The organism is Aquabacterium sp. (assembly GCF_030652515.1).
Lineage (GTDB): Bacteria > Pseudomonadota > Gammaproteobacteria > Burkholderiales > Burkholderiaceae_C > Aquabacterium.
The window spans coordinates 1-115,343 of sequence record NZ_JAUSAR010000013.1 but is presented as its reverse complement, the minus strand read 5'-3'; the positions used below and the strand labels follow the sequence as shown (position 1 = coordinate 115,343).

At 64.9% G+C, this 115,343-nt stretch carries 92 protein-coding genes (1 of these 92 running past the window's edge); 63 read left to right on the top strand and 29 right to left on the bottom strand.

Annotated elements, in window-relative coordinates:
* The 3 genes from Q7V20_RS02975 to Q7V20_RS02965 all read right to left on the bottom strand — a co-directional run.
* Window positions 1-1,743, bottom strand: partial view of a secretion protein gene (locus Q7V20_RS02975; RefSeq protein ID WP_304787018.1) — the 5' portion only. The gene continues 105 nt to the left of window position 1, outside the view; 1,743 of the gene's 1,848 nt are visible here — the first part of the coding sequence; it begins with the start codon at window positions 1,741-1,743; its stop codon lies beyond the left edge, outside the window.
* A gap of 63 nt (window positions 1,744-1,806) precedes the next feature.
* Window positions 1,807-4,464, bottom strand: a complete 2,658-nt coding sequence (locus Q7V20_RS02970) for a lectin (protein WP_304787016.1) — start codon at window positions 4,462-4,464, stop codon at window positions 1,807-1,809.
* Between the two features lie 138 nt (window positions 4,465-4,602).
* Window positions 4,603-5,268, bottom strand: a complete 666-nt coding sequence (locus Q7V20_RS02965) for a glutathione S-transferase family protein (RefSeq protein ID WP_304787014.1) — start codon at window positions 5,266-5,268, stop codon at window positions 4,603-4,605.
* A gap of 44 nt (window positions 5,269-5,312) precedes the next feature.
* Between Q7V20_RS02965 and Q7V20_RS02960 the strand changes: the two genes are divergently transcribed.
* The gene (locus tag Q7V20_RS02960; protein ID WP_304787012.1) at window positions 5,313-5,975 is read left to right on the top strand and encodes a hypothetical protein; all 663 of its coding nucleotides are present in this window, start codon (window positions 5,313-5,315) and stop codon (window positions 5,973-5,975) included.
* On the opposite strand, the gene Q7V20_RS02955 is transcribed toward Q7V20_RS02960, so the two are convergent.
* From Q7V20_RS02955 to Q7V20_RS02945, 3 genes are read right to left on the bottom strand one after another with little or no spacing between them, the layout of a single operon-like run.
* On the bottom strand, window positions 5,966-8,266 hold the full coding sequence (locus Q7V20_RS02955; protein WP_304787010.1) for a response regulator: 2,301 nt from the start codon (window positions 8,264-8,266) through the stop codon (window positions 5,966-5,968). The two genes, Q7V20_RS02960 and Q7V20_RS02955, sit on opposite strands and share 10 nt — an antisense overlap.
* Window position 8,267: 1 nt before the next feature.
* Window positions 8,268-9,377, bottom strand: a complete 1,110-nt coding sequence (locus tag Q7V20_RS02950; RefSeq protein ID WP_304787189.1) for an ABC transporter substrate-binding protein — start codon at window positions 9,375-9,377, stop codon at window positions 8,268-8,270.
* The gene (locus Q7V20_RS02945; protein ID WP_304787008.1) at window positions 9,352-10,596 is read right to left on the bottom strand and encodes a hypothetical protein; all 1,245 of its coding nucleotides are present in this window, start codon (window positions 10,594-10,596) and stop codon (window positions 9,352-9,354) included. The genes Q7V20_RS02950 and Q7V20_RS02945 overlap by 26 nt, the downstream gene beginning before the upstream one ends.
* Window positions 10,597-10,690: 94 nt before the next feature.
* Here Q7V20_RS02945 and Q7V20_RS02940 point away from each other — a divergent pair, with 94 nt between their 5' ends.
* From Q7V20_RS02940 to Q7V20_RS02925, 4 genes are all read left to right on the top strand, one after another.
* Entirely contained in the window at window positions 10,691-11,311 is a 621-nt protein-coding gene (locus tag Q7V20_RS02940; protein ID WP_304787006.1) for a TetR/AcrR family transcriptional regulator, read from the top strand.
* 451 nt (window positions 11,312-11,762) lie between these two features.
* The gene (locus Q7V20_RS02935; protein ID WP_304787004.1) at window positions 11,763-13,100 is read left to right on the top strand and encodes a DUF3696 domain-containing protein; all 1,338 of its coding nucleotides are present in this window, start codon (window positions 11,763-11,765) and stop codon (window positions 13,098-13,100) included.
* Window positions 13,097-13,624, top strand: a complete 528-nt coding sequence (locus Q7V20_RS02930) for a hypothetical protein (RefSeq protein WP_304787002.1) — start codon at window positions 13,097-13,099, stop codon at window positions 13,622-13,624. The genes Q7V20_RS02935 and Q7V20_RS02930 overlap by 4 nt, the downstream gene beginning before the upstream one ends.
* Before the next feature lie 5 nt (window positions 13,625-13,629).
* Window positions 13,630-14,331: an RNA ligase family protein gene (locus Q7V20_RS02925; RefSeq protein ID WP_304787000.1), complete on the top strand. Its 702-nt coding sequence runs from the start codon at window positions 13,630-13,632 to the stop codon at window positions 14,329-14,331.
* Between the two features lie 298 nt (window positions 14,332-14,629).
* Here the strand turns inward: Q7V20_RS02925 and Q7V20_RS02920 are convergent, their stop codons facing one another.
* The 3 genes from Q7V20_RS02920 to Q7V20_RS02910 all read right to left on the bottom strand — a co-directional run bounded on the left by Q7V20_RS02920 (window position 14,630) and on the right by Q7V20_RS02910 (window position 19,247).
* Window positions 14,630-16,066, bottom strand: coding sequence for an RES family NAD+ phosphorylase (locus Q7V20_RS02920; protein ID WP_304786998.1), 1,437 nt, complete (start codon window positions 16,064-16,066; stop codon window positions 14,630-14,632).
* A 438-nt stretch (window positions 16,067-16,504) separates the two neighbouring features.
* Window positions 16,505-17,485 (bottom strand): hypothetical protein, encoded by a 981-nt coding sequence (locus Q7V20_RS02915; protein WP_304786996.1) that lies wholly within the window; start codon window positions 17,483-17,485, stop codon window positions 16,505-16,507.
* A 112-nt stretch (window positions 17,486-17,597) separates the two neighbouring features.
* Window positions 17,598-19,247: a restriction endonuclease gene (locus Q7V20_RS02910; protein ID WP_304786994.1), complete on the bottom strand. Its 1,650-nt coding sequence runs from the start codon at window positions 19,245-19,247 to the stop codon at window positions 17,598-17,600.
* Between the two features lie 175 nt (window positions 19,248-19,422).
* Between Q7V20_RS02910 and Q7V20_RS02905 the strand changes: the two genes are divergently transcribed.
* Window positions 19,423-20,055 (top strand): MBL fold metallo-hydrolase, encoded by a 633-nt coding sequence (locus tag Q7V20_RS02905; protein ID WP_304786992.1) that lies wholly within the window; start codon window positions 19,423-19,425, stop codon window positions 20,053-20,055.
* 29 nt (window positions 20,056-20,084) lie between these two features.
* Here Q7V20_RS02905 and Q7V20_RS02900 read toward each other — a convergent pair whose 3' ends face one another.
* From Q7V20_RS02900 to Q7V20_RS02885, 4 genes are read right to left on the bottom strand one after another with little or no spacing between them, the layout of a single operon-like run.
* Entirely contained in the window at window positions 20,085-20,687 is a 603-nt protein-coding gene (locus Q7V20_RS02900) for an urea carboxylase-associated family protein (RefSeq protein WP_304786990.1), read from the bottom strand.
* Window positions 20,677-21,453: a guanitoxin biosynthesis heme-dependent pre-guanitoxin N-hydroxylase GntA gene (gene gntA, locus Q7V20_RS02895; RefSeq protein WP_304786988.1), complete on the bottom strand. Its 777-nt coding sequence runs from the start codon at window positions 21,451-21,453 to the stop codon at window positions 20,677-20,679. The genes Q7V20_RS02900 and gntA overlap by 11 nt, the downstream gene beginning before the upstream one ends.
* 33 nt (window positions 21,454-21,486) lie before the next feature.
* Window positions 21,487-22,356, bottom strand: coding sequence for a M48 family metallopeptidase (locus Q7V20_RS02890; protein ID WP_304786985.1), 870 nt, complete (start codon window positions 22,354-22,356; stop codon window positions 21,487-21,489).
* The gene (locus Q7V20_RS02885; RefSeq protein WP_304786983.1) at window positions 22,346-23,863 is read right to left on the bottom strand and encodes an MFS transporter; all 1,518 of its coding nucleotides are present in this window, start codon (window positions 23,861-23,863) and stop codon (window positions 22,346-22,348) included. The genes Q7V20_RS02890 and Q7V20_RS02885 overlap by 11 nt, the downstream gene beginning before the upstream one ends.
* 156 nt (window positions 23,864-24,019) lie before the next feature.
* Here Q7V20_RS02885 and Q7V20_RS02880 point away from each other — a divergent pair, with 156 nt between their 5' ends.
* The 16 genes from Q7V20_RS02880 to Q7V20_RS02805 all read left to right on the top strand — a co-directional run bounded on the left by Q7V20_RS02880 (window position 24,020) and on the right by Q7V20_RS02805 (window position 41,049).
* Window positions 24,020-25,777 (top strand): methyl-accepting chemotaxis protein, encoded by a 1,758-nt coding sequence (locus Q7V20_RS02880; RefSeq protein WP_304786981.1) that lies wholly within the window; start codon window positions 24,020-24,022, stop codon window positions 25,775-25,777.
* A gap of 265 nt (window positions 25,778-26,042) precedes the next feature.
* Window positions 26,043-27,125 (top strand): type VI secretion system protein TssA, encoded by a 1,083-nt coding sequence (gene tssA / locus Q7V20_RS02875; RefSeq protein ID WP_304786979.1) that lies wholly within the window; start codon window positions 26,043-26,045, stop codon window positions 27,123-27,125.
* A gap of 56 nt (window positions 27,126-27,181) precedes the next feature.
* Complete coding sequence (tssB, locus tag Q7V20_RS02870; RefSeq protein WP_304786977.1) at window positions 27,182-27,673, top strand: type VI secretion system contractile sheath small subunit; 492 nt, start codon at window positions 27,182-27,184, stop codon at window positions 27,671-27,673.
* Between the two features lie 13 nt (window positions 27,674-27,686).
* Complete coding sequence (gene tssC / locus Q7V20_RS02865; protein WP_304786975.1) at window positions 27,687-29,177, top strand: type VI secretion system contractile sheath large subunit; 1,491 nt, start codon at window positions 27,687-27,689, stop codon at window positions 29,175-29,177.
* A 65-nt stretch (window positions 29,178-29,242) separates the two neighbouring features.
* Window positions 29,243-29,728, top strand: coding sequence for a type VI secretion system tube protein Hcp (locus Q7V20_RS02860; RefSeq protein WP_304786974.1), 486 nt, complete (start codon window positions 29,243-29,245; stop codon window positions 29,726-29,728).
* 111 nt (window positions 29,729-29,839) lie between these two features.
* Complete coding sequence (locus Q7V20_RS02855) at window positions 29,840-30,316, top strand: type VI secretion system tube protein Hcp (RefSeq protein WP_304786972.1); 477 nt, start codon at window positions 29,840-29,842, stop codon at window positions 30,314-30,316.
* Window positions 30,317-30,327: 11 nt separating this feature from the next.
* Window positions 30,328-31,185 carry a type VI secretion system accessory protein TagJ gene (locus Q7V20_RS02850; RefSeq protein ID WP_304786970.1) on the top strand — a complete coding sequence of 286 codons (858 nt, stop codon included), beginning with the start codon at window positions 30,328-30,330 and terminating at the stop codon, window positions 31,183-31,185.
* 10 nt (window positions 31,186-31,195) lie between these two features.
* On the top strand, window positions 31,196-31,702 hold the full coding sequence (gene tssE / locus Q7V20_RS02845; protein WP_304786967.1) for a type VI secretion system baseplate subunit TssE: 507 nt from the start codon (window positions 31,196-31,198) through the stop codon (window positions 31,700-31,702).
* A 10-nt stretch (window positions 31,703-31,712) separates the two neighbouring features.
* Entirely contained in the window at window positions 31,713-33,587 is a 1,875-nt protein-coding gene (tssF, locus tag Q7V20_RS02840; protein ID WP_304786965.1) for a type VI secretion system baseplate subunit TssF, read from the top strand.
* On the top strand, window positions 33,587-34,636 hold the full coding sequence (tssG, locus tag Q7V20_RS02835) for a type VI secretion system baseplate subunit TssG (protein ID WP_304786963.1): 1,050 nt from the start codon (window positions 33,587-33,589) through the stop codon (window positions 34,634-34,636). The genes tssF and tssG overlap by 1 nt, the downstream gene beginning before the upstream one ends.
* A 30-nt stretch (window positions 34,637-34,666) precedes the next feature.
* Window positions 34,667-37,402, top strand: a complete 2,736-nt coding sequence (gene tssH / locus Q7V20_RS02830) for a type VI secretion system ATPase TssH (RefSeq protein ID WP_304786961.1) — start codon at window positions 34,667-34,669, stop codon at window positions 37,400-37,402.
* 32 nt (window positions 37,403-37,434) lie between these two features.
* Complete coding sequence (locus Q7V20_RS02825) at window positions 37,435-38,400, top strand: hypothetical protein (protein WP_304786959.1); 966 nt, start codon at window positions 37,435-37,437, stop codon at window positions 38,398-38,400.
* 21 nt (window positions 38,401-38,421) lie between these two features.
* A complete protein-coding gene (locus tag Q7V20_RS02820) occupies window positions 38,422-38,883 on the top strand; it encodes a hypothetical protein (protein ID WP_304786957.1) in 462 nt (153 codons plus the stop codon).
* Window positions 38,856-39,110, top strand: coding sequence for a hypothetical protein (locus Q7V20_RS02815; protein WP_304786956.1), 255 nt, complete (start codon window positions 38,856-38,858; stop codon window positions 39,108-39,110). Before Q7V20_RS02820 ends, Q7V20_RS02815 begins: the two co-directional genes overlap by 28 nt.
* A 29-nt stretch (window positions 39,111-39,139) precedes the next feature.
* Window positions 39,140-40,147, top strand: coding sequence for a hypothetical protein (locus Q7V20_RS02810; RefSeq protein WP_304786954.1), 1,008 nt, complete (start codon window positions 39,140-39,142; stop codon window positions 40,145-40,147).
* Window positions 40,144-41,049, top strand: a complete 906-nt coding sequence (locus tag Q7V20_RS02805) for a hypothetical protein (protein WP_304786951.1) — start codon at window positions 40,144-40,146, stop codon at window positions 41,047-41,049. Before Q7V20_RS02810 ends, Q7V20_RS02805 begins: the two co-directional genes overlap by 4 nt.
* Here Q7V20_RS02805 and Q7V20_RS02800 read toward each other — a convergent pair.
* A complete protein-coding gene (locus Q7V20_RS02800) occupies window positions 41,024-42,379 on the bottom strand; it encodes a type VI secretion system contractile sheath domain-containing protein (RefSeq protein ID WP_304786949.1) in 1,356 nt (451 codons plus the stop codon). The genes Q7V20_RS02805 and Q7V20_RS02800 overlap by 26 nt on opposite strands.
* Window positions 42,380-42,505: 126 nt before the next feature.
* Here Q7V20_RS02800 and Q7V20_RS02795 point away from each other — a divergent pair, with 126 nt between their 5' ends.
* The 8 genes from Q7V20_RS02795 (at window position 42,506) to Q7V20_RS02760 (ending at window position 49,326) form a co-directional block, all read left to right on the top strand.
* Complete coding sequence (locus Q7V20_RS02795; protein ID WP_304786947.1) at window positions 42,506-43,774, top strand: tetratricopeptide repeat protein; 1,269 nt, start codon at window positions 42,506-42,508, stop codon at window positions 43,772-43,774.
* Between the two features lie 15 nt (window positions 43,775-43,789).
* Window positions 43,790-45,787 carry a type VI secretion system Vgr family protein gene (locus Q7V20_RS02790; RefSeq protein WP_304786945.1) on the top strand — a complete coding sequence of 666 codons (1,998 nt, stop codon included), beginning with the start codon at window positions 43,790-43,792 and terminating at the stop codon, window positions 45,785-45,787.
* Window positions 45,788-45,877: 90 nt separating this feature from the next.
* On the top strand, window positions 45,878-46,933 hold the full coding sequence (locus Q7V20_RS02785; protein ID WP_304786943.1) for a DUF6861 domain-containing protein: 1,056 nt from the start codon (window positions 45,878-45,880) through the stop codon (window positions 46,931-46,933).
* Window positions 46,934-46,942: 9 nt separating this feature from the next.
* Window positions 46,943-47,446, top strand: coding sequence for a pentapeptide repeat-containing protein (locus Q7V20_RS02780; protein WP_304786941.1), 504 nt, complete (start codon window positions 46,943-46,945; stop codon window positions 47,444-47,446).
* Window positions 47,447-47,458: 12 nt separating this feature from the next.
* A complete protein-coding gene (locus Q7V20_RS02775) occupies window positions 47,459-47,932 on the top strand; it encodes an SMI1/KNR4 family protein (RefSeq protein ID WP_304786939.1) in 474 nt (157 codons plus the stop codon).
* A gap of 265 nt (window positions 47,933-48,197) precedes the next feature.
* On the top strand, window positions 48,198-48,317 hold the full coding sequence (locus Q7V20_RS24300; RefSeq protein ID WP_370652395.1) for a PoNe immunity protein domain-containing protein: 120 nt from the start codon (window positions 48,198-48,200) through the stop codon (window positions 48,315-48,317).
* Between the two features lie 11 nt (window positions 48,318-48,328).
* Complete coding sequence (locus Q7V20_RS02765) at window positions 48,329-48,793, top strand: hypothetical protein (RefSeq protein WP_304786935.1); 465 nt, start codon at window positions 48,329-48,331, stop codon at window positions 48,791-48,793.
* A 116-nt stretch (window positions 48,794-48,909) separates the two neighbouring features.
* Window positions 48,910-49,326: an immunity 70 family protein gene (locus tag Q7V20_RS02760; protein ID WP_304786933.1), complete on the top strand. Its 417-nt coding sequence runs from the start codon at window positions 48,910-48,912 to the stop codon at window positions 49,324-49,326.
* Between the two features lie 333 nt (window positions 49,327-49,659).
* Here Q7V20_RS02760 and Q7V20_RS02755 read toward each other — a convergent pair whose 3' ends face one another.
* Window positions 49,660-50,262 carry a response regulator gene (locus Q7V20_RS02755; RefSeq protein WP_304786931.1) on the bottom strand — a complete coding sequence of 201 codons (603 nt, stop codon included), beginning with the start codon at window positions 50,260-50,262 and terminating at the stop codon, window positions 49,660-49,662.
* Between the two features lie 154 nt (window positions 50,263-50,416).
* Here Q7V20_RS02755 and Q7V20_RS02750 point away from each other — a divergent pair, with 154 nt between their 5' ends.
* The 9 genes from Q7V20_RS02750 to Q7V20_RS02710 all read left to right on the top strand — a co-directional run bounded on the left by Q7V20_RS02750 (window position 50,417) and on the right by Q7V20_RS02710 (window position 60,992).
* Window positions 50,417-52,252, top strand: a complete 1,836-nt coding sequence (locus Q7V20_RS02750) for a bifunctional diguanylate cyclase/phosphodiesterase (protein WP_304786929.1) — start codon at window positions 50,417-50,419, stop codon at window positions 52,250-52,252.
* Between the two features lie 152 nt (window positions 52,253-52,404).
* Window positions 52,405-52,944 (top strand): DUF4123 domain-containing protein, encoded by a 540-nt coding sequence (locus Q7V20_RS02745; protein ID WP_304786927.1) that lies wholly within the window; start codon window positions 52,405-52,407, stop codon window positions 52,942-52,944.
* A gap of 7 nt (window positions 52,945-52,951) precedes the next feature.
* Window positions 52,952-54,661: a hypothetical protein gene (locus tag Q7V20_RS02740; RefSeq protein ID WP_304786925.1), complete on the top strand. Its 1,710-nt coding sequence runs from the start codon at window positions 52,952-52,954 to the stop codon at window positions 54,659-54,661.
* On the top strand, window positions 54,661-55,485 hold the full coding sequence (locus tag Q7V20_RS02735) for a hypothetical protein (protein ID WP_304786924.1): 825 nt from the start codon (window positions 54,661-54,663) through the stop codon (window positions 55,483-55,485). Before Q7V20_RS02740 ends, Q7V20_RS02735 begins: the two co-directional genes overlap by 1 nt.
* A gap of 10 nt (window positions 55,486-55,495) precedes the next feature.
* A complete protein-coding gene (tagH, locus tag Q7V20_RS02730; protein WP_304786922.1) occupies window positions 55,496-57,265 on the top strand; it encodes a type VI secretion system-associated FHA domain protein TagH in 1,770 nt (589 codons plus the stop codon).
* A 19-nt stretch (window positions 57,266-57,284) separates the two neighbouring features.
* Window positions 57,285-58,043, top strand: a complete 759-nt coding sequence (locus tag Q7V20_RS02725; RefSeq protein WP_304786920.1) for a PP2C family serine/threonine-protein phosphatase — start codon at window positions 57,285-57,287, stop codon at window positions 58,041-58,043.
* 27 nt (window positions 58,044-58,070) lie between these two features.
* Window positions 58,071-58,457: a DUF4280 domain-containing protein gene (locus tag Q7V20_RS02720; protein WP_304786918.1), complete on the top strand. Its 387-nt coding sequence runs from the start codon at window positions 58,071-58,073 to the stop codon at window positions 58,455-58,457.
* 184 nt (window positions 58,458-58,641) lie between these two features.
* A complete protein-coding gene (locus Q7V20_RS02715; RefSeq protein ID WP_304786915.1) occupies window positions 58,642-59,424 on the top strand; it encodes a transporter in 783 nt (260 codons plus the stop codon).
* 26 nt (window positions 59,425-59,450) lie between these two features.
* Window positions 59,451-60,992: a methyl-accepting chemotaxis protein gene (locus Q7V20_RS02710; protein ID WP_304786913.1), complete on the top strand. Its 1,542-nt coding sequence runs from the start codon at window positions 59,451-59,453 to the stop codon at window positions 60,990-60,992.
* On the opposite strand, the gene Q7V20_RS02705 is transcribed toward Q7V20_RS02710, so the two are convergent.
* Window positions 60,983-61,528, bottom strand: coding sequence for an OmpA family protein (locus Q7V20_RS02705; RefSeq protein ID WP_304786911.1), 546 nt, complete (start codon window positions 61,526-61,528; stop codon window positions 60,983-60,985). The two genes, Q7V20_RS02710 and Q7V20_RS02705, sit on opposite strands and share 10 nt — an antisense overlap.
* Window positions 61,529-61,638: 110 nt before the next feature.
* Window positions 61,639-61,902, bottom strand: coding sequence for a hypothetical protein (locus Q7V20_RS02700; RefSeq protein WP_304786909.1), 264 nt, complete (start codon window positions 61,900-61,902; stop codon window positions 61,639-61,641).
* A 170-nt stretch (window positions 61,903-62,072) separates the two neighbouring features.
* Between Q7V20_RS02700 and tssK the strand changes: the two genes are divergently transcribed.
* The 9 genes from tssK (at window position 62,073) to mdoH (ending at window position 77,962) form a co-directional block, all read left to right on the top strand.
* Window positions 62,073-63,410 carry a type VI secretion system baseplate subunit TssK gene (tssK, locus tag Q7V20_RS02695; RefSeq protein WP_304786907.1) on the top strand — a complete coding sequence of 446 codons (1,338 nt, stop codon included), beginning with the start codon at window positions 62,073-62,075 and terminating at the stop codon, window positions 63,408-63,410.
* Between the two features lie 52 nt (window positions 63,411-63,462).
* Window positions 63,463-64,812, top strand: a complete 1,350-nt coding sequence (locus tag Q7V20_RS02690) for a DotU family type VI secretion system protein (RefSeq protein ID WP_304786905.1) — start codon at window positions 63,463-63,465, stop codon at window positions 64,810-64,812.
* Between the two features lie 16 nt (window positions 64,813-64,828).
* Window positions 64,829-68,368 (top strand): type VI secretion system membrane subunit TssM, encoded by a 3,540-nt coding sequence (tssM, locus tag Q7V20_RS02685; RefSeq protein WP_304786903.1) that lies wholly within the window; start codon window positions 64,829-64,831, stop codon window positions 68,366-68,368.
* 69 nt (window positions 68,369-68,437) lie between these two features.
* Window positions 68,438-70,348, top strand: coding sequence for a M48 family metallopeptidase (locus Q7V20_RS02680; protein WP_304786901.1), 1,911 nt, complete (start codon window positions 68,438-68,440; stop codon window positions 70,346-70,348).
* A 238-nt stretch (window positions 70,349-70,586) separates the two neighbouring features.
* The gene (locus Q7V20_RS02675) at window positions 70,587-72,011 is read left to right on the top strand and encodes a sensor histidine kinase KdpD (protein WP_304786899.1); all 1,425 of its coding nucleotides are present in this window, start codon (window positions 70,587-70,589) and stop codon (window positions 72,009-72,011) included.
* Window positions 71,998-72,639 carry a hypothetical protein gene (locus Q7V20_RS02670; protein WP_304786897.1) on the top strand — a complete coding sequence of 214 codons (642 nt, stop codon included), beginning with the start codon at window positions 71,998-72,000 and terminating at the stop codon, window positions 72,637-72,639. The genes Q7V20_RS02675 and Q7V20_RS02670 overlap by 14 nt, the downstream gene beginning before the upstream one ends.
* A complete protein-coding gene (locus tag Q7V20_RS02665; RefSeq protein ID WP_304786895.1) occupies window positions 72,636-74,015 on the top strand; it encodes a sigma 54-interacting transcriptional regulator in 1,380 nt (459 codons plus the stop codon). The genes Q7V20_RS02670 and Q7V20_RS02665 overlap by 4 nt, the downstream gene beginning before the upstream one ends.
* Window positions 74,016-74,234: 219 nt before the next feature.
* Window positions 74,235-75,782: a glucan biosynthesis protein G gene (locus Q7V20_RS02660; RefSeq protein ID WP_304786893.1), complete on the top strand. Its 1,548-nt coding sequence runs from the start codon at window positions 74,235-74,237 to the stop codon at window positions 75,780-75,782.
* Window positions 75,779-77,962 carry a glucans biosynthesis glucosyltransferase MdoH gene (gene mdoH, locus Q7V20_RS02655; RefSeq protein ID WP_304786891.1) on the top strand — a complete coding sequence of 728 codons (2,184 nt, stop codon included), beginning with the start codon at window positions 75,779-75,781 and terminating at the stop codon, window positions 77,960-77,962. Before Q7V20_RS02660 ends, mdoH begins: the two co-directional genes overlap by 4 nt.
* A 20-nt stretch (window positions 77,963-77,982) precedes the next feature.
* On the opposite strand, the gene Q7V20_RS02650 is transcribed toward mdoH, so the two are convergent.
* The gene (locus Q7V20_RS02650) at window positions 77,983-78,555 is read right to left on the bottom strand and encodes a GNAT family N-acetyltransferase (RefSeq protein WP_304786889.1); all 573 of its coding nucleotides are present in this window, start codon (window positions 78,553-78,555) and stop codon (window positions 77,983-77,985) included.
* 105 nt (window positions 78,556-78,660) lie between these two features.
* On the opposite strand from Q7V20_RS02650, the gene Q7V20_RS02645 reads away from it, so the two are divergent.
* The 6 genes from Q7V20_RS02645 to Q7V20_RS02620 all read left to right on the top strand — a co-directional run bounded on the left by Q7V20_RS02645 (window position 78,661) and on the right by Q7V20_RS02620 (window position 84,045).
* Window positions 78,661-79,023 (top strand): DUF1428 domain-containing protein, encoded by a 363-nt coding sequence (locus tag Q7V20_RS02645; protein ID WP_304786887.1) that lies wholly within the window; start codon window positions 78,661-78,663, stop codon window positions 79,021-79,023.
* Window positions 79,024-79,104: 81 nt separating this feature from the next.
* Complete coding sequence (locus Q7V20_RS02640) at window positions 79,105-79,275, top strand: type I restriction-modification system subunit M N-terminal domain-containing protein (RefSeq protein WP_370652394.1); 171 nt, start codon at window positions 79,105-79,107, stop codon at window positions 79,273-79,275.
* Window positions 79,272-80,945 carry a DNA glycosylase AlkZ-like family protein gene (locus tag Q7V20_RS02635; RefSeq protein ID WP_304786886.1) on the top strand — a complete coding sequence of 558 codons (1,674 nt, stop codon included), beginning with the start codon at window positions 79,272-79,274 and terminating at the stop codon, window positions 80,943-80,945. Before Q7V20_RS02640 ends, Q7V20_RS02635 begins: the two co-directional genes overlap by 4 nt.
* Window positions 80,946-81,050: 105 nt before the next feature.
* Window positions 81,051-81,422 carry a M48 family metallopeptidase gene (locus Q7V20_RS02630; protein WP_304786884.1) on the top strand — a complete coding sequence of 124 codons (372 nt, stop codon included), beginning with the start codon at window positions 81,051-81,053 and terminating at the stop codon, window positions 81,420-81,422.
* The gene (tagF, locus tag Q7V20_RS02625) at window positions 81,419-82,129 is read left to right on the top strand and encodes a type VI secretion system-associated protein TagF (RefSeq protein ID WP_304786882.1); all 711 of its coding nucleotides are present in this window, start codon (window positions 81,419-81,421) and stop codon (window positions 82,127-82,129) included. Before Q7V20_RS02630 ends, tagF begins: the two co-directional genes overlap by 4 nt.
* 41 nt (window positions 82,130-82,170) lie before the next feature.
* On the top strand, window positions 82,171-84,045 hold the full coding sequence (locus tag Q7V20_RS02620) for a serine/threonine-protein kinase (RefSeq protein ID WP_304786880.1): 1,875 nt from the start codon (window positions 82,171-82,173) through the stop codon (window positions 84,043-84,045).
* A 3-nt stretch (window positions 84,046-84,048) separates the two neighbouring features.
* On the opposite strand, the gene Q7V20_RS02615 is transcribed toward Q7V20_RS02620, so the two are convergent.
* From Q7V20_RS02615 to Q7V20_RS02600, 4 genes are all read right to left on the bottom strand, one after another.
* Window positions 84,049-85,191 carry a hypothetical protein gene (locus Q7V20_RS02615; protein WP_304786878.1) on the bottom strand — a complete coding sequence of 381 codons (1,143 nt, stop codon included), beginning with the start codon at window positions 85,189-85,191 and terminating at the stop codon, window positions 84,049-84,051.
* 68 nt (window positions 85,192-85,259) lie between these two features.
* Window positions 85,260-86,636, bottom strand: a complete 1,377-nt coding sequence (locus Q7V20_RS02610; protein ID WP_304786876.1) for a caspase family protein — start codon at window positions 86,634-86,636, stop codon at window positions 85,260-85,262.
* Window positions 86,637-86,712: 76 nt separating this feature from the next.
* Entirely contained in the window at window positions 86,713-95,703 is an 8,991-nt protein-coding gene (locus Q7V20_RS02605) for a filamentous hemagglutinin N-terminal domain-containing protein (RefSeq protein WP_304786874.1), read from the bottom strand.
* A 13-nt stretch (window positions 95,704-95,716) separates the two neighbouring features.
* The gene (locus tag Q7V20_RS02600; RefSeq protein ID WP_304786873.1) at window positions 95,717-97,450 is read right to left on the bottom strand and encodes a ShlB/FhaC/HecB family hemolysin secretion/activation protein; all 1,734 of its coding nucleotides are present in this window, start codon (window positions 97,448-97,450) and stop codon (window positions 95,717-95,719) included.
* 135 nt (window positions 97,451-97,585) lie between these two features.
* On the opposite strand from Q7V20_RS02600, the gene otnI reads away from it, so the two are divergent.
* The 4 genes from otnI (at window position 97,586) to Q7V20_RS02580 (ending at window position 102,043) form a co-directional block, all read left to right on the top strand.
* Window positions 97,586-98,416 (top strand): 2-oxo-tetronate isomerase, encoded by an 831-nt coding sequence (gene otnI / locus Q7V20_RS02595; RefSeq protein WP_304786871.1) that lies wholly within the window; start codon window positions 97,586-97,588, stop codon window positions 98,414-98,416.
* Window positions 98,413-99,288: an alpha/beta hydrolase gene (locus tag Q7V20_RS02590; protein WP_304786869.1), complete on the top strand. Its 876-nt coding sequence runs from the start codon at window positions 98,413-98,415 to the stop codon at window positions 99,286-99,288. The genes otnI and Q7V20_RS02590 overlap by 4 nt, the downstream gene beginning before the upstream one ends.
* Before the next feature lie 13 nt (window positions 99,289-99,301).
* A complete protein-coding gene (locus Q7V20_RS02585; RefSeq protein WP_304786867.1) occupies window positions 99,302-99,859 on the top strand; it encodes a YaeQ family protein in 558 nt (185 codons plus the stop codon).
* A gap of 84 nt (window positions 99,860-99,943) precedes the next feature.
* Window positions 99,944-102,043, top strand: coding sequence for an ATP-binding protein (locus Q7V20_RS02580; RefSeq protein ID WP_304786865.1), 2,100 nt, complete (start codon window positions 99,944-99,946; stop codon window positions 102,041-102,043).
* A gap of 15 nt (window positions 102,044-102,058) precedes the next feature.
* On the opposite strand, the gene Q7V20_RS02575 is transcribed toward Q7V20_RS02580, so the two are convergent.
* The 3 genes from Q7V20_RS02575 to Q7V20_RS02565 form a co-directional block, all read right to left on the bottom strand.
* Window positions 102,059-103,732 carry a long-chain-fatty-acid--CoA ligase gene (locus Q7V20_RS02575; protein ID WP_304786863.1) on the bottom strand — a complete coding sequence of 558 codons (1,674 nt, stop codon included), beginning with the start codon at window positions 103,730-103,732 and terminating at the stop codon, window positions 102,059-102,061.
* 121 nt (window positions 103,733-103,853) lie between these two features.
* Window positions 103,854-105,047 carry an amino acid aminotransferase gene (locus tag Q7V20_RS02570; RefSeq protein WP_304786861.1) on the bottom strand — a complete coding sequence of 398 codons (1,194 nt, stop codon included), beginning with the start codon at window positions 105,045-105,047 and terminating at the stop codon, window positions 103,854-103,856.
* 38 nt (window positions 105,048-105,085) lie between these two features.
* Window positions 105,086-105,571 (bottom strand): glutathione peroxidase, encoded by a 486-nt coding sequence (locus Q7V20_RS02565; RefSeq protein ID WP_304787187.1) that lies wholly within the window; start codon window positions 105,569-105,571, stop codon window positions 105,086-105,088.
* Window positions 105,572-105,703: 132 nt separating this feature from the next.
* Between Q7V20_RS02565 and Q7V20_RS02560 the strand changes: the two genes are divergently transcribed.
* Window positions 105,704-107,347, top strand: coding sequence for an ATP-binding protein (locus Q7V20_RS02560; protein ID WP_304786859.1), 1,644 nt, complete (start codon window positions 105,704-105,706; stop codon window positions 107,345-107,347).
* A gap of 570 nt (window positions 107,348-107,917) precedes the next feature.
* Here the strand turns inward: Q7V20_RS02560 and Q7V20_RS02555 are convergent.
* Genes Q7V20_RS02555 through Q7V20_RS02540 form a run of 4 tightly spaced genes read right to left on the bottom strand, consistent with a single transcriptional unit; the run spans window position 107,918 to window position 112,247 of the window.
* Window positions 107,918-108,877, bottom strand: a complete 960-nt coding sequence (locus Q7V20_RS02555) for a M14 family murein peptide amidase A (protein WP_304786857.1) — start codon at window positions 108,875-108,877, stop codon at window positions 107,918-107,920.
* Window positions 108,874-109,449: a Holliday junction branch migration protein RuvA gene (gene ruvA, locus Q7V20_RS02550; RefSeq protein WP_304786855.1), complete on the bottom strand. Its 576-nt coding sequence runs from the start codon at window positions 109,447-109,449 to the stop codon at window positions 108,874-108,876. The genes Q7V20_RS02555 and ruvA overlap by 4 nt, the downstream gene beginning before the upstream one ends.
* The gene (locus tag Q7V20_RS02545; protein ID WP_290662321.1) at window positions 109,446-110,108 is read right to left on the bottom strand and encodes a response regulator transcription factor; all 663 of its coding nucleotides are present in this window, start codon (window positions 110,106-110,108) and stop codon (window positions 109,446-109,448) included. The genes ruvA and Q7V20_RS02545 overlap by 4 nt, the downstream gene beginning before the upstream one ends.
* A gap of 15 nt (window positions 110,109-110,123) precedes the next feature.
* Entirely contained in the window at window positions 110,124-112,247 is a 2,124-nt protein-coding gene (locus Q7V20_RS02540; RefSeq protein WP_304786850.1) for a sensor histidine kinase, read from the bottom strand.
* Between the two features lie 143 nt (window positions 112,248-112,390).
* On the opposite strand from Q7V20_RS02540, the gene Q7V20_RS02535 reads away from it, so the two are divergent.
* The 4 genes from Q7V20_RS02535 (at window position 112,391) to Q7V20_RS02520 (ending at window position 115,260) form a co-directional block, all read left to right on the top strand.
* The gene (locus Q7V20_RS02535; RefSeq protein WP_304786848.1) at window positions 112,391-113,398 is read left to right on the top strand and encodes a PhoH family protein; all 1,008 of its coding nucleotides are present in this window, start codon (window positions 112,391-112,393) and stop codon (window positions 113,396-113,398) included.
* A complete protein-coding gene (gene ybeY / locus Q7V20_RS02530; protein ID WP_304786846.1) occupies window positions 113,395-113,847 on the top strand; it encodes an rRNA maturation RNase YbeY in 453 nt (150 codons plus the stop codon). Before Q7V20_RS02535 ends, ybeY begins: the two co-directional genes overlap by 4 nt.
* A 186-nt stretch (window positions 113,848-114,033) precedes the next feature.
* Entirely contained in the window at window positions 114,034-114,876 is an 843-nt protein-coding gene (locus Q7V20_RS02525) for a hypothetical protein (RefSeq protein WP_304786844.1), read from the top strand.
* Window positions 114,877-114,927: 51 nt separating this feature from the next.
* Window positions 114,928-115,260 carry a hypothetical protein gene (locus Q7V20_RS02520; protein WP_304786842.1) on the top strand — a complete coding sequence of 111 codons (333 nt, stop codon included), beginning with the start codon at window positions 114,928-114,930 and terminating at the stop codon, window positions 115,258-115,260.
* Window positions 115,261-115,343 lie beyond the last annotated feature (83 nt).

The window sequence follows — 115,343 nt, the reverse complement described above, 5'->3', positions numbered from 1 at the left end:
GTCATTCGGCTTCATCTGGTTCATGACCGCCTCGACGTTGGCGGGGATGCTGGCCGCCAGCCCGAACCGCTCTCGCAGGGCCTTCATGGCATCCAGCATGCTGCCGCCCTGTACCGGGTCCGCTTCGGCAATCTGCACCGGTGACCTCGGGGTCACCAGGATCAGCACCGAGCGCTGGATGTCGTTGGTCTTCTTGTTGGAGAACAGGTACTGCAGGCCCGGCACATCTTGCAAGCCCGGCACGCCATCGCGGGTGCTGGACGATGTCTTCTCGCTCAGGCCACTCAACACCAGGGTGTCGCCCAGCTTCATGACAACATTGGCGTTGGCCGTGGTCTCGCCGATCTCGATCTGGTAGGCCACGCGTGAGTTCTCGGCGCTGGCGTTCAGCGAGGTGCGTTGCGCCTCCACCTTGAGCTGCACCTGCCCCTGAGGCAAGAACACGGGCGTGACCGCCAGCTTGATGCCGAAGCGCTTGTCCAGCGGCACGATGGTGGTGCCACCCTGCGTGCTGGTCGAAACCACACCGGCACTCAGGTTCGTGCCCGAGAAGAACTCGGACGGCAAGCCCTCGATCGCCGCCAGCGTGGGCCGCGCCAGCACCTCGTTGACAGAGCTGTTGGCATTGGCGATGTTCAGTGAATACGACAAGGCCGGGATGGTGACCGCCCGCGTGATGGCGGTGCTCGTGGTGCTGGGCCCACCGTTGGTGCTTGACGAATTGTTCGACCACGAGTAGCCAGGCACGTTGTTGGCAGCGCCCAGCTGCAAGGTCAAAGCGCTCAGCAGATTGACGCCCTTGGAGGTCGACACCAGCTCCTGCGTGGACAGCAGCACCACGTCGATCAGGACCATGCGCGGGCCCTCACTGCCAGCGTCGGCGCGGGGCACCACGGGGGAGGCCGATGGAGCGGCCGCTGCCGATTCCACCGGTGCCGGGGTCTCGGCAGATTCGGTTGGCGGCCGGGCTGAAGGTCGGCTGCCCAGGTTCGGCAAGGTGAAGGCTTGGGCGAAGCGTTCGGGCGACAAGGCACTGGCCTTGACGAAAACCGCACCCGCTGGCGCCTGCCGCTGGTAGAAGGATTTCCATTGGGCCAGTCGCTTGTCCACGCGTTCAGTGTCCGCGCCCCCGGCGCCCAGCCCAGTCAGCATCCGATCGGCCTGCTCGAAGTTGCCACAAGAGGCATAGACCGGGATGCTGGAGCGCACAAAGCCCAGGTGCGGTTTGACAGAGACCTTCCTGAACTGGTCGGCCATGGCGCACGCCGTGCTGGCATCACCTGTGAGGTACGAGGACACCATCAAGCCCTGAAGCGAGACGGTGCTCTCGGGCGTCAACATCAGCACCCCCGCGAACTGAGCCTTGGCCCGGTCGAACTGTTTCAGGTCCATGTAGGCCAGGCCCAGGAACTCCTGCGCGATCCAGTTGCCGGGATCGATGCGCAAGGCCTGCTGGTAGCCCTCGATGGCGATCTCGGCCTTCTGCGTGTCGCCTTGCTTGGCCTGCAGGTGGTAGATGAAGCCATTCAGGAAATGCAGGTGGGCGTTGCGCGCATCCAGCTGCAAGGCCTCGTTGATGGCCTGGTGGGCCTCGGGCAGCTCCATCTTGCGGATGAACGCCACCGCCGCCGAAGCCTTGGCCAGCATCTCTGAATCCGCCGCACCAGCCGGCACCAGGGCCAAGCCCTTGACCACGTCTGCGAAGGACCTGGAAGGCTCTTCACCGGCCCAGGCCGGGGACATGAGGCAAAGCGTGAGCGCCCATGCTGCGGCCACTGGGCCAAGTCGATGGATGTGGTTCATGATTCAGCGCGGCCCTGTCGAAGAGAAGATGAGCTGATCGATGGACTTGCCAGCGCGGCCCGACATGCACCCCAGTTTCTCGCCAGACGTGACCGTGTACGTGCCAGGGCTGCCACCGCCGCCGCCATAGGGGCCATACGTCTTGCCCCGGTTGGAGACGAAAGCAACGCTGTCGAGGCGGCTGCCGCTGCGGTAGTTGACCTGCACGATGTAGTCACCGCTGGGCAAGGTGACGTCGGCGTTGAAGCCGTTGTTGCCGCCTTGGGGCGGGGCCCAGCCATTGGGATAACGAAACTGCAGGCGGTCCACCGTCTTGCCGTTGTTCACCCGAAAGCCCGTCACGTATCGCCCATCGCAGAAGTCGGCATCGCTCCAGGCGCCGCCACCGCCGCCGCCCGCACGGGTCGGCCCCGACACCGGCCCGTTGAAGGCGGAGTCCGGGTGGCCCTTGCGGCCCTCATCTTCGCCACTGTTGAACCAGTGGTCGAAGGCGTCATCGTAGTTGTACTGGCCGAAAGCCTTCCGAAGATCGGCGTAACGGTTCAGGTAGCTTGCGATGCTGAAATTGGCACTGCCCTGGCGGCCGTCGTACAAGCCGTAGTCCAGCCAATGCTGAAGGGCGCACTGCAGATCGCGGTTGGGGCACAGTTTCTGGACATCCGTGTACCGCGACCAGTAGTACTTGGCGCTGAACTCGGGGCTGCCCTGGCGGCCCTCCTTGAAACCGTAGTCCCGCCAGTGCTGGGCCAGGTCAACCTTGGCGTCCGCCAGGTCGGGGTTGTTGTCGTAGTAGTAGTCCCAATCGAACACCGAACCGGCGAACTTCGGGTCCGGCCCCTTCTTGTGCTTCTTTTTCTTGCCAATGCGCTTGAAAGCGTTGCCCGCGTCGTTGAAGGCCTGGGTGGCGCCATTGCTCGTCTTGTTGGCCACATCACGGGCCTTGTCCTTGGCCTGCTCATACGACTTGCTGCCAAAGCCGGTCATCTGCTTCAAGGCCTGGTTGGCCTGGCCGGCGGTGTAGCCGCCCAGCGACTTGTACTCGCCCGCGATCTTGTTCAACGCCGCTTCCAGTTGCTTGCCAACGCAACCACCGATCTTGGTGGGGTCGACATTGGCACCGCCCTGGCCTTCAAACACCTCAGCGATGTTGGTGCTGGCCTGGATCGACACCTTGGTCTTGATCTCGAAGGGGTTCGCGCAACTGGGCGGCACATCGATGGTCAGCGTGCTGCCGCTCATGATCACATTGACGGCCTGGCCCATGAAGTTGCCCTTCAGGCTGATGTCCTGGCTGCCCTTGTCAACGTCGGCTTTGGCCTCGAACTTGATGCGGGTCTTGCCCAGCGGCCCCAGCTTGATGGTGATGGCCTCACCCGCCACGCCATGCAGGCCAGAGCGCCCGGCGGACGCGTCCAGCCAGCCCATCTTCTGCCCCAGGATGACGGTGTCGCCCGCAAGCTTCATCATCGGGCCATCGTCGGCCAAGGGCCCCAGCACCACGATGTTGAAGTACTTGGGGTCATCCGGCCAAGGCTTTTTACTGTCGCCGAAGCGGTACTCCACCGGGTGCGGGTTCTTGAACTGGAACACCGACAAGGCCTTGGTCACGCTCAGCAGAACATCCTTGTACGACTCGATGTTGCGGATGAAACCGCCGCCGTATTTGGCCAGGCGCACATCGGGGGTGGCCATGGCCACCATCACCCTGGCGGAGTCTTCCATGGTGAAGCTGGCAGGCGTGGCCATGCGGAACTGGAAGTCCAGCAGGTCCATGGCGCCCGCCGGATCAAGCGGGGTCTGGAACTGCACAAGGATCTTCTTGTCACTCAGGCCCTTGTATGCCGCGTTGCCCTTGTAGCCAAAGGTCAGCACGTTGTTGAGGAAGAAGGTGGCGTCCGTCAGGTTCATCGCCGGCATGGTCAGCGGCAACTTGGCATTCGGGGCGAACTGAAACTCCACGAAGGCCTCGGGCATGGCCGCCTTGGCCCCGGCCTGCTTCATGGTGTCGCCATGGCTCACGGCATCGGCCAGGCCAGCACCTGTGCCGGCACCACCGGCCAGGTCGGTCGGGATGGGCATCACCACTGCTGCGCGCATGGTCAGTTGATCGGCACGCACGCCCAGGCTTTCCATGGCCAGTCTGATGGCCCCACCCAGGTTGGCCCGGGCGGCCAGTTGAACGCCGCTGGAAAACTCCAACGAGCCGACATTGAAGTAGCTGTCGCGCACCACTTTCTGCAGGGCGGGCGGCATCTTGGCAACGTCGAGCGCGTAGTCCGTCGTCGAGATCGAGATGATGGGCGAGGCCAGCGAGGTGCCCCCCATGGCCTTCTGCACGTTGTCCTTGAGCAGCGGCGGCATCGTCATCTTCTTGTCGATCACCAGCAGGAAGGTCTGTTGCGCCTGCTTGCTGGTGAAGAAGTACAGCTGAATCGGGCCCGACTGCGTGGCGTAGCAGCCTGTCAGGCCACCACCGCAACTGGTCTGCTTGAGGGCGCCCACCATGCCTTGCACATCGTCCTTGAGGCCTGCGATGGGCAGGCCACCAAGCATCTTCTTCAGGCTGGGTGTGATCTCGGGCATGCCTTGGGCATGCGCCGGAAAAGACAGCGCCTGCGCACCCAGCAGAAGAAAGACACCCTTGAGCAGGGTCTTTTGCATGGGGCTCAGATGGGGTGTTGCTGGTCTGAACATGGTGTCCCTGAAGTGTGAAAGAGCACGTCAAGGATGGCATGTCAGCTCTTCACACCCAGCCTGGATAAGCATGCGAAAAGCACCGCTTTCCAGCCCCCTCAGGCCTCAGCGGATGTCGGGCGCGGGCACCGTTGAAACGCCTTGCGCCATGGCGGCAGCATGCTGCGCCTCCAACGCGCGCAAGTACCCCGGGCGTTGCTGCAAACGCTGCCAGTAACTTTGCACGGCGGGCTTGAAGCGCTCGGCCAACCCCAGGTGGCTGGCCAGCAACAGCGCATAGCCCACCGACACATCGGCCGCCGTGAAGCGGCCCGCGCACACAAACGCCTCTTGCGCCAGCAAGGGCTCCAGCGTGCGCAGCCGGGCCAGGAACCACTTGGCGTAGTCCTCGGCCACCTGCGGCTGGCGGCGCTCGGGTGATTCAAAGTGCGCGTATCTCAGGATCAAGGTCTGCGGGAAGGTCAGCGTGGCCTCGCCAAAATGCAGGAAGTTGAGGTAGGCCGCATAAGCAGGCTCATCCACCGCCACGTCCATGCGCGCGGCTGGGTGGCGCGCCGCGAGGTACTGGCAGATGGCCGCCGATTCGGTCATGCGCACACCATCGTCGAACAAGGTTGGCACCGTGCCCAGCGGGTTGAGCTCCAGGTAGGCCACGTCATGAACGCGCGGCGGAAAGGGCAGCATCTTCAGTTCGTAGGGCACGCCCAATTCCTCCAGCATCCACAAGGGGCGGAATGAACGGGCGCTGACGCAGTGGTGGAGTGTGATCATGGTCATCCAGTATGCTTGACCGGCCTCCTATTCCCGAGCCCGCCATGAACAGACTGCAAGCCGAATTGCAACGCCTCTACCACCTGGATGGTGGCGCCCATGATCAAACGCGGTGCATGGTTCTGGCGCTGGGCCAGCCAGCCGACTGGGAGGCCATCTCAAAGGTGTGGCAAGGCGTTCAGGCCGACTTGGGTTGGCCCGCCCCCGCCATCGCGGTCTCCGGCGTGGATGGCTACCAGGTCTGGTTCTCGCTCGCCGAACCCAGGCCCACTGCCCAGGCCATGGCGTTCCTTGAAGCGCTGCGCGTGCGCTACCTGCCCGGCATCGCGGCAGACCGCATCAGCCTGACGACACAGCCCCCCATGGTGCCGGCCTTGCAGACGCCCACAGGCAACTGGTCGGCCTTCGTGGCACCGGACCTGGCCCCGGTGTTTGCCGAGACCCCGTGGCTCGACATCCCACCCAGCCCGGATGGCCAGGCCGATTTGCTGTGCCGCCTGGACAGCATCAAGCGCGCTGATTTTCAAAGGGCCCTGGAACGGCTCGGCCCTGTGTCTGCCCCTGCACCCGAGGCACGCGCCGATGCAAGCCTGATGCCCTCCACCACGCGGTCACCCAAAAGCTTTCTGCTGGAAGTCATGAACAACGACACCGTCGAGTTGAGCTTGCGCATCGAAGCGGCGAAGGCGCTGCTGCCTTACCTTTGAGGCAACCACCTCACCAACACCGCGTTCAATGCCCGCATGTCCACCGGCTTGGTGAGGAAATCGTTCATGCCCGCAGCCAGGCAGGCGGTGCGGTCCTCGCCAAACGCGTTGGCCGTCATCGCCACGATGGGGATGTTGGCCCAGCCCGGCAAGGCCCGGATGGCGCGGGTGGATTCAAGCCCGTTCATGACGGGCATCTGCATGTCCATGAAGACGAGGTCGTAGGACTGCACCTTCGCCCGGTTCAGCGCCTCCAACCCATCCACGGCGAGTTCAACGTTCATGCCGGCCGCGTGCAGCATCCCCTCCGCCACCGCGCGGTTCAGGGCGTTGTCCTCCACGACCAGGATCGTGGCGCCCGCGCACCGCAACAGCCCTTGATCCCCCTCGCTGGCCTGACTCAAGGTCTCCACCGGCGCTGCCGTCGCCCCCACCGCCTGGCCCAGCCGCAGCCGGGCCGTGAACCAGAAGGTGCTGCCCACACCCACGGTGCTGTCCACGCCAGCTTCACCCCCCATCAACTGGGCAATGCCTTGGGCCACGGCCAGGCCCAGCCCGGTGCCGCCATACTGTCGCGTCGTTGAGGCATCGGCCTGCTCGAAGGCCTTGAACAGCAGGGGCACCTTGTCGGGCGCCACGCCAATGCCCGTGTCCTGAACCTCAAAACGCACCACCAGCTCATCGCCACTGCGGTGCTGCACCCTGGCACGCAGGGCCATGCTGCCCCGCTCCGTGAACTTGACCCCGTTGCCCGCGTAGTTGAGCAAGGCCTGCCGCAAGCGGGTCGCATCCCCGCAAAGCCACGGGGGAACTCCCTCCGTGTTGACCGACAAGGTCAGGCCCTTGTCGCGGGCCGACTCGGCCACGATGGAGATCACCCCGTTGAAGAGGCTCTCCACCGAGAAGTCGAGGTGCTCCAGCTCCATCCGGCCCGCTTCGATCTTGGACAAGTCCAGGATGTCGTTGATGACCGCCAGCAGATGGTGGCTGGCCCCATGGATCGAGTCCAGGCGCTGGGCCTGCGGCTCGGTGACACCATCGCCCCGCATGAGCTGCGCCAGCCCCACGATGGCATTCAAGGGCGTGCGGATCTCGTGGCTCATGTTGGCCAGGAAAGTGCTCTTTGCTCGGCTGGCCGCCTCAGCCGCTTCCTTGGCCGTGAACAAGGCCGCCGTGCGCTCCGACACCAGGCGCTCGAGGTGAACACGCTGCTGCTCCAGCGCATGCTCGGCCTCCTTGCGATCGTGGAGGTCGGTGCTGGAGCCAAACCATTTCACGATGGTGCCCGACTCGTCCCGCTGGGGCACGGCCATCAGGGCATGCCAGCGAAACGCGCCATCGAAGCGCCGCAACCGGCAGTCGATCTGGTACGTCGCCCCGGCCTGCAGGCACGCCGCCCAATGCGCCTTGCACAGGGGCAAGTCATCCGGGTGGATCATCGCGGTCCAGGCGTTGCCCAGGAACTGATCGGCCTCGGCGCCCGAGTAATTGAGCGCGCTCTTGCTGACGTAATCCAGCGCGCCATCGGCATGCGCGGTCCACAGCTGATTGGGCGTGCCGTCTGCGATCAGCTTCAAGCGCGCCTCGCTCATTTCCAGCGTGCGTGAAATCGCATCGCGCTGCGCCAGTTGCTCATGAAGAGCGTACTGCAAACGGGTCACGCCCTCGGCGAGTTCATGCAACTCGTTGGGCACCCTGGCGCGCGGCAACGGTGCGGGCTCCTGGAGCCGATCCGGCGTCATCTGGCGCACATGCCGGGACAAGGCCAGCACCGGCAAGGTGACACTGCGCCGCATGAGCGCGAAGATGAGGATGGCAAAGAGCAGCATCTCCACGCCCACCACCACGATGGTGCGCAGCACGCCCGCCCACACCTGATCATGCAAGGCGGCGGCATCCAGGTTGAGCCGCAATCGGCCGATCTCCATGTCCCCCTCAGGCGCCATCAGCGGGTAGCTCTGTGCTTCATCAATCGGTGCGGGTGGCGTGCCCTTCTTGACATAACTGGCACGCAGATCGGGCGAGACCACCTCGACACGCTGCAACGCGGGAAACCGGTCCAGGTTCGACAAAACCTGCTGCGCCGAGGCCTGGTCGAAATCCCACACGGCTTTGGCCAACTGCAGCCCGAACAAGGACCTGACCGCCTCGACCTGCTCCTGCTGGCGGGCGGCCTCCTGGCGGTAAGTGATCCACACATTGACCACGCCCATCGGGATCGACAGCAGCAGCGTGTAGCCCATCACCAGGATGAGCAACTGCCGTGAAAGGGTGTGGGGGCCGCCGCGCATGTCAGGCTCGGGCGCAAGCGCCTGCGGCTTCTCGGAAAGCGTCGAACGAGAAATCGTAGCGGGCCAGCTTGGGGTTGTGGGCCTTGGAAAAAGCCTTGAAATCAATGCCTTGCACACACTCGCCCAAACGCTGGTGCTGCGCCGCGTTGTCCCGCGTGGCCACCAAGGCCGGGAACTCGATCTCGCGGCCCAGCTCGGCCGCAAAGTCCTGCCCGTGGAGGTAGTCGTACACCAGGATGGCCACCTGGGCATAAGACAGCAAGGGGCTGGCGGCCGTGGCCACGAACCGGCCTTGGGACACCATGTCCAGGCCCAGTTCGGACAAATCCAGGCCACCAGTGAAGGCCGTCTTGCCAGGCACTTTGCCCGCCGCGATCAGGGCCTGCGCGGCGCCGGAACCCAGTTGATCACTCGCGGCCCAGAACACACTGGCCTGCGGAAAGCGCGCGAGCAGTTTGGCCGTGAGCTGCTGGCCTTCCTTTTGCGTCCAGTGCGTGGGCACCACTTGCTTCAACACCGCCTTGGGGTGCTCTGCCACCGCGCGCCGCAAGCCCGCCTGTCGCAAGCCCGAGCCAAACCAGCTGGGGTCGCCCCCCAAGCCCACGACGTGAATGTGGCCATCGTCCGCCACGGCGTTGTGCTGCTGCGCCGCCTGCAACAGCGCCTTGCCCAGGGCATGGCCTTTTTGCTCTTCAGCCCAGTTGAACAGCGCGGGCCAGTTCTTGTACTGAACCCGGGGCGCACCACCGATGGCTGGCAGCTCCGCGGGGAAAAGCGGGCCCAGGATGAACACCGGGATGCCCATCAACTGCGCCGCCTCCAATATGCCCCGGCTTTGCCCGATGACCACCGAGGCGATCACGGCATCCGGGCGCGGCTGCATGTTCAGCGCCTGCACGGCATCACGCAAGCGGGTGAATCGATTCTGGACGCCAAAGCTGTAGGGCACGAACTCAAAGCCCAGCGATTGCGCCACGATCGCCATGATGCGAAACACCTGGGGCCAGTAAGTGTTGCCTTCGCTGTTGGGCGTGAAAAACGCAATGCGCGGGCGGGCCTTGGGCGCGGTGGCCGCCAGGGCGCTGTCAGGCAGGGCCAGCAAGCCCAACATCGTCGTCACAAAATGGCGGCGCGCCTCCTGTGGCAAGCAGGGTGCTTCGGGTGGTCGCGTCTTGCTGACGGGGTGAGGCATGAGGGGCGCGCAACTCGGAAGTCAGCGGGAAGGCCATGGTAGCCCATGCGCACCGCCCCGTGGTGGTGAGCTGGATGCCCTCCTCTTGCAAGGTCTGCCGCACCAGGGCGCCATCCGTCAAGGCTTCGGCCACTTGCAGCCCGGCCGGTGCCCGCACGTGGCCGTTCAAACCCAGCACGCGCTCCACCTGGATCATCGCCCCCACCGCCGTCAAGTGGGTTTGCCCCTGCGGGTCGGCCAGAGAAAGCACCGAATGCACCCGCCCGCCAGCGGCGTCTTGGCCGCTCACCGACACCTCGATGCGGTGAGGCCCGCCCGGCCCCGGGTTGTGAAGCAGCGCATGGCGCAAACCCGCCAGGCTGGGGCGCGAGAGCAGGCGCCACAGCCCACTGCGAACGGCCGCCCTGAGCGCCCAGGATGACAAAGGGTCGTCAAAGGCGATCCGGGTGGCCACGGTGCGCGCGCCCGTCAGCGTCGGCAGCGTGAACTGGTCGGGGGCGTCGAAGCGCGCGGTGCGGGCAGTGGGGCCATCGGCAAAAGCCACGTCCCTTAGATCGGACAAGGGGCTGGCCCAGACCTGCCGCCCCTCTTCCATGACCCGGAACGGCGTGGCCAGGCGGTCCATGTAGGCCACCGAATTGGGCCCCGACCGGTCTTTCAGGGCGTACAGGATGTCGATGTCGATGCGCTCGACCGTGGCCAACATCAAAGCCGCCTCACGCGCCAGGGTGGCGGCCAAACCGGCCATCCACGACGACGCGAACACGATCGGGGCCGACAAGGCCGACGGCTGCGGCAACGCGAGCAAGCGCGCGGCGCCCGTTTGCACGCGCTCGGTCCAGCGGGTGATGTCGATCAAGGGCAGGCCACGCGCTGCCGCGGCCAGCAGCAGGTGGTCATCATCGTCATTGACGGCCGCGACGATGACATCGATGGGCGCAGTCAGGCCGTGCAGCGGGTTGGCCGATGCGATGTCGATGCAGGCACCTTGGGCCCCGGGCAGCTCTTGGGCGGCGGCTTGCGCAGCGGGCAGCGAGCGGCCGGCCAAGGTCAGCGTGAGTTGGGGATGCCGATGGGCCAGCAGTGCGGCGATCTGCCGCCCCACCACGCCATAGCCGCCAATGATCAGAACGTTCATGGGTTTATTTATTGGTCATGTGACCAATAAATGTAGCGCACGGATCAAACATGGTCAAATGACCAAATCTTGGCAATCAACGATTGGGGTGTGCATGGGGCGACAACCGCATCCAGCCGAAGTGGGCGAGCAGACCGGCCAGCGGGGCTTGACCGGCAAGGGACACGAGCGGCGGCTTCAGATCCTGCATGCGGCCACGCAGCAGTTGATCGAGGCGGGCTACGCGGGCTTCTCGACACGGCAGGTGGCCGAACGGCTGGGGCTGCGCCTGTCCAACGTGCAGTACTACTTTCCCACCCGTGAGGCCTTGCTGGAGGCCCTGCTGGCGGGCGTGCTGGCCGATGCACTGGCCGAGTTCGGGCGGCATCCCGCCGAGCATGACCTGGCCAGCCTGGTGCGCTTCGTGCTGGCCGGCCAAACGCCCCAAGCTTGCCGCCTTTTCCTGGAACTGTGGGCGCTGGCCGCGCGGGATGCGGGTGCACGCAGCGCCATGGACGGCTTCTACCTGGCTTATCGTAAAGAGATCGAGCAGGCGGTGGCCAAGGTGGCGCCGGGCATTGGCGGTGCGGAACGGGCACGCCGCGCGGCTTTGATCATGGCTTTGCTGGAAGGGGTGTCGCTGTTCCGCCACCCCGGTGGGGCGGCATCGCCAGGCATGGACACGGCGATCATTGAGGCGGTGCGGCGCATGGCGCGCGGGGGCGAGATGGGGTGATGCGCAGGCTGGGCTGATCACCATTGGCTCATGTCGACCCAAAGCAAAAGTTCGATAACTTGATGGCAAAGACTGTTCTGCAGCGACAGCGGTCTTTGGGCCTTCAACAGATATAAATGGTGGCGCCGCGACCCAGCGAGGAATGCATCTTGGGGTCCCGCCCTATAAACTGGCGAGATGAACCGCACGCTTTAGGCCATTACTGCCGCCAACGAGAAGCCAAATTTCCCGCCGACTGGGAAGCGGAGGACATGAGTTTCTCGCCTTAAAGCGAGTGCTGATTATCTCCTAGGCCAGCGCTGGGAAGATGCGTCAGATGTTTTCAAGAACTATCCCACTCAGCACCACGGTCGTGCGCAGGGATGCAAACGAATGACGGAGATCAGTACCGATGCTCACTCACCTACGCATTAAGAACTTTAAGGCCTGGAAAGACACAGGACCGATTCGATTGGCGCCTCTCACCGTGCTCTTCGGAGCTAACAGTGCCGGCAAAAGTAGTCTTGGCCACCTCTTGCTGGCCTTGCAGCAAACAGCGCGCTCGACAGACCGAAAGCGCGCGCTGCATCTGGGCGATGCCTCATCTCTGATCGATTTGGGCACCTTCACAGATTGTCTACATGGCCACGATCTGAAACAAGCCCTTTCCTTTGAGTTAGGTTGGACCTTGCCCAAAGCTCTGGATGTGCGCGACCCATTGCAAGCCGGTTCCCGCTACCAAGGGGACCGCATGCGGTTGGATGTGACCATGATGGCCAACAAGGCGGAGCAACCGGAAGTTCAGGCGCTGCGCTACTCGCTATCGTCGGGGACCAAGGAGGTGATTGACGTTGCGCTTGAGCGCGACGAGAAACGAAAGCTCAACCTGTCATCTACGCATTACGGCTTCAAGATGGCCGACGGACGAAAATGGCCACTTGAGGAGCCCGAAAAATTCTATCGATTTTCCGACACCAGCATGGCCCGGTACAAGAACGGCGGTTTTCTGGTGGACTTCGCATTGGCCGCTGAGAGCATGCTGGAACGAATATCCTACCTGGGACCGCTACGCAGCCATCCCCAGCGCATTTACCAATGGTCAGGTGACATGCCAGCCAGCGTTGGGCAAATGGGTGAGTATGCCGTGGCGGCTATTTTGGCGGCACAGGGGGAAGGCCGCCGCCTCAATCGTAAGGCTGGACATCACACCAAAGGCTTTGCCGAATTCATAGCGGCATGGCTTAAGGACCTAGGGGTAATTGACGACTTCGCTGTGCGGCCCGTGGCGGTGGGGCGCAAAGAGTACGAGGTACTGGTGAAGTCCCATGCCAAAGCCCCGGAGGTAAAGATCACCGATGTGGGTTTTGGCATTTCTCAGGTGCTACCGGCGCTGGTGCAGGCCTTCTACTGTCCGCCTCATTCCACCGTGTGGATGGAACAACCTGAGATCCACCTGCATCCGCAAGTTCAGGCTGAGTTGGCTGACGTTTTCATTTCAGCAACCCAGGCCTGTGAGGATGGTAAGCCGCGTGACGTGCAGTTGATTGTAGAGAGTCACTCAGAGCACTTCTTAAACCGCTTGCAGCGCCGAATGGCCGAAGAAATGGTTAAGCCAGAGGACGTGGCGGTGTACTTCTGCCGTCGCGTCGGGGCAACTACAGAACTGGAACCACTAAGGCTAAACATGTTTGGCGAGATCGAGAATTGGCCCGAACATTTCTTCGGCGATGAGATGGCAGATATCGCTGGGCGCACCATTGCCGCAATGAAGCGCAAGAAACAAAGCAGCCAGCAAGGCGGTGCCCTGTGAAAGCGGTGATTGATACCAACGTGCTCTTGGTTGCCAACGGGTTGCATGAGGATATTTCACCTGACTGCGTGATTGAATGCGTGAAACGACTGCAGGACATGCAACAGCGGGGGATTACCGTTATCGACGATGGTTTCCGCATCTTAGGTGAGTATCAGAACAAGACCAGCCTCAAACCGGCCAGGGGGCCTGGGGATCTTTTCTTAAAGTGGTTGCTGCGGGAATCAGGCTCGAAAAAGGTCGAGCAGGTCACCCTGAACGAAAACACTAAGAACTGCTTTGCCGAATTCCCGGATCCAGCTTTGGAGCCATTGTTCGACGCTCCTGATCGAAAGTTCGCGGCCGTAGCCCATGCGCATCAACACAAGCCCTCGATCTGGCAGGCGGCAGACTGCAAATGGCTGGATTGGTGGCCTGCTCTTCGGGCCAAAGGCGTTGAGGTCGACTTCTTGTGTGCGGATGACGTCTGCAAGTTCTATTGCAATAAGTTCCCGGAGAAACCTATCCCCCAGCTGCCGGGCTGAATGCAATGGATAGAGACTTCTTTCGATTTCCCCACACTCCCCATTTGGCCTGGCTAGGTCATGACACGCCGCGCGATGACAAAGTGCTTTCGCCTACCGACGTGCAAGCTTTGCTGGAAAGCAATGTAGTGGTGGAAGAAAAGCTGGATGGCGCAAATCTGGGTCTTTCTCTGGCGCCGGATGGGAGCCTGCGCGCCCAAAACCGGGGCCAGTATCTGGCCGAGCCCCACGCTGGGCAGTTCGCCAAGCTCCCCGCATGGCTGGCCCAGCATGGCGAAGCGCTGCGCTGCGTTCTGACGCCCAACATCATTGTGTTTGGCGAGTGGTGTGCTGCGCGTCATACACTGGACTACGCTGCACTGCCTGATTGGTTCTTGCTGTTTGATGTGTATGACCGGTTCGCAGGTCGTTTCTGGAGCAGCGAACGCCGCAATGCGCTGGCGCATTCGGCAAGGCTGGCTACGGTGCCGCAGGTCGCATTCGGGCGGTACACCACCGCCTCACTGAAAAAACTGGTGGCCACACGCTCCAGCCAATATCGTGAGGGGCCCCTAGAAGGCGTAGTCATTCGCCGGGAATCTGCGCAGTGGTGTGACTTAAGGGCTAAGCTCGTCCGCGCAGACTTCACGCAGGCCATCGAGACCCATTGGCGCAAACGCGCAATCGAATGGAATCGGGTGTATTTCTCAAGCGAAGCTGAACGATGAACCCGACTTAGAGAGTTCGCCGCGCGAGGTCAACCGACCACCTTCAGCCTGAAGTAGTCATCAGCTGCCCGAAGTCGAATGCCTTCTCTGCAGCGAGAAGCGTCTTTCAGTTCTTCGGCCGCGAGCGGGTTGAGCTAGGACAACTTGCCGCTCGCCAACGACAGCTGGCCTGGCGCTCGTTTGTGCTCATGATGAAGCGCTCGCACATCACTATGGCCCGGCCCACTTAGCCATCGGGATGGGGACGAACCAAAGACTCAGAAGGACCGGTGCGTCTCTACTGACACGAGAATTCGCTTCAGAACTTAGGCTTGGGCTTCTCATGTCGATGCCGCGAGACCTTGTATGCGGTGCAGCGGTAACTGCCCCAGTCAACTTCATTTACCGTGACGGACGCAGGATCAACGCGGAGGGCTACATCTCGGAAGTCGTAATCACGGGAGTGGTAGCTCGGGCCCAGGAATGGCTGCCCGCCAAGCCAGTCGTCATGATCGTTCGCAGGCGAACGGTTAGACGGCGGGGGGGCATATTCGTTGACGTGGTAGAGGATGCTGTCCGCTTCGATCACGGTGCCCTCCGGGAACCAGATAACCTCGACACGCGCGGCCTTGTGGAAGAGTACGACGTTACGCCCGCCTTTGACCTGCACGGAGCGAAAGACGATGCCGTCGAGCTGCGGTTCGTTCTGCGTTGCGAGGAAATCGGCGATGGCCTGCGTTGGAAGGTAGTCGAAGGCCTCGTTGTCGGGCATAACTGGCTGCGTCATCCGGTCCCCAAGCGACTGGAGGAACTCCACGCGCTCGAGTCGGTCCTTGAGGGTCGGGTCGAATATGCTCCCATCGTCCCAGGTGTTCTCCAGAGCGGTGAGGTCAAGAAGGCGGAGCGGCCGAGTGATATCGAACTTTGCGACGGCGACCGCGCTGCCCACTGGCGGACGAACTTCTGCGATCGCCACGCGCGAAGCCGTCGCGCCGTAGAAGACCGAGATGCCGCGAGCATTCATCCTGCCGCTGCTGGCTAGCCGCGTCGGAGGAGAACCGAGATGCTGATCCGGTCGACACAACGCCTCTTGGAGCTTGTCTTTTGACTGGAAGACGCGCGCGCGGTACAGATGGCTAAGCACACGCTTCGGCCCTGCCTGCACAATGAGTGAGCGGCCCTTCCTAGTCTTCAATTTGTCGATGTTACCGAACACGGACGCCAAATGCACGGTCGCATTACGGCTGAAGAACCGTGCTTCGGTCTTGAGCGAGTGCTCGAATGCGCACCAAGTCTCCTCCCAGGCGAACATTCTTGTTCCCCTCTTCGCGTAGTAGGTCTTCGAAGAAAACTCGGTGTCCTCCCACCCAGAGGCCAAGTCGAAATCGTTGTGCCGGTCATCAAGGATCGCCTGGATGTCTTCCGCCGCACGATGCGGAACTCCGGCCGCGTTCTCTATCGCATCAACCACAGGCTCCCCGCCGCGCTCCCACTCGTAGCCCGACTCCATATCCGACATCAGTGCTTCCTCCCACGTGTCCGGCTCATCGGGAGTCAGGATGTAGTAATCCTCGAACGCGGACTCGATGCGGTCAGCCAGGGCGCCGACAGAGAATGTCTTTTCCGTCTCCTGGCAGTACGCGCACTGTGCGACCGCGCCATCGCGTTCCATCTGGTCGGAGAGGTACGCCTCACCGACGCACTGAAAGCAGATGCGCTTCGCCTTTAGCTCTTCAATGTCTTCGCTGCTCACCATCTCGGCCCTCCTTCACTGCCCACTTGCGGATTAGCTAGTCTGCCAGCCGCGAGGCCCTCTTTTCGCTGGGTGCTCGCGACGACGCTCAACTGCTACTAGCTCGTGCCGTTTGATCAGCCGCGGATGGACGGGCCATCCCTGATCCGCTAGAGCGGATTGGTGCGGTGCAGAGGAAATTACAGGACTGCTCAAGTGGCTTCAGGCGAAGCAAATGCCTGCTTTGTCGCGCCCAAGTCGCAGTCCCGGATGATCGATGTGGGCACCTGAACATTGCAAGCCAATCCGGCCGCGACCGTCAGCAACCAGCCTCAAGCGGTCCGTCATCGATGAGTGACAAATGACGGCTTCTCCCCGAGAACAGGCCCTATTTCCGACACATCCCATCCAAGGAAAGCGCGACAACATCGGGACAGCGCAAGGAAGCTGGACATCACATGCTTATGATGCTTTGGAGGTCCGTGACGGCGTCACTGTCACCTTAAAACACTCAGCTATACGCAACGGCTGAAGCAGCAAGCTTGCGTCGTTTGCCTTCAAATTGCGTAATACAACAGGCCTGAAGAGGGCAGGCCCACGCTTCACCAGCAATGCCTTTTCTTGTGATGTAGACAGATACAGCGCTTTCAGGAAAGGCTCGTCCCCAGTCGCAATTGACTTCTCTTCCTTGCTTAAATCGCAATGCATTGCGGGACCTGCGTCGAATTCGTACACCACAGCGGCAAGCAAAAGATTCCCCAATCGCGAACTTGGTAGCTGTATCGCCGCATATGCGGCGCCATAGGTTCCGACAAAGCTACCGGCAGCCAGGAGCATCAGTCCCACCTTGTAACTACCTCGTTTATCACTAACGACCAAGGAGGCCAACATGGCAAGCTCAAATACCAAGGCCGAGAGTGCAAGCAACGCAGCGGCTACCAAGCACAAGAGAAAAGCTGTAGCAGCAAAGACGGCGCTACCGCCGTTGGAGGCACTTACGCCGGTGACCTCTCCGACCCACGAAGACGCATATCCCCTTGCAATGAACCCAAAGAAGACTGGCAGTGCAACCAGGCAAAGCTTAACGATCACATCGTTCGACGCCTTCCGGAAGTAGGGAAACTGAGCCAGCAATGAAAGGGAGAGCGCCGAGACAAAGAACACATAGCCCAACAGAAGGCTAGCAAGCGCAAGCAATTGAAGAGGCTGCTGCAAAAGCAAAGCGAGAACCGCTATCGCCGCAAACTGCAAAGTAGCCGTTGTCCAGATCCGCATAGACGACAGCGACTGAAACTGAATCCGGAAGAAGCGCTTTAGAAAATGGAAAGTGGCACTTGCGATTTCTCGCCCAGTGCTCATGAGCCAACGAACAATGAGTACATTGAGGACGATGTAGAGAATTGTGCCCAGGGGCAAGCCGACAAGTACGAGGAAAGTTTTCATGGACGCAAGCCGCGAGCCAGAGCCGCCATCAATTTTTTGAATTCTGCCCGCATCGACAGCGCCGACTCGAAAGTTGACCAACCCCACCTGAAAGGTCTTTCGGGCAACTCACTCAAACCGCAATCCGTGCCGCAACACCCGCATGCTCTCGCAATAAGAACAACAACCCGCCCCCATCGATTAACTCGACAGGCTTGTCCTTCGAAAAGTTATACGCATCCGCCCCGTAGCTGCTGGTCGTGACAAGAATGCCTTTGTTGGCACCTTCATTCATCATCGTCCCATACAGGTCGCGCACGGCCTCAACACCCACGGTGTTCTTGTAGCGCTTGGCTTGGATCACCACCTTTCCTCCCAGCACGGGCCGCGTGTCGAATGCGACAGCATCCACGCCACCGTCCCTCGATGCCCGCGTGAGCTTGCTATCCAGGCCCATCTTGCCGAACAGGTTGGCCACGAGCACTTCAAATTCAGATGGTGTCATGTCCATCAAATTGGGCCGAGACTCCAGGCCGGACAGCGCTTCGCCTTGATCGATGAAGCGAGGGTCGACCATGTTGAATTCAACAAGGGGCTTGACGGCCTGCAACTCGTCGGGCCGGGCCGACACCTTGGCACCCAGGTTCTTGAGGCAAGCCGCTTTGTCCACCTTGTCCAGGCGAATGCTTGTGAAGTCGGCCTTAGGCGCACGTACCGATATCACGGGCACCCTGATGGGGCGGCCTGTGGCAGGATCGGTCGTGTCCACCACCCCGGTAAACGTCACCAACACTGCGGCGTCGGCCTGGTCGGCTTCCATCAACTCATGGATGGTGCGTAAGGCAATCGACGCCACGACATCTTGGTAAATCTGTTTGATCTCGGTCGGCTTGCGTGCCTTGGTCTCGATCTCGTCCTTGCTTTTCACATACTTGTACTCGGCCACCCTGGGCACCACAGAAGGTTCCGGCAGGTCGTACTCCACCACCAGCTCGCTAGACTGGGCGTTGTAAGCCACCTTATATTTCTGCGGAAAACCTTCGGCTGGGTACTCGGATCGCGCCAGAACCATTTCGCTGTAAGCGACCACGGCGTCCACGTCTTTGCTCATGTACGAGGCCTCGAACGCATCAACCTCCGCATTGCGCCCTTGCTGCTCTGCTTCGTATTGCTTCTTGCGCTCCTCGTAGTTCTGTTTCAACGCTGCCAGTCTTTCGCGCTTGGCGTGCTCTTGCGATTCGAACTTAACCAAAGCTGCATTGAAGTCCTGCTCAGCTTGGGCCAAGTTCTCTTGGTACTTTCGCTTGCTACCTGGAAAAAACTTCGACAGCCCAGAAGGCGCCGCAACGGTTCGCTTCGCAGGCGCCTCGCCGGGAATCGTATCGGCGAGCGGCTTGAACGCGCCAAAGGTCTCGGTGCGTCGCAAACCGTTGAAGTTGATTTTGTCGTTCACAGCCAAGGTGTGCGCAAGGATGCCGCCAAGCTCTTCTACCTGATCGCTCAGTTCACTGTTGAGGTCGGACGTTTCGGCAATCCGGTCCTCAAGGTACTCTCGCTTGGCCAATTTGTCGGCTTCCCGCATGTCGCGAATCTGCTGATTACGTGCCATGCGTGCATGGCGCTCAAGCTGGCGTGCCTGGGTCAACTGATTTCGAACGGCCCGCTGCCGCTCGCGTTCAGCCGTTGCAGAGGCGCGTGCCGCTGCCTTCAGGAATGACTCGAACCCGCTCCTACGTGCCATCGCCGCTCCCTTTGTTTTTTCGAAATCCAGGCTGCTAGCCAACGCTGTCGTTTCGTACAAATTGAAACATAGCACAATCCATTCTTGTGCCTTACGCCCACAAGCTATGACTTATGAACCGCACCGCGGTCAACGAGTGATCGCCCTTGTCGGCAAGAAGTTCGATACATTGCCATCCAGTTCGATGCATTGTTTTTCAGCTTCCTTGTCGCTCCCCATGTTCCACCGCCTCACCATCCCCGTCACCCAATTCGCCCAGAACGCCAGCCTCGTCTGGTGCGATGAAACCAACGACGCCGCCCTGATCGACCCCGGCGGCGACATCCCCTCCCTCATGGCCCCGATCAAAGCCCTGGGCCTGAACCTCAAGGCCCTGTGGCTCACCCACGCGCACATCGACCACGCAGGCGCCACCGGCACCCTGGCGCGCGAGCACGCCCTGCCCATCGAAGGCCCGCACCCGGGCGACCAGTTCTGGATCGATGCCCTGCCCCAGCAATCACAAATGTTCGGCTTTCCGCAAGCCGAGCAGTTCGCCCCCACGCGCTGGCTCACCGATGGCGACACGGTTCAGATCGGCCACTGCACCTTGCAAGTGGTGCACTGCCCCGGCCACACGCCGGGCCACGTCATCCTGTTCGAGCCCACCACCCGCCACGCCTTCGTGGGCGATGTGCTGTTCGCCGGCGGCATCGGCCGCACCGATTTCCCCCAAGGCAACCACGCCCACCTGATCCACGCCATCAAGCACAAGCTGCTGCCATTGGGTGACGACGTCACCTTCACGCCCGGCCACGGCCCCGAAAGCACCTTGGGCGAAGAGCGCCAGTACAACCCTTACCTGGTCTGAACGAACGAGCGAAAGGCGCCCAAGCCCCGTCAGAAGATCATGAAGTCAATGGGCTTGAACGTGCCATTGTTCGAGCCCTCGGCCGAGCAGGCGGTCAGCCCGCACACCATGTCCATCTCGGCCCGCAGGTCGATGAAGTCTCCGGCCTTGGAGGTTGGCGCGTCCACCGTCATGCGGCCACCTTCGTGGATGTTCACATTCATGAAGACATTGAAAGTGGTCGAGATCTGGGCCTGCTCAATGCCGAACGGTGCCAGGGCCTGGCTGAGGTTCTCAAAGCAACTGGGGTGGTGGCCCACGTGCTTGTACAGGATCTCGAACATCTCCTGGCTGCAGGGCGTCAGCAAGAAATCGTGCTTGCCCACGCGGTCGTCCAGGATGGTGAACATCACGCGGCTGTCGTTGGCGTACAGCAGATCGCCCTTGCTCAGGTAGATCTTGCCGGCATAGTCCAGGCTGCGGCCAGATGAAAGGGTGCAGCGATGATCATGCTCATTCACCGAGAACAAGTCGGCCACCTGCTCCCCCATGGGGTCGATGATCCGCAGCGTTTGCCCCTTCTTCAAATGGAAGCCGGTGCCGCTCTGTGGCGCGATGCGGGCGTGGTGGTCGCAGTGGTGTTCAGTCATCATGAGGAACCCGTTGTGAAGCCTGGCTATTCTGAAGCGCCTGGTGGAAGGGGCACTTCCATTGGCTGGGCACCAGGCGCCCCGAGTACTGCCTTGACTCCGCCTGCTGGCCAAAGTTCGTCAGCACCGGGTTGACCGAGCCCTGATAGGCCATGTCGCGCTGGCGAATGACTTGCTGTAATCGCTCATAGCCACCTTCGGCCCGCAGGGTTTCGAACTGATCATGCGGGTTGAAAACCAGGCAAGGCTGCGCCATGGTCCGCGCCAAGCGCGAGGCCCCCTGGTGCAAGCCAATGACGAAGAAAGCCCGCCCGCCCACGCTGAATGAAAACTTCGGATCATCCGGATCCGTGCTGACTGCGGCATCCCATTTGAAATGCTGCGCATCGACTTCATGGACCAGTTGGAGTTGCCGCCACAGCAGGGCTTCAAATTGCACTTCGGTCAGGTCCAGCGGCCCCTCGAACATCGCGAAGAAACTGCTGAACCGCGCCTGCCCCGGCGGCAGCTCATGCAGGAACTCGTAGAGGTCATGGCAGATGGCCACCGCCGCTTCTGAAGACCCCAAAGCGGGGTAGTGGCCAAATCGATAAGTTTTACGATTGATGACCGAACGTGCGGCAACGCAGGGGAAGCCAGGATCCAGGATCTTCTGCTTCAGGCGCTCGTGCGCGGCCAAGTCGTCGGCCGCTTTCGACCTCGTGGCCGGACGATGGGCATGCAAGGGATTCCAGGGGCGGTTGCTGGGGTGTGGGTTGGTGTAAGCCATGCCCTGCTTGAGCAGTTGGCGTACCCACCACGGTCACCGAGCCTGATCAAACCGCTGCGCGGGTTTCTCAGCCCGCTGGTACAGCGGCATCACCTTGGGCAGGCTGGCCTGGATGTCCTGAATGCGCGTGGTGCTGGCCGGGTGGGTGGACAAGAACTGCGGCGGCGCACCTTTGCTGGCCTCGCCCATCTTCTTCCACAAAGTCAAGCCCGCACGGGGGTCGTAGCCCGCGCGTGCGGCCAGCTCCATGCCCACCAGATCGCCTTCGGTTTCATCCTTGCGGCCAAAGCTCAAGGTCAGCAGACTGCGGCCTGCATTGAGCACCATGTCGCCCGTGCTGCCCAGGCCCAGCAGGCTGGACAGCAAGCTGGCGCCCAAGCCCGTGGCGGCCGATTTGCCCATCTGCTCACGCGCATGCTCGCGCAGAGCGTGGGCCATCTCGTGGCCCATGATCATGGCCACCTCGTCGTCGTTCAATTTCAATTGATCGAGGATGCCGGTGTAGAACGCGATCTTGCCGCCCGGCATGCAGAAGGCGTTGATCTCCTTGGACTGCAGCACATTGACTTCCCAGCGCCATTGCGCAGCGCGCTTGTTCCACTCCAGCGTGTAGGGGATCAAACGCCGGGCAATGGCCCGCACGCGGATCACCTGCGGGTGGTTATCAGGCAGCAGGGCGTTCTGCGCCCTGGCCTGGGAGGCCAGCTTCACGTACTGCTGGGCCGCCATCTGCTCCACCTGGTCCGCTGGCACCAGGCGCGACAAGCTGGATTGCGGGCCCACCTCCACGCCTTCGCGCGCCTGCGCACCCACACCGCACACCAACAGGGGCAGCAGCAACACCGCCGCCCGCAACTTCTGACCAGACTTCATTCGTTCATCCATGGTGATATCAACGCTCATCGGCACGATCCAGCATACGGCGCACCGCCGGTAGTATCAAATAAGCTGGGAAAGACAGCCAGAACGTCAGGAAAAAGAAGGCCGAGTAGCCCATTTGCTCCACACCCAGGCCACCCGCCCACCCCGCCACCGCGCGCGAGAACGCGAAGATGGACGACAGGATGGCGTATTCCGTGGTGGCCCGCGCCTTGTGGGTGATGCCCATCAAAAAGGCCAAAAACGCGCCCGTGCCCAAACCGCCCGTGAAGCTCTCCAGGCCGCTGGCCGCGTACACCACCAACTGGTATTGCGGATCCACCATGCCCGGCAGGGCGTGGGGCACGTACCAGGCCGCCGCCGCGTAGCCCAGGTTGGACAGGGCCTGGGCTAGCCCCAGCACCCACAGCCCTTTGAAGATGCCCGCGCGGTCCACATACCAGCCGCCCACCAGCCCCCCAGCGATCGACAGCCCCAGGCCCACGTTCACGCTGACCAAGCCGATCTGGGCGGGCGTGAAGCCCGCATCCACCCAGAAGGGCTTGACCATGAAGCCCATGGCCGCATCCCCCAGCTTGAACAGCAGGATGAACAGCAACACTGCCAGCATGCCTGGCCGCGCCAGCAGGCTGACCCAGGCGCCAAACACCGGCCCGTCGGCCAAGGCCTGGGCTTGTGGGCCCCGGGCCGCCGTCACCATCAGGCCCGCGCCCGCGAACATCAAGCCCACCGGCACGGCCCCCTTGAACCACCAGGTGCCCGACACCGCCTGCACCCAGGCCCACTCAAAGTTTTTGCCCAGCGGCGACAAGGCTGGCCACAGCAGGCCCGCCATCACCAGGGCCAGGGCCAACAGCCACAGGGGTTGCTGGCGCAGCACCAGCCACTCGCGCGCCGAGGCGCCTTCGGGGCGGGCCGCGCGGGGCGGTTGCCTGGGCGCCAGCAGCACCGCCACGCCGTTCATCAGCATCAGCACCGCGCCCAGGCCGTAGGCCGCCGCCCAGTTGGGTTGTCCGGGCGTGCCCATCCAGCCCGCGGCCACCAGAAGCCCGCCAGCCGCCAGCATGCCCACGCGGTAAAAACCAATGCGCAGGCCGTTGGCGATCCCATACTGCCCCTGCGCCAGTTGCTCGATCGTGTAGCCGTCGGTGGCGATGTCGTTGGTGGCCGACAAAAAGGTGAACACCGCCAGCAACACCCAGGGCCAGGTCTCGCCCTGTCCCAAAGCCTGCGGGTTCATGGCCAGCGCGGCCAGCACGGCCGCCATGCCCAGGTTGGCCGCCGACATCCACAGCCGGTGGTGCCGCCAGGCGTCCACCAGGGGCGCCCACAGAAACTTCACGGTCCAGGCCAGGCCCAGCAGGCTCAACAGCCCGATCTCGGCCGGGCCCACCCCCGCCTGGCGCAAATGCACCGGGAAGAGGTCGAAGAACAAGCCCAGCGGCAAACCCTCCGAGAAATACAGCAGGCCAACCCAAAACATCAGGCGGCGGGTGGTGGGGGGCTTGGCAACGGCGGCGGGAAAACTCATCCCGGGATTCTAGGGAGGCCTGAATGCACAGAATGCACGGCACCGAACCCATATTTTCGGCTTTTGCCACTTCAGCTTGCGCCCCAAGATGCCGATAGCGTCATGGATCACCCATGAATTGCGCCTGATAAAGGCGCATGCCCGGAGGCACAAGTAATGAATTTCCGCACCAAGATCTGGATGTTGCCCCTCAGCGCGGGGGCCGTGTTCGTCGTCGGCGTCGCACTGAGTTTTTTCGTGGGGGAGAGAACCTCGCGTGGCCTGCAGCATCTGGAAGCCGTTGACAGCCCGCACAGCGACTACGTGCTGGCCGTGGACCGCAGCTTCGAGCAATTGCGGCTCACCCTGCAAACGGCCGCCGCCGAAGGCGATCCTGACCGCATCAAGGACACCGACCCCATGGTGGCCAGCGCCCAGGCGGCCCTGGCCTCCATGCAAAAGCTGGACGGCAAGGATGCCGTGGCCAAAGAACTGGGCACGGCTTACAACGCCTACCAGACCGCCGCCATTGGCGCCACGCGGGCCTTGCTGACCCAGGCGCCCCCCGGTGACCTGGTGGCGCAGATGCAGGCGTCGCAAACCGTGTTGAGCAAGCTGCTGGACACGCGCAAGACGCAGGCCAAAGCGGCCATCCTTGCCGCGCAGACGGATGCCAAGCACGGGGTCAACACCAGCCTGTGGGTGTCGGTCGTCACCGGTGCCATCGTGCTGACGGTGCTGGGCGTGGCCTCGGCAGCCATCGTCAAATCGGTGTGGGGCGACCTGGGCGACGAGCCCACCATCCTGCGCGACCTGGTCGGCCGCATCGCCGAAGGCGACCTGGACCTGACCATCGCCCCCAACCCTGGTGACAGCACCTCGCTGCGCGCCTCGGTCGTGAACATGACCACCCGCCTGCGCGACACCATCACCCTGATCCGCAACGCCACCGACTCGATCGCCACGGCCTCGCAAGAGATCGCCAGCGGCAACCTGGATTTGTCCAACCGCACCGAAAACACCGCCTCGAACCTGGAGAAAACCGCCAGCTCGATGGGCGAGCTGACCGGCACCGTGCGCCAGAGCGCCGACTCGGCCCGCCAGGCCAACCAGTTGGCTTCGGGTGCGGCCACCGCCGCCGTGCGCGGCGAGCAGATCGTCTCGCAAGTGGTGTCCAACATGTCGGAGATCAACGTGGCCAGCCGCAAGATCACCGAGATCATCTCCGTGATCGATGGCATCGCTTTCCAGACCAACATCCTGGCGCTGAACGCCGCCGTGGAAGCGGCCCGTGCTGGCGAACAAGGCCGTGGCTTCGCGGTGGTGGCGGGCGAAGTGCGCTCGCTGGCCCAACGCAGCGCGCAGGCCGCCAAGGAAATCAAGACCCTGATCAACGCCTCGTCCGAGAAGGTCGATTCGGGCTCCAAGCTGGTGCAAGACGCCGGCAACTCGATGACCGAGATCATGACCAGCGTGAACCGCGTGTCGGACATCATTGGCGAGATCAGCGCGGCCTCGACCGAGCAAAGCACCGGCATCGGCCAGGTCAACCAGTCGATCACCGAGCTCGACCAGATGACGCAGCAAAATGCCGCCCTGGTGGAAGAATCCGCCGCCGCCGCCGAAAGCCTGAAAGACCAGGCCGGCCGCCTGGCGCAAGCCGTGTCGGCCTTCAAGCTGGGCAGCCACCACGCCGCCAAGCCCTCGGTGGCCGCCGCCCCGGTGAACGCCCATGTTGAAGCCAGCACGGTGATCGCCAAGGCGCAGACCACGGCCCGGCACACACCCGCCCCGGCCTCCACCGCCACGGCCAAACCGGCCCCCGTGAAGGCCGCCTTGCCCAAACCGGCCGCGCCGATGAGCGCACCGGTGGTCACCGCCAGTGCCAGCAAAACCGCCGCGCCCCCGTCGGACAACGACTGGGAAACCTTCTAAGCGCCGCCCCGCACTGCTCAACCCCTCTCACGCCCCGCCACCGCTTAGCCGGTGGCGGGGCGTTGTCATGTAGGTGTTACCTCTAGCAACACCCCCCTAGCTTGCATCTTGACGGCGCGCAAAACATCCACCCAGAATCACCGTTCAATTGCGGACAGCAACGCCAAAGCGAAAAATCTCAATAGCTTTTGCAAAGTTGTCACAGCAGGGCCTCCAATTCGTAGACACTCATGCTCCTCAGCAGTGAATTCAATAGGTTGACGAGATGAGTGAATCGGGAGACTTCCACCCATCCAGCACTGGCGAACGAACCATCGTGGACGATTGGTTTGAGCCGCTGCCAGATCCAGACGCCCCATGCGGCGCGGATCTGGAATACGACAACACCTTCCTGGAATTGGCCCAGGCCGCCACCGGCAAGCCCGAGACCCAGTTCGCCCCGGCCGAGCCGCCCGACTGGCGCCAGGTGCACGACATCAGCCAATCGCTCTTCGAGCGCACCCGCGACCTGCGCGTGGCCATGCATTGGGGCCGCGCCCACATCCAGCTCAACGGTTTCCGCGCGGTGTCCGATGCGTTGCGCCTGCAACTCGGCCTGCTCGACCGCTTCTGGGACACCCTGCACCCCCAACCCGACCCCGATGATGGCGACGCCTACGCGCGCCTGAACGTGCTGGCCCTGCTGGGCGAAGTCGAAGGCATGGTGGGCGACGTGCGCAGCGCCCTCGTCATCCAGAACCGATCCATCGGCGAGTTGCGCGTGCGCGACATCGAAGTGATGATGGGCAAGTACCCGCCACGCGACGGCGAAACGCCCATGACCCGCCACCAGGTCGAGCAGATGCTGGCCGCGGCCACCGCGCAAAACGCCGAGCTGCCCGGCCAAGTCACCGCCGCCCTGGCCAACCTCAAGGCCTTGAGCAGCCTGTTGAACGACCACGTGGGCATCGAGCGCGCCCCCGATGTGCGCCCCTTGCACAACTTGTTCAGCATGGTGAACCAGGTCATGCCCACCGCTGGTGCAGGCGATGAAGCCGGGGCCGACGCCGAAGACGGCGCCCAGGCCTCGTCCGGTGATGGCGGCTCAGCACCACGCGCCTCGGGCAAAGGCCTGAGCGGCGCCGTTGATTCACGCGCCGACGCGCTCAGGGCCATCGACATGGTCTGCGACTACCTGGAGCGCACCGAGCCCACCAACCCGGCCCAGTTGTTGCTGCGCCGTGCCCGCCGCCTGATCAACAAGAACTTCCTGCAGCTGATGCGGGAATTGGCCCCCGACGCCCTCAACGAGGTGGCCCGCATCATGGGCGTCGATCCTGAAAGCATCCAATCCGAAGACGTCGAATGATGACGCGCTTCGGACGATAACCAACCCTTCCCCACCCAGATTGACCGGAGGTGATCATGAGTAGCCAGAAATTCATTGCGCGCAACCGCGCGCCGCGCGTCCAGATCGAATACGACGTGGAGCTTTACGGCGCCCAGAAGAAGGTGCAACTGCCCTTCGTGATGGGTGTGCTGGCCGACCTGTCGGGCAAGCCCGCCGAGCCACTGGCCCCCGTGGCCGACCGCAAGTTCCTGGAAATCGACGTCGACAACTTCGACTCGCGCATGAAGTCGATGAAGCCCCGCGTGGCCTTCTCGGTGCCCAACAGCCTGACCGGCGAAGGCAACATCAGCGTCGACCTGACGTTCGACAACATGGACGAGTTCTCGCCCGCCGCCGTCGCCAAGAAGGTCGATGCGCTGAGCAAGCTGCTGGACGCCCGTCAACAGCTGGCCAACCTGGTCACCTACATGGACGGCAAGACCGGCGCCGAAGAACTGATCGCCAAGGTTTTGGCCGATCCCGCCCTGCTGGCCACTTTGGGCAGCGCTGAAAAGCCCGCCGAGTAACCTGGAGAACCTCATGGCAGAAACCCAACTGAACTCGGCCCTGGCCAGCGCCACGCTGGAAGGCAGCGACCTCGCTTCGCTGCTGCAAAAGGAATTCAAGCCCAAGACCGACGAGGCCAAGAGCGCCGTCGAGACGGCCATCCAGACCCTGGCTCAGCAAGCGCTGTCGCAGACCAAGCTGATCGGCAACGACGTCATCAAATCCATCGAGGCCATGATCGCCGCGATCGACAAGAAGCTGTCCGACCAGATCAACCTGATCATGCACCACGAAGACTTCCAGAAGCTGGAAGGCGCCTGGCGCGGTCTGCACTACATGGTGAACAACACCGAGACCGACGAGCAGCTCAAGATCCGGGTGATGAACATCTCCAAGGCCGATCTGGGCAAGACGCTCAAGCGCTACAAGGGCACCGCCTGGGACCAAAGCCCCATCTTCAAGCGCGTCTATGAAGAAGAGTACGGCCAGTTCGGTGGCGAGCCCTTCGGTGCCATGGTCGGCGATTACCACTTCGACCACAGCCCGCCTGATGTGGAGCTGCTGTCCGAGATGGCCAAGGTTTGCGCGGCTTCGCACATGCCCTTCATCTCTGGTGCTTCGCCCACCACCATGCAGATGGAATCGTGGCAAGAGCTGGCCAACCCGCGTGACCTGACCAAGATCTTCTCCACGCCCGAGTACGCCGCCTGGCGCTCGCTGCGCGAGTCGGACGATGCCAAGTACATCGGCCTGGCCATGCCCCGCTTCCTGTCGCGCCTGCCTTATGGTTCGCGCACCAACCCGGTCGAAGAGTTCGACTTCGAGGAAGACACTGGCGCGGCCGACCACAACAAGTACACCTGGGCCAATGCCGCTTACGCCATGGCGACCAACATCAACCGCTCCTTCAAGGAGTTCGGCTGGTGTTCGCGCATCCGCGGCATCGAATCGGGTGGCGCGGTGCAGAACCTGCCATCGCACACCTTCCCGACCGACGACGGCGGCGTGGACATGAAGTGCCCCACCGAAATCGCCATCGCCGACCGCCGCGAAGCAGAACTGGCCAAGGCCGGCTTCATGCCCCTGGTGCACAAGAAGAACAGCGACTTCGCCGCCTTCATCGGTGCGCAATCGCTGCAAAAGCCCGCCGAGTACGACGACCCGGACGCCTCGGCCAACGCCAACCTGGCCGCCCGCCTGCCCTACCTGTTCGCCACCTGCCGCTTCGCGCACTACCTCAAGTGCATCGTGCGCGACAAGGTCGGCTCGTTCAAGGAACGCGACGACATGCAGCGCTGGTTGCAAGACTGGATCCTGCAGTACGTGGACGGAGATCCTGCGCACTCCTCCGAGTCGACCAAGGCCAGCAAGCCTTTGGCCGCTGCGGAAGTGGTCGTCGAGGAAGTCGAGGGCAACCCTGGCTACTACTCGTCCAAGTTCTTCCTGCGTCCTCACTATCAGCTCGAAGGGCTGACGGTTTCCCTGCGCCTGGTCTCGAAGCTGCCCTCCGCCAAGGCGGGCTGATCGGGCCTGAGGCCATTTTCCAGACGTTCATCCATTCAACACCACTTTCAATTTAGGAGCACACCATGGCTGTAGACATGTTCATCAAGATCGGCGACGTCAAGGGCGAATCGCGCGACAAGACCCACGCGGGCCTCATCGACGTTCTGGCCTGGAGCTGGGGCATGAGCAACTCTGGCTCGGCTCACACCGGCGGCGGCGCTGGTTCGGGCAAGGTCAACGTGCAGGATCTGTCGTTCACCAAGTACATCGACAAGTCGTCGACCAACCTGATCCTGGCGTGCTGCAAAGGCACCCACTACCCAGAAGCGACCCTGATCGTGCGCAAGGCCGGCGACAAGCCCCTTGAGTACCTCAAGATCACCCTGACCGAAGTGCTGATCACCTCGGTGAGCACCGGCGGCAGCGGTGGTGAAGACCGCCTGACTGAAAACGTCACGCTGAATTTCGCCAAGTTCAAGGTGGCCTACCAGCCGCAAGACAAGACCGGCGCCAAGGAAGGCGGCGAAGTCCTCGCGGTCTACAACATCGCCGAAAACGTCGACGCCTGATCCTCGATCAGACCGTCGTGTTCTTGAAGGGCAAGGGGCCAGCCTCTTGCCCTTCAATGGTTTGAATCCATCGCACGCCATTGGCAGAGGTTCCTTATGTCCCTGGGTGACATGTTTTTCAAAGTCGATGGCAGCCGCTCTGGCGCGGTCAAAGGCGAAGCCAACGACACCGCCCACGCCGGCGAGATCGACATCCTGGACTGGTCATGGGGCATGCGTTCGCCCTCGGCCATGGGTGGCGGTGGCGCCGCAGGCAAGACCGCGCTCGATGCCCTGAACATCACCAAGCGCGTGGACAGCGCCTCGACGGCCCTGATGTCCGTCATGCGCAACAACGAATTGATCAAGAAAGGCGTGCTCACCGTTCGCAAGTCCGGCAGCAAGCCTGTTGAATACTTCATCGTGACGATCGAGAACGCGCGCATCACGTCGTATGACGTGGCCACCGTGGAAGGCGCCGCCCACCAGATGGTGGAGAAGCTCAGCCTCAGCTTCCAGAAGATCTCGATCGATTACTACCCACAAGACGGCACGGGTTCGCGCAAAGGCGGCTCCAACTTCTCCACCGATGTGGGCCCCAACACCTGAGCCAAGCCGACATGAACGCACCTTCCACCACCTCCCCCGAAGACAGCCTGCGCGCGGGCGATCCCCAGCAGGCGCTCAAGCAACTGCAAGACCTGATCCGCGGCAAGCCGGGCGACGCCAAGCTGCGCGTCTTTTTGTTCCAGCTGCTGTGCGTGCTGGGCCAGTGGGAGCGTGCGCTCAACCAGTTGAACGTGGCCACCGAGCTGGATGCCTCCACCCTGGCCATGGCGCAAACCTACCGCGAAGGCATCAAGTGCGAGTTGCTGCGCGCCGAGGTCTTCAAGGGCCTGAAGGTGCCCATGATCTTTGGCCAGCCCGAGCCCTGGCTGGCGCTGCTGATCGAAGCGCTGCTGCGCGAAGGCAAGGGCGAGCACGCCGATGCCAAATCGCTGCGTGACCAGGCGTTTGAGCAAGCCCCCGCCGTCAGCGGCACCGTGGGTGAGGGCGATACCGCCCAGGCCTTCGAGTGGATCGCCGACGCCGACATGCGCTTGGGCCCGGTCATCGAGGCCGTCATCAATGGCAAGTACTACTGGGTGCCTTTCGCGCGCCTGAGCGCGCTCACCATCGACCCGCCCGAAGACCTGCGCGACGCCGTGTGGATGCCTGCACACTTCGTGTTCGAGAACGGTGGCGAATCGGTGGGCCTGATCCCCACGCGCTATGCGGGCTCGGAGGCCAGCACCGACGGGCTCATTGCCCTGTCGCGCAAGACCGATTGGCTGGAGCCCCTGCCGGGCTTTTACACCGGCCTGGGCCAGCGCCTGTTCACCACCAACGAGGGCGACCTGCCCTTGATGGACTTGCGCAGCATCACCTTCAACGCGACGCCGTCCGACGCCACGGACACGGCCGCCGCGGCCGAGTAAGCACGCCGCCATGGCCGAGCAGACGCCACAAGAACGCTTGCAGCCCGCGCTGCTGGACCGCTTGATGGACGACAACCCCGACGTTCAGGTCGAGTCGCGCGAGATGCGGGTCATGTCCCGCAACCGCATGCGCGAAGCGGTGCTGCGCGACCTGGCCTGGCTGTTCAACTGCACGCAGATGTCGGGCGACTTCAACTGGCCCGCACACCCGCATGTGCAACGCTCGGTGCTCAACTTCGGGCTGCCCACCTTGTCGGGCGAGACGGCCTCCACCCTGGACGTGATCGACCTGGAAGCGCAAGTGCGCCAGGCCCTGCTGGATTTCGAGCCGCGCATCATGGCGTCCACCCTGCAGGTCAGCGCCTTGATGGACGAGATGACGATGGACCACCACAACGTCATCAGCTTCCGCATCACCTGCAACCTGTGGGCGCAGCCCGTGCCTTTCGAGCTGATGCTGCGCACCGAAGTCGACCTGGAATCGGGCCAGGTTGAAATCAAAGAACTGACGAGGTAAGAAGAGCCCCATGGACCCGCGACTGCTGCGCTACTACAACCAGGAACTGCAGCATCTGCGCGAGATGGGGGCCGAGTTCGCCCAGCAGTTTCCCAAGATCGCCGGCCGCCTGGGCATCGATGGCATCGAGGTCAACGACCCGTATGTGGAGCGCCTGCTGGAGGGCTTTGCCTTCCTGACCGCGCGCGTGCAGCTCAAGCTGGACGCCGAGTTCCCGCGCTTCACCCAGCGCCTGCTGGAGATCGTGCACCCGCACTTCCTGGCACCCACGCCGGCCATGCTGATCGCGCAATTGCAGCCCGACCTGGGCGACAGCAACCTGGCGCGCGGCGTGACCGTGCCAAGGGGCAGCCCGATGCGCGGCAGCCAGGTGGCCAAGGACGAAACGCCCTGCCAGTTCCGCACCGCACACGACGTGACCCTGTGGCCGCTGGAGATCACCGGCGTCGAGTACTTCAGCTACGCGGCCGACCTGCCCTTGTCCACCTTGCCCGTGGGCCGCAAGGTCAAGGGCGGCCTGCGCCTGAAGCTGCGCACCACGGCGGGTGTCAACTTCAGCCAGCTGGCCTTGAACGACCTGCGCCTGCACTTCAGCGGCAGCGACGACATCGCCTACAAGCTGCATGAACGCGTGCTGGGCAGCACCATCGGCGCGCTGGTCATGCCCGGCGGCAAAGGCAGCACGCAGCACACCTTCCTGCCCGCCACCACCGTGCAGCCCGTGGGCTTTGACGACGAGCACGCGCTGCTGCCTTTGAGCCTGCGCGGCTTTTCGGGCTACCGACTGCTGCAGGAATACTTCGCCTTTCCGCAGCGCTTTTTGTTCTTCGACCTGAAGGGCGTGGGCGACGCGCTGCGCGCGCAAGGCGGCACCGAGGCAGAGATCGTGCTGCTCTTCGACCGCGCCGATGCCTCGCTGGAGAGCGTGGTCGATGCCAGCAACCTGGCCTTGAACTGCACCCCGGCCATCAACCTGTTCGAGCGTCGCTGCGACCGCATCCACGTCACGCCCACGCAGAACGATTACCACGTGCTGGTGGACCGCACCCGGCCCATGGACTTCGAGATCTACGACCTGCTGGAAGTCAACGGCTATGGCGTGGGCATCGACAGCGAGCGGCGCTTCTTGCCGTTTTACGCGGCCTTCCACACCGAAGACCGCCAGCACAACGCCTACTACGCCATCCAGCGCGAACCGCGCCTGCTGTCAACCACGCAAAAGCGCAACGGCGCGCGCTCGTCCTACGTGGGCACCGAGCTGTACATCTCGCTGGTCGACCCGCGCGAGGCGCCCTACCCCGGCGACCTGCGCCAACTGGGCCTGAGCGCCCTGTGCACCAACCGCGACCTGCCCTTGCTGATGCCCGTGGGCCTGGGCCAGAGCGACCTGACGCTGGACGACTCGGCACCGGTCAAGGCCATCCGCGTCATCAAGGGGCCATCCAAACCTTTGTCGGCCTTGCGTGAAGGTGGCATCGCCTGGAAGTTCGTCAACCAGTTGTCGCTCAACTACTTGTCGCTGCTGGACACCGACGCGCACCAAGGCGCCGCCGCCCTGCGCGAGCTGCTCACCCTGTACGCCGACAACGGCGATGGCGGCATGCTCAAGCAGATCGAAGGCTTGCGCTCGGTCAGCACGCAAGCCATCGTTCGGCGCCTGCCCATGCCGGGGCCCATCACCTTCGGGCGCGGCCTGGCCATCAACCTGGAAGTGGACGAAATGGCCTTCCAGGGCCTGAGCGCCTTCCTGTTTGGCTCGGTGCTGGAGAACTTCTTCGCGCGGCACGTCTCGATCAACGCCTTCACCGAAACCACGCTGCGCTCGCAGTCGCGCGGTGACATCAAACGCTGGGTGCCACGTGTCGGCACCCGGGCGATCATCTGATGACGACCGACCTGCGCCCCAGCGATCCGTTCGCGGCCCTGGCTGCGGAGCCGTACCGCTACGACTTCTTCCACGCCTTGCGCTGGATCGAAGCGGCGCACCCCGGCAAGCCGCGCCTGGGCACGGCCCGCAAGCCGGCCGATGAACCGCTGCGCCTGGGCCAGACGGCCGACCTGGGCTTTGCGCCCAGCACCTTGTCCTCGTTCAAGTACGGCGTGAATGGCGCGATGCCTCGCCTGGAGGTGCGCTTTTTTGGTTTGTTCGGCCCCAATGGCCCGCTGCCACTGCACCTGACCGAGCACGCGCGCGAACGCATCCTGCACCGCGGGGACCACACCTTCTCGCGCTTCGCCGACCTGTTCCACCACCGGCTGTTGCTGCTGTTCTACCGTGCCTGGGCGCAGGCCCAGCCCACCGTCAGCCTGGATCGGCCCAACCAGGACCGCTTCGCCGACTACGTGGGCTCGCTGGTCGGCATTGGCGGACCCACCTGGCGCCAGCGCGATGCCGCCCCGGATCACATCAAGCTCTACTTCGCGGGCCAACTGTCGCGCCAGGTGCGCAATGCAGAAGGGCTGGAATCGCTGCTCAGCGGCTACCTGCGCCAGCGCGTGCGCATCGAGACCTTCGTCGGCCACTGGATGACGCTGCCGGTCAGCGAACGCACGCGCATGGAGCGCGGCGGCGGCATCAGCTCGCAGCTGGGATCAGGCGCCGTGCTGGGCGGCAAGGTGTGGGATCGGCAGCACAAGTTCCGCATCCACATCGGCCCGCTCAGCCTGGCCCAGTACGAAGCCTTCCTGCCCGATGGCCCGGCCATGGCGGGCGTGACCGCGCTGGTGCGCCAGTACTTCAGCATGGAGCTGGACTGGGACGTGCGCCTGCACTTGCGCAGCACCGACGTGCCCGCCACGCGCCCCGGCCTGAATGGCCGCCTGGGCTGGACCAGCTGGGTCGGCAAGCGCCGCCAGGCTGGCCACGCCGACTCGCTCACCCTGCACCCTGAATCCTGGCGACGACCTTCGCAAGGTCCCCGCGCCGCCGCTTAAACACAAACGATCAGACTGAAAGGATCCCCCATGGGAGAAATCAACCGCGTCACCCTGTTCGGCAAACTCAACAGCACCGGCTACAAGGCCGTCGAGGGCGCCACCGTGTTCTGCAAGCTGCGGGGCAATCCTTATGTGGAGCTGGAGCACTGGGTCGCGCAGATCGTTCAGAACCCCGACAGCGACTGGCACCGCATCATCAAGCACTACGGCCTGGACACCTCGGTGCTGGCCAAGGACATCACCACCGCGCTGGACCGCCTGCCGCGCGGCGCCACGTCCATCTCCGACCTGTCGGACAACATCAGCCAGACGGTGGAACGCGGCTGGGTCTATGGCTCGCTGATGTTCGGCGACAGCGCTGTGCGCACCGGCTACCTGCTGCTGGGCATGCTCAAGACCAGCTTCCTGCGCAACGCCCTGTTCGCCATCTCGCGCCAGTTCGAGAAGGTCAAGCCTGATGACCTGAGCGAGAACCTCGCCAAGATCATCGAAGGCTCGCCCGAAGACGGCCTGGGCGCCAGCGATGGCTCCGGCATTGGCGGTGCGCCTGGCGAAGCCAGCGGCGCCCTGGCCCCCGCGCAGATGGGCAAGCAAGAAGCCCTGAAGAAGTTCACGGTGGATCTGACCGAACAAGCGCGCAGCGGCAAGATGGACCCCATCGTCGGCCGCGACGACGAGATCCGCCAGGTGGTCGACATCCTGATGCGCCGTCGTCAGAACAACCCCATCTTGGTCGGTGAGGCCGGTGTGGGCAAGACCGCCGTGGTCGAAGGCTTCGCCCAGCGCATCGCGCGCGGCGACGTGCCGCCCTCCTTGAGGGACGTGGAACTGCGCTCGCTGGACGTGGGCCTGCTACAGGCCGGCGCCAGCATGAAGGGCGAGTTCGAACAACGCCTGCGCGCCGTGATCGACGAAGTGCAGGCCAGCCCCAAGCCCATCATCCTGTTCGTGGACGAGACGCACACCCTGGTCGGTGCCGGTGGCGCTGCCGGAACTGGCGATGCCGCCAACCTGCTGAAGCCCGCCCTGGCGCGTGGCACCTTGCGCACCGTGGGCGCAACCACCTTCGCCGAGTACAAGAAGTACATCGAGAAAGACCCCGCGCTGACCCGCCGCTTCCAGACCGTGACGGTCGATGAGCCCACCGAAGAACGCGCCATTTTGATGATGCGCGGCGTGGCCTCCACCATGGAAAAGCACCACAAGGTGCAGATCCTGGACGAAGCGCTGGAAGCCGCCGTCAAGCTGTCGCACCGCTACATCCCCGCGCGCCAGTTGCCCGACAAGTCCGTCAGCCTGCTGGACACCGCCTGCGCCCGCGTGGCCGTGAGCCTGCACGCCACGCCCGCTGAAGTGGACGATTGCCGCAAGCGCATCGAAGCCCTGGAAACCGAGCTGGGCATCATTGGCCGCGAGAAAGCCATCGGCATCGACATCGGTAAGCGTGAAGGCGATGCCACCGAGTATCTGGCCGCCGAACGCACGCGCCTGGCTGGCCTGGAAGAGCGCTGGAACTCCGAGCGCGCCCTGGTCGATGAACTGCTGGCCCTGCGCGCCAAGCTGCGCGCGGGCATCCGCCCCGTTGAAGGCACAGGCAGCCCCCTGGAAGCCGCTGCCGAAGCCGTGGCCGCCGTTGAAGCGCCCGTTCAGAGCGCCGAGCAAGTGGAAGCCGAGCGCGTCGCCCTGCTGGCTCAACTCAAGGAAGTGCAAGACAAGCTGACCGCGCTGCAAGGCGAGACCCCGCTGATCCTGCCCACGGTGGATTACCAGGCCGTGGCCGCCGTGGTGGGCGACTGGACCGGCATCCCCGTGGGCCGCATGGCGCGCAACGAGATCGAAACCATCCTGAAGGTGTCGTCGCTGCTGGCGCAACGCGTGATCGGCCAAGACCACGCGATGGAGATGATCGCCAAGCGCATCCAGACCTCGCGCGCGGGCCTGGACAACCCCAGCAAGCCCATCGGCGTGTTCATGCTGGCGGGCACCTCCGGCGTCGGCAAGACCGAAACCGCGCTGGCCCTGGCCGAAGCCCTGTATGGCGGTGAGCAGAACATCATCACCATCAACATGAGCGAGTACCAGGAAGCGCACACCGTGAGCACGCTGAAGGGCGCGCCTCCCGGCTACGTGGGCTATGGCGAAGGCGGCGTGCTGACCGAAGCCGTGCGCCGCAAGCCTTACAGCGTGGTGCTGCTCGATGAAGTCGAGAAGGCCCACCCCGACGTGCACGAGATGTTCTTCCAGGTGTTCGACAAGGGCTTCATGGAAGACGGCGAAGGCCGCTTCATCGACTTCAAGAACACCTTGATCCTGCTGACGACCAATGCCGGCACCGACCTGATCGCGGGCCTGTGCAAAGACCCGGACCTGATGCCCGACCCCGAAGGCATGGCCAAGGCCCTGCGCGAGCCGCTGCTCAAGATCTTCCCGCCCGCACTGTTGGGCCGCCTGGTCGCGATCCCCTACTACCCGCTGTCCGACACCATGCTGGGCGAGATCGTCAAGCTGCAACTCAAGCGCATCAAGAAGCGCGTCGAGGCCAGGTACAAGATCCCCTTCAACTTCAGCGACGAAGTGGTCAAGCTGGTCGTCTCGCGCTGCACCGAAGGTGAATCGGGCGGCCGCATGATCGATGCGATCCTGACCAACACGATGCTGCCCGATGTCTCGCGCGAGTTCCTCACACGCATGATGGAAGGGCACGAGATCAAAGGCGTGAACGTTGGCGTGGCCAACGGCGAGTTCTCGTACGACTTCGGCTGATGCCGCTCGAAACCCCTCACTGAAAGCACACCATGCCAACCATCCGAGAAGCCCTGAGCGCCAAGAACGGTGCTGGTGGCCCCCACCTCATCGGCCCCACCGACATCGTGAAATGGGCCACCACCAATGTCGGCAACTACCAACGCGGCGCCACCAGCCTGGCGCAGCTGGAAACCATGATGTCCGGCCTGTTCGATCAGGGCGCATGGGCCAGCAAGGGGACGTGCCTTCGCTTCACCGTCGGCGCGCCCTACATCGGGGCCATCGACGACCTGGCCCGCGGCATCAATGGGACAACGCCCAGAACCTTCGTGCCGCCCATCGACAGCGACTATCACAAGGCTCGTTTCACGAAGATCACCAAGATGATGTGCGCCTTTGCGCTCAACATGGAAAACTGGGCGTATCCCGCCTGCCGTCACTACCACACCATCAGCACGGCTGAAGCCGAAGACGGCGTCACCACCGATTTCGTCACCAAGCACGTCTCATCGACCAAGGATGACAAATCGACGAAGAAGGTGGCCGAGATCCGCGGCGCGCCCGTTCAGGCCCGCCAGGGCGTCCAGGCCTTTGGCAACATCGTGACGGCGCGCAGCGGCGGCCTGCTCCAGGAAGAGCTCGCGGCCTTCTGCGCTGAGATCAAGCGCCGGCAGACCGAGTTCACCAACACCTACGCGGGGCTGACGCAGTACTTCGCCGACAACTGCGAATGGCTGGACGGGGGCGGCAACGCCAACTTCACGGTGCTGCTCGACCACGTGACCTTCATCACCCAACGCGCCTACAAGATGTACGAATACGTTGGAGCCAAGGGCGGAGAAGACAACGTCTTCATCCACTTCGGCGTGTCCAGTTCGGCCGATGGCACGAAATGGGCGGTGCACCACCTCGCCCGAACCAGCGCCACCCGCGTCATGGGCGGGGGCACCGGCGCCACCACCCTGGGCATCACCGACGCTGACGCCACCACCTCACTGAAGGACCCCTTCGGTTGACCTGACAGACAAGACCACCTCATGAAACGTTTTACCGAAGCCTTTCAGAAAGCCTCCGAGACGGTGTCGAAGCAGAAGTTCGACCCTGAGTGGCAGAAGTTCCTGGAAAAGGACGGCATGAGCATGTCGCCCAAGCGGGTCGGCCCGCCGAAGGTGGCGCCCGTTCAGGTGGGCGCGTTGGAAATTCGCGCGTTGCACTGGGGCCGGGATGCAGGCTTGGCGCAAAACGGCGGGTACATCGAAGCGTACGCGCCAGGGGCCAGCATGCCCGCCTGGCGCCTGCGGGTCTACGAGATCGTTTACGACGACGAGATGGAAGAGGACGTGCAAGACGGCTTCATCCAGAACATGAGCCTGACGCCCCAAGGCCTGCTGCAGATCACGGATGAGAAGCCGTGCATTGGGGCCGCGATCGGGGGCTGGGCCAAAACGGGGGCTACATCGAGGCCTTCGACTTGTCCACCGGCCAGCAGGTCTGGTTGAAACAGGTTTACCAGATCCGCTACGACCCGCACATGGAAGAGGACGTGCAGGACCGTTTCATCAAGCAGTTGACCCTGGAGCCCGACGGCCACACCCTGCAGGTGACCGACGAGCGGGGCCAGCGCTTCGAGATCGACCTGGCCCCCACGGCCAAGCCCCAAGCTCCCTGCAAGGCCATCCAACCTGGCTCCAAGCTGGCCGACCGCACCATCACCGTTCAACCCTGACCCCCATCCCCTCAAGGCAGTAACACACCATGGCCACCACCACCCTGACACGCGCTGACTACATCGGCATGGGCGCGATCGCCAATGCCCGCCGCGAACTGCTGCAACAGACCTTCAAGGGCACCCAGCTCAAGTTCGGCTCCACCGACAAGGTGGCCGTGGCCAAGAAGCTGATGACCTCGGCCAAGAAGGCGCGCTCCTCAAGCAACAAGCTGGTCGGCCCGGCCAAGACCACGGCCAGCAGCGTCTCGGCCATCCCCGGCGTTGAAAAAGCGGTGAAGGAATTCATCGTGCAGTGCGCTGACCTGGACGGCATCGATGACGTGATCGAGGCCATCACCTCGGCCGTGCTGGCCGACATCATTGCCGAGATCGTGCCCGTGGTTGGCGTGCTCGTCAGCGGGGGCAAGCTGGCCAAGGCGGGCAAGGCCGTGGTCGAAGACGGCTACAACCTGTACCAGTGCCGCAACTACAAGAAGGGCTTCCTGCGGGGCGACCCGGTGGCCGCGGCCGAGGCGGTGCAGATCCTCATCCAGCGCGACCTGGCCAAGCACTCGATCCAGTTGGCCCAGCAGGCCACGGCCACCGGCGCCAAGATCGCCGGGCTGTTCGCCGACATGGGCACCGGCACCACGGCCGCCATCGGCTTGGCCAACGCCCTGGCCAGCCTGGGCCTGGAGCTGTTCTCGCTGGGCCTGTCCATCAAGGACATGCGCGCGGGCAACCGCCGCCTGGCCACGCCTGAAACGCTCGACCTCACGGTGTTCGAAGATTGCCCCATTCTGGGCTGCTACCTGCTGACCTGCGCCGACACCTCGTCGGTGGCCAACTTCTTCGTGGCCGACATCGGCCTGCCCGGCTGGATGGACAAGGTCGAGAAGATCAAGAAGACCCAGATGGACCCGATGCTCAAGATCGCGCGCAAGAACATCGCCTCGTCGCGCATCCAGCTGGAAGGGCTGTCGCAGAACAAGGCCACGCACCAGAGCAAGGGCTTCTTTGCGTCGATCAAGCGCAAGGCCGCCAAGCTGGTGTGAGCCACGCCATGCGCCTGGAATGCGTGGTGTGCGGCACCGAGCTCACCGCGCGATCACCCGGCGCAACAGGGCCTTACCCCATCTGCCACGCGGTGCCCTGCCGCATGGTGCTGGACCAGCGGGCCACGATGGGCGAGACGGCCTTTGCAAGGCATTTGCACTGGCGGGCCAAAAACACGCGCGAGCAGCGTTCCCGAGCCCGCGCTGAGGACGAGCGCCTGCGTGCCTGGACGGTGGCCGAGTCCGCAGAGAACACCGTCCATTGGGCCGCGGTCGAGTCCGCATGGCCAGGGCATCAGCCGGATCAGTTCATGCGGCTGGCACTGCCCAGCGGACCCGCACGCCAGCGCAAATTGGCACAGCGCCGTCGTCAACATTACCTTGATCACCTGGCACAGGTCATCGCGCAGGCCTTCTTGCCCGGCGATGAAGTGCCGCCTTCGGACACCGTGGCCGTTGATGCCCGGTCCACACTGCCCGGCCAGGTGTGCGCCCTGTGCCGTGGCGGCTGCTGCACCCGGGGTGGGGACACCGCCTACCTGTCGGCCGACACGGTGCGCCGCTTCATGGCGCAACAGCCGGACCTGTCACCCGCTCAGGTGCTGTCGGCCTACCTGGACCGCCTGGCCCCCAAGACCCAGGTGGGCTCGTGCATCAACCACACGGCCGGTGGATGCGCCTTGCCGCGCGAGATGCGCTCGGACGTCTGCAACCGCTACCTGTGCGATTCACAAAAAGAACTGCGGGAGCGCCTGGACGAGGCCCCGCCATTGCTGGGCGTGGTGGTGGTCCAGCGTCGCCAGGACCACTGGAGCCGCCACCTGCCGGAACGCGACAACGGCATCGTCGGGTCGGCCACCATCACCGCATCGGGCATCAGCCCATGGCCTGGAAACTCATGACGCGCACCGCGTTGCGGTGCTTGTAGCTCAGCAGTGGCATGAGGCCCAAGGCCAGCAGGCGGTCGCCCACAGTCTCGCTCAGGTTGGCCTCGGCGCAAGGCAGCAGGTGCTTCTCGCCATCGCGCTCCAGCACATAGGCGGGCAGGTCCTCCACATCGCGCAGGTCGCCCACGCGCATGTCCCAGCCTCGGTCCATGAAGGATTGGCCGATGAGTTGCGCGCAGGCCAGCGCACCGTTGCCCCACAGGGCCTGCTCGTGCGCAAAGGCGGGCGCCATCTCTTCAAAGGGGCCGGCCGAAATGGGATCAGTGGCCTGGCCATAGGGCAGGCGCAACAGGATGCGAGGCCAGGCCAGGTGCACGCCAGCGGCCTCAGGCGTGCGCCGGAAAGCGTCCCAGCGCGCTTGCTCGTCAGGGGCCATGCCAGGCCAATGCGCGGGATCCGGGCCATTCGCCAAGGAAGCCAGGCCAACGACGGCCGGTTGGGCTGCGGCCATGAAGGTGCCCCCCACCTGGCGGGCCAAAGCGCCCAATGCGGCCAGCAGGCCCAGGTCGGCCACTGAAGGCCCGAACGCGTGCAGGCCCACCACCAGCGCCACGGCCGGCTCATCGACTTCGTCCACATCGGCCAAGCGCTGCAAGGCATGCGCCAGGCTGGTCTTGCCTTCGTCGCCATTGGCCGCTTCCACATCGGCCTGCAACTCGGCCTGGCTCGCGTCCAACAGGTACAACTGCAGGTCGCCATCCAGGTCCAGGCTGCGCACCAGTTGCTGCACACCCAGCCAAGCGGCTTCCAGCGATTGGAAGGCGGGGTGGTGCAACACCGCGCGCCACAGATCGGCCTGGGCGGCTTGCTGCGCCGCCACCGATTGGGCGTGCCCTGCGGGCACTTCGGGCACCAGGGATGGCGCCACGATGCGCTGGATCAAGGCGTCCAGGCCGGTGCTGGCCGAAGGCTCGGGCTTGCGGCCCAGCAGGCGCTCCAGGGTCGAGGCATCGTTCTCGCGCGAGGCCGAAGCCGGTGCGGCCGATGGCGAGGCTGCCACTGGCGCGGCCACGCTCACCGTCGGCAAGCGTGCCGCCAGTTGATCGGGGTGGAAGTCGTCCACCGCGCCAAACGTCAAATCAAGCCGATCATTCACCGCGCCCGGCCAAGGCAAGGACAAGGCCGGCCCCATGCGCTTGAACACCGCCTCGAAGTTGTCGATGTCGACGCGCTGGGGCACGCGCTGCGCCAGGTGCTGAGGGTGGGCCTGGCCGCGCAGGCCATGGCCGCTGAAGTCACCCAGCACCACGATCCGAAAGGGCCCGTCGTGCAATCCAAAATCCATTCGTCCTGTCATGACCCCACCCCCAAATAATTGCCGACATAATGAGACATGCCCGCCAAAAGACACTCAAGTTTGCCTGGAAAAACACTTCAGCATGTCAGCTTGAAGGATGCCTTGCCCATCGCGATGCAATTGCATCAAAACGGCCACATGGACGCCGCCCAGCAAATGTATGAGCGCATTCTGCGGCTGACGCCACGGCAAGCCAATGCGGTGCACTTCCTGGGCGTGCTGCACCACCAGATGGGCCGCAGCGATCAGGCCGTCAAGCACATCCGCCGCTCCATCGAGCTCGACCCAAAAGTGCCCGATTGGTACAACAACCTGGGCAATGTGCTGCTGGAATCCAAGCAACTGGCCGAGGCCGCCGATGCCTACGAGCAAGCGGCCGAGATGTCGCCCGGCAACGCCACCATCCTGAACAACCTGGGCGCCCTGCGTCGTGCGCAAGAGCGCTTTGAGGAAGCCGAGGTGGCCTACACCAAGGCCCTGGCCCTGGACGCCACGCGCCCCGAAGCCCACAACAACCTGGGCAACCTGCTGCGGCTGCAGGGCCGCACGCAAGAATCCCTGCGGCACTTCTGCGAAGCCCTGATCCTCAACCCCAAACAGCACCACGCCCGCAAGATGCTGGGCATCGCGTACTACACGCTCAAGCGCTTCGACGAAGCCGCCAAGGTCTACCGCGAATGGCTGCTTGAGGAGCCCGACAACCCCGTGCCCAAGCACTACCTGGCCGCCTGCACCGGCCAGGACGTGCCCGAACGCGCGGACGACGCCTACGTCGCCAACACCTTCGACGAGTTCGCCGACAGCTTCGACGCCAACCTGGAAATGCTCACCTACCGCGCGCCCCAGCATGTGGCCGACGTGGTCAAGCGCCTGGGCGGCACCCCGGCCAAACAATGGCAGGTGCTGGACGCAGGCTGCGGCACCGGCCTGTGCGGCCCCTTGATCGCGCCGTATGCCCAGCGCCTGGTCGGCATCGACCTGTCGGGCCAGATGCTGGCCAAGGCCCAGCCCCGGCAGGTTTACGACGAGCTGATCAAGGCCGAGCTGACGGCTTTCCTGCAGTCACAGCACCAAGCTTATGACCTGATTGTGTCGGCCGACACCCTGTGCTACTTTGGCAAGCTTGAAGCGGTGTCCCACGCCGCGCGGCGCGCCCTGGCCCCCGGCGGCTGGCTGATCTTCACCGTGGAGAGCCTGGAAGGCGGCGATGCTGCAGAGCAGTACCACCTCAATCCCCACGGCCGCTACAGCCACCGCAAGGACCATGTCGAGTACGTGCTCGGCCAGGCTGGCTTCGTGCACATTGGGGCCGAAGCCATCCACCTTCGCAACGAAGGCGGCGTGCCCGTGCCAGGCTGGCTCTTCACCGCGCAACACCCTTAACCTCAGGACCCCACCATGCCCGTACCCCCCCGTCTGATGGAGATCAGCACGCCGCTGGGCAACGACGTGCTGCTGATGCGATCCATGTCGGCCACCGAGTCGCTGGGCCAGCTTTACGAGTTCAACATCAGCGCGCTGTCTGACGACAAGGGCATCGCGGTCAACGACCTGCTGGGCAAGCCCATCACCGTCAAGCTGGAGCTGGCCGATGGCGGCAAGCGCGAGTTCAGCGGCATCGTCACGCGCTTTGGCCAGGTGGGCTTCGTGGGCCGCCTGTTCGAATACCAACTGGTGGTCTGCCCCTGGTTGTGGCTGCTCACGCGCACCCACGATTGCCGCGTCTTCCAGAACAAGTCGGTGCCCGACATCCTCAAGCAGATCTTCGAGAAGTACTCCTCCGACTTCTCGGACAAGCTGACCGGCAGCCACCCCGTGCGCGAGTATTGCGTTCAGTACCGCGAGAGCGACTTCAACTTCGTCAGCCGCCTGATGGAAGAAGAAGGCATCTACTACTACTTCGAGCACAAGGACAGCAAGCACACGCTGGTGCTGGCCAACAAGGACAGCGCCCACACGCCCTACGCCGGCCATGCCGAGATGGTCTACCGCGAGACGCTGTCTGGCGCCATCGACCTGGAGGCGATCACGCGCTGGCAGTTCAACCACGAGATCCGCACCGGCAAGGTCTCGCTGACCGACTACAACTTCACCACGCCCTCGACCAACCTGCTGGCCAATGCTGTGCTGGCGCGCTCGCACTCGCACGCCAGCGGCGAGGTCTACGACTACCCCGGCCGCCACCTGGTCAAGGCCGATGGCGAGCGCTATGCCAACCTGCGGCTGGAAGGCTTTCAGTCGCTGCACGCCCAGGTGTATGGCGAAGGCAATGTGCGCGGCCTGGTCACCGGCTCGCGCTTCACGCTGAAAGAGTTCCCGCGCGAGGACCAGAACCGCGAGCACATCGTCACCTCCACCCGCATCCAGATGGGCTATGGCGAGTACGAAGGGCAAAGCGGTGCGGCGCCTTACTTCAATTGCCAGTTCACCGCGCTGGACAGCCGCGAGGTGTTCCGCTCGCCCGATCGCGCCATCCGCGTTCGCGTGGCGGGCCCGCAAACGGCCATCGTGGTGGGCCCCAGCGGCGACGAGATCCATACCGACGAGTACGGCCGCGTGAAGGTCCAGTTCTACTGGGACCGCGAAGGCAAGAAAGACGAGAACAGCTCCTGCTGGGTGCGCGTGTCGTCGCCCTGGGCGGGCAAGAACTGGGGAATGATCAACATCCCCCGCATCGGGCAAGAGGTGGTGGTCGATTTCCTGGAAGGCGATCCGGACCAGCCGCTCATCACCGGCCGCGTTTACAACGCCGAACAAACCGTGCCCTACAAGCTGCCCGACCACGCCACGGTCAGCACGCTCAAGAGCCAATCCAGCAAGGGCGGCAGCACATCGACCTCGAACGAGTTGCGCTTCGAAGACAAGATGGGCTCCGAGCACGTCTGGCTGCAGGCCGAGAAAGACTTCCTGCGCAACGTCAAAAACGACTCGTCCCACTCGGTGGGCAACGACGAGTTCGTGACCATCAAGAACGACCTGACCGAGAAGGTCGGCAACGACCACCAGCTGGAAGTGGGCAAGGACTTCAAGCACAAGGTGGGCGGCGACATGCACCTGCAAACGGCCACCGACCTGATGATCAAGTCGGGCGGCCAGTACAGCCTCAAGTCGGCCAAGGACCTGGCGGGTGAAGCGGGCACCGGCGTGTCCTTCAAGGCCGGCACCGATGTGCACATCAAGGGCGGCATGAACGTCACCCTGGAAGCTGGCGTCACGCTCACGCTCAAGGCCGGCGGCAACTCCATCGTGCTGGGCCCGGCGGGCGTGGCCATCGTGGGCGCGCCCCTGGTCAACATCAACTCCGGCGGTGGGGGCAGCGGCGCGCAACCCGTGGCGCCCGCCGCACCGGCCGATCCGGCCGCGCCCAAGGACTTCGCGGACCCGCTGGCGTCCTGATCCGCCATGAGCCGCTGGACCAACTGGCTGGGGCCGCTGGATTGCACCGACAACCTCAAGGCTTTGAAAGAGGCTTAGGAGATCGGGGTGATGGAGATGCCTGCCGAGGTTTACAAGGAAACCGGCTACCAGCTCAACCAGTTCCTCGACGCCCTGATCCCGGGCTTGATCCAGGCCTTGATCGCACTGGCGGCCAGCACGGCGCTGGGCGGTGCGATCGGCGCGGTGGTCGGGGCCTTCTTTGGTGGTGCGGGTGCCATTCCGGGTGCGGTGGGTGGTGCCGCCGTGGGTTTCGACCTGGGGCTGGCGGTGTTGGGCTGGTTGGGGCTGGGCTTCCTGGCCTATTCCATTGGGCACAGCCTGGGCGAACTCACGGCCCTGCTGGAGCTGGCCGTGCGCCGCGCCTGGGATGCCCCGAACTCGCCACAGCCTCGCACGCAGATCCGACTGGCGGGCAAAGACTTCGCCCGCAGCGGCGCGATCCTGATCCGCCTGGTGCTGCAAGGCATCGCCATGTGGCTGACCCAGAAAGGCGTCAACAAGATCGGCGAGTTGGTGGCCGAGTTACGCAAAAGCAAACTGGGGCCGCGATTTGCGGCCTGGGTGGAAGAAAACGCGGCGGCCTTGATGCGGGACCCGAGGCTCAAGCCGCACCGGGGGCAGGGCTCGGCGGCCAAGGAGGTGGTGTCGGAGGCGCAGTCGCCGAGCAAATTGGCGAATCGACCAAAGGAGGAGGCGCCACCGCCACCGCCTCCTCCCCCTAAGAAGACCAGGCTTGACCGCCTGAATGAACTGGCGACGGACCCCGCCCAAGGTGGCAAGGTCACGCCCAAGACCATGCGTGAGGCTGAGGTCGGCTTGCAGCTTGAAGAACAGGGCAAACTACCCCGCCCCATTACCCGGGATCCCACAGGGTCCTCAGAGTTCATTGATGCCGCAGGGCAAAAGTGGGACGTCAAAGGCTTCAACTCCCAGTACGCGCCCAAGGGCTACAACACCCCGGCCGCCGTCCAGAAGATTAGCGCCGAGGTCGCTGCGGGCGAGAACGTCATCGTCGACACCGCAAAGATGTCGGCCGAACACGTCACGGAACTGCAGCATGCACTGGACATTGTGGGACTCGCCAAGAACGTCATCTTTTTCTAGGTGCCAAAGATGAGAAAACTGAATAAGCCAGAGTTCGAGGCCTTGGTGGCCCGGCAAAAAACAGGTCCTCAGGACAGCCCCGAGAATGACCTCCGCGACATCGAGGTGTCGGACATCCCCGTCCAGAATCTGGACGGCGTTACCATTGCCATGAGCCGCTTGTCCGGACTATCGTTCGGCCTGGGCAGCAGTTTGCAAGGTTCAACCTGGATCGGCAACGAGATCCTGGACTGCACCTTCTCGGACACAGCGATGAATAAAAGCGAGATGCTGGACTGCGTCATCGAAGCATGCCAGCTCAATCGCACAAGCCTGTTTCGGGCCGATTGGTCCGGCTCGGTGTTCAAGCGTTGCACCCTGGAAGGGCTGGATCTTTCCACAACCTGCCTGATCAACACCTTGTTCGAGGACTGCACTTTCACGCAGGTGCAGCTTATGCCAGGGGAAATTCTGAACGGTCGGCAAACCGTGTCGTTCGACCCCATCGGAAAACGGCAGAACACAGCGGCCTGAATGGAGAGGCCCATGACCGGACACTCAGACACTTCCATGAACATTGCATTCACAGGCAGCGCTGCTGCGCCCAACGACACTGAGCTGGCAGAGTTCGAACAGCGCTCGGGGCTGACCCTGCCCGCTGCGTACAGGGATTTCTTGACCCGACACAATGGCGGCGCACCCAGCCCCAAACGATTCACCACCCAGGACGGGAAGGTCGAATCCATGGTGGCCTGGTTCTTCCCGCTGGCTGGCGAAGGAGAAAACAGCCTGTGGCATGAGGTCGAAGGGTTCACGTTGGCAGGGCAGATCCCACGGCAGATCCTGCCGATTGCTCGTGACCCGGCGGACAATCGCATTGTGCTGTCGACCACCGGACGTGATGCTGGACATGTTTACGATTGGTCTTGGGATGAAGAGCCGGACCCTGCGACTTGCTCGCGTCGCTACATGAGGTTGATTGCCCCTGATTTCCAGGCTTGGCTGAACATGCTTCGCTGAACCCTGAACGATTGGTGCGGCTGATCAACAGCACGGGCCAGGATGCCTTGCTGGACGCCATGATCAAAAAACTGCCCCCTACTGCGGAGCAAGCAACCATTCAGTTAAAACACGCCAACCTCGTTCAACCGCTGTATGCAGCCACTCAAGCCGCCACGCAACAGGATAAAGCCAGCCACCTTTCGTCAATTCTTGAGCGCTTGGGTACAGCAGCAGGAGCGAGCTTTATTGGCACGACAACCACAAAGGCCCGGATGGCGGAGGGATCTTCGGATACTGGGCTCTGGAAGCGGCAGGCGTGGCCACCTTGTTCGGCATCAACGACAGCCCCATCTGTGACATGCCCTTCTACCCCGAAGATTTGGTGGAATTTGCGCGAGCATAAATACGTCTGCCATGAACCAGCTTGACCAGGAAAAGGCAGAAGATGCCTTCCAACAATTCCTGATGGAGATGGATGACCGCATCGAAGGCCTGCAGAAGGAGGCAGAGGGCTATCAGCTGAGCCTGGACATGTCGGACAGCAGCCTCGACACCCTCGAAAAGTTCATCCTGAAAGTTTTGAACTCGAAATCAAACCCGGATGTCAAAAGCCTGGCGGTGACTTGTGGCCGTTATCTTGGCGAGGTGATGGCTCAAAACCACCAGGGACGTTGGTTTCTTCCCTTGGATGATCCCAAAAACATCAACTTCAACCAGCCCGTCGTCATCGACCATGGCGCCAGTAAGACGGAGTTTGCACCCGTGTCTGTTTGCCGGGCATTTATCTTGAAAAAGACGCCCGGCTTGATCAGCAAGGCGTACTTCTCTCAACTGTCGCCACGCAAGCTGGACCTGTCCAAACTGATTGAACCCGAATGAAGCGCCATCGAAGCCATTTGGGCAGCCATCCCTTATGAGATGCATCCCCAGCTACTGCTCGCAGTTGCAGAATGAACTGGGCGACGCGTTCACCGTCATCATCAAGATTTAGCCAAATGGCCATTGGCCTGCAAGTCGCGAACATCACCAGCGAAATTGGCGCATCCAGTTTCTTCCACGCCTTCTTTTCCACCATCTCCGGAAACCTGGAGCCCAAGGGCTGGGGATCGAGGTTCCCCACCTTGATGAACGACCTGTACCAAGGCACGCTGACCGCGGACAAGAACCAGGCCTGCCTGCGCGAGATGAACATCGTCAAGGAAGAGTTGCGGCGGCTGCCGCCTGCCAAGGTGATCTGGGACTACGGAGACCGCAGCAAGGCGCCGCCCTGGGGAACGAACATCGCCAAGGACATTTCCGACCTGTCCAACTACTTCGTCACGTCCACCGGCCGCGACCTCATCGATACCATCCTGGACGCGCTGGACGCGCAGCAGATCACCCAGCAAACCCTGAAGGTCGTGCCCTGTTGACTGGGGCTTCCTGGCCTACTCCATTGGGCACAGCCTGGGCGAACTCACGGCCCTGCTGGAGCTGGCTGTGCGCCGCGCCTGGGATGCCCCGAACTCACCGCAACTGCGCGTGCAGATCTGACTGGCGGGCAAAGACTTCGCCCGCAGCGGCGCGATCCTGATCCGCCTGGTGATGCAAGGCATCGCCATGTGGCTGACTGAACAAGTCCCGCCAAGATCTTCACGGCCCACCGCGCATCAAGAATGGCCACTGACGCAATCGATCCTCAGCCTCAGGAATCAGCATGAACCGGCCAGTTCCTGGTGGAATGAATCACCAGGCAGGCGCCTTGACTACGCTGGCCCCAACCCAAGGCGCAACGCCGCCACAAAGCGGGCAGGGTCGATCGGCTTGGCGAACAGTTGCACACCCGGCGGCAGTTGCCCCAGCGAGGCAAGTTCATGCGCCGAATTCGCTGACACCGCGATGAGCGCCTTAGGCCGCATGAATTCGTTGACCATCATCTGGCGGACCATCTCGAAGCCGTCCATGTGAGGCATGTGGATGTCGGTGACGACGATGTCGGGGCTGACTTTCCCGATGAGGGCCAGGGCCTGGAAGCCGTTTTCAGCCACTTCGACGCGAGCTTCGGGCAAGGCCAGGCCCACGAGCTCGACCATCAGCGTCCGATCAGCGGCATCGTCGTCAACCACGACGACAGAGACCAACACCGGCGGCTTCAAATCGGACGACGTGCCGATTCTGTGCGCCTGAGCCTTGAACAGTTGCTCGGCGCTCTCAGCGTCAATGCGCCTGTGGCCGCCCAGCGTCTTCCAGGCCTTGAGATGCCCAGCGTCCACCCACCGCTGAACAGTCTGGAGCGACACCCCGAGCCGCTTGGCAACATCAACGGTGGTGTAGGAGCGGTGGTCGTTTGGCGTCACGGGCGGGGTCATGGGCGTGTGCGTAGCTTGTCATGCGGCCGGTGCATTTTGGCGCATACCAGCGCCAGATGGACGAAATAATTACTTTGGATGTTTTGGTCGAATTAAAGTTCGCATCACGGCGTTCCGATATAGCTGCACAACCCAAAAATCAGAGAGCGTCTCCATGCAAAACACGGCCAAGCACCTGTCCGAAACGGCATCAATCCAGGCCTTGCTCGCGCTGGACGTGCTCGACACGGAACCGGAGGCCGAGTTCGACGCCTTGGCGGAGGTGGCCGCGCTGGCCTGCAGGGCGCCCATCGCGCTGGTCAGCCTGCTCGACACCGATCGACAGTGGTTCAAAGCCGCCATCGGGCTGCCCGGCGTGCGGCAAACGCCGCGCGGCATCGCATTCTGTGCTCACGCGGTGCTGAACGACGGCCTGTTTGAAGTGCCGGACGCCCACCTGGATTCACGCTTTGCCAGCAACCCGCTGGTCACCGCCCCCCCTCATGTGCGCTTCTATGCAGGCGCGCCGATCAGGCTGAACTGTGGCGAGCGCATCGGAACGATCTGCGTGATCGATCACCAACCTCGCCAGCTTGACGCCGGCCAGCGGCAAATCATGCTCCAGCTCGCCACGGCGGTGGCCTCGGCCCTTGAAGGGCGGCGAGCGACGCGAAGCCTGGGCAAGGCCGACACCGCAGCGGCGCAGGCGGCTGCCGAGCTGAGATTTCGAGCGACGCACGATGCACTGACAGGCTTGGTCAACCGCACCGAGTTCGAAGCGCAACTCGGCGAGGTGCTGCGATTGGCGCACGCCGATGGCAGTGAGCATTCCTTGCTGTTCGTCGATCTTGACGACTTCAGCAGGGTCAACGATGCCGGTGGCCACACCGTCGGCGACCTGGCCCTCCAGGAGGTCGCCAGAATTCTGGCCGCGTTTGTTCGCACCAGCGACTGCCTCGCCAGATTGGGCAATGACGACTTCGCCATCATTCTCAAGCGCTGTCCGGCCGAGCAGGCCAAAAAGGTGGCCACGCAAATCTGCGAGCGGATGGACGAGTTTCGCTTCGCCCATGGCGAGCGCCGGTTTCGCGTCGGCGCCAGCATCGGCCTCGTGACCGTCGATCAACGGTGGGATGCCATTTCCCCGGTGCTTCAGGCAGCCGACTCGGCCTGCAGATCGGCGACGGAAGAAGGCGGTAATCGCGTGTGCACCTGGATGGACAGCGACCAGTCCATCCACGCGAGACATGGGGAAATGCTGTGGGCCACGCGCATCGAGCAGGCCCTTGACGAAGATCGGTTCGTGCTCTTCGCGCAGCGCATCACACCACTCACCCGATGCGCCGGGGGCACTCACGCCGAGGTTCTCGTGCGCATGGTCGAACGCGATGGCACGCTGGTTCCGCCCGGCCTGTTTTTGCCCGCGGCCGAGCGCTTCCACCTGGCTCAGCGGATTGACCACTGGGTACTCAGCCGCGCGATGGCCTGGCTGGCGGCGTGCCCGCCAGGCCACTCGGTCAGCACCTTGAGCGTGAACCTCTCAGGAAACTCGGTCGGAGACCGAAATTTCCACCAGTGGGCCGGTGACGCGTTGATGGCCATGGGGGCCGAACTGCGCAGCAAGCTGTGCCTGGAAATCACGGAAACCGCCGCCATCACGAACATGGCCGACGCGACGGCCTTTGTGCAGTTGGTCAGGGCCGCGGGCGTTCGGGTTGCGCTCGACGACTTCGGCGCGGGCGCCTCGTCCTTTGGCTACCTCAAGGCCTTGCCGGTCGACTACCTCAAGATCGACGGGCAGTTCGTCCGCACCCTGCTGACCGATCCGCTCGACGATGCCACGGTTCGGTGTTTCGTCGATGTGGCCCAGGTCATGGGCGTGAAAACGGTGGCTGAGTTTGTCGACGACCCCGCGGTGCTCGCCCGACTACGCGAGCTCGGTGTTGACTTTGCACAAGGCTTCTTGCTGCACCGGCCCGCACCGATCAACGAATTGCTTTCCTCTTTGTGACCTCGCATACCCGTTCCCTGACCACCCCAAACGCCAGGGCCGACAGCCGGAGCACCTAACACGGGTTCGCCCTGAACAAGTACCTGCAGGCAGGGTCCGAGAAACCCGTTTTTTTCGATACCCTCGGGGGCACTGTCATTTGGAGTGTCCCCTTGTCCGCACCGTCTTCTTTGCCCCAGCAAAAAGCCACCTTGTGGACCCAGTCCGACGCCCACGTCTACGCGGTGATCGATGCCTCGCAGGTGCCCGGCCTGACCGAGGCGCTGCTCAAGGCCGACATCCTGGGCTGGGACTGCCTGCACCGCGGCGCCCTGCCACCCGATGAAGCCTCCAAGGCGCCCTACCTGGTCGAGCTGAAACCCAACTCGCCCTTCACCGACTGGCTCCTGAACGAGGCCAGCGCCACCATGGAAAACTGGGGTGTGCTGGTGGTCAGCGCCCTGGGCCTGCGCCAACTGCGCGAGCACCTGCGCGATCTGAACGAAGCGCAAACGCCCCAAGGCCAGCGCTTCACCCTGCGCTGGTACGACCGTCGCATCCTGCGCGTGCTGTTGCCCAGCTTGTCGGCCCCGCAGTTGCTGCAGTTCTTCGGCCCCATCACCGCCATCGCCCAACCCACGCCCAAGGCTTGGACGTGGTGGCGCGAAAGCGTCGGCCAGTTGATGACCGACACCCGAACCCTGGCAGGATGAGCACCCCATGCTGTCACTGAGCCCCCAACAAATGGACCTGCTGGCGCAGGTGGCCCGCGAACGCTTCGTGCACCGCGTGGCCGCCTACTTCGCGCTGCAGTGGCCGGCCATGCTCGAGCGCCTGGGTGATCGCTACGGCGCCTTCATCGACCTGGCCGTGCAGCACGCGCAAAAGCACCAACTGGCCGAAGGGCCCTGCGTGGCCCGCTACGTCAACCTGTGGTTCGTGTGGGGCCCGGCTTTTGAAGACAAGCCCGGCTTCGAATGGGCCAAGGACATCCTCGGCGACGCCCGGCGCAGCGAGTTCATCAAGCCCCATCAACTGGTGCGCCGCACGCTCGACGAACTGCAGCGCCTGCACGCCGCCAGCGCGGGCCGCCCCCACACCGGCCTGCCGCCCGCCGATTTCGAAGCCGCCGATGCGCGGGTGGTGGCCGACCTGGCCGACCTGGGCCGCCTGGGCGACGTCATGCCCAGCCACGTGCAGGTGGCCCGCCTCAGTTGCGACCTGGACGCCATCGACATCGGCACCATCGACACCGCCTGGCGCCATGAATACCGCTTGACCGACAAGGACTGGCAACGCGTGCCCGGCCCGGCCGCCCCGCCCCGTCTGCGCATCGACACCACCCAGCCCTTGCCGCCCGAACGCCTGAACGTGCTGACCCATGCACCGGGCGAAGGCCCGCCCGCGCGCCTGCAAGTGAAGGTGCGCGCTTTGGGTGGCTGTGGCGACCACACCCATCCTCGCGTCGCCTTTGCTGGCGGACATGGCCTGTGGGAATGGCGTGGCCACGAAGCCACCGCCGTGAGCTGGCCGGTGCACGCCGCCCCCACCTTGCCCGTGCCTGACGGCCTGGTGGCGGGCATTGCCCATGAAGGCTCGCCGCAATGGCACACGCTGCAGGTCGCCAGCTGCGGCCTGCGCGACCACGGTGCCCCGCTGGGCGAGGTTGCCACGCAAGTGCTGAGCTACCCCGCCGACCAGTGGCTGCTGGAGCTGCGCCACACCACCAAGCCCGCCACCTGCCGCTTGGAACGCGACGGCATCGCGCAAGACGGCAGCGCCTGGCAACGCGGCTTTGCCCGCCTGCACGACGACTTCAAGGCCAGCACCAACCAACTGCTGTTGGCCTTTGAGCGCACCAGCGGCGCCACCGCCGCGCAACTGGACATCGAGCCCTCGCTGATGGCAGGACAGGCCGGGCTGAGCTGGGGCTGGCGCGAAGGCCCCCAAGGCCTGCCCGACGAACCCGTGATGCGGCTGGAAGGCTGGATCGACATGGTCGCCTGCGCCCTGCAACTGCAGCTCAGCGGCGAACTCAGCCTGGCCGGGGCCCGCGCCCGTTTGCGCCTGCGCGCGCAAGGCAGCACGCCCCTGCGCACCCGCATCCTGCGCGACAGCAAGCTGCCCTTGTTGCCCGAGGTCCTGGCCCCCACCGTGGTCAAGCTGCGCTACCCCTTCGAGCTGGAGATGGACCCCATCGTCACCCCCGACCACGTCGCCTTGCACCCCACGATGCCTGCCACCGGCGCCATCGTGGGCGAGGCCGGGCTGCGCGCCAAGCCCGGCAGCGGCGGCGTGCAACTCTTCCTGAGCTTGCGGATCGAGCCGGTGGCCACCACCCTGGCCATCCACGACCCGGTGCTGGGCACCTCGCGGCAAGCGCGCCCGCTGCTGCCCGCCATGCCCTTGCTGGACTGGAGCCTGGGCTGATGGAGCGCTTGCTGTTATTGCGAATCGAAGCGGCCGGCTGCCAGGCCGAGGCCGTGCTCAACGGCGTGCCCGTGGCCAGCGTCGATGCGCGCACCGCGCCCGGCACCCACGTGGCCTGCGTCCCGGTGCACGAATACACCTTGGCTGGCGGCAACCGCCTGGGCCTGGTGATCAACCCGCACCCGATCAACCTGCCGCCCGGCCAACCCCCACCGCCGCCCACCCCCAACGTGGCCGACGGACAAACCTGGGTGAAGCTGCGCTTGCTGCTGCCCCGGCAAGGCCAACCCGCCAGCGAGAACTCGGCGCGCACCCTCGCCCAACTGGATTGGGCCCTGCCCGAAAACGAGGTCTACGAGACCCCGCTGCTGCTGCCGCAAACCGTCGATCTGCCCGTGACCTTCCCGCGCTGGCGCTGGCTGGACGCGCCCGTGGTCGACATCACGCCCGCCTTGAAGATGCAAGCCCTGGCCTTCCTGCAGCGCCTGGCCATCGACCTGACGCGGGGCGACCCCGAAGGCTTCATCGCCGCCGCCCGCCTGCGCTTTGAAGAGTTGGCCCTGGCTTACCAGCGCGAGGCCGCCGTCGATGTCGGCCGCTTCCGGGCCCATGTGCAGCAACTCAGCGCCAGCAAGACCTTGCGCATCGCCCCACCCACCGCCGCCGACCTGGTCCTGCGCCCCGTGGCCGATGGCCGCTTGCTGGAATGCCTGGGCCCCACCGGCCAACCCATCTTGCGCACCACACCCACCGAGTCGGGCAGCAGCCACGCCTGGCCCATTCGGTTGGCGGTGGTGGATGGACAGTTCTACGTGTTGAGATAAGCTGCCAGTCGTGATTACCTTGACCATCCTCACCTTCAACGGCGGCCCCACCGAGCGCCTGTCCGCGTCCTTTGACGAACTGGGCGGCACCATCGGCCGGGCCGACACCAACCAGTTGATCCTGCCTGACCCCGAGCGAACGATCTCGCGCGTGCACGCGCAGGTGGCGTTCCGCAACGGTGGCTTCGCCCTGGTCGACCGGGGCAGCAACCCGGTGCTGGTCAATGGCCGGGCCTTGGGCAATGGCGCTGAAGCCCCCTTGAAGGCGGGCGACCAGGTGCAGATTGGCGGCTATGTGTTGTCGGTTGAGGCCAGCGCGGGTGCCGCCGCGCCCGCTGATCCTTTCGCGGACCTGATGGGCTTTGGGGGCGGCTTGGCGGGCGCACCGCCTGCGTTTGCGGCCACCGCGCCCATGGACCCGTTTGCCTCGCTGGGATCAAGCGGCGGTGGCTCCGCCTGGGGCAGCCCGGCGCCCTCACCTTTCAGCAGCCCAAGCCCCAGCCCGGCCGCCGCCAGCGCGCCTTCTGGCGGCATCCCCCTGGATTGGGATCCCTTCGCACCCGACCCCGTGCCCGCCCACGACCTGGGCCGCAGCCTGGGCGCCGCACCGTCTGCCATCCCTGATGACTTCGGCCTGGGCCTGGGCGGCCCCTCCGCAGCGCCTTTGGTCCCCGACGTGGGCATCCGCGCCACCGCCGCCGAAGACTCGCTGGACAACCTGTTCGGCCTGGGCCCGGCCAGCAACCGCAGCGGCGACCCGCTGGCAGGATCTGCCTTCCAGGACCCGCTGGCCAAGCCCAACACCGCGCAAAACACCGACCCCTTGCGCTCCTTCATGAGCGGGCCAGCCTCGGCGGGCAGCGATGCCATGGCCGACAACGTGTCCGAGCTGAACACGCCCTTCATCGCGCCCAGGGTGGCGGCCCCCAAGCCAGCGGCACCCCCACCTGCAGCGCCGATCGCGCCCGCCAGTGGCCCTGCTCCGCAAGGCGCGGTCCTGTCCTGGGGCGACCAGGCCGGTGGCGCCGAAGGGCGCACCATCATCCGGCCCGCCAGCAGGCCCACCGCACCGGCAGCCACGCCGACGCCGCCACCGGCCGCCTTTGCCGCCGCCCCGGCACCCGCACATGTGCCATCGCCCGCAGCCGCACCGCGCCCCACCTCCAGCACTGCCGACAGCGCCGATGTCCAGGCCCTGCTGGCCGCCTTCCGCGAAGGCCTGGGCGTGCCCAGCCTGCAGATCGATGCCTTGACGCCCGAGATGATGAAACTCATCGGCCAGTTGCTGCACGAATCCGCCAAGGGCACCGTGGACCTGCTGGTGGCCCGCGCCGCCCTCAAGCGCGAGATCCGCGCCGAGGTCACCATGATCGTCGCGCGTGAAAACAACCCGCTGAAGTTCTCACCTTCGGTCGAGGTCGCGCTGACGCACTTGCTGACCCCACCCGCGCGCGGCTTCATGCAGCCAGCCCCCGCCATGCGCGATGCCTACGACGACCTGCGCGCCCACCAGTTCGGCTTTGTCGCCGGCATGAAGGCGGCCTTGGAAGGCGTGCTCAAGCGCTTCGACCCGGCCATCCTGGAAGGCAAGCTCACGCAGAAATCCGTGATCAACAGCCTGCTGCCTGCCACGCGCAAGGCCAAGCTCTGGGAAGTCTTTCAAGAGCTTTACGGCCAGATTTCCGAAGAAGCCGCTGAAGACTTCCACGACCTGTTCGGCCGCGAATTCCTGCGCGCCTACGAGGCCCACATCGACCAGCTCAAAGACGGCAAGCACTGAGAAGAAAGAAGCCCCGCCCGTGGAACTCGAAATCGCCATCATCTCCAAGCAAGGCGGACGCAGCTACAACGAAGACGCCTGCGGCCACTGGAACTCCGACCGCCACCTGTGCTGCGTGATGGCCGATGGCGCCGGTGGCCATGGCGGTGGCGACATCGCCTCCAAGCTGGCCGTGCAGAACGTGCTCAACGGCTTTGCCGCGCAACCGGCCACCACCTCGCCGCAACTGCGCGAACTGGTGGTCGGCACCAACCACGTCATCCTGGATCACCGCATTGATGGCACGGTGCAAGCCAACATGCACACCACCGTGGCCCTGTTGGCGATCGACTTCATCGACCAAACCGCCCTGTGGGCCCACGTGGGCGATTCGCGCGTGTACTGGTTCCGCCAAGGCCGCATCCAGACCCGCACGCGCGACCACAGCCTGGTGCAGGCCCTGGCCGACGGCGGCCTGATCAAGCCCGAAGACATGCGCACCCACCCCAAGCGCAGCGAACTGCAATCGGCCCTGGGCACCCCGGCCGAATATTTGGAAGTGGGCGTGCCGGAACAGGCCGTGGCGGTTGAAGATGGCGATGTCTTCCTGCTCTGCACCGACGGGCTGTGGGAGTATGTGGACGATGAGGTGTTGGAGCAATCGCTGATCGATGCGCCATCACCCCAAGCCTGGCTGGACGTGCTGGAAGCCACCGTGCTGACCAACGCCGCCCACAAGCCCAGCCATGACAACTTCAGCGCGCTCACGGTGTGGACCAGCGCCACGCCTTCCGCCTGAACCGCCGCCGTTTAAAGGAGCCCCGACATGCCCCAACAAACCTGCATGGGCGCCATGATGAAGTGCACTTTCGGCGTGGCCCCCAGCACGCTGATCCCCACGCCCAAGCCCATCATGACCAGCCACATGGTCGCGGCCAACATCATGGACCACGTGCCCATCATGAACATCCCGCCCTTCGGCATGTGCAACTGCCCGGGCAACCCCATGGTCGCCGCCGCCACCGCCGCCGCGCTGGGGGTGCTGACGCCCATGCCGTGCATCCCCAACACGCCCGCCCCCTGGTCACCCGGCGCCGCCACGGTGATGTTGCAGAACTTCCCGGCGCTGGACAACATCTCCATGCTCAACTGCATCTGGGGTGGCGTGATCACCTTCGCGAATGCGGGGCAGACCACGCACATGATTCCGTAGGCCTCCAGGCACCTTGGCAAATCCGTGCATTTGTCACGGAAAGCCGCAGCACTTTCCGAAAACGTCAGCGATGCACCACGGCGGGCCTACACCCCCCGCCTGAATTGACGTTATGAACAGTGCATCAATCCTGAAGTACTGACTGATGTGAAGTCACCCTTTCATCAGCCTTTCAGGAGCCGCCATGGCTGCACGCATCCCCACCAAGATCATTTCTGTCGGCTTGGCCGCCAGCCTGCTGCTGCCCCTGGCCGCACACGCCGAAGAAGAAGCCATGGCCACCGACCGCCCCGATGTGGTCGAATCCAGCAACGTCGTGGGCAAAGGCCGCTTCCAGATCGAGACCTCCTTCGCTTCTGAAAGCGACAAGGTCGCTGGCGTCAAGACCACCACGCGCACCACCCCCACCCTGCTGCGCTACGGCCTCACCGAGAACACCGAATTGCGCCTGGAAACCGATGGCTTCATCCGCGACGGCCAGGACCATGGTTTCGCCGACGTGGCCATCGGCCTGAAATGGCACACCCACGATGGCGACGAGGCCACCGGCCGCCCCTCCGTGGGCTGGCTCTTCCACGCTGATCTGGACAGCGGCTCGCAGCCCTTCCGTGGCCACGGCGTGCGCCCCTCGGTGCGCATGGTGGCCGAGTGGGAGTTTCCGCAAGACTGGTCCTTGGGCCTGATGCCCGGCGTGCTGCGCGACACCAATGACGCGGGCGAGCACTATGTCGCGGGCTCTCTGGCTGTCGTGGTCGGCAAAGCCTGGACCGACGAATTCAGAACCTTCGTGGAAGTGGCCGGCCACCAGTTGACCTCGGCCAAGAACGGCGGCTCCGTCGTCACCTACGACGTCGGCATGGCCTACCTGATCACCCCGACCATGCAGGTAGACAGCGCCGTCTCATTCGGCGCCAACGATCACACCCCCGATCGGCAGTGGACGGTCGGCTTCTCGATCAAGTTCTGAGCTTGGCAATCAGAAAGGGCACGAGCATGAAACTCACCATCCAACAAAAACTGCTGGGCTTCAGCCTGATTGGCTTGGTCATGATGGTGCTGATTGGCGCCACGGGCTACTCGGCGGTCTACAAACTGTCGTCCGACACCGCCAAGATCGCCACCATCGGCACGGCTTTGCGCGCGCAAATGGAGGCCGACATGATGCACGACGCCTTGCGCGCCGACGTGCTCAGCGCCATGCTCGCTTCGCTGCAGCAAGACGCGGCCGAAGAAAAAAACACCAAGGCCGCGCTGGCCGAGCACATCGGCAATTTCCGCGACTCGTTCAAGACCCTGGACGAATTGCCGCTGGACGCCGAGATCGTGAAGGCCTCTGCCCAGGTCCGCCCTGCCTTGAACGCCTACCTGGCCAGCGCCACCGAGGTGATCGGACTGGCCTTCACCAACCGCGATGCGGCCCAGGCCAAACTGGCCTCGTTTCAAGGCGCCTTTGAAAGCCTGGAAAAATCCATGGGTGAGCTGGGTGACCTGATCGAAGCGCAAACCAAAACCGCCCAGGCCGCCAGCGACCAAACCGCCACCCTCGCACGCACCGTCATGGTCGTCACCGCCCTGATCTCGGGCGCCTTGTTCTTCGGCATCGGCCATGTGGTCAGCCGCGGCGTGGTGCTGCCCATCGGCCGCGCGGTCAAAGTGGCGCAGGCCGTGGCCAGTGGCGACTTGACCTCGCACATCGACACCAGCGGCAGCGACGAGACCGCCCAGTTGCTCACCGCCCTCAAGGCCATGAACGACAGCCTGATCCTCACCGTGGGCACCGTGCGCCAAAGCAGCGAGAACATCGCCACCGGCTCCAGCCAGATCGCCACCGGCAACACCGACCTGAGCCACCGCACCGAAACGCAAGCCAGCAACCTGCAACAAACGGCCGCCTCGATGGAAGAGCTCAGCAGCACCGTGCGTCATAACGCCGACACCGCGCGCCAAGCCTCGCAACTGGCCAGCTCGGCCAGCGACGTGGCCGCCAAAGGGGGCAGCGTGGTGGCGCAAGTGGTCGGCACCATGGCCGAGATCACGCAGTCCAGCCGCAAGATCAGCGACATCATCGGCGTGATCGACGGCATCGCGTTTCAGACCAACATCCTGGCGCTGAACGCCGCCGTGGAAGCCGCCCGCGCGGGCGAGCAAGGCCGTGGCTTTGCGGTGGTGGCCTCGGAAGTGCGCAGCCTGGCGCAACGCAGCGCCAGCGCCGCCAAAGAGATCAAGGGCCTGATCAACGACAGCGTGGAGAAGGTGCAGACCGGCTCGCGCCTGGTGGACGACGCCGGGCAAACGATGGACGACATCGTGGCCCAGGTGCGCCGCGTGACCGACCTGATCGGCGAGATCAGCTCGGCCACGCAAGAGCAAACCAGCGGCATCGACCTGGTGAGTGGCGCGGTGGCCCAGCTGGACCAGGTCACGCAGCAGAACGCGGCCCTGGTGGAAGAATCAGCGGCGGCGGCCGAGAGCCTGAAGCATCAGGCCGCCGAGCTGGTGAAGGCGGTCAGCGTGTTCCGGCTGAATCAGTTCTGACGGCCGATTTCAACGCGGCGGTTTTCACCCGAAAACGGGTTGCTGGCATTCTTCAGGTTCTTGGTGCCCACGCCGACCGAGGCCAGCAGGGTCGGGTCCACACCCTGCTCCACCAGGTAAGACTTGACCGCATCCGCGCGCCGTTGCGACAGCACCAGGTTGGCTTCGGCCGAACCCGACGCATCCGCGTGGCCTTCGATCTTCACCACGCTGCCCGAGCCCTTTTTGGACTTGAGCACCTCGGCGAACACATCGAGCTGCTTTTTCAGCGAAGGTGGCACTTCGGCCGAGCCCAACTGGAAGGACGACGCTGGCAGCGAATAGCGGATGGCGGGCTTGAAGCCCATGCACTTGAAGCCACTGGCCTCCAGCTCCTTGCAAGCGTCTTCGGGGAACAGGCCTTCCTTGATGGCCTTGGCGTCAGGCACTTTGGAGCCGATGTCCAGGGCGCTGTCGGCCTGAGCCGGGGAAAACACACCGCCGGCCAGCACAATCAGGGCGGCCACAGCGGGGACTGCGAATTGAGCGAATTTCATGGGCAATCTCCCGAGGTCAAACAATGGGGGCACCCCGGACACGCCGGGGGCTCAAGCTGACATCATAGAGACTTCAGCGGGCACTGTCCGCCCTGAATCAAGGGGGCGGTTCAGTGCGCTGTGTCTGAACTGGCGAAAGTGGTGCGGCGCAGGTGCACGCCGCTCTGGGCGCCATGCAAGGAGCCATCACGCCCCAGGTCGAGGTGCTCGCCACTGGCCAGCTTGTATTCAACCACCCCGGTGGGCTCCCACTGCACGGCCGCGTCCAGCCACGGGTAGGCGCGCGCCATGAGTTCGTAGCCGTAAACCTTGTGCGCCCGGCCCTGGGGGTCCTGGGCTGAAAACGATTCCAATCGGTGAAGCTTGATGTCCATGGGGTGCCTCCATGAAAAGCCGACCCGCAGGCCGAAATCAACCTGTGGCAATTTTGCGCCGACTGATTCCAAACTGCACGCGATTTTTGAGCTGCTAGGGGGGTCTCCCCGCCCTGTCATGCCCCTTCTGTAACGTACAGTTCAAGATCAGCCCTACACACGATTCGGATATGACCTGGCACAACAAGGTGGTTTGGACGGAGGGCATGTTCCTCCAGCCGCAACATTTCCAGCAGCACGATCGTTACCTGGCGCATCAGCTGGATGCGCGATTGGCCTCCAGCCTGGGCTACGGCTGGGGGTTTTACTCGCTGGTGCTCGACGAAGCGGCCATGGCGCAGGGCAAGATCGCCCTGGCCTCGGCCAGCGGCGTGCTGCCCGATGGCACCGCTTTCCACATCCCCGGCCATGACGCCGCCCCCGCCGCGCTCGATGTGCCGCTGGACGCGCGCAACGAGCTGGTCGTGCTGGCCGTCTCGCTGGCCCGCCCCGGCGTGGCCGAATCCGACGCCGAAGACTCGGGCGGCTCCATGCCCCCTCGCTTCCGTGTGGCCGAGGTCGACGTGGCCGACACCAACGCCACCGCCGAGCGCGAAGCGCCGCTGCAGATCGGCCGCCTGAACCTGCGCCTGATCCTGGCCCGTGATGCCAGCGAGGGCTACACCCACCTGGGCGCCGCACGCATCGTCGAGCGCCGCGCCGACAACCGCCTGATCCTGGACACCACCTACGTCGCGCCCACCCTGCACGCGCCCAACAACGCCATCCTCGATGGCTATGTGCGCGAGATCCACGGCATGCTGCACCAACGCGGCGAGGCCCTGGCCGCCCGCATGGGCCAGGGCGGCCGAGGCGGCGTGGGCGAGATCGCCGACTTCCTGCTGCTGGAAGCCGTGAACCGCAACGAGCCGGTGTTCGTGCACCTGCAGAAGCTGTCGGTGCTGCACCCCGAGCGCCTGTACGCCACCTGCCTGAGCCTGGCCGGCGATTTGTCCACCTTCCGCGACAAGCGCCGCCCCGCCAACCTGCCCGAGTACAAGCACGACGACCTGGCGCCCTGCTTTCGCGCCGTCATGCAGGACCTGCGCCAATCGCTGTCGGCGGTGCTGGAGCAAACCGCCATCCCGATTGAGCTGCAAGACCGCAAGTACGGCATCCGCGTGGCCACCATCCCCGACGTTGAATTGCAGCGCAACGCCAGCTTCGTGCTGGCCGTGGGCGCGCAGATGCCGGCCGATGCACTGCGCGTGCGCTTTCCCACGCAGGTCAAGATCGGCACGGTCGAGCGCATCCGCGATTTGGTGAACCTGCAGCTGCCGGGCGTGACACTGCGGCCGTTGCCGGTGGCGCCGCGCCAGATCCCGTACCACGCCGGTTTCAACTACTTTGAGTTGGACACGCGTGGCAACGACATGTGGAAGCAGCTGGAAACCTCGGGCGGCCTGGCCATGCACATCGCTGGCGAGTTCCCGGGCCTGGAGTTGCAGTTCTGGGCCATCCGCGCGTGACGCGGGCGCCAAGCCCAGTCATCAAGCGGTCCCTTGAGTTCTTGAGGTTGCCATGAGCGAAGAAGATCCTTTCGCCGCGTTCGAATCCGACCGCACCATCATCAAGCCCAGCGCGGGGCGCAAGCCGGGGGCGCCTGCCGCCGGTGCTGCTGCGCCTGCCGCTGCGCAGTCGTCCGCGCCCATTGGCGGGTTGCCGCCTGGCGCTGGCTCGGTCACTTTGGATGCGCTGATGAGCGCCAGCCTGAACCCACTGGTGTCGGCCGCTGCGCCCTTGCTGAACGCCGCACCGCGCATCCGCGCCATGGCCCAGCACCCCAATCCAGCTGGTCTGAAAGACGCGCTGGCCGATGGCATCCGCAAGTTCGAGGCGCAGTCGCGCCAACGCGGCCTGCCCAACGAGCAGGTGATTGCCGCGCGCTACGTGCTGTGCACGCTGCTGGACGAATCGGCCGCGAGCACCCCCTGGGGCAGTTCGGGCGCGTGGTCGGCGCAAAGCCTGCTGGTGCAGTTCCACAACGAGGCCTGGGGCGGCGAGAAAGTCTTCCAGCTGATGTCCAAGCTGGCCGAGAACATCGAGACCAACCGCGACTTGCTGGAGTTGTTGTACGTGGCCTTGGCCTTCGGTTTTGAAGGCCGCTACAAGGTGCAGACCGATGGCCGAGCCCAGCTCGACAGCGTGCGCGTGCGCCTGGCCGACCTGCTGCGCAAGAGCCGGGGCGGCTACGACAAGACCTTGTCACCGCGCTGGCAGGGCGTGCCCGCGCAGACTGCTCGCTTGAGCGATGGCCTGCCCATGTGGGTGATCGGCGCCATCGTGGGCGTGCTGCTGATGTTTGCCTTCATCGGCATGCGCTTTGGCATCAACAGCCAGTCAGATGCCACCTTCTCGGCACTGCAAAGCCTGGACGTGAAGGCGGCGCCGGTCACGGCACCGCCGCCACCGCCCGTGGCCGCACCGGCCCCGCGCCTGGCGGGCTTCCTCAAGCCCGAGATTGAGGCAGGCCTGGTGGCCGTGAGTGACCTGGCCGACCGGTCCATCGTCACCATCAAGGGCGATGGCTTTTTCGAGCCCGGCAGCGCTGACATCGCCGACCGCGTCAAACCGCTGCTGGTGCGCATCGCGGAGGGTTTGAATGGCGTGCCTGGCCAGGTCTTGATCACCGGCCACACCGACAACCAGCCGATCCGCTCGGTGCGTTATCCCTCGAACTGGCACCTCTCGCAAGAGCGAGCCAACTCGGTGAAGACCATGCTGGCGTCCAACCAGGTCAAGCCCGAGCGCATGCGCGCTGAAGGCCGCGCCGACGCCGAAGCCGTCGAGGACAACAGCACGCCCGCGGGCCGCGCCAAGAACCGCCGCGTGGAAGTCACGCTCTTCGTGCAACCCGCCGCCGCTCAATGATTTTCAGGATCGCCGCATGAAAAAGTTGTTGCAGGTGCTCTTGCACCCCCTGTTCCTGGCCGTGCTGGGCTTGCTCGCGCTGTCGGCCATCATCTGGTGGGTCGGGCCACTGATCGCCATTGGCGAGTCGCGTCCGCTCGACTCGGTCTGGGTGCGGTTGGCGATCATCGCCGTGTTGTTCTTGCTGCTGGCGGCCAAGGTGGCTTATGGCGCCTGGCAGCGCAAGCGCACCAATGCCGCATTGGTGCAGGGCATGACGGGAGGGCCATCCGCGTCTGACCGTGAAGTGGCCACGCTGAACGAGCGCTTCACGCAAGCGATGGGCGTGCTTCAGACTTCTCGCAAGCCTTCGCTGCTCAAGCGCAGCCAGCACCTGTACGAACTGCCTTGGTACATCTTCATCGGCGCGCCGGGCTCGGGCAAAACCACGGCCCTGATGAACGCGGGCCTGAACTTCCCGCTGGCCGAGAAGCTGGGGCAGGCTTCGGTCAAGGGCGTGGGCGGCACACGCAATTGCGACTGGTGGTTCACCGACGAGGCCGTGCTGATCGACACCGCCGGCCGCTACACCACGCAAGAGTCCGACAGCAAGGTTGACGCCGCCGCTTGGGATGGCTTTTTGGCGCTGCTGAAGAAGACCCGTCCACGCCGCCCTTTGAATGGCGTGATCCTGACCGTCAACATCCAGGACCTGCTGCAGCAAGGCGTGCATGAACGACAAGAGCACGCGGCCAAGCTGCGCGCGCGCTTGCAGGAGTTGCACGACAAGCTGGGCCTGAGCGTGCCCGTGTACGTGCTGGTGACCAAGGCCGACCTGATCGCCGGCTTCAATGAGAGCTTTGGCGAGCTGAACAAGGAAGAGCGCGACCAGGTGTGGGGCTTCAGCCTGCCTTACAACGCGGACGCGCCGCTGCAAGACAAGGAAACGCCGCTGGGTGATTTCATGGGCGAGTTTGGCGCGCTGGAGCAGCGCCTGCGCGACCGCCTGATCGACCGCATGGACGCCGAGCGCGAGGTGCTCAAGCGCGCCGCCGTGTTCGCCTTCCCGCAAGAGTTCGCCAGCCTCAAGCCCGTGCTGTCGGACTTCCTCACGCAGGTCTTCACCGGTGGCGGCCAGTTCGAGCAACGCCCGCTGCTGCGCGGCATCTACTTTGCCAGCGGCACGCAAGAAGGCACGCCCATCGACCGCGTCATGGGCACGCTGGCCAGAGCTTTTGGCGTGGAGCGCAAGGTGGCCTCGCTGTCCAGCGGCAAGGGCAAAAGCTTCTTCTTGCACCGCCTGTTGCGCGACGTGATCTTTGCCGAGCAAGGCCTGGTTGGCGTCAACAAGAAAGAAGAGCAACGCCGCACGGTGCTGCGCATCGCGGCCCTGGCGGGCATTGGCGTGCTGGCCACGGCGCTGCTGGTGGGCTGGGCCGTGAGCTACAGCCGCAACAAGGCCTACATCGCGCAGATCCAGGGCAAGTTGCCCGAGCTGCAGCAGGCCGTGAACGCGATCCCACCCGCCAACACCGGCGATGTGACGCCGCTGCCCGCCATCCTGGACCTGGTGCGCAACGCCGCCCACCCAGCCGAGTTCGACATCGCGCACCCGCCCTTGCTGCACACCCTGGGCCTGTACCAGGGCGACAAGCTGGACGCGGGCGCACAGCAGGGCTTCAACCACCTGCTGCAACATGCGCTGATGCCGCGCGTGGCCAAGCGCCTGGAAGAGCGCCTGCGCGGCGCCAACAAGGACAACCTGGAGTTCGCCTACGAGGCCCTCAAGGCCTACCTGATGCTGTACACGCCCGACAAGTTCGACGCCGACACGCTCAAGGCCTGGATCAGCATCGACTGGGAAGTGAACCTGGCCAACAGCTTGACGCCTGAACAACGCGGCGCGCTGAACTCGCACCTGGAAGCCGCCCTCGCGCAAGGCGCCCCGCAACCCGTCGTGGCCATGGACACCGCCTTGGTGGCCAGCGTGCGCGACATGCTGGTGTCCTACCCGCTGGAGTACCGCGTTTACAGCCGCCTGAAACGCGCGCAGACCGGCGCGGACATCCCCGAGTTCACCGTGGCGGGCGCTGCCGGCCCCAACGCCGCGCAGGTGTTCGAGCGCACCAGCGGCCAGCCGCTGACCAAGGGCATCCCGGGTCTGTACACGCGCGATGGCTATCAAAAGGCCTTCCAGAAATCGGTGGAGAAAGCCACCTTGCAACTGGCCACCGAAGAAGGCTGGATCCTGGGCACCAAGACCGACCCGGCCAAGCTGCGTGACATCGCCCTGACCGGCGAGCTGCCCAAGCGCGTGCGCCGCCTCTACCTGGAAGACTATGTGAAGACCTGGGACGCCTACCTGGCCGATGTGCACCTGGTGAAGCTGAGCGGGTTGGACCGCAGCATCCAGGTGGCGCGTGTGCTGTCCGCCATCGATTCGCCATTGGCCGCTTACCTGCGCGCCGTGGCCCGCGAGACCACGCTGGTGCCCGCGCCCGCTGCCGCCGCTGGCGGCAACCCCCTGACCGATGCCGCCAACAAGGCCGAGGCCGCCCGCAAGGAGCTGGCCGCGCTCAGCGGTGCGCAACCCGTGCCCGCCTCCGACGTGGCCGCTGGCCCCATCGAGCGCATCGTGGACGACCACTTCGCCGACATCCGCCGCCAGGTCACCGGCCAGCCCGCGCCCATCGACGAAACGCTGAAGATGTTCAACGAGGTCTATGTGCAACTGTCGGCCGTGGACGCCGCAGCCAAGAGCAAGTCGCCCCCGCCTCCCGCCGGTGGTGCCGACCGCATCAAGGCGGCCGCTGGCCAGCAACCCGAGCCCATCAAGTCGATGCTGACCGCCCTGTCAGACGCGGGCGCCTCGCAAAGCCGCGTGGCCGAGCGCGCCAGCCTGAGCGACGAGATCAAGCCCATCGCCGACTTCTGCGCGCGCGCCATCTCGGGCCGCTACCCCTTCAGCGCCAGCTCGCAGGCCAATGTCATGCCGGACGACTTCGGTCAGTTCTTCGGCCAAGGCGGTTTGATCGACGACTTCTACCAACGCAAGCTGGTCAACCTGGTGGACACGGGCAGCAACCCCTGGTCGCTCAAGCCGCTGACCGATGGCACGAAGCCACCCTCGCCGTCGTCACTGGCCGACTTCCAGCGCGCCGCCCGCATCAAGGATGTGTTCTTCCGCAATGGCGGCAAGGCGCCGTCCTTCCGCGTGGACATCCGCGCGTTGGAGTTGCTGGATGGCGCCAAGGAGCTGAACCTGGACATCGATGGCCAGATCACCAAGTTCACGGCGGGCAACACCACGCCGGTCACGGTGAACTGGCCCAGCCAGCGCGTGGCCTCGCAGATCAAGCTGTCGGCCGGTGGTGCGGGCGTGACCTTTGATGGGCCCTGGGCGCTGTTCCGGATGTTTGACCGGTTTGAGGTTCAGCCCTCAGGGCAGCCGGAGCGCTTCACCGTGGTGGTGAATGTGGACGGCAAGCGGGCCAAGCTGGAAGTAACGTCCAGCAGCGCATTCAATCCCTTCAGGTTGCGCGAGATCCAGCAGTTCAGGTGCCCAGGGGCGTTTTGACCTGAGGACAGTGGCCGTCCTGCCTGACAATGCAGGCTGAGCAACAACACAATCCCAAGGGAGGGATTCATGGACCAAACTCGATTCGAGCAAATGGTGGCCCGACTTGAGCGCGAAAGCGCCCAATCCCCCGGGTTGTACCAAATCAAAGTGGCCTTGCTGGCCCTTCTCGGTTTTGGCATCCTGGCCTTGATCCTCAGCTTCGCCGGGGCTGGCCTGCTGATCATCGCGGGGGCCTCGTTGGCGGTACTGCTGTCGGGCGGCAAGGCCTTGATCCTGCTGTTCAAGCTGGGCAAATTGTTGCTGATCCTCGCCATCCCACTGTGGCTGCTGGTGAAGTCATCGTTGTCGGCCTTGTTCACGCGGCTGCCCGCGCCTCAGGGTCTGGCCTTGCACCGTGCACAGGCGCCAGCCTTGTTCGACGCCATGGACGACATGCGTCGGCGCATGAAAGGGCCCCGCTTTCACCACGTGCTGATCACCGACGAAGTCAATGCCGCCGTGCTGCAACGCCCGCTCTTCGGCTTGTTTGGCTGGCCACGCAACTACCTGATCCTGGGGCTGCCACTGCTTGAAAGCCTGTCGCCCGAGGAAGCCTTGGCCGTGGTCGCCCATGAGTACGGACACCTGGCGGGCTCACACTCCCGCTTCGCGGCCTACATTTACCGCCTGCGCAACACCTGGGGCACGATCCAGGGCCTGGCATCCCAATGGCAAGGTTGGTTCGGCAAACCCTTGCAACGGATCGTGGCCTGGTATGCGCCCTACTTCAACGCCTACACCTTCGTCCTGGCCCGCACGAACGAGTACCAGGCGGACGCGGCCTCCGCCGAACTGGTGGGCGCCAACGCCGCGGCCAGCGCGCTCAAGCGCGTCAATGTGGCAGCGGCCCAGTACGACGCCTTCATGGAACGCACGTTCAAAGGCATGGCCGACACCGAATCACCGCCCTCCGACCTGTCGGCTCGCTGGGCCTCGCAGGCCATTCAACCCGTGCCCCCAGAGCAGGTGGGGCAATGGCTTCGCCAAGCCCTGAACCGACAACCCCAGGTCGATGACACCCACCCCGCCCTGAGTCAACGCCTTCAGGCCTTGCCGGGCGCCGGTGCCATCACTGAACCTCCCACGGACCTGCAAGGCCCGTCCGCCGCGTTAATCTGGCTGGGTGCGCATGTGGAGGCTCTGCGCAAAAGCCTGCAGACGGCATGGCACCAACGCGTGGCCGAGCCCTGGTCTCAACAACATCAGGCTGTTCAAGCGCAGCGCCAGCGCCTGGTCGAACTCGAAGCCCTGGCCACGCCCAACCAGGACGAGCGCATCGAGACCTTGAAACTGAGAGGCCAACTCCATCCTGACCAGGATCACCTGCCCGGTCTGATCGCGTTCAATGCGGACAACGCCGACCATGTGCTGGGGCTGTACCTTGAAGGCAGTCAACGCTTGAAGCTGGGCGACGAGGAAGGACTGTGCTTGATGGACCGCGTGATGACGCTCGATCCCGATGCCATCAAACCCGCTTGCGAACTGGCCCATGGCTTTTGCAAGGAACATCTTGACGACGCCAGAGCCCAGGTCTATGCCGAGCGTTGGCGTGAGCGGGACACCTGGCAAAGGACCAAAGATCAACAACTGTCGACCCTGGACGTGAACCATGAACTCAGGCCCGCCACGGAAGGGGACATGGACGCGGCCTTGCGTGCCCATGGCATCGACATCCTGCGCCGCGAAGGCGCCGGGGTGAAATGCGCCTATCTGGTCAGACGGGTGCTTCCGGTCGACCCCAGCCAGCCGACCTACGTGGTGGCGCTGGAGCTGACCTGGTGGGCGCGCAGGAGAAACAAGCAGGCGAGCACGGTCAACCGCATTGCCGCCCACGAATGGCCAGGGCATGTCTTCATCTGCACCTTGGATGGCCAGTACAAGCCACTCAAACACAAACTCAAGAAGCTGACCCACGTGGCGATTTTTCCGAACCGCTGAGCCTGCGTCCAGCCACGAATCAAGTGCACGGCCCCGCATCTTTGCTGGCCGTGCTTGGCGCACGCGCTGGCACAGACATCACCCACCTCGCCCCGCTCCATCTTTTCCTGGCGCCTTTCCAGGTAGCGCACGGTTTTCTAAGCACGCAAGCATGGGGCCTTACGCCTCACGCCCTTCGTGAACCGAGGGCATCCTGTCAACCGTTAAAGTCCACGGATCGATCCTCGACTCCCTGGGCATGTTGACCTTCTACCGCGCCTCCTTTCGCCAGTTGCTGCTGGCGGCCTTTCTGCTGATCGCCGGCCTGCTGGCGGCGGCCTCGCTGGGCGGCCTGTTCACGCTGGAGCGGCTGATGGTGCAAAGCCGCGCCGCCGCCGAGCGCGCCGTGCAGTTGACCGCTGGCACGCAGCATTTGACCGAACGAAGCGTGGCCATGGAGCGCGCTGCACGCCAGTACATGGTGCTGGACGACCCCGTGCTGCTGCGCCGTTTTGAAGACGCCAGCCAGGACGCCAACCGCGTGCTGGAAGACTTGCAGGCGCAGCAACTGCCGCCCGCCCTGGTCTCGCGCTGGCGTGGCCAGTTGACGGTGATCACCGACCAGTTCAAGGGCCCCAAGTCCACCGGGCACCTGCGCGAGCTGGCCCTGGCCGAGCAGTTCCGCGAACTGGGCCTGACCAATGCGGCCATCGCCGAACAGGTGCGCAAAGACAGCGAACAGCGCAACCACCGCCTGCAAGACGAGCTGGAAGCCGGTCGCGCGGCGCTGGCCCGGCAGGTGCTGATCGCCATCGCGCTGGCCGTGCTGATGGCCCTGGGTTTTGGCGTGTGGCTGACCCGCCCCCTGAAGCGTCTGGAGCGCGCCATCGTGGGCCTGGGCGAGAACCGCCTGGACGAGCCCGTGAACATCCAGGGCCCCAGCGACTTGCGCTCGCTCGGCCAGCGCCTGGAGTGGCTGCGCCTGCGCCTGAAAGAACTGGACGACGACAAGTCGCGCTTTCTGCGCCATGTTTCTCATGAACTGAAGACGCCGCTGGCCGCCCTGCGCGAAGGCGTGGCCTTGCTGGAAGACGGCGTGGCCGGCGAGTTGAGCGCCGACCAACGCGAGATCGCCCAGATCCTGGGGCACAACACCGCAGCACTGCAAAGCCAGATCGAGGACCTGCTGCGCTTCAACGCCGCCGCCTTTGATGCCCGCCGCCTGAGCCGCCGCAAGACCGATCTGGCCGAGCTGATCAAGGGCTTGATCGACGCCCAACGCTTGCAATGGCAAGCGCGCCAATTGCAAGTGAACGTGACCGGCGGGCCGCTGCAGGTCGAGGTGGACCCCGAGAAACTGGGCACGGCTTTGGGTAACCTTTTGTCCAACGCCATCCGCTTCAGCCCGCCGGGCGCTACCATCCAATTTTCACTGTCCCGCTCACCAGGGCTGGCGTGCATCGACATCGTGGATCAAGGCACTGGCGTCGCCGAGAGCGACATGGCCCGGGTGTTTGAACCCTTCTACCGTGGTGAACGCCAGCCCGAAGATGCCGTGCGCGGGACCGGCATCGGCCTGTCCATCGTGCGCGAATACGTCGAGGCGCATGGCGGCCGCGTGGACCTGCTGCCCGAAGGACCGGGCGCCCATTTTCGAATCGAGCTTCCGCATGCTGTCATTTGATTCCCAGCCCTGGCTGGCCCGCTCACGAAAACGCTGCATCGCGGCGTGCCTGGTGGCGGCCGGGGCCTCCACGGCCTGCGCGCCGCTGCAGCCAACGCCGCAGGCCAAGGTGGTCGAACTGCCCCCTGCCCCGACCATCGTCTACGTGCCCACCCTGGAGCCGGTGGACACCGCCGCGCGCCACCTGCTGGCCTACCAGGAGAGCCTGGCCAAGCTGACCCCGCCCGATTTGTCCCGCGAATTGACCCGGCTGGGCGACGGCGCCTCCTCCATCCAGGCCACGATGGACCTGGCCCTGGCACTGGGCTACACCCGCGCCAATGGCGATCTGGCCAAGGCCCAGAGCCTGCTGGACCAGGTCATTGGCAACCCATCGATGGAAGCGCAAGCCTGGCATGGCTTGGCCCGGCTGCTGTCCAGCCGTTATGCCGAGCAACGCCGCGCCGAGGAGCAGACCGAGCGCGTCAACCAGCAACTGCGCGACGCGCAAAAGGACAACCAGCGCAAGCTCGACCAGCTCAACGAAAAGCTGGAAGCGCTCAAGTCCATCGAACGCAGCCTGAACAGCCGCAACAACGCCGGGCCCGCTCCCCAGGCCTCGTCGGCCAAGCCCGCTCAAAAGCCATGAGCGCCCCCATTGGCGCCCATGTACTGCTGGTCGATGACGACCCCGACCTGCTGCGCTTGCTGTCGATGCGCCTGACGGCGGCGGGCTACCGCGTCACGGCGGTGGAATCGGCCGAAGCGGCCCTGTCGCACCTGGCCATGGAGCGGCCGCAACTGGTGCTCAGCGATGTGCAATTGCCCGGCAAAGATGGCCTGGCCCTGTTCGACGCCATCCGCGCCAAGCACCCCTCGCTGCCTGTGATTTTGCTGACCGCGCACGGCACGATCCCCGACGCGGTCGAGGCCACCTCGCGCGGCGTCTACACCTACCTGACCAAACCCTTCAACGGCAAAGCCTTGCTGGAAACCATCGGCCAGGCCCTGGCCCTGGGCTCGCCCAGCAACGACTCCAGCAAGGGCAGTACCGCCAACGAATCCTGGCGCGAAGCCATCGTCAGCCGCTCCAACGTGATGGCCGAGTTGCTGGCCGAGGCCAAGCTGGTGGCCGGCTCAGACGCCAGCGTGCTGATCCGGGGCGAAAGCGGCAGCGGCAAGGAGGTGCTGGCCCAGGCCATCCACCGCGCCAGCCCGCGCGCTTCGCACCCCTTCGTCGCCGTCAACTGCGGCGCCATCCCCGAAAGCCTGCTCGAATCCGAACTGTTCGGCCACATCAAGGGCGCCTTCACCGGCGCGGTGGCCAACCACGCGGGCCTGTTCCAGGCGGCCAATGGCGGCACCCTGTTCCTGGACGAGATCGGCGACATGCCGGTGGCCCTGCAAGTGAAGCTGCTGCGGGTGCTGCAAGAGCGCGTGGTGCGGCCGGTGGGTGCCAGCCAGGCCATCCCGATCGACGTGCGCATCATGTCGGCCACGCACCGCGACCTGGACGCCGCCATGGCCGAAGGCGAGTTCCGCGAAGACCTGTACTACCGCCTGAACGTGGTGTCGCTGACCTTGCCCACCCTGGCCGAGCGCCGCGAAGACATCCCCCTGCTGGCCAACCACTTCCTGGCCAAGCTGGCCCTGAAGTACAACAAGCGCGTCAACGGCTTCGCGCCCGAGGCGGTCAAGGCCCTGGCCACCGCGCCCTGGCCCGGTAATGTGCGCCAGTTGCATAACGTGGTCGAACAGGTCAGCGCGCTGGCCACCACGCCCTTGATCCCCCTGGCGTTGGTGCAGCGGGCGCTTCGGGTTCCGAGTGTGGAAGTGCTCACTTTCACAGAGGCTCGCCTGCGTTTCGAGCGCGAATACCTGGTCGATCTGCTCAAGCTGACCGACGGCAGCGTGGCCGACGCCGCCCGCCTGGCCGGCCGCAACCGCACCGAGTTCTACCGCCTGCTGCAAAAGCATGGTCTGACCCCGGGCGTGTTCCGCGCCGACGGGCCTGTCGCCGAATAGCGACAAGCTTTTTTCTTTACGAATCAAGCACTTGGCACCTCTTACCGAGGTGCTCGTCGGGCTGGCCCGACGCTTTGGCTGCTGCATCGCGGCATTTCTGGCGAGTTTGGCGACAGACCCACGCCAAGCTGTTGATTCACAAAGGTTTTTCAGCGTGGCACGCGCATTGCGAAAGAGAGGCCCAGGACCACTCTTTTTGCAATCGCCTTGGACCACCGCATGGACACCGCCGCTTCACGCCTTGCCACCTGGACAGCCCGCACGCTGCCCGGCTGGTTGCTGGCGGGCGCGGCCCTGTTGGTTGGAGCCGCCCAGGCCAAAGCCTTCGACCTGAACGACGTGGCCACCCAGGCCCAGCAACTGGCCGCCAAGCCCTACGAGCCCCGCCCATCCACCCTGCCCGACGAGCTCAAGGCCCTGAGCTACGACCAGGTCCGCGACATCCGTTTCAAGCCCGAGCGCGCCCTGTGGCGCCAGGACAAGCTGCCCTTCGAGCTGATGTTCTTCCACCTGGGCAAGCTGCAAAACCAGCCCGTGCTGATCAACGAAATCACGCCCAAAGGCGAGGTGCGCCACATCGCCTTCAACCGCGACGATTTCGACTACGGCCAGAACAAGCTGTCGCCACAAACCTGGGGTGATGTGGGCTACGCGGGCTTCCGTGTGCACTACCCGATGAACACGGCCAAGTACAAGGACGAAGTCATCGTCTTCCTGGGCGCCAGCTACTTCCGCGCGATCGGCGCGAACCAGCACTACGGCCTGTCGGCGCGTGGCCTGGCCATCGACACGGTGGGCGGCGAGAAAGAGGAGTTCCCGCGCTTCTCGGAGTTCTGGATCGAAACGCCCAAGGCCAACGCCAAGTCGATCGTGGTCTACGCCCTGATGGAGTCGCCCCGCGCCACCGGCGCCTACCGCTTCGAGGTCAAGCCCGGCATCGACACCATCACCGACGTGCAATCGCAGCTCTTCCTGCGCGGCCCCGTCGCCACCTTCGGCGCGGTGCCGCTGACCAGCATGTTCCTGTCGGGCGAGAACCAACCGCGCCCGGGCGACTTCCGCCCCGAGGTGCACGACTCCGATGGCCTGATGGTGGCCACCGGCGAAGGCGAGTGGTTGTGGCGCCCCCTGATCAACCCCAAGCAGACGCTGACGACCTCGTTCGCGATGAAGTCCCTGCGCGGCTTTGGCCTGATGCAGCGCGACCGCAACTTCGCCAGCTACGAAGACGCCGAGGCGCGCTACGACCGCCGCCCCAGCGCCTGGATCGCGCCGCAAGGCGACTGGGGCCCGGGCCGCGTTGAACTGGTGCAACTGAACACCCCAGACGAAACCCACGACAACGTGGTCGCCTACTGGGTGCCCGCCAAGCTGCCCGCCGTTGGCCAGCCCCTGAAGTTGTCCTACCAGATGCGCTGGCAAAGCGAACAGCAGCAACGCCCCCCCACCGCCTGGGTCACGCAATCGCGCGTGGGCCAGGGCCTGGATGCGCTGGCCGCCAACGAGCACCAGTACCTCGTCGAATTCACCGGCCCAGCGCTGGACAAGCTGCCTGCCACCGCGGTGCTCAAGGCCGTGGTCAGCAGCGATGCCAACGGCGAGATCGTGGAACGCAACCTTTACCGCAACGGGGGCAACCGCACCTGGCGCATGACCTTGAAGGTCAAACAGATCAAGGACACGCAGCCCGTCGAACTGCGCGCCTTTTTGCAACACGGCAACGACCCAGTGAGCGAGACATGGACCAACGTCATTCCCCCCCAATGAGCAGTCAGCCCCGGCGAGCCAAGGGCGTGAGCGCCTTCGGCCCCAGCATGCCCCTGCACGCCCGTGGCCCGATGGTGGCGCACCCCTGGCGCGGCTTCACGCGCGGGCTGCGGGATGCCATCAAGGGCCGTGGCCCCGCCAGCGACGCGACCACCACGGCAAGCACCGGGGTGGCCCCAGCCGCCTGGGAGCAGGCCGCACGCGTGCGCCGCCGCGTGTTGATGGTGTTGATCGCCTTGAGCACGGTGCTGGCCACCACGGTGCTGGCTTACTCGCAACCCACTTACGAACACCCTCTGCTGCAATGGATGCAGATCGGCCTGTTCGCGCTGCTGTTCGCCTGGGTCTCTGCGGGCTGCATTACCGCCGTGATGGGTTTCTGGGTGCTGGTGAAAGGCGACCAGCATGCGCTGTCCAAGAACACCGCCAGCAACCGCCCTTTGAGCGCCAGCGCCCGCACCGCCGTGATCATGCCCATCTGCAATGAAGACGTGAGCACCGTGTTCGCCGGGCTGCGCGCCACCTGCGAATCGCTGGCCACCACGGGCGCTGATCGCTTGTTCGACGTGTTCATCCTGTCGGACAGCAGCGACCCGGCCGTGCGCGCCGCCGAAGTGGCCGCTTGGTCAGAACTGCGTGGCACCTTGAACAGCGACCGCATCTTCTACCGCTGGCGCCAACGCCGCATCAAGCGCAAGGCCGGCAACGTGGCCGATTTTTGCCGCCGCTGGGGCCGCAACTACCGCTACATGGTCGTGCTGGATGCCGACAGCGTGATGAGCGGCGATTGCCTGGTCACCCTGGTGCGCCTGATGGAAACGCACCCCACCGCAGGCATCCTGCAAACCGCGCCGCAAGGCTGCGGCCTGAACACCGTGCATGCGCGTGGCCAGCAGTTCTCGTCCCGCGTGACGGGCCGCCTTTTCACCGCGGGCATGCAGTACTGGCAACTGGGCGAGGCCCACTACTGGGGCCACAACGCCATCATCCGCGTCGAGCCTTTCATGAAGCATTGCGCGCTGGCCCCCTTGGAAGGCGAAGGCGGCCTGAGCGGCGAGATCATGTCGCACGACTTTGTGGAGGCCGCGCTGATGCGCCGCGCCGGTTACCACGTGTGGCTGGTGCCCGACCTGGTGGGCAGCTACGAACAGCAACCGCCCCACATCCTGGCGGAGCTGCAACGCGATCGCCGCTGGTGCCAGGGCAATCTGCAAAACGCCCGCCTGATCGCCGAGCCGGGCCTGCACGCCGTGCACCGCGGCATGCTGATCACGGGCGCCATGGCCTACCTGTCGGCCCCGTTGTGGCTGGTCTACGTGGCCCTGGGCGCGATGCTGTGGCTGGTGGGCGGCAATGTGTTCTTCACGCCTGAAGGCGACTTGACGATTGGCGTGATGGGCCTGTGGGCGAGCACCATCGCCATGCTGGTGCTGCCGCGCTTGCTGGGCGTGACGGCCGTGGTGATGAAGGACGAACAGCGCTTCTATGGCGGCACCTCGAAGCTGGTCAAGAGCGCGTTCATCGAAGCGGGCTTGTCGGCCATGCAGGCGCCCTTGCGCATGGTCGCGCACTCGATCTTCGTGATCGGTGCCCTGACCGGTTTGAAGCTGGACTGGAAATCGCCCCCGCGTGAAGCCACCGATGTGAGCTGGCAGGAAGCGACGCAACGCTTTGCGGGCGCCGGTGCCGCCGTGCTGGTGATTGCCGCTGTGCTGGCCCTGCTCCACCCGCCAGCTTTGATCTGGCTGCTGCCGGTGGGCTTGCCTTTGCTGCTGGCCATCCCCTTCACCGTGATCACCAGCCGCACAGGCTTGGGCGAGAAGGTGCGCCAGGCCGAGTTGCTGCTGGTGCCTGAAGAGTCGTGGTCGCCCTCCGTGCTGCGCCGCGCCTGGGCTTACGCCCAACAGAGCAGTGATCCCCTGCCCTGGGGCCAGGTGCTGGACAACCCCCGCCTGTGCGCGGTGGTGAGCGGGGCCATGGGCTCGCGCCGCACCTCGCAAGGCCTGCGCGGCCAGGCGCGCCGCCAGCGCATCGAGCAACTGGCGGCCAAGGGCGCCAAGCCCACACCCGCCGAGGTGATGCGCTTTTTGAGTGAGCCGGGCAGCCTGCAGCAGTGGCGGGCGGCGGTGCTGTTCCCACGCGCTGGCGCGGAATCAAGCTTGTCGCGCTCGCACGCCTGAGGTGAGACGCGCCAGCCTTCTCAGCGAGGCTGGCGCAGCATCGGAAAGATCGGTGGCGAACTGCCCACCTGCAAGCGAGCCAACACCTCGAAGCCATGCCGCTCGTACAACGGCACATTGCGCGGGTTGGTCGATTCCAGGTAGGCCAGTTGCCCATCACGGTCGCACGCGGTCAGGGCGTGCTTCATCAGCGCCGCGCCGTGGCCCTGGGTCTGCCGGGCCGGGTCCACCCCGATCGGCGGCAGGTACCTGTGCGGCGCCTTCGGGGGGTGAAGCCCCATCTGCTCCAGCAGCGGGAAGACATCGTCCTCCGCCTGCTTGGACACGGTGGTCTCGACGATGTCGGTCACGCCCTCGTCATCGATCTCGGCGCCCGGCGGCAACCACAGCGCAGCCCCGGCAAAGTCCGGCGTCACATGGGCCGTGCCCAATGCAAAGGCCCGCCCACCAAAGGCCTTCACGAAAGGCGGAAAGTTGGCCAGGTATTGTTGCGGGTCGGGCCAGGTCCAGCGCACGGCCGGGTCGGTGCTGAAAGCCAGCACGAGGGCACTGATGACGGCAGCTTCGTCCGCGGCCGTGGCGGTTCTGATCATGTGATGGCTTCCCTGATGAATGATGGGGTCATCGCCCCTGGGCCGGGCCCCACCTTAGCCCAGTTTGCGACACTGCAGAACCCAATCACCCTCAAGGAGAATGACATGGCTCACTACGTTGATGGATTCGTGCTCCCCGTGCCCAAGGCCAAGCTCGACGACTACCGCGAGATCGCTGAAACCGCCGGCAAGGTCTGGAAGGAACATGGCGCGCTTGAGTACTGGGAGTGCGTGGCCGACGACGTGAAGCCCGGCAAGCTCACGTCCTTCCCGCAAAGCGTGCAGCTCAAGGACGACGAGGTCGTGGTGTTCTCGTGGATCATCTACAACTCGCGCGAAGAGCGCGACACCATCAATGCCAAGGTCATGGAAGACCCGCGCCTGAAGGACATGATGTCGCCCGACAAGATGCCCTTTGATGGCGCGCGCATGTTCTTTGGTGGGTTCAAAAGCATTGTGGAGATGTGATCGGCCGATAAGGGAGAATCGCTGCTCTTGGCCAAACCCAACATGGCCGCGCAGTGACCCGCTCCCGACAGGATCCCCGACATGCCCTTGACCTTGCAACAGCTTGAACGGCACCTTTTCAAGGCCGCCGACATCCTGCGAGGCAAGATGGACGCCTCCGAGTTCAAGGAGTACATCTTCGGCATGCTGTTCCTCAAGCGCTGCTCTGACGTGTTCGAGCAGCGCAAGGAACAGGTCAGCCCATCACCATGAGCCCGCCCACTCTTCCTCCGCGCGAATCACTCACCATCGAGTTCAAAAGCGACAGAACTCGCCTGCCTGACCGTGATCTGGTCGAGGCCGTGGTCTGCCTGGCTAATGCCGAGGGTGGCGAGTTGTGGCTGGGCGTGGAAGACGATGGCACGCCCACCGGCTTGCACCCTGATCACCTGCAACTGACCGGCCTGGCAGGCATGGTCGCCGCCCGTACCTCGCCTCCGCTGCCCGTGGTCGTCACGCCCGTCAGGTTGAATGGCGTGCCCGTGGCCCACATCGCTGTGCCCAAGGCCCAGGGCGAAGTCGCCACCACCAGCGGCGTGTACCTGCGCCGCCGCATCAAGCCCGATGGCCAGCCCGAGTGCGTGGCCATGCTGCCGCATGACCGGGCCAGCCGCGTCAGCAGCTTTGGCCTGGTCGATGCCTCGGCCCAGATCGTGTCGGGCGCCACCCTGGCCGATCTGGACCCGCTGGAGCGCGAGCGCCTGCGCCAGTGCGTGCAGCAGTACGGCGGCGACCGCGTGCTGCTGGAGCTGGACGACGAAGCGCTCGATGGCGCCCTGGGCCTCACCGCCCGCCTGCCCGATGGCAGTGGCCGCGCGCCCACCCTCACCGGCCTGCTGCTGGTGGGCAAAGAGGCCGCCCTGCGCGAGTTGCTGCCCACACACGAGTTCGCCTTCCAGGTGCTGGCGCGTGAGGCCGTGGGCTTCAACGAGTTCCGCCGCTTCCCGCTGCTCAAGGCGCTGGATTGGCTGGAAACCAACTTCCGCCCCTACAACCCCGAGCGCGAGATCCAGGTGGGCCTGTTCCGCGTGCCCGTGCCGAAGGTGGACCTGGGCGCCTTCCGCGAAGCCGTGGCCAACGCCCTGGTGCACCGCGACTACCACCGCCTGGCCGCCGTGCACGTGCGGCTGGACGACGAAGGCCTGACCATCAGCAACCCCGGCGGACTGGTCGATGGCGTGACCCTGGCCAACCTGCTCACCACCGAGCCCCGTCCGCGCAACCGCACCCTGGCCGACGCCATGAAGCGCGTGGGCGTGGTGGAGCGCTCAGGCCGGGGCGTGGACAAGATCTACCGGGGCATGCTGCGCTTTGGCCGCCCCGAGCCCGACTACCGCCGCACCGATGTGAACAACGTGGTGCTCAAGCTGGCCACAGTCGATGCCGACGAGGCTTTTCTGAAGCTGGTGATCGACCAGGAAAGCAAGCGCGGGCAAGCGCTGCCCATCGACAGTCTGATCGCCCTGGCCGCCCTGCGTGAGCTCAAACGCCTGAGCACCGAAGAGCTGGCCACGCACATCCAGCGCGAAGCCGCCCAGGCCAAGCGGACGCTTGAAGCCTTGGTCGAGATGGGCCTGGTACAGGCCCACGGCAATGCCCGAGGCCGCAGCTACACCTTGGCCGCGGGCGTGTACCAGGCTGATGGCAACAAGGTTGCTTACACCCGTCAGGTGGGTTTCAGCGCCTTGCAGCATGAGCAACTGGTGTTGAGCTACGTGCGCCAGCATGGGCGGATTCAGCGCAATGAGGTGGCCGACCTCTGCCGTTTGACATCGATTCAGGCGCGTGACCTGCTCAAGCGGCTTCGAGATTCGGGGCAATTGGTTCAGCGGGGCGAGCGGCGTGCCGCGTACTATGTGCTGGCCGAGGCGTCGGCCTCTTGATGCCTGTTTTTGGACGTCTTTGGACGTGTTTTTGGACGTCTTTGGACGTGTTTTGGATGGTGCTGTCATCCGATCTGCTTCAATATGCCCCAGGGCGATGTCCACATGATCCGCTGGTACAGCGAGCGGGCCCGGTGCTGGCTTGACCACAAGGTCAAGGCCTACGCTGACCGGATGGAAGTCAGCCCGGCGGGCATCACGGTGCAAGACCTGGGCTACCGCTGGGGCTCGTGCGGCAAGGGCAGCAGGCTGTACTTTCACTGGAAGACGATCTTGTTGCCCCCTCGCATCGCCGAGTACGTGGTCGTGCATGAGCTGGCTCACCTGCATGAGCCGCACCACACGCCTGAGTTCTGGCAACGGGTCGAACGTGCGATGCCGGATTTCGCGCGCCGCAAGACATGGCTGGCAGAACACGGCATGAGCGTCGAGGGGCTCATGGGCGCCTCCGTTTTTTCAGTCATCATGCCGCCATGACCACACCGCCCCCCATCCCCGGCTGGTACGGCAAGCTGCCCACCCTGGGTGACTTCGCCTCGCGCCGCCTGGAGCCCACCTTCATCGACCCCTGGGATGCCTGGCTGGCCGAAGGCATCGCCGCCTTGCGCGCCCAGGCCGAAAGCACCTGGCTGGACCACTACCTGGCCAGCCCGGTCTGGCGCTTCATGCTGATGCCTGGCGTGATCGGCCTGGACACGGCCATGGCCGGTGTGCTGATGCCGTCGGTCGACCGTGTGGGCCGCTACTTCCCGCTCACGCTGATCGCGCCGATCACGCCCACGCCCGGCACCGCTGCCGACACCGAGGCCCTGATGGCCTGGCTGCACCAGTTGGACGACGCCGCCGCCGATGCCCTGCACGAGGACTGGACGGTCGACCAACTGGAAGCCGAGCTGGAGCGCTTGCCGCCCCCCACGCCTGCCCCGCGAGCGCTGGCGCCAGGGGCCGCGCTGCTGGACAGCGTCCTGCAGGGCCAGTTGCCGCACGCCAGCCTCCCGCTGGCCGGCCAGGCCGATTTGCTGGCGCTGCTCGCCCAAAGCAGCGCCACGCAATGGCAGGCCGCCACCCAAGGCCTGGCCTTCTGGTGGGCCGAATCGGCGGAGGGCGCTCCCCGCAGCCTGGTTTCGCGTGGTTTGCCACGGGGCGATGGATTTGCCGCCCTGCTGGGCAGCGCCGCCGCCTAGAATCACCGCACGCACCACCAGCCAGAGGTCTTGAGCAGCGCATGAGCGATTCATCCGACGACGACCGCACCATCATCAAGCCGGTCAACCGCACGCCGCCGCCGCCCGCCGCCGCGCCCACCCCGGCGCAGGATGACCACGGCAACGCGCTGCCGGTCGGCACCTACCTGGGCGAGTTCGAGATCACCAGCATGCTGGGCGAAGGCGGCTTCGGCATCGTCTACATGGCCTGGGACCACTCGCTGGAACGCCGCGTGGCGCTCAAGGAGTACATGCCCTCGGCCCTGGCCGCGCGCAGCGGCGGCACGCAGGTGTCGGTCAAGTCCGAACGCCACCGCGACACCTTTGAAGCGGGCCTGAAGAGCTTCGTGAACGAGGCCAAGCTGCTGGCCCAGTTCGACCACGCCTCGCTGGTGAAGGTGTACCGCTTCTGGGAGGCCAATGGCACGGCCTACATGATCATGCCCTTCTACGAGGGCCAGACCCTCAAGCAGGCCCTGAAAGACATGAACGGCCCGCCCGACGAGGCCTGGCTGATGGGCATGCTGGCCCCGCTGACCGAAGCGCTGGAGGTGATCCACGCCGAGCAATGCTTCCACCGCGACATCGCGCCTGACAACGTGATCCTGCTCAAAGGCAGCGGCCGCCCCTTGCTGCTGGACTTCGGCGCCGCCCGCCGCGTGATCGGCGACATGACGCAGGCGCTGACGGTGATCCTCAAACCAGGCTACGCGCCGGTGGAGCAGTACGCTGAAGTGCCGGGCATGAAGCAGGGCGGCTGGACCGACATCTATGCGCTGGCCGCGTCCATCCACTACGCCATCCTGGGCAAGACACCGCCACCGGCCGTGGGCCGCTTGATGAGCGACAACTACGTGCCACTGGCCCAGCAGGTGGCGGGCAAGTACAGCGAACGCTTCCTCAACGCCATCGACCGGGCCCTGGTCGTCAAGCCGGAAGACCGCACCCAAAGCGTGGCCGAGTTGCGCGCGGCCCTGGGCCTGGGCGGTGTGGACTTCAACCCCATGGTGACGCAGCCGGTGAAGCTGGCATCGCCAGGTGCCACGGCCGTGCCCCAACGTGGCCCTGCGCCCGCGCCTGCTGGCCGCCAGACGGCGCCTTCCTCCAGCACCGCCACCACGGCCCCGGCGGCCTCACGCACCGGGCTGATGATCGGTGCAGGCGCTTTGGTCTTGGCGGGCTTGGGCGGCACGGCGTTCTGGCTGTTGACCTCGTCATCGGCCCCACCGGCTCCGGCGGTCGCGAACACCACTTCCACTGACACGCCCCCCCCCGCTGCGGTAGCCGAGGCCCCGGTGGCCACGACACCACCACCGGCCGTGGCGCCCGCGCCCGCACCGGCCCCGGTGGTGGCCACGCCCCCCGTGGTTGAAGGCCCCTTCAACACGCTGCGTGAATTCGAACGCATCCTCGCGGCGCAAACGCCTGGCTTCAACGTCGAGGCCGCCCCCGCCAAGCCGCAGTTCCGCATCGGCAAAGACCGGCTCGCCTTCACCGTCAAATCGGCGCGCGAGGGTCACGTCTACGTGTTGTTGCAAAGCACCGATGGCGAGTTCATGCAGCTCTTCCCCAACAAGATGGCGCGCAACAACCGCATCAAGGCGGGCCAGACCCTGAACCTGCCGCAATCGACCTGGCCCATGGACGTGGCCGGTCCCGCGGGCACCGACCATTTCCTGGTGATCGTCTCGGCGCAGCCGCGCAACTTTGAGGCGGCGGGCTTGAAGAACGATGGCGGCTTCGGCATGTACCCCAAGGAGGATGCGGCGCTGGAGATCGCCAAGCGGCACACGGGCCCCGGCTCGGCGTTCGCGGGTGCGCCCCATTGCGAAGGCGGTGCGGGTTGTGAGGACGAGTACGGCGCCGCCAAATTCTCGTCAGAAGAGGTCAACTGAGGGTCAACTGAGCCGACGCTGGCGGTACCGCCGCCAAGCGCCTGCCCCCACCGGGAACAGCCCGGCCAGCACCAAGGCGAACACCCCTGGCTCTGGCACCGGGATCAGCACGAAGGCCCGAGGCACGCCACCCGTGTTGTAGTTGTACCGCAAGCCAACGATCCAGCCCTGGTCGTTGATGTCCAGGGCCGTGGACAAGATGAAGCCATCTGGACTGACCCCCACCAGGCTGTTGAGATCGACCGCCTGGGTGCCGTCCCACAAAGTGGCGTATTGCTTGTGCCCATCGCTGCGGGCTGACCACCCCACCACCTGGCCACTGTCATTGAGGCCCAAGGCGCTGCTGCGCTGCCCGCCGCTCAGGGCGCCCAGGTCTGTGATCGCGCCACCACTGCTCCAAAGGGCAGCATGGCTCACCTCGTCACCTGACAAATACGCGCTGCCCACCACCTGCCCAGCCTGGTTGATCGCGTTGGCTTCGCTGAAGCGCCCACCCAAGGTGCCCAGATTGGTGGCCGTGGTGCCATTCCACAAAGTGGCGTGGTATCCGCCACCGTTTGCATTGGCGTCAAGGCCGACCACCTGACCGGCATCATTGATGCCTCGCGCCTGACTGTAGGCCTGCCCCAGGACAGTGGCCACGCCACCATTCCACGTCACCGCATAAGAGGGCGCCTGCCACTCCTCGGGATCGGGGCCGATGGTGGTAATGCCCACCACCTGCCCCGATTGGTTGATGCCCCAAGCCGCGCTGTGCCTGCCGCCCACCGTGCCCAGGTCTGTCACCGTGGAGCCACTCCAGACCGTGGCATGGTCCGACGCGGCACCGGGGCTGGACAAGTAAACCGCGCCGACCACCTGGCCAGCATCGCTGATGCCCCTCGCCACGCTGAAGCCACCCAGCGGGCCCAGGGCGGTCTTTGTGCCGGTATTGCCATCCCAGATGGTCGCCTGCGAGGGCACTCCGAATGGGGCGGACTTGCTGCCCCACACGACCTGGTTGGCGTTGTTGATCGCGATCGCATTGACGTTGAACTCGGCCCACCCCAAATCCACCAAGGTGTACCCGACCGCGTGCGCCGCCCCGCCTCCCGTGAGCAGCAAACTCGCGGCCAACCAAGCTGTCCTGACTTGTCTTTGAATCATGGGCACTCCTGTGTTGATTGGATTGATCGACAGCAGCAAAGCACCCGCAGTGAGGTCTGTGGCTCGGCTTACTTGCGGTAGTGGTCCAGCGTGGGCGGTGGCGTATAGCCCAGTTCACGCGCCCGTGACTCGAACTGCGCGGCCAGCAAGGGCTGGTCCTGCCCCCGGTAATAAAGGGCCAGCTCGTAGCTGGCGATCCCGTTGCCCAGGGCCGAGGCGAACTGCATCCAGCCTTCAAACCGGTTGGGATCGGTGCCCACGCCATCCTGGCCCTGGCGGTACATGCGCGCGATCCGCGCGGCGGCATCCTTGTCGCCCCAGGCGGCTTTGCGCAATTCACGCAGCAGGCTGTCGGGGCTCTCTGGTTTGGGGCTGAAGGCGCTTTTGAACAGGCGCACGTCGTTGCGCTGCATGGCCTTGGCCGCGTCGGTGGCGCCTTCTCTGGCCACCTGCGCTGAGCCTGCCAGCTTACCGCCAGGAAAGCGCTTGAGGTATTCGTCGGCACGCTTGACCACGTCGCCCGGCCAGTAGCTTTCTTCCACCTGCTTCCACAGGGTTTTTTCATCGGTGTTCTCGAACGCAACTTCACCCCCAGGCGCGCTGGGCTTGAGGGCCAGCCGCGTGCGGATCTGTGTGTTCTCGGCGATGAAGGGAAACTGCGCCACGTTGCGGATGGCCTGGATCGGGTGGTTCAGCATGGTTTGCTGCACGTCCAGCTTGACCAGGCGGAACAGGTCGGAAAACGTGGTGTCGTCGGACGCCGCTTGCATCACCTTGACCAGCGAGGCGGTGTAGAAGGTGTTCTGCGTTTCAACGGCGGGTGCGATGGCGGGCTTGCCAGCGCCGGTGGCGAAGGCGATCAGGCAGCCCAGCGGCGCCTCGACCTGGTTGAGGCCGCCTTCGGCGCGCAGCGAGGTGCGGCAGGCGTCGATCACGACCATGCTCAGGCCCTTGGGGCGGTGCGGCAAGGCATCCACCAGGTCGCGCTTGAGCATCAGGCCATTGCCCAGCAAGGCGTCTTCCTTGCCACTGGGGTTGGTGCCCGCGCCCAACAGCAGGTTTTCGGCATCAACCTGCATGCCGTGGCCGGTGAAGTAGAACAGCACGGTGGCATCGGCAGGCGCGCCCTGCACCCGTTTGGCGAAGTACTGCATGGCGTCGCGCAACACCTTCACGTCCTGATCGGTCACCACGGTGACTTCGAAGCCGCGCTTTTCCAGCACGGCCTGCACGTCGCGCAAGTTCTTGTGGACCGGCGGCAGGTCAAAGGGCGAGGGGTAGGCCCGGTTACCCACCAGCAGGGCAAAGCGCTTGGGGGCCTTGCCCGAAGCCACCGCCGGGGTCGCCGCCGCGCTGGGGCTGTTGCCGTAGGAATAGCCTTGCGCCCAGGCCACCGAGGGCACGCCCAGGGCCAGCGGTAAGGTGAGGACTTGGCGGCGGTTCACGGTTGATTTCACGGTCGGGCTCGGAGGTGATCGAACTTCAAACTGTATGCCATTGGCGCGCTGCCGTGTTCAACAATCATTGGCAGCCCAGGGTGGCGTTGGGGGTACAGGTGGCGGGCATGCGGATGGACTCGGAGCCTTCGGTGGCCGGGCGGCCCGCGCCCACTTCGGCGATCACGCCCGTGCGCAGCCGGGACGACACGTTCTCGGTGCGCACGGCCTCGTCGAAACGGGCCCGGCGCGACTCTTCGATCACGGCGGTCACCGCGCTCAAAGCGCCCACCTCTTGCGGGGTGGAGGGCACGCGGCCGTTGTAGTACACCTGGATCTCGCTGGCCTTGCTGGTGCCATCGTAGAACGGCACGTTGCCTTCCGAGCCGCCCAGGTAGACGGCCGACGAGCCCGCGCCCGCCCCCTTGGGCCGCACGGTCAGGTAACCCCCCAGGCTGTCGCCCACGTCCACCTGGATCCAGCTGTTGGTGGCCGGGGTGCCGAACTGGTTGATCACATTGGGCTGCTTGAGGACCAGGGTGAGTGCCGCCACCGAGCTTTCGATGCCCTGGGCATTGATGTAGGGCAGGCGCGCCCGGATCTTGGTGCCCGCGTTGGTGATCAAGCTGTTGGCGGTGAGCTTGACCGCATCTGCCTCGATGCCCGCCGAGTTGATCTGGTTGGCATCCACCCGCACAAAGCTCAGCGGCAAGGTGCCCGAGCCGCTGAAGCGCGCGGTGTTGGTGTCGCCTTCGGGCCCGCTGACGGCTTTCAGGCTGCCCGCGATCTCGTTGGTGGTGTGGTCGATCCGGATGGAGCCACGGTTCACGGCTTGCAGGTCCAGCGTGGAGCCCGCGGCCGTGGTGATCGTGCCGTTGGTTTGCAGGATGGCCGCGGCGGCTTCGTTCACCAGCAGGTTGCCGGTGATCAGGCCAGGGCGGCCGCTCAACTCGCTGTCGTTGAACGCGATGCCCGCGCCAGGGCCCCCGCCCGCCTGCAGGGTCAGCACGCCGCCGCCCAGGTTGAGCGAGTCTTCCAGGGTCAACACGCCGTCGGTGCTGATGTCGCCACCCAGGCCCAGGTTGACCAGGCCCAGCCGCAGGTTGCCTGCGGTGTGCAGGCTGACGGTGGACGCCATCAGGGACAGCACGCCACTGGTCACCACCGGGTCGTTGTAGGTCTGTGCGCCGGTGGTGCGCATGGCGCTGGCGTCGATCTGCGTGGTGCCGGGGGCATCGGTGGTCACGCTGGCCAAGGCGGTGGTCGAACCCACATTGCCCTGGAAGCGCGTCAGGCCCGCCGTGTTGACGGTCAAGGCATGGGCGCCATCCACGGTGGACTGCAAGTGGACCTGGCCGGTGCCGCTTTGCAAGGTGGTGTCCACGGCGAGGGTCAGGGCGCCCGACTGGATGTCCACCGCGCCGGTGCTGGCGCCGATCACCATCTGGGTGAAGCCGCTGGTCTGGTCCAGCAGGGCTTGGCTGATCAAGAGATCGCCCCCACCGCCTGCACCGGCCAGGCCAATGGTGGTGGCGCTCAAGGGCAGGATGTTCAGGATGCCGGAGCCGGAGATCGGCCCGCCCGAGGTCAGCGTGTTGGCCACCAGGGTCAGGTTGGCGCCACCCGTGACGCCGCCATCGAACTGCTGCGTGCTGCTGCTGAAGGTGGTGTCGCCGGTGTAGGTGACGGCGTCGCCGAAGTGCAGCGCACCGGTGGCGCGCACCTGGCTGGCATTGATCGCGGTGGTGCCGCCCGCGTTGGTGCTCAAGCTGGCCAGGGCGGTGGTGCCGCCCACGTCGCCGTTGAAGGCGGTGGTGCCGGTGGTGTCGACCGTCAAGGCCCGCGCGCCATCCACGGTGCCGTTGAACGTCACGTTGCCCGTGTCGCTTTGCACCTTGGTGTTGCGCACCAAGGTCATCGCGTTGGCATCGATGGCGCCGGTGCCATCGATGCGGCCAATGGTTTGCGAGGTGAAGCCGGTGACCCGGTTCAAGGTGGCCTGCGTGATCTGCAAGGTGCCCACGCCACCGGCCAGGCCGATGGTGGTGCCCGCGGCCGTGGGTTGCAAGGTCAGCTCACCGCTGCCCGACAGGTCACCGCCCAGGCTCAGGGTGTTGGTGGCCAGGGTCAGGTTGGCGCCGCCACTGGCGCCGCCGCCCAGCGTGATCGATGGGGCCGTGAAGCTGACGTTGCCGCCATACACCACAGCATCGCCAAAGCTCAAGGCCGTGGTGGCGCTGGCCGAGCTGCCATTGAAGTGCGTGCTGCCCGCCGCGTCCGTGCTCAAGGTGGTCAGGCCGGTGACGTTGCCATTGAAGCTGGTGACGCCAGCGGTGTTGACCGTCAAGGCCTGCGCGCCATCGAGCGCTCCGAAGTTGATGGCGCCGGTGCCGCTTTGCACCGTGGTGTTGGCGCTCAGGGTGGAGGCGCCCACGTTGACCGTGCCCGTGCCATCGGTGCGGCCGATCACACGCTGCGTGAAGCCCGAGACGGTGTTCAGGTTCACCTGCAAGGCACCCGCGCCACCGCTCAGGCCAATGGTGGTGCCCACGCTCTTGGGGGCGATGGTGAAGGTGCCCGCGCCCGAGCCAGTCACGGCCCCGGCCACGCTGATGACGTCGGAGCTCAGGCTCAGGTTGTTGGCGCCGGTGAGGTCGCCTGCGAAGTCCAGGGATGAACCATCGAAGACCGCATCGCCACTGAGCACCTGGACATTGCCGCCATAGCTTTGCGCGCCAGTGGTGACCAGGCCGTTGGCGCCGATGAAGCGCACGGTGCCGGTGCCGGTCTTGTTCAAACTGGTCAGCCCGGCGATGGTGCCGTTGAAATCGACCAGGCCCGGCGTGGCGATCACCAGGGCGTGGTTGGCACCGATCAGGTTGGCCATGCTGACGCTGTTGGCGCTCAAGGTGGTGTTGGCCGACAAGGTGACCGGGTCGCCATAGACCTGCGCGCCGGTGGTGGTCACTTGCGCGGGCAAGACCGTGCTGCCGCCAGCGGTGGTGGTCAGGCTGGTCAGGGCCGCGGTGCCGCCCACATTGCCATGGAAGGTGGTGGTGCCGCTGTCGTTGACCAACAGGGTGCGTGCGCCATTGACCGTGCCGTTGAAATCGACCGTGTTGGCGGTGACGGTGGTGTTGGCACCCAGGGTGACCGCGCCGCCGTAGCTTTGCGCGCCGGTGGTTCTGACGCTACCGCCATCAAGGTTGGTGGCGCCCGATGTGCTCAGGCTGGTCAGGGCCGTGGAGGCGCCCACGGCGCCCCCGAGGGTGGTCGTGCCCGAGGCGTTGATGGCCAGGGTTTGGGCGCCGTCCACCGTGCCACCAAAGGCGATGTTGGTGCCAGTGAGCGTGTTGTTGGCACCCAATAGCGAATTGGCCCCGTAGTTTTGCGTGCCGGTGGTGGTCACGCTGCCGCCATACAGGTACGACAGGCCCGAGGCCACATTGACCGAGGCCACGTTGACAGCGTTGAAGAACACCGTTCCGGTGGCCGTGTTGGTGGTCAGGGCATGGGGTCCAGTGACCGTGTTTTCAAAGCGCACAAAGGCGCCGCTGGCGTTGAAGTTGCTCACATCGCCCAAGGTCACCGCGCCCACGTACACCTGGGAACCGGTGCTGCTGGCACCGCCATGGTCAAACTGGGTGGTGCCGGTCACCCTGACCGTGCTCAGGGCCTGGCCGGCGCCCACCGCCTGGCCAAAGCGTGCGTTGCCATTGACGGTCAAGGACTGGCCACCCGCCGTGGCCCCGTTGACGGTGTCATCGAAAGCCACCGTGGTGCCCGTCAGGGTGGCACCGCTGTCCATCGTCACCGCATCACCATAGGTTTGCGTACCGCCGGTGTCCACACTGGCGCCAATGCGCGTGGTGCCGCCCGCGTTGGTGGACAAGGACGTCAGGCCCGACAGGCTCGCGTTGATCCTGGTCGTGCCGCCGGTGTTGAGCGCCAGGCTGTGCGCGCCATTGATGGCCGACAGCACGCTGATGTCGCCCGTGCCGCTGAGCAGGGTCAGGTCGGTCAGCAAGGCGGTGGAACCCAGGGCACCGCTGGAACCCAGCGTGATGGTGCCCGTGCCATCGGCCCGGCCGACGGTGAGGCTGGAGAAGCTGGAGAACTGGCTGAAGGTGGAGGCGTCCACCACCAGCTCGCCGCCCGAGCTCGTGCCGGACACCACGATGTTGCGGCCCACGGTGTACGGCGCGATCTGCGCCGCGCCCGAGCCCGACAAGGTGCCGCCAATGGACAACGCATCCGTGAGCAGGCCCAGGTCGTTCGCGCCCGCCGACAGGTTGGTGTTGAAGGTCAGCGTCGTGCCAGTGAAGGTGGCATCGTCCAGCAGGATCGCGCTGGCGCCGTAGTACTGCCCGCCCGAGGTGGTCACGTTGTCTTCAACGTAGGTGTTGCCATTGACCGTCAAGCTGGCCAGGGGCGTGGTGCCGCCCACCGCGCCGATGAAGTAGGCGTAGTAAGAGAAGCTGCTGCTGGGCAGGGTGACCGTCAGGTGGTGCGGGCCATTCACCGTGCTGCCAAAGGTGGCGGTGGTGGCGTTCATGTTCACATCGGAGGCCAGGGTGACCGCGCCGTTGTAGCGCTGGAAACCACCAGTGAAGATGTTGGACGCAGCGATGCGGGTGGGGCCGCCCAGCGTCAGGCTGTTCAAGCGGCTGATGCCACCGACGTCGCCATTCAAGCGAACGGTGCCCGTGGTCGTGGCCGCGTCGAGGTTGAAGAACCCGTCGACCGTGGTGTCGATCTGGCCGAACACGATGTCGCCCGAGCCATTGCGCACATTCAGGCTGCGGTTCAAGGCCGTGCCGCCCGTCATGTTGCCGAAGGTGATGTTGGCGGTGCCATCGGTGCGGCCCACGGTGACGCTGCCAAAGCTGGCGAACTTGCCCAGCAAGGCGCCCGTGACCTGCAGGTCGCCAGCGCCGCCCGCCAGCCCGATGGACGTGGAGGCCAGGCGCCCGGCGATGCTGGCATTGCCCGCGCCGGTGCTGAGGATGTTGCCCGCGACGCCCAAGGCATCGGCGAACACCGACAGGTTGTGGGCCCCGGCATTGAGGTTGCCGGTGGCCTGCAGGTTGCTGGTGGTGAAGGTGGTGTTGGCGCCCAGGGTGACCGTGGGCGTGGTGTAGGTTTGCGCGCCGCTGGTGGTCATGGCACCGCCATTGATGTCGACCGAGTTGGCCGTCACACCCAAGCTGCTCAAGGCCGTGCCGCTGCCCACGGCGCCATCGAAGCGCGCATTGCCCGCCGCCGCGCTGACCGTCAGCGCCTGCGCGCCATCGACCGTGCTTTGGAAGCGCACATTGCCCGCCGCGCTGGTCACGCCCACCGCGCTGGCCAAGGTGACGGCGCCGGTGTAGTCCTGCGCGCCAGTGGTGCCCACATTGGCGCCCAGGGTGGCCTTGCCCTGCAGGCTCAGGGCGGCCACGCCGCTGATGGCGGCCGTGGTCTGGATCGCGTCGGCGGCCGCATTGCTGCTCTTGACCGTGAGGTCGTGCGCGGCGCCCGTGACGCCCGCCAGGCTCACCTTGGCCGCCGTGGCATCCAGCGTGACGTTGTTGGCCAGCGTGGTCATGGCGGTGTAACTTTGATTGCCCGTGGTGGTGACGTTGCCGCCCAAGGTGGATGCGCCCTGCACGCTGAGGGCATTCAGATTGCTGATGGTGCCGGTGGTCTTGATGGCATCGGCCGCGCCATCGGCGCTCTTGAGCGTGAGGTCATTCGCGCCCCCGCCATCCACGCTGGTCAGCGAGATCTTGCCCGCGCCAGCCTCCAGGGAGGTGGTGGTAGCCAGGGTGACCGCGCCGCTGTAGGTCTGGTCGCCCGCGGTCTTGACCAGGCTGGTGTTGACCGTGACCAGCCCGTTCAGGTCCAGGCCGGTGAGGGCCGAGGTGCCGCCGATCAGGTCGTTCAACTCGATGGTGCCGGTGGTGGTTTGCACACCCAGGCTGTGCGCGCCATCGACCTTGGCGAAGCTGACATCGCCGGAGCTGCTGCGCACCAGGGTGTTGAACGGCAAGGTGATGTCGCCGAAGCTGATGTTGCCCACGCCTGTGTTGGTGCCAATGATCAAGGTGCTGAAGCCGCTGAACTTGGCCAGCAAGGCCGTGCTGATCGACAGGTCGGTGACGGCGGCAGAGTTCACGCCGATCGAGTCGGCGTCGGTGGCCCCGGCCAGGCCGAGGGTGCCGGTGCCCGTGGCGGCGCCTGCCACCGTGATGGTGTTGGCGTGGATGGCCACGTTGTTGGCGGCGGCCACCAGGTTGTTGAAGCCCACGGACGTGCCGGTGAAGGTGCTGGGGCCCGTCAAGGTGACGGCGCCACCATAGCTTTGGCCCGCGGTGGTGCTCACATCGGCAGCCACCGACGTGGCCAGGGCGCCCGTGGCGTCCAGGGTGTTGACGCCGCTGACCGCGCCGCCCAGGGTGGCCGAGGTGGTGGCCGTGAGGGTCAGGTTCTTGGCACCGCCGGTGATGGCGCCCAGGGCCAGCGTCGTGCCCGACAAGGTGCGCGTGGCACCCGCGCCGCCCAAGGTCACGGCGCCATAGCTTTGGCCTGCCGTGGTGGTCACGTCGGCATTGATCGCCGTGGTGGCCGAGCCGGATGCGTTCAGCGTGCCCACGCCCGCCACCGCGCCACCCAGGGTGGCTGAGGTGCTGCCGCTCAAGGTCAGGTTCTTGGCACCTCCCGTGACGGCACCCATGGACACGGTCGTGCCCGACAAGGTGCGCGTGGCACCCGCGCCGCCCAGGGTCACGGCGCCATAGCTTTGGCCTGCCGTGGTGGTCACGTCGGCGTTGATCGCCGTGGTGGCCGAGCCGGATGCGTCCAGCGTGCCAACGCCCGCGACTGCGCCACCCAGGGTGGCCGAGGTGCTGCCGCTCAAGGTCAGGTCTTTGCCACCGCCCGTGACGGCACCCATGGACACGGTCGTGCCCGACAAGGTGCGCGTGGTGCCTGCGCCGCCCAAGGTCACCGCACCATAGCTTTGGCCCGCCGTGGTGGTCACGTCGGCATTGATCGCCGTGGTGGCCGAGCCGGATGCGTTCAGCGTGCCCACACCCGCCACCGCACCGCCCAGGGTGGCCGAGGTGCTGCCGCTCAAGGTCAGGTTCTTGGTGCCGCCCGTGACGGCACCCATGGACACGGTCGTGCCCGACAAGGTGCGCGTGGCACCTGCGCCGCCCAAAGTCACGGCGCCATAGCTTTGGCCCGCCGTGGTGGTCACATCGGCATTGATGGCCGTGGTGGCCGAAGCAGAGGCGTCCAGCGTGCCCACGCCCGCCACCGCGCCACCCAGCGTGGCCGCCGTGCCCGCCACCAAGGTCAGGTTCTTGCCCGCGCCAGTCACGGCGCCCACCGACACATTGCCACCGGTCAGGCTGCGTGTGGCGCCCGCACCGCCCAGGGTCAAGGCGCCGGTCATGGTGACGTCGGCCGTGCCCGCGCTCACGTCGTTGTTGAGCTTGATCTCACCCGTGGCGACCAGTTGCACCGCGCCGTTGTTGGTGGTCACCGATTGGGCCACGGTGAGGTCACGCCCCGCCGTGATCGACAAACCCGTGCCTGCGTTGGTGATGTTGATGGCGGCATCGACCGACGCATCACGCGTGGCCACCAGGCTCACGTTGGCGGTGGCCGCGTTGATCGAGGCCACGTTGACCTCGGCATCGGCCGGTGCGGCCACACCGGCGGCCGCCGTCCAATCGAGGGCCGCGCCATTGGCGGTGATGCTGATGTCGCGCGGGTCCAGCAGCAAGGTGCCGATCTGGCCCTTGGGCGCCGAGGTGTCGACCGCGCCCTGGTAGGCCAGGGACTGCTTGCCCGACACTTCCACCGCGCCACCATTGCCGCCCAGAGCGCCGCCCTTGGATTCGATGCTGCCGAAGTAGCGCGTGGTGTCGTCGGCCCACACCACCACGTCACCGCCCTGCCCGTTTTGCAAAGCGTTGGACCGCAGGCGCGCGCCCGCACCCACCGCCGTCACCTGCGCATTGCGCACGGCCGGGTTGGCGCCATGGAAATCGCCGCCCACCAGCAGGCGCCCGCCGCCCGCATCGCCGGAGGCATCCAGGCTGGCACCGTCACGCACGAACACGCGGTCGCCCGTCACGGTGATGTCACCACCCTTTTGGCCGGATGCCACACCCGTGGTGTCCACCGAACCCGACACCTCGGTGATGCCACTGCTGCCCCCATCAATGACCACGCGGCCTTGTTTCGTGCCCAGGCTGCGCGCCTGCACCACACCGCTCATGTTGAGCACGGTGTCGGCGAACTGGCCACGCGCGGCGGCCATCATTTCCACCGAACCACCATTGGCCTCGATGCGGCCCAGTTGCGCCAGGCGCGCACCCGCGTCCTTGCCCTCGACCTCGAAGAACAAGAGGCCATCGCCTTCCACGTCGACCAGCAGCTTGCTGGCGGCGGCCAGGCCCACGCGGCCGTTCTCGGCCAGGATCTGACCGGTGTTGATGACCTGACGGCCGGCCAGCACCACGAAGCCATCCTTGGCGGTGATCTTGCCGTCGTTGCGCACCACGCCCGCCAGATCGCCGCGCCCATCAGTGGGGTTGGAGGTCAGCAGGATGCGGTTGTTCAAAAAATCACCCAGTGACAAGCTCATCGTGGTGGCCACGATACTGCCCACGTCCACGCGTGCATGCTCACCAAACACGATGCCATTCGGGTTGATCAAGAACACCCGGCCATTGGCCTGCAACTGCCCCATGATGAAACTGGGGTCGTAACCGGTGACTTGCCCCAGGAACGCCGAAGTGCTCGTCGGCTGCTGGATGACGACCTTGTTGCCCAAGCCGATTGAGAAGCTGTCGTACTGAACGTAGGCCTTGTCGCTGGTCTGGTGGATGTTGAGCGTGTTGGCGTTGGGCTGCGTGGTCGTCACATTGCCGTAGATCACATTGCCGGTGGAAGGCAAAGCTGCCGTCTGAGCCATGACCCCTTCCGACAAGATGAGCAAGGCGGCCGCCAGCGGCAAAGGCCGCAAGGCAAAACACCCCCGTTGAGCGAGGCGACGGGCATGGGTCAAGGTGCTGCGTTTCATGGTCGTCTCTCGCTCAGAAATACTTGGTCATCACGGCATAGGCGCGGGGCATCTTCTTGGCCGGATCGCTGGTGCCGACGCCTTGGAGCGGCCAGGCCAGGTTCAGACGCAGGCCGAACGATTGCGATCGGTCCCAGATCGCGCCCACGCCAGCGCCAGTGAGCGTGGTCGTGTTGGGCGCGCCCGGCAAAGCATTGAGCGAAGGCAGGCTGGGATCGCGGCGGAAAGTGGCGTGGCCCACGTCGTAGAAGGCGCTGAACACCATCTCGCGCGAGGCGCGGCCGAACCAGGATTCAAAGGGCAGGAAGCGCAACTCGGCGGTGAACAGATCGCCCTCGTCGCCCGTGGCCTCGCCCGGGGCAAAGGCCCGCACGCCGGTCGGGCCACCCAGGCTGAAGCGCTCGGTGGTGTCCAGGTTCTGCAGTGAACGCTGGCCCTTGTAGCGCACGTACAGCAGCAGGCGGTTGCTCACCAGGTTCTGCAGGCGCGAGTAACCCGCCGTCACCTTTTGATAGCGCTTGGGCGTGTCGCTGGGCACGAAGCCTTGCTGGTAGGTCAGATCCCCCTGCAGCACGCTCAGCTCGTAGGTGTTGACACCGCCGGTCAGCATGTTGTCGCGGAAGTCGCCCACCAGCCCGACCTGGAAGTCGTCGCTGCGCTTGCGCGTGTTCAGGCCGATCTCGCGGCGGTCTTCGAACTCCTTGTGCTCGAAGCTGGCCAGCGCGAACACGTTCAGGTTGCGCGAGCGCACCAGCGGGTACAGGCCGAACACATTGGCCGCCGTGGCATCGCCATTCAACCCCACCGGGAAGGCATCCTTGTCCAGCTCATAGCGCACCTTGGAGGCCGAAGCACCCAGCTTCAGGCCGTCCGAGCCCAATGGCAGCACATAGCTGACCAGGCCAAAGGCCATGCCGCCGGTGACCGTGCTCATGGCATTGAGCACCAGGCCATCGCCGCGTCCCAGCGGGCTGGCAAAGGTGCCCACCACATTGAGCCGCCCGGTGCCCGAATAGCGCGAGCCATGGCTGTCCAGCTCGGCCTTGCCCGAGAAACGGGCCTCGCTTTGCGGCGACACCACCAGCGAGGCGGTGCCCGGGTAACGCCCGGCCTTGACCTCGAATCGGGCGCGGATGCCCTGCAGGTCATTGACCATGAACACCACACGCTCGACGTCGCGCACGCGCAGGATCTCGCCGGGGCGCAGGCGGGCCAGGTAGCGCTCGACCACCTCGCGCTGCACGATCATCTTGTCGGGCCATTGCAGCAACACCTGGTCCAGGCGGCCCTCCATGACCGCGATGCGCACCACGCCATCCTTGGGCGATTGCTCCGGCAGGTAGGCGTGGCCCAGGTAGTAGCCCAGTTCGCGCTGCATGTAGCGCGCCACCGCGGCGGCGGCGTCCACCATGTCTTCGTAGCTGCGCGCCTTGCCCGCGTAGGGCCCGGTCAGCTTGGCCAGCACGTCGCGCGGTACCTCGTTCAGGCCGTCGACCTCGTAGGCGGTCACGTCCAGGGTGATGTCGTCGGACGGCTTGCCCAGCTCTTTGGGCATGGGCGCGGGCGCGGGCACTTCGGCGGCGCTTTCAACGGGCGACAAGGTGGTTTCACGGCCCTGCTGGAGTTGCTGGGCCGAGGGGATCACCCCGGGCGCGGGCTCCACAGGGGCGGCCTGGGACCAAGCTGCCAGGGGTGAAACACACAAAACCAGGGCCACGCCCAGGGATAAAACGCTCGGCAAACGCACAGTTGAGATCCTTCAAAATGAGTGCGGGCACTGCTGACCGCCCTCGACTGGCGCCGCGAATCCAACCCAACGGCAGGTTATAACCGTCGCCACCCGTTTACGCACTCCCTAAGCCCTGGGGGTAGGACACCCGACGTGAACCCCACATTCCCCTTGAAATTCGCGGCGAATCTGTCATGGCTTTACCCTGACCGCCACTTCCTGGACCGATTCCAGGCCGCCGCCGCCGACGGCTTCCAGGGCGTGGAGTGCCTGTTCCCGCACGAGCACCCTGAAAGCGAGATCCGGGCCCGCCTGGGCGACCTGGGCCTTGAACTGGTCCTTTTCAACGCGGCCCCGGGCGATTGGGCGGCGGGCGAACGCGGTCTGGCCTGCCTGGACGGGCGCGACGCCGACTTCCAGTCCAGCGTGCTGGCCGCGCTGGCCCTGGCCCAACGCCTGGACTGCCCGCGCGTGCATGTGATGGCCGGTTTGTGCACGCAGGCCGACCGGAACCGCGCCCTGACCACCTACGAACAACGCCTGGCCTGGGCCGCCGAACAGGCCCGCCTGGCCCAGCGCATCCTCCTGATCGAACCCATCAACCCCCGCGACATGCCCGGCTACCTGCTCAACCGCCAGCTTGAAGCCCACGCCCTGGTCCAGCGCATCAACTCGCCCCACCTGCAAGTGCAACTCGACCTGTACCACTGCCAGATCGTGGAGGGCGACATCAGCACGCAACTGCGCCAGGCCCTGCCCACCGGCCGGGTCGGCCACCTGCAGATCGCCGCCGTGCCTGATCGGGGCGAGCCCGACGCGGGCGAACTGCACTACCCTCACGTCTTCGCCGAACTGCGCGCCCTGCAATGGCCAGGCTGGATCGGCTGCGAATACCGCCCACGCCAAAGCGGCCCGGGCGGCACCTCTGCCGGACTGAACTGGCTGCGCGCCGCCACCGCCCTGAACGAAGAAGGCCTCCGATGATCCCCAAGATCCCCGCCACCATCACCACCCGCGACGGCCTGGCCCTGGCCACCCGCCACTGGCCCCTGCCCGACAAGGTCGAGCCGCGCGGCGTCGCCCTGCTGGTGCACGGCTTGGGCGAACACATCGGCCGCTACGAGCACGTGGCCCACCACCTCAACAACTGGGGCTGGGCCGTGGTGGGCTACGACCACCGGGGCCACGGCCGATCACCCGGCGCCAAGGGCCGCCTCGCTAAAGGCGACGACCTGCTGCACGACCTGGCCTCGGTGCTGGACACCGTGCGCGCCATCTACCCCGGCCAGCGCCTGCTGCTGATCGGCCACAGCCTGGGCGGCCTGGTCGTCGGCCGCTTTGTGGCCGCCCAAGCCAATCCACCTGAAGCCGCGCCTTGGGTGCGCCCGGTGGACCTGCTGGTCATGTCGTCCCCCGCCCTCGACCCCGGCCTGAGCTGGATCCAGAAGGCCCTGCTGGCCACCTTTGGCAGACTGACCCCCGACCTGGCCGTGCCCAACGGCCTCAAGCCCGAATGGGTGTGCAGCGCCCCCACCATCGTCAAGGCCTACATCGCCGACCCGCTGGTGCACAACCTCGCCACCGGCCGACTGAGCCGCTTCATCGTCGACGCGGCCGAGCATGTGTTGCAGCGCGCCGCGCACTGGACCACGCCCACCCTGCTGATCTACGCTGGCGCCGACCGCTGCGTGCGGCCAGCGGGCAGCGCGCGCTTTGCGGCCGCCGCACCGCATGCGGTGGTCACCACGCACGCCTACCCGCGCATGGCCCACGAAATCTTCCACGAGCCCGACCAGGCCCAGGTCTTCGCCGACCTGGCCCGCTGGCTCGACACCTTCGAACCCGAATCCCCCTAAAGAGAACAGCCCCATGGCGATCAAAGCCACCATTTACAAGGCCCAGCTGCAACTGGCCAACATGGACGCCAACGTCTATGCCGACCCCGCCCTGACGATCGCGCGCCACCCCTCCGAGGCCGATGAACGCATGATGATCCGCGTGCTGGCCCTGGCCCTGGGCTGGCCCTCGAACACGCAGGAAGGTACCATCGAGCTGGCCAAGGACATGTGGGACACCGACGAGCCCGCCCTGTGGCAGAAGAACTACTCCGGCGAGATTTTGCACTGGGTGGACGTGGGCCAGCCCGACGACAAGCGCCTGATGAAGGCCAGCGGCCGCGCCCACCAGGTCAGCCTGTGGGTGTTCCAGAGCAGCACCAAGGTGTGGTGGGACGGCATTGCCACCAAGCTGACCCGCGCGCGCAACCTCACCGTGTGGCAGGTGCCCTCAGAGCAAAGCCAGGCCCTGGCCAAGCTGGCGCAGCGCACCATGCAATTGCAGGTCACGGTGCAGGACGGCACCATCTGGGTCAACGATGGGCAGGAGACGGTAGAGGTCACACCCATCAAGCTGATGGGGCCGGACTGAGCCAGGGCTTGATCTGGCGCAAGAGCGGTCCGCCCGATTTCTGCCACAACCGGGGGGAATGCCCAGACTTCACCACCCCCACTCATGACGGACTTCTACCGTGCCTTGCTCGACATGGGCCAGGCCATTGTTCGCGTGGCCGATCCGGACGAGTTGTATCAAACGATCTGCCGCATTGCCGTGACCTCCGGCCATGCCACCATGGCCTGGATCGGACTGATCCAGGACGGCCGGGTGGTGCCTGTGGCCTGGGGCGGGCCCGCACAGGCCTATGCCCAAGGGCTGGACATCCGTGTGGGCACCCCGGACGGTCAACCCGCAGCCGACATGGGCCCCACCTCGCTGGCCATCGCCCATGGCCGCACCTGGGTGTGCAACGACTTCCACGCTGATCCCTGCACAGTGCCCTGGCGGGAACTGGCGACCCGCTTCGGCGTCAACGCCTCGGCCGCCTTCCCGATCTGGCGAGACGATCACGTCATCGGCGCCCTCAACCTGTACTTCGACCAGGCACAAGCGTTCAACCCGGACGTGGTTGAGCTGGTAGAGCAGATGGTGTCCAACCTGGGGTTCGCGCTGAAAGCCCGCGCTGGGCAAGAGCGCCTGGCCCAGTTGCGCGATGCCTTGCACGAACGCGAACTTCAGCTGTCCGGCATTGTCCAGACCGCCATGGACGCCATCATCACCGTCAATGCCCAAGGTCGTGTCGTGCTGTTCAACCAGGCCGCTGCGCGGATGTTTGGCGTGAACGCCCCAGACGTCATCGGCGGCACGATCGATCGTTTCATCCCCTTGGCGTACCGCGAGGCGCACCGCACCCACCTGGCCTTGTTCACGGCCGAAGGCACGACCTCGCGGCGCATGGGCCACACCCGCGAGTTGAGCGGCCAGCGCGCCAATGGCGAGGTCTTCCCCATGGATGCCTCCATCTCGCGCACCGGCACCGACGAAGGCCTGCTGATGACCGTGATGGCCCGGGACGTGAGCCAGTTGCGCCAGGCCGAGCAGGCCCACCTGGCCCGCAGCGTGGCAGAAGCCGCCAACCAGGCCAAGACCGAATTCCTCTCACGCATCAGCCACGAACTGCGCACGCCGCTCAATGCGGTATTGGGGTTCGCCCAGCTGATGCAGATCGACACGAGCGACCCCTTGAGCGCGCGCCACCGCGAGCGGCTTGATCAGCTCTTGCGGGCGGGCGATCACCTGCGCACCCTGATCGACGAGATGCTGGACATCTCCGGCATTGAAGCGGGCCGAATGGCCATCCAGACACGCGACTTCGACCTGTGCGAGTTGCTGGACGGTGTCTTGCGCATGAGCGAGCCACATGCCCTGCAATGCCAGGTCACGCTGCACGCCACCTATGCCGAACTGGCGCCGCTGCCCCTGCACACCGACCCGGACCGCCTCCGGCAGGTGATGCTCAACCTGGTTTCCAACGCCATCAAGTACAACCGCCCGCAAGGCTGGGTGCGCCTGGAAGTGCAGCGCGATGCCCACTTCGTTCACCTCACCGTTCGCGACAACGGCCTGGGGATGAGCGAGCAGCAAAAAAACCAACTGTTTCAACCCTTCAACCGCCTGGGCCGCGAACACAGCGATGTGCAAGGCACTGGCATCGGGCTGGTGCTGGTGCGCCAGTTGATCCACCTGATGGGTGGCGAACTCACCTTGGACAGCCACATCGACCAAGGCACCGTCGTGGACATCACCCTGCCCATCGGGGGCAAGCCACAAGCACACTTGGCACCGGCCAGTGACACGCCTCACCAGGAACCCGCCAACCCTGAGGGCGTGGTTCTGTACATCGAAGACAACCCCATCAACGCGGTTCTGGTTCAAGAGATGCTGGCCTGCTGGCCCAAGGTCAAGCTCGTGGTCGCACCCGATGGTGCGGCTGGCCTGCAATGCGCCCGCACCAGTCGCCCGGACGTCATCCTGCTCGACATGCACCTGCCCGACATGAACGGCGTTGAAGTGCTGCACCAGTTGAAGGCGGACGATGCCACGCGCGATCTGGCGGTGGTGGCCCTGTCAGCCAATGCCGTGATGGAAGACATGCAGGCCGCGCGCGCCGCCGGGGCCGAGGACTACTGGACCAAGCCGATCGATGTCGAACGTTTTGTCAAAGGCATGCGCCAGCGGTTGCGCGCCAAGCCTGGCTCGCCCGAACCTCGGCCTTGAACGCGAACACTGCCCTCAAGCGGCATCCCGCAGCTCCCGCCGCAACACCTTGCCCACGGGCGTTTTAGGCAGCTCGGCGCGGAAATCCACCACCTTGGGCCGCTTGTAGCCCGTCAGGTGCTGGGCGCAGTAGTCGCGCACCTGCTGCTCGGTCACGGCCGGGTTCTGCCGCACGATGACCAGTTTCACGGCCTCGCCCGAATGCTCGTCGGGCACGCCCACCGCCGCGCACTCCAGGATGCCCGGCATCTGCGTGACCACGTCTTCCACCTCGTTGGGGTAGACGTTGAAGCCGGACACCAGGATCATGTCCTTCTTGCGGTCCACGATCTTCACGTAGCCACGCTCGTCAATCGTGGCGATGTCACCGGTGCGAAAAAAACCATCGGCGGTCATCACCTTGGCGGTCTCTTCAGGCCGCTGCCAGTAACCCGCCATCACCTGCGGCCCGCGCACCGCCAGCTCGCCCGGCTGGCCCAAGGGCACCTCACGGCCCGCATCGTCCAGCACGCACACCTCGGTGGAGGGCAAGGGCAGGCCGATGGTGCCGGTGTAGGCCGTGTTGGTCACCGGATTGCAGGTCACCGAGGGCGAGGTCTCGGACAGGCCATAGCCTTCGAACACCGCGCAACCCGTCTTGTCCTTCCACAGCTTGGCCGTGGCCTGCTGCACCGCCATGCCACCACCCACCGACAAGCGCAGGTGGCTCCAGTCCACCTTGTGGAAATCGGGGTGCCGGGCCAGCGCGCCAAACAGCGTGTTGACCGCCGGGAAGCTGTGAAAGCGGTGCTTGGCCAGCTCTTTCAAGGTGGCGGCCAGATCACGCGGATTGGGGATCAGGATGTTGCAGACGCCCAGGCGCAGCCCCACCATCATGCTCACCGTGAAACCGAAGATGTGGTACAGCGGCAAGGCACACACCGTGGTGGGTTGCTCGCCACTGGGCACCTGTTTCCACATGGGCGCGTTCCAGGCTTCTGATTGCAGCAGGTTGGCGATGATGTTGCGGTGCAGCAGCATCGCCCCCTTGCTGACGCCCGTGGTGCCCCCCGTGTACTGAAGCACCGCCACGTCATCGGGGCCAGGCCTGGCCGGCTGGTAAGCACGCTCACGCCCCCTGGCCAGGGCCACGTTGAAACGCACCGCCCCTGGCAATGAATACTTGGGCACCAGCTTGCGCACCCGGCGCACCACGTGGTTCACCAGGCTGCCCTTGATCAAACCCAGCAGGTCGCCCAAGCTGGCCAGCACCACGTGCTGGACCGGCGTCTGCGCAATCACCGCCTGCAAGGTGGTGGCAAAGTTCTCGACGATGACGATGGCCTGGCTGCCCGAATCCTGAAGCTGGTGTTCCAGCTCGCGCGGCGTGTAAAGCGGGTTGACGTTGACCACCACGAAACCCGCCCGCAAGATGGCCGTGACCACCACCGGGTACTGCGGCACATTGGGCATCATCACCGCCACACGGGCGCCTGCGGGCAAGCCCAGGCCCTGCAGGTACGCGGCAAAAGCCTGCGAAGCCTGGTCGATCTGGGCGAAGGTCCAGGCCCGGCCCATGAACTTGTAGGCCGGCTTGTCGCGATGGGCCGCGAAGCCCTCGTCCATCAACTCCACCAGCGAGCGGTACACGGATGGGTCGATCACGTGCGGCACCCCGGTGGGGTAGTGCCTGAGCCAGATTTTGTCCATGGCGGGGGAAGGTTCCTCGTGACTTTTCGTTCTGGTCACATTCTTCTACGGAACTTCCACCCCCCGGCTCAGGGGATGCCCCCAATCAAACGGCCATGCTAGCCCCTGTTTTCAGGACATGTCAAGCCAGCACGGCGGCCATGGCCTCGGCCACGCGGTCCACATTGCCAGCGTTCAAACCGGCCACGCACATGCGGCCGGAGCGCAGCACGTACACCCCATGCACCTCGCGCAGGGTGTCGGCCTGCTGGGCGCTCAGGCCGGTGTAACTGAACATGCCACGCTGGTCCAGAAAGTACTGAAAATCCCGGCCCGGCAAGCGCGCCACCAAACCCGCGTGCAAACGCTGGCGCATGGCCTGGATGCGGGTGCGCATGGCGCCCAGCTCGTCCGACCACACCTGGCGCAAGGCGGGCGTTTGCAACACACGCGCCACGATCTGGCTGCCGTGGGTTGGCGGGCTGGAATAGTTGCGGCGCACCGCCGACATCAACTGGCCCAGCACGCGCTCGGCCTGGGCCTTGTCGGGGCAGACCACGCTCAGGCCGCCCACGCGCTCGCCGTACAGCGAAAAACTCTTGGAAAACGAGTTGGCCACGAAGAAGCTCACGCCCGCATCGGCCAGGGCCCGGATCGCGTGCGCGTCTTCGTCGATGCCGTCGCCAAAGCCTTGGTAGGCGATGTCCAGGTAAGGCAACAACTGGCGGCTTTTCAGCACGGGGATCAGCTGCGCCCATTGCGCGGCGCTCAGGTCCACGCCGGTGGGGTTGTGGCAGCAGGCATGCATGAGCACGATGCTGTTCGCGGGCAAATCATTGATCGTGGCCAGCATGCCGTCGAAGTTCAGACCGCCCGTGGTGGCGTCGTAATACGGGTAGGTGTTGACCTTGAAGCCGGCGCCTTCGAACATGGCGCGGTGGTTGTCCCAGGTCGGGTCGCTGACCCACACCTGCGAGTCGGGAAAGTAGCGCTTGAGGAAATCGCCGCCCACCTTCAGGCCGCCCGAGCCACCAATCGTCTGCAAGGTCGCGATGCGGCCACTTTTGACGGCCTCGTGGTCGGCGCCGAACAGCAGGTGTTGCACGGCCTCGCGGTAGTTGCTGGCCCCCACCATCGGCAGGTAGGGCTTGGGGCCCACGGTGGCCAGCATGGCGCTTTCGGCTTCGCGCACGGCGGCCATCACGGGCAGCTTGCCCGCATCGTCAAAGTAGATGCCGATGCTGAGGTTGATCTTGCCAGCGCGCGGGTCTTTCTGGAAATCCTCATTCAGCGTGAGGATGGGATCGCCGGGGTAGGCGTCAACGTGTTGGAACATGATGTCGAGAATCTTTCGTCAATCGTTCAATCAATCAATCAAGCGAGGGCTTTTTCAATGTCGTCGCGCAGGCTCTTGGGGGTGTCGGTGGGAGCGTAGCGGCCCAGCACCACGCCATCGCGGTTCACCAGAAACTTGGTGAAGTTCCATTTGATCGACTTGGTGCCCAGGATGCCTGGCGCCTCGCGCGTCAGCCACTGGTACAGCGGGTGGGCCTCGGCCCCGTTGACCTCGATCTTGGCCATCATCGGGAAGCTCACGCCGTAGTTCAACTGGCAGAACGAGGCGATCTCTGTGTTGGCACCAGGGTCTTGCCCGCCGAACTGGTTGCACGGAAAGCCCAACACGGTCAAACCTCGGTCTGCGTAGTCTTTCCACAGCTGTTCCAGGCCTTCAAACTGTGGCGTAAAACCACACTTGCTGGCAGTGTTGACGATCAGCAGCACGCGGCCCCGATACTGGTCCAACTTCACAGGAGCGCCGTCCGTGGAAAGCGCCTCAAATTCGTAGATGGATTGGGTCATGATGGCCAAGAACTTTCTCAAAGTACCTACACATGAAGCGCCCATTCTGACATCATGAGTTCCTAGCTGTATCCCTTGCTCGCCGTGGAGACCGGTGAGTATCCGCACCCACGGTGCCGAGAGGAAAACGCCATGCCCCAAAACACCATTGAGGCCGACCTGCCAGTCACGACTGAGCAAGGTCTGCCCATGAGACAAATCCAGGCCGCTTTGCAACGCGCCCAAGCCACCAACCAGGAACTGGCCTTGCTGGCCGACCGGGTCAGTGACGCGGTGATGATCTGCGATGCGCAGCGTTGCATACGGTGGGTCAATCCCAGCTTTTCCAGGCTGACCGGTTTTTCCCTGTCGGAGAGCCTGGACCAGCAACCCGAAGAGCTGCTCAGCGGCCCGCACACCGAGGCGGCCCTGATCACCCGCATCAACCAGACGCTGGCCCAGGGCCACGCGGTCGAGAACCTTGAGATCTGCCACCACCGCAAAGATGGCGAGCCCTTCTGGGTGGCACGCACGGTGCACCCCTTGCCCGACGCCGATGGCCAGGTCACCCGCTACATCGAACTGATGCGCGACGTCAGCGCCCAGCGCCGCGCCGAGGCCGAACACACCCGCCGCCTGCAGGCCGAGTTGACCCTGGTGGCCAAGGCCGACTTTTTGGCGCGCATGGGGCACAGCATGCGCTCGCCCCTGAACGCCATCATGGGTTTTTCACAGCTGCTGGACATGCAGGATCACACCGGCATGCCCGAGTCCTTACAGCGCCAGTTGGGCCACATCCGCACGGCTGGGCAGCAACTGTTGAGCCTGCTGGACCAGGCCCTGGAGTTCGCCCGGCTGGACGAGCCTTCGGTCACCCTGAGGCCCCAGCGCCTGGCCATGACGGGTCTGCTGCGCGAGGTCTGCGCTGCCCAGGAAACCCTGGCCCGCAAACACAATGTGACCGTGGTGGTCGATTGCGCGCCGCACACCGTCTGGGCCGACCCCCAGCCCACCAAAGACATCCTGGTGCAACTGCTGAACAACGCCATCCGCGTCAGCCCCGTCGGCTCGACCGTGTGGTTGCGCGCCCGTGAGGTGACCGAAGAACGCATGGGCATTGTTGAAGTGCGCGACCAAGGCGCCGGCATCGACCAAAGCGACCTGCCCAAGCTGTTCCACCCCTTCACCCGACTGGACCGCGCCACCGAGGCCGACAGCGGCGAAGGCCACGGCCTGGGCCTGGCCGTCGCGCAACGCATGGCCGCCCTCATGCACGGCCGCATCGAGGTGCACAGCACCTTGGGCGAAGGCAGCGTGTTTGGCCTGAAGCTGCCGCTGGCCGAGCGCAGCCATACCACCACACCCACCAGCGCCCGTCCCTCCGAGCCCTTGGTGATGTTGCCGCCTTTGCGCGTGGTGCACATCGAAGACAACGCGTTGAACCGCAGCCTGGTCGAGGCGCTGTTCGCCACGTATCCACAGGTGCGTTTGTTGTCGGCTGACACGGCGGCCGATGGCTTGGCCTGCATCGAATCCATGCAGCCGGATGTGGCTTTGGTGGACATCAATCTGCCGGATGGCAGTGGGTTGGATTTGTGCCGCCAGCTGCGGGCCAAGGCGGCGTTCAAAAAGCTGCCTTTGATCGCCTTGAGTGGTGATGCTTTGCCTGATCACATTGCGCGGGCGCTGCAGGCTGGGTTCAACCAGTATCTGGTGAAGCCTTTGCAGATCAACCGGCTGTTGACGATCTTGGCGGCGCTGCCGAGTACGCAGGCGGCGCCACCGTTGAACTCCTGAATCGGGAGCGCGGGGCGAGGGCTGAGCGGGTATCCGTCAGGGCTTCATGTTGGTGGCCCCGCTTTTCAAGCGGGACTGCCTTGCGGTGCTCGCGCCGAGGTGGTGTCGCCGAAACTCACTGCGCGCCTTTCATCCGCTTCGTTCAAACATCGGCGACAAGCCAGATGACAAAGCGCGCTGTCGCGCGCCCACCTCAGCGCTGTGCTCCTCAGCACCAACAAGGCGCCCCGCCAGATACCCGCCCAGCCCTTGTTTCGCCCCGCTGGTGGCGTGGCACGAAATGCAGCCGTGGCACGCCACCAGCGGGGCGGATCAGGGATGAGGCGGAGGCGGGCGGGGCGACTTCGGGGGCGTCGAAGGCGCGCAGCTCAGGGCGGAAAAAGGATCGTCCGCTGTTTGAGGAGCCATCGGCGACGAGTTTCGGACGATCCCCGCCCTGGGCGAGCACCTGAGAGCAGTCCGCCGCTACGCGGTGGACCGCCACCATAGGAGCCCCGCCCGCCTCCGACTCATCCCCCGCCCCGCGCTGCAGAAACAACGCACTGAACCCAGCACGCCAACTCAACCAGCTCAGTTAGCGCCCAACCGCTCCGCCGTCCAGCGCAGCAAATCCAGCCACATCTGGCGAATCTCAGCCTCCTGAGGCGTGCGAATGGCACTCGGCAACTCGATGGTCACCACTGGCATCTTCTTGTGCACGCCACCATAGTTGCCCAAGCTGCCCGGAAAGATCCCCACCTGGTCCAGGTACAAGCGCCCCAGCTTCTGCGGTGGCGAGGTGGGCCCGTCAAAGTCCAGCACCCCATAAGGCGCGTGCACCGACACGATCAAGTCAGGCTTCCAGCGCTCCATCTCGTCGAACAACCACTTCGACTCAGGCTCGGACAAAGGCTTGGGGCCAGGGTAACGGCGCGGATCATTCTTGGTCCGCTTGCTCCAGTAGTGCGGCGCCTCCTTGTCCCAATTGGGCGTGGGGAAGTTGCGGTTCAGATCCACCCCACGGGCATTGGTGCGCTTGGGGCGGGCCATCAACATGCCATCCGGGTTCATCAAGGGCACGAAACGCCAGTGGATGTTGGACGGCGTCTCCGTGGCCGCGCGGATCCAGTGCAGCACCAGCGAGGTGGACGACAGCTCGTCGCCATGCACGCCGCCAATCACCAGCACGCGCAAGTGGGCATTGGGCGAGATCACGTCGCGCTGCATCAAAGCATGGCCCTGGACCGACTTGGCACCGTTGGTCTGCAACTGCGCCTGGGCGCACAAGGCCATCGGCACATTGGGCAGGCGGCCAGCGGCCTGTTGACAAAAGGCCTGGGGCGTCTGGATCAGCACCACGGGCGGGGGCGGAGGCGCCACCTTGCCCTTGCTGCTGGGCACCTGCACAGCGGGCTTCGTCGGCACCACTTTGGGCGCCGCCTTGTGCGCAGCAGGCACAGGGGGGGTCTTGGCAGCTTCAGGAGCGGCCTGCGCGGAAAGCGCCACGGCCAGCATCACCCCCATGGCCACCAGTGAGGAACGCAAATTCATCGGGCGAGGTTCTTCAAGGCCAGCTTGATGCCGTCGCTGACGGAGACATCGGCTGGCAGTTGTTTGAGCACGGCCTGAGCCTCGCGATCGGTGTACCCCAGGGCCAGCAAGGCCTGCAGGATGTCCGACTGCGCGTCACTGACCACGGAAAAGCCCGGCGCCGACAGCACGGGGGCCAGCTTGCCCTTGAGCTCCAGCAGCAAGCGCTCGGCTGTTTTCTTGCCAATGCCCGGCACCTTGACCAGGCGGGCGGCATCTTGCGCCGCCACGGCCTGCGCCAGCTCGTCAGTGCTCAGGCCCGACAGCAAGGCCAGGGCAATGCGGGGGCCCACACCACTGATCTTGGTCAACTCGCGGAAGGAGGCACGCTCACCCGCGGTCAAGAAACCATACAGCAGCTGGGCATCTTCGCGCACCACGAACTGGGTCAGCAAGGTCACGCGGGCGCCCAGCTCGGGCAGGTTGTAGAAGGTGCTCATGGGCACTTGCACTTCGTACCCCACGCCGTTGCAATCCACCAGCACGTGGGGCGGGGACTTCTCGGCGAGAAGCCCGGTCAGGCGGGAAATCATCGGCGGAACAGGCCCAATCGTTGCGCTTCCAACGCTGCTTCAGCGCGCGATGACACGTTCAGCTTGCGGTAGATCTGCTTGACGTAGTCGGCGATGGTGTGGCGCGACAGGTTCAGCTGCACGCCAATCTCGGGCAGGGTGAAGCCCTTGGCCACACGCAACAGCACTTCGTTTTCACGGTCGGTCAGCTGCACGTGCGGCGTCACCGAATCGGCCTGCGAGATGGGCTGCTGGCTGGCCTGCGCGGTGAAGTACTTGATCACGCGGCGGGCGATGGAAGGCGACAGCGGCGGCTCGCCCTGGCTGATGCGGTGCAGTTGCTCGGCCAGTTGTTCGCGCGATTGCTCTTTCAGCAGGTAACCAAATGCACCGGCCTGCAAAGCAGGGAACAAATGCTCGTCGTCGTCGTGGATGGTGACCACGACCGACTGCACGTCGGGCTGCTTCTCGCGCAGGGCCTGGACCACTTCGACGCCGGAGCCATCGGGCAGCCCCAGGTCGCACAGGGCCACGTCAAAGCGCACGGCGTTGACCAGTTCCAGGGCATCATGAACCCGCGCGCTCTCACTGATGTGAGCGCCCGGAAACACCTGAAGCGCCAGCGTTTTCAGCCAGGCGCGGATTTCAGGAAGATCTTCGAGCAACAAAATCTGCTTCATGGCCGAGGCCTCACATCAAGGTGTCGTGCCCAGGGGAGATCCCTGTGCACTGTCGGGGATGCTAGCAGTGCTAGCGGGCTGCGTGTGCTCAATGGCCACCTTCTGTTGCACAGCGGCAATTTCCAGCGGCAAAGTGAGCCGAATGACGGTGCCAAAACCTGGCCCGGACTCGACCAGGCACTGCCCATTGAGCTGTTTGGCACGGTGCTTCATGCTGGTCATGCCATGGCCGCGGTCCAGGCGGCCGTCCAACTCCATCGGAATGCCCTTGCCATTGTCCTGGATCACCAGCAAAAAGTCGTGGTGTTCCAGGTGCACGTCGGTGTGAATCACCACGTGCGAGGCCTGGCTATGTTTGATGATGTTGCTGACGGCTTCGCGGATGATCCGCGTGGTCTGCACATAGGTGCGCGCCGACAGGGGCTCTTCCACCTCGTCGATGGAATTGCGCCATTCAATCTCGATGCCCGACTGACCCAGGCGTGAGACCACCTCGGCCCGCCAGTCGGCCAGGGCGTCAGACAGGATCATGGGGCGCCCGGTCAGGCCGCGCACTGACAGGCGCATTTCTTCCAGCGCCTCACGCGCCAAAGTAGAGATGCGGTCGTTGTCGCTGGTGTGCACGATGGTGAGCAGCTTGGCGCCCAGGTCGTCGTGCAGGTCGGCGGCGATGCGCTTGCGTTCTTTCTCGGCGATCTGCTCGACCCGCAGCTCGGCGATCTGGTTGAAGTTGCGCTCGATCTCGCCGCTGATTTCCTGCACGCGCTTTTCCAACTGATTGCGCGCGCCTTCGGCGGTTTTCAAAGCCCCGGCATAGACCTGGATCAAGCGCACGGCCACCACCGCGTACAGCACCGGCATCACGAAGTAGGTGACGTGCACGCCCCACACGCGCAGCAGCCCGTTCTGGAACGACAGCTCGATGCCCATCACGGCCGAGACCACGCCCAGCGCCACGCTCATCAGCCAGAACTCCGGCTTGCGCGTGCGCCCTGAATGCCACAGGAAGTAGCCAATGGCCACAAACAACTCCAGCGCGAACAGCACATACCAAAGGCGGGCCACCAGGAACAGGCCATTCACCCCCACCAGCCACAGGCTGAGCGGCAGCAACAGGCATTGCGCCCACAGCACGGCGTTGACCTGGCGGGTCAGGTCGCGGGCCTTGCGGTTGCGCATGCCATGGCCCGAATACCCCAGCAGGAACTTGATGGCAAAAGCCGTCATGGGCGCGAACATCATCGCGATCAGGACCTCGGTGGAGGCGTTGGACACCGGCAGCTCGTTGATCCACCAGCGCCCCGTCATCAAAGACCAACCGATGGTCAGCAAGCCAAAATAAGTGAGGTAGCTGAGCTGGCGCACCCAGGCCAGGCCCAGCGCGAACAAGCCCAACACCACCAGGATGCCGGCGATGACCTGGGACACGGTGTTGGACCAGAACTCATGGTCTTGGTGCATGCGCTGCATGTCCTGCAAGGGGCCCACGCGCACCTCGTCCAGGCCACCCGCGCGCTGGCGGGCGGTGACGCGCTCGATCGGGTAGCCCGTCACCTTCAGGTCCAGCTGGTTGGAGCCAGTGCGCAGCAAAAAGGTGGGCAAGGGCACCACATGGGACTGGTCGCAGTTGCGCGCCACCGGCTCGGTCATGCGGCCCCCTCGGTACAGCAGCTGGCCATTGAGGTGAACCTCGACGTTGGAGCAGGCCCGCTCGATGTAGGCGGCCAGCAGCTTGTCGGTGCTGGGCTGGATGGGCGTGTCGAAATGAACCCGGTACCAGATGCTGCCCTCGTAACTGGGGTGCGAGCGAGACCATTCATCCGGCAAATTGACGGACTGGCCCACCTGGTCGATCGGATAATGCGCCGCCGAGCTGGCCGCGGCCCAGGCCTCGCGGAACAGCAAGGTGGTGGCACCGCCATCGGCCAAAGTGGGTTTGCTCAGGCGGATGGCCTCCTGGTTGAGCACCACCAGGCCCCAACCCACCACCCAGGCCAAAGCCAGGCCCAGGGTCAGCAGCAGCCACTGCCCGGCCCGGCTGACCGGGATCACGGTGCCCGACGGCGTCTCGAGCGCGGCTTGGGCCGATGCGGCCGAACGCGTTCGATTCAACAGGTTTTGCCACCAGCGTTGCAACATGAATAACGTCAATCCCATGGCCAAAACTGCGCACCATGCGCAATGTCGAGCCCATTCTGCAAGATCCGTCACACTTTGATGCCCTGGTCAAGCGACAATTTGAGGGCTTTTTGTTCACCAATGAGTTCACCCCTGGGCCTTTCATGACCTTGCGTCACCGTTTCATCCCGCTCGACAACACCCGTCTGGCCCATTTGTGCGGGCCGCTGGACGAACACCTGCGCACCATCGAGGCGGCCCTGGGCGTGACCTTGGCCCGGCGCGGCGACCAGTTCCGCATCGATGGCGCCAAGGGCCTGCCCGAACAGGCCCTGGCCTTGCTGGAGACCCTGTACGCCAAATCGGCCCGGCAGATCAGCCCCGAGCAAGTGCAACTGGCCTTGGCCTCGTTGCTGGCTCAGCGCCAGAAGCCCACGCGCAGCAAGCGCGGCGCCAAGGACGCAGACCAACCAGGCCCCGACGACGAGCCGGACGAAGGCCCGATGCTCAGCACGCGCCGCAGCGACCTGCAGGGCCGCACCACCAACCAGGTCGAATACCTGCGCCACATCCTGGCCCACGATCTGACCTTCGGCATCGGCCCGGCCGGCACCGGCAAGACCTTCCTGGCCGTGGCCTGCGCGGTCGATGCGCTGGAGCGCAGCATGGTGCAGCGCATCGTGCTGACCCGCCCGGCGGTGGAGGCCGGTGAGCGCCTGGGCTTCCTGCCCGGCGACCTGTCGCAAAAGGTCGACCCTTACCTGCGCCCTTTGTATGACGCGCTGTACGACCTGATGGGCTTCGACCGCGTCACCAAGGCCTTCGAGAAAGGCCAGATCGAAGTGGCCCCGCTGGCCTTCATGCGTGGCCGCACGCTCAGCCACGCCTTCGTCATCCTGGACGAGGCCCAGAACACCACGCCCGAGCAGATGAAGATGTTTTTGACGCGCATCGGCTTTGGCACCAAGGCCGTGGTCACCGGCGACGTCAGCCAGATCGACCTGCCCAAGGGCGCGCGCAGTGGCCTGATCGAGGCCGAACGCATCCTGCGCAAGGTCACCGGCATCGCCTTCACCCGCTTCACCCCGCACGACATCGTGCGCCACCCGCTGGTCGGCCGCATCGTGCAGGCCTACGACCGCGATGCCCTGACCTCACCCCCTGCCGCATGAGCACTGCCAAACCGCACCTGAGCCTGAGCCTTCAATTCGCCGACAAGACGCACCGCGAACTCCTGCCGCGCCACAAGGTGGCCCGCTGGATCAAAGCCGCGCTGGCGGTAGATGGGGTCGATGGCGAGATCACCGTGCGCATCGTGGGCGAAGACGAAGGCCGCACCCTGAACCGCGATTTCCGCCAGAAGGACTACGCCACCAATGTGCTCACCTTCGACTACGCGCAAGAACCGGTGGTCACGGCCGACCTGGTGATCTGCGCCCCGGTGATCGAACGCGAAGCCCAAGAGCAAGGCAAGACGATCGACGCCCACTACGCCCACATGCTGGTGCACGGCACCTTGCACGCGCAGGGCTTTGACCACGAGGTGGACGACGAAGCCCTGGCCATGGAAGCGCAGGAGCGCGAGATCCTGGCCAAGCTGGGCTTTGCCGACCCCTATTAGCAAACAAACAAACGTTTGAATACCTGCATCCAGGGCAGGTCAAAAGCAGGTAATCGCCGATGCGTGCATTACTGCACGGCGGCGGGCACGCTCAAATGAGGGGGGGTTGGGGGGCACCCCCTGAACGGGTTAGAGGCCGGTGCGCAGAATCGAGACATCGACCAAGCCAACCCCTTGAGGTCCCTGATGTCCAACCCCTCCAAAGCCAAGATCTACACCCGCTACCAAGCCCTGAACAACATCACTGTTCAGGACATCCGGGACATGTTCAAGGTGTTTTGCCGCTACTACGACAACGTCGCGCTCGACCAGTTCGTGACCGACCTGGGCAAGAAGACCGGCGCCTTCATCGTGCGCCGCCAGCGCGACGACGCCATCGTGGGGTTCTCGACCTTCGGCGTGTACCGCATGCAGGTCGATGGCAAGGAAATCAAGGGCGTGTTCAGCGGCGACACAGTGCTGGAAAAGGAACACTGGGGCAACCGCGCCATCAACGCCGCGTTTGTGAAGCGCGTGCTGTGGGAAGCCATCAAGAACCCACTCACGCCGCAGTACTGGTTCCTGATCTCGAAGGGCTACAAGACCTTCCTGCTCTTGAGCCGCAACTTCCCCGAGTACTACCCGCACCCCACGCAGAAGAACGATCACCTCAAGCACATCGCCGAGACCTACTGCGAAACGCTGTTCCCCGGCAAGCTGGACAAAGAATCGATGGTGCTGGACTTTGGTGACGGCTACAACTGCCTGAAGGGCGACGTGACCCCCATCACCCGCGAGTTGCGCCAGCAGGCCGACATCGCCTTTTTTGAGAAGTGCAACCCTCAGTGGGAACGCGGCACCGAACTGCCCTGCGTGGGCCGCGCCGACCTGAAGGCCTTCTTCCAGGTGATCATTCCGCAGCTGTGGAAGGTGCTGGTCAAGCCCTCACGCGCCCGGCCCGAGACGGTGCGTCAACGTGCTGGTGCGGCTTGGGCGGATTCGAGCTTTGGCAAGGCCGTGGCGCGTCATCGGGATGCGTTGCTGGGTTGAAGGCCTTACCGTAAACTGGCTCCTCACAAGACGTGAACAGGAGCCCACTCAATGCGAACGCATCAAGAGCTTGATGATCGCAGCCTCGCCTTGCACCGCCTGATCGCCGACAAGATCAGGCATGACCCCGCCTTATTCGACAAAGCACGGGCCACGCTCGACCATTGGCGGCAACGGGTCAGCATCAGGACACAGCCCTGTCTGGACGAATGGGCCCATCTCATGGACCAGGGGATCGACGCCTGCCTGGCCGTGGCCGTTGAAGACTCCGAGCGCGCCACCGCGCTGCGCCAGTCTTCGCCGTTTTCAGGCCTGTTGAGCAACCAGGATCGTTTTGCCTTCTTGAAGGCTTGGCCCAAAGGCATCGACCATGCTGCGCACTGAGCTGGAGCACCTGATTCGCGCCGCTGCAGCGGTCACCAACGAATACGAAATCCTGGTCATCGGGAGCCAGTCCATTCTGGGCG

Coding starts and splice junctions, on each gene's coding strand:
- Q7V20_RS02970 (WP_304787016.1), bottom strand. CDS start 4,464: ATGCAAAAGACCCTGCTCAAGGGTGTCTTTCTTCTGCTGGGTGCGCAG.
- Q7V20_RS02965 (WP_304787014.1), bottom strand. CDS start 5,268: ATGATCACACTCCACCACTGCGTCAGCGCCCGTTCATTCCGCCCCTTG.
- Q7V20_RS02960 (WP_304787012.1), top strand. CDS start 5,313: ATGAACAGACTGCAAGCCGAATTGCAACGCCTCTACCACCTGGATGGT.
- Q7V20_RS02955 (WP_304787010.1), bottom strand. CDS start 8,266: ATGCGCGGCGGCCCCCACACCCTTTCACGGCAGTTGCTCATCCTGGTG.
- Q7V20_RS02950 (WP_304787189.1), bottom strand. CDS start 9,377: ATGTTGGGCTTGCTGGCCCTGCCTGACAGCGCCCTGGCGGCCACCGCG.
- Q7V20_RS02945 (WP_304787008.1), bottom strand. CDS start 10,596: ATGAACGTTCTGATCATTGGCGGCTATGGCGTGGTGGGGCGGCAGATC.
- Q7V20_RS02940 (WP_304787006.1), top strand. CDS start 10,691: ATGGGGCGACAACCGCATCCAGCCGAAGTGGGCGAGCAGACCGGCCAG.
- Q7V20_RS02925 (WP_304787000.1), top strand. CDS start 13,630: ATGGATAGAGACTTCTTTCGATTTCCCCACACTCCCCATTTGGCCTGG.
- Q7V20_RS02920 (WP_304786998.1), bottom strand. CDS start 16,066: ATGGTGAGCAGCGAAGACATTGAAGAGCTAAAGGCGAAGCGCATCTGC.
- Q7V20_RS02915 (WP_304786996.1), bottom strand. CDS start 17,485: ATGAAAACTTTCCTCGTACTTGTCGGCTTGCCCCTGGGCACAATTCTC.
- Q7V20_RS02905 (WP_304786992.1), top strand. CDS start 19,423: ATGTTCCACCGCCTCACCATCCCCGTCACCCAATTCGCCCAGAACGCC.
- Q7V20_RS02900 (WP_304786990.1), bottom strand. CDS start 20,687: ATGATGACTGAACACCACTGCGACCACCACGCCCGCATCGCGCCACAG.
- gntA (WP_304786988.1), bottom strand. CDS start 21,453: ATGGCTTACACCAACCCACACCCCAGCAACCGCCCCTGGAATCCCTTG.
- Q7V20_RS02890 (WP_304786985.1), bottom strand. CDS start 22,356: ATGAGCGTTGATATCACCATGGATGAACGAATGAAGTCTGGTCAGAAG.
- Q7V20_RS02885 (WP_304786983.1), bottom strand. CDS start 23,863: ATGAGTTTTCCCGCCGCCGTTGCCAAGCCCCCCACCACCCGCCGCCTG.
- Q7V20_RS02880 (WP_304786981.1), top strand. CDS start 24,020: ATGAATTTCCGCACCAAGATCTGGATGTTGCCCCTCAGCGCGGGGGCC.
- tssA (WP_304786979.1), top strand. CDS start 26,043: ATGAGTGAATCGGGAGACTTCCACCCATCCAGCACTGGCGAACGAACC.
- tssB (WP_304786977.1), top strand. CDS start 27,182: ATGAGTAGCCAGAAATTCATTGCGCGCAACCGCGCGCCGCGCGTCCAG.
- tssC (WP_304786975.1), top strand. CDS start 27,687: ATGGCAGAAACCCAACTGAACTCGGCCCTGGCCAGCGCCACGCTGGAA.
- Q7V20_RS02860 (WP_304786974.1), top strand. CDS start 29,243: ATGGCTGTAGACATGTTCATCAAGATCGGCGACGTCAAGGGCGAATCG.
- Q7V20_RS02855 (WP_304786972.1), top strand. CDS start 29,840: ATGTTTTTCAAAGTCGATGGCAGCCGCTCTGGCGCGGTCAAAGGCGAA.
- Q7V20_RS02850 (WP_304786970.1), top strand. CDS start 30,328: ATGAACGCACCTTCCACCACCTCCCCCGAAGACAGCCTGCGCGCGGGC.
- tssE (WP_304786967.1), top strand. CDS start 31,196: ATGGCCGAGCAGACGCCACAAGAACGCTTGCAGCCCGCGCTGCTGGAC.
- tssF (WP_304786965.1), top strand. CDS start 31,713: ATGGACCCGCGACTGCTGCGCTACTACAACCAGGAACTGCAGCATCTG.
- tssG (WP_304786963.1), top strand. CDS start 33,587: ATGACGACCGACCTGCGCCCCAGCGATCCGTTCGCGGCCCTGGCTGCG.
- tssH (WP_304786961.1), top strand. CDS start 34,667: ATGGGAGAAATCAACCGCGTCACCCTGTTCGGCAAACTCAACAGCACC.
- Q7V20_RS02825 (WP_304786959.1), top strand. CDS start 37,435: ATGCCAACCATCCGAGAAGCCCTGAGCGCCAAGAACGGTGCTGGTGGC.
- Q7V20_RS02820 (WP_304786957.1), top strand. CDS start 38,422: ATGAAACGTTTTACCGAAGCCTTTCAGAAAGCCTCCGAGACGGTGTCG.
- Q7V20_RS02810 (WP_304786954.1), top strand. CDS start 39,140: ATGGCCACCACCACCCTGACACGCGCTGACTACATCGGCATGGGCGCG.
- Q7V20_RS02800 (WP_304786949.1), bottom strand. CDS start 42,379: ATGGATTTTGGATTGCACGACGGGCCCTTTCGGATCGTGGTGCTGGGT.
- Q7V20_RS02795 (WP_304786947.1), top strand. CDS start 42,506: ATGCAATTGCATCAAAACGGCCACATGGACGCCGCCCAGCAAATGTAT.
- Q7V20_RS02790 (WP_304786945.1), top strand. CDS start 43,790: ATGCCCGTACCCCCCCGTCTGATGGAGATCAGCACGCCGCTGGGCAAC.
- Q7V20_RS02785 (WP_304786943.1), top strand. CDS start 45,878: ATGGAGATGCCTGCCGAGGTTTACAAGGAAACCGGCTACCAGCTCAAC.
- Q7V20_RS02780 (WP_304786941.1), top strand. CDS start 46,943: ATGAGAAAACTGAATAAGCCAGAGTTCGAGGCCTTGGTGGCCCGGCAA.
- Q7V20_RS02775 (WP_304786939.1), top strand. CDS start 47,459: ATGACCGGACACTCAGACACTTCCATGAACATTGCATTCACAGGCAGC.
- Q7V20_RS02765 (WP_304786935.1), top strand. CDS start 48,329: ATGAACCAGCTTGACCAGGAAAAGGCAGAAGATGCCTTCCAACAATTC.
- Q7V20_RS02760 (WP_304786933.1), top strand. CDS start 48,910: ATGGCCATTGGCCTGCAAGTCGCGAACATCACCAGCGAAATTGGCGCA.
- Q7V20_RS02755 (WP_304786931.1), bottom strand. CDS start 50,262: ATGACCCCGCCCGTGACGCCAAACGACCACCGCTCCTACACCACCGTT.
- Q7V20_RS02750 (WP_304786929.1), top strand. CDS start 50,417: ATGCAAAACACGGCCAAGCACCTGTCCGAAACGGCATCAATCCAGGCC.
- Q7V20_RS02740 (WP_304786925.1), top strand. CDS start 52,952: ATGCTGTCACTGAGCCCCCAACAAATGGACCTGCTGGCGCAGGTGGCC.
- Q7V20_RS02735 (WP_304786924.1), top strand. CDS start 54,661: ATGGAGCGCTTGCTGTTATTGCGAATCGAAGCGGCCGGCTGCCAGGCC.
- Q7V20_RS02720 (WP_304786918.1), top strand. CDS start 58,071: ATGCCCCAACAAACCTGCATGGGCGCCATGATGAAGTGCACTTTCGGC.
- Q7V20_RS02715 (WP_304786915.1), top strand. CDS start 58,642: ATGGCTGCACGCATCCCCACCAAGATCATTTCTGTCGGCTTGGCCGCC.
- Q7V20_RS02710 (WP_304786913.1), top strand. CDS start 59,451: ATGAAACTCACCATCCAACAAAAACTGCTGGGCTTCAGCCTGATTGGC.
- Q7V20_RS02705 (WP_304786911.1), bottom strand. CDS start 61,528: ATGAAATTCGCTCAATTCGCAGTCCCCGCTGTGGCCGCCCTGATTGTG.
- Q7V20_RS02700 (WP_304786909.1), bottom strand. CDS start 61,902: ATGGACATCAAGCTTCACCGATTGGAATCGTTTTCAGCCCAGGACCCC.
- tssK (WP_304786907.1), top strand. CDS start 62,073: ATGACCTGGCACAACAAGGTGGTTTGGACGGAGGGCATGTTCCTCCAG.
- Q7V20_RS02690 (WP_304786905.1), top strand. CDS start 63,463: ATGAGCGAAGAAGATCCTTTCGCCGCGTTCGAATCCGACCGCACCATC.
- tssM (WP_304786903.1), top strand. CDS start 64,829: ATGAAAAAGTTGTTGCAGGTGCTCTTGCACCCCCTGTTCCTGGCCGTG.
- Q7V20_RS02680 (WP_304786901.1), top strand. CDS start 68,438: ATGGACCAAACTCGATTCGAGCAAATGGTGGCCCGACTTGAGCGCGAA.
- Q7V20_RS02675 (WP_304786899.1), top strand. CDS start 70,587: ATGTTGACCTTCTACCGCGCCTCCTTTCGCCAGTTGCTGCTGGCGGCC.
- Q7V20_RS02670 (WP_304786897.1), top strand. CDS start 71,998: ATGCTGTCATTTGATTCCCAGCCCTGGCTGGCCCGCTCACGAAAACGC.
- Q7V20_RS02665 (WP_304786895.1), top strand. CDS start 72,636: ATGAGCGCCCCCATTGGCGCCCATGTACTGCTGGTCGATGACGACCCC.
- Q7V20_RS02660 (WP_304786893.1), top strand. CDS start 74,235: ATGGACACCGCCGCTTCACGCCTTGCCACCTGGACAGCCCGCACGCTG.
- mdoH (WP_304786891.1), top strand. CDS start 75,779: ATGAGCAGTCAGCCCCGGCGAGCCAAGGGCGTGAGCGCCTTCGGCCCC.
- Q7V20_RS02650 (WP_304786889.1), bottom strand. CDS start 78,555: ATGATCAGAACCGCCACGGCCGCGGACGAAGCTGCCGTCATCAGTGCC.
- Q7V20_RS02645 (WP_304786887.1), top strand. CDS start 78,661: ATGGCTCACTACGTTGATGGATTCGTGCTCCCCGTGCCCAAGGCCAAG.
- Q7V20_RS02640 (WP_370652394.1), top strand. CDS start 79,105: ATGCCCTTGACCTTGCAACAGCTTGAACGGCACCTTTTCAAGGCCGCC.
- Q7V20_RS02635 (WP_304786886.1), top strand. CDS start 79,272: ATGAGCCCGCCCACTCTTCCTCCGCGCGAATCACTCACCATCGAGTTC.
- Q7V20_RS02630 (WP_304786884.1), top strand. CDS start 81,051: ATGATCCGCTGGTACAGCGAGCGGGCCCGGTGCTGGCTTGACCACAAG.
- tagF (WP_304786882.1), top strand. CDS start 81,419: ATGACCACACCGCCCCCCATCCCCGGCTGGTACGGCAAGCTGCCCACC.
- Q7V20_RS02620 (WP_304786880.1), top strand. CDS start 82,171: ATGAGCGATTCATCCGACGACGACCGCACCATCATCAAGCCGGTCAAC.
- Q7V20_RS02615 (WP_304786878.1), bottom strand. CDS start 85,191: ATGATTCAAAGACAAGTCAGGACAGCTTGGTTGGCCGCGAGTTTGCTG.
- Q7V20_RS02605 (WP_304786874.1), bottom strand. CDS start 95,703: ATGAAACGCAGCACCTTGACCCATGCCCGTCGCCTCGCTCAACGGGGG.
- Q7V20_RS02590 (WP_304786869.1), top strand. CDS start 98,413: ATGATCCCCAAGATCCCCGCCACCATCACCACCCGCGACGGCCTGGCC.
- Q7V20_RS02585 (WP_304786867.1), top strand. CDS start 99,302: ATGGCGATCAAAGCCACCATTTACAAGGCCCAGCTGCAACTGGCCAAC.
- Q7V20_RS02580 (WP_304786865.1), top strand. CDS start 99,944: ATGACGGACTTCTACCGTGCCTTGCTCGACATGGGCCAGGCCATTGTT.
- Q7V20_RS02575 (WP_304786863.1), bottom strand. CDS start 103,732: ATGGACAAAATCTGGCTCAGGCACTACCCCACCGGGGTGCCGCACGTG.
- Q7V20_RS02570 (WP_304786861.1), bottom strand. CDS start 105,047: ATGTTCCAACACGTTGACGCCTACCCCGGCGATCCCATCCTCACGCTG.
- Q7V20_RS02565 (WP_304787187.1), bottom strand. CDS start 105,571: ATGACCCAATCCATCTACGAATTTGAGGCGCTTTCCACGGACGGCGCT.
- Q7V20_RS02560 (WP_304786859.1), top strand. CDS start 105,704: ATGCCCCAAAACACCATTGAGGCCGACCTGCCAGTCACGACTGAGCAA.
- Q7V20_RS02555 (WP_304786857.1), bottom strand. CDS start 108,877: ATGAATTTGCGTTCCTCACTGGTGGCCATGGGGGTGATGCTGGCCGTG.
- ruvA (WP_304786855.1), bottom strand. CDS start 109,449: ATGATTTCCCGCCTGACCGGGCTTCTCGCCGAGAAGTCCCCGCCCCAC.
- Q7V20_RS02545 (WP_290662321.1), bottom strand. CDS start 110,108: ATGAAGCAGATTTTGTTGCTCGAAGATCTTCCTGAAATCCGCGCCTGG.
- Q7V20_RS02540 (WP_304786850.1), bottom strand. CDS start 112,247: ATGTTGCAACGCTGGTGGCAAAACCTGTTGAATCGAACGCGTTCGGCC.
- Q7V20_RS02535 (WP_304786848.1), top strand. CDS start 112,391: ATGACCTTGCGTCACCGTTTCATCCCGCTCGACAACACCCGTCTGGCC.
- ybeY (WP_304786846.1), top strand. CDS start 113,395: ATGAGCACTGCCAAACCGCACCTGAGCCTGAGCCTTCAATTCGCCGAC.
- Q7V20_RS02525 (WP_304786844.1), top strand. CDS start 114,034: ATGTCCAACCCCTCCAAAGCCAAGATCTACACCCGCTACCAAGCCCTG.
- Q7V20_RS02520 (WP_304786842.1), top strand. CDS start 114,928: ATGCGAACGCATCAAGAGCTTGATGATCGCAGCCTCGCCTTGCACCGC.